At 60.0% G+C, this 115,343-nt stretch carries 95 protein-coding genes and 6 pseudogenes (2 of these 101 cut by a window edge); 58 read left to right on the forward strand and 43 right to left on the reverse strand.

The annotated features are described in order from the left end of the window. Window positions 1-293 carry the start of a four-carbon acid sugar kinase family protein gene (locus ACV7GQ_RS19330; protein ID WP_470313582.1) on the reverse strand. 976 nt of this gene lie to the left of the window's left edge, so only the first 293 of its 1,269 coding nucleotides appear in the window; its start codon is at window positions 291-293; its stop codon lies off the left edge, out of view. A gap of 158 nt (window positions 294-451) precedes the next feature. Here ACV7GQ_RS19330 and ACV7GQ_RS19335 point away from each other — a divergent pair, with 158 nt between their 5' ends. The 5 genes from ACV7GQ_RS19335 to fba all read left to right on the forward strand — a co-directional run bounded on the left by ACV7GQ_RS19335 (window position 452) and on the right by fba (window position 6,639). Further along, on the forward strand, window positions 452-1,765 hold the full coding sequence (locus tag ACV7GQ_RS19335) for a nickel pincer cofactor-dependent isomerase, group 22 (protein WP_470313583.1): 1,314 nt from the start codon (window positions 452-454) through the stop codon (window positions 1,763-1,765). 139 nt (window positions 1,766-1,904) lie between these two features. Then, a complete protein-coding gene (locus ACV7GQ_RS19340; RefSeq protein WP_470313584.1) occupies window positions 1,905-2,741 on the forward strand; it encodes an ATP-binding cassette domain-containing protein in 837 nt (278 codons plus the stop codon). Window positions 2,742-3,073: 332 nt separating this feature from the next. After that, window positions 3,074-4,288 carry a sugar ABC transporter substrate-binding protein gene (locus tag ACV7GQ_RS19345; RefSeq protein ID WP_470313585.1) on the forward strand — a complete coding sequence of 405 codons (1,215 nt, stop codon included), beginning with the start codon at window positions 3,074-3,076 and terminating at the stop codon, window positions 4,286-4,288. 21 nt (window positions 4,289-4,309) lie between these two features. Then, the gene (locus tag ACV7GQ_RS19350; RefSeq protein ID WP_470313586.1) at window positions 4,310-5,347 is read left to right on the forward strand and encodes an ABC transporter permease; all 1,038 of its coding nucleotides are present in this window, start codon (window positions 4,310-4,312) and stop codon (window positions 5,345-5,347) included. A gap of 299 nt (window positions 5,348-5,646) precedes the next feature. Then, a complete protein-coding gene (fba, locus tag ACV7GQ_RS19355) occupies window positions 5,647-6,639 on the forward strand; it encodes a class II fructose-bisphosphate aldolase (RefSeq protein WP_470313587.1) in 993 nt (330 codons plus the stop codon). A 108-nt stretch (window positions 6,640-6,747) separates the two neighbouring features. Here fba and ACV7GQ_RS19360 read toward each other — a convergent pair whose 3' ends face one another. Further along, window positions 6,748-7,878: a PfkB family carbohydrate kinase gene (locus tag ACV7GQ_RS19360; RefSeq protein WP_470313621.1), complete on the reverse strand. Its 1,131-nt coding sequence runs from the start codon at window positions 7,876-7,878 to the stop codon at window positions 6,748-6,750. 1,156 nt (window positions 7,879-9,034) lie between these two features. Between ACV7GQ_RS19360 and ACV7GQ_RS19365 the strand changes: the two genes are divergently transcribed. Further along, entirely contained in the window at window positions 9,035-10,708 is a 1,674-nt protein-coding gene (locus ACV7GQ_RS19365) for a sensor histidine kinase (RefSeq protein ID WP_470313588.1), read from the forward strand. 237 nt (window positions 10,709-10,945) lie between these two features. Continuing rightward, window positions 10,946-13,321, forward strand: a complete 2,376-nt coding sequence (locus tag ACV7GQ_RS19370) for a PAS domain S-box protein (RefSeq protein WP_470313589.1) — start codon at window positions 10,946-10,948, stop codon at window positions 13,319-13,321. An 81-nt stretch (window positions 13,322-13,402) separates the two neighbouring features. Here the strand turns inward: ACV7GQ_RS19370 and ACV7GQ_RS19375 are convergent, their stop codons facing one another. Then, window positions 13,403-14,800 carry a TIGR00366 family protein gene (locus ACV7GQ_RS19375; protein ID WP_470313590.1) on the reverse strand — a complete coding sequence of 466 codons (1,398 nt, stop codon included), beginning with the start codon at window positions 14,798-14,800 and terminating at the stop codon, window positions 13,403-13,405. A gap of 80 nt (window positions 14,801-14,880) precedes the next feature. On the opposite strand from ACV7GQ_RS19375, the gene ACV7GQ_RS19380 reads away from it, so the two are divergent. Next, the gene (locus tag ACV7GQ_RS19380) at window positions 14,881-15,876 is read left to right on the forward strand and encodes a patatin-like phospholipase family protein (RefSeq protein ID WP_470313591.1); all 996 of its coding nucleotides are present in this window, start codon (window positions 14,881-14,883) and stop codon (window positions 15,874-15,876) included. Between the two features lie 319 nt (window positions 15,877-16,195). On the opposite strand, the gene ACV7GQ_RS19385 is transcribed toward ACV7GQ_RS19380, so the two are convergent. Together ACV7GQ_RS19385 and ACV7GQ_RS19390 are read right to left on the reverse strand one after the other, a co-directional pair. Then, entirely contained in the window at window positions 16,196-17,062 is an 867-nt protein-coding gene (locus ACV7GQ_RS19385) for an SDR family NAD(P)-dependent oxidoreductase (RefSeq protein ID WP_470313592.1), read from the reverse strand. Between the two features lie 392 nt (window positions 17,063-17,454). Then, window positions 17,455-18,714 carry a cation:proton antiporter gene (locus ACV7GQ_RS19390; protein ID WP_470313593.1) on the reverse strand — a complete coding sequence of 420 codons (1,260 nt, stop codon included), beginning with the start codon at window positions 18,712-18,714 and terminating at the stop codon, window positions 17,455-17,457. Window positions 18,715-19,080: 366 nt separating this feature from the next. Between ACV7GQ_RS19390 and ACV7GQ_RS19395 the strand changes: the two genes are divergently transcribed. Continuing rightward, entirely contained in the window at window positions 19,081-19,734 is a 654-nt protein-coding gene (locus ACV7GQ_RS19395; protein WP_470313594.1) for an HVO_2922 family protein, read from the forward strand. 784 nt (window positions 19,735-20,518) lie between these two features. Here ACV7GQ_RS19395 and ACV7GQ_RS19400 read toward each other — a convergent pair. Beyond that, a complete protein-coding gene (locus ACV7GQ_RS19400) occupies window positions 20,519-20,722 on the reverse strand; it encodes an HVO_0649 family zinc finger protein (protein ID WP_470313595.1) in 204 nt (67 codons plus the stop codon). Window positions 20,723-20,898: 176 nt separating this feature from the next. Here ACV7GQ_RS19400 and ACV7GQ_RS19405 point away from each other — a divergent pair, with 176 nt between their 5' ends. From ACV7GQ_RS19405 to ACV7GQ_RS19415, 3 genes and pseudogenes are all read left to right on the forward strand, one after another. Then, window positions 20,899-21,660: an Lrp/AsnC family transcriptional regulator gene (locus ACV7GQ_RS19405; RefSeq protein WP_470313596.1), complete on the forward strand. Its 762-nt coding sequence runs from the start codon at window positions 20,899-20,901 to the stop codon at window positions 21,658-21,660. A gap of 118 nt (window positions 21,661-21,778) precedes the next feature. Next, window positions 21,779-23,677 (forward strand): sensor histidine kinase, encoded by a 1,899-nt coding sequence (locus ACV7GQ_RS19410; RefSeq protein ID WP_470313597.1) that lies wholly within the window; start codon window positions 21,779-21,781, stop codon window positions 23,675-23,677. Between the two features lie 1,116 nt (window positions 23,678-24,793). Beyond that, window positions 24,794-26,001 (forward strand): annotated as a pseudogene (locus ACV7GQ_RS19415) (inorganic phosphate transporter). Here ACV7GQ_RS19415 and ACV7GQ_RS19420 read toward each other — a convergent pair. Beyond that, window positions 26,002-26,331, reverse strand: a complete 330-nt coding sequence (locus tag ACV7GQ_RS19420) for a hypothetical protein (protein WP_470313598.1) — start codon at window positions 26,329-26,331, stop codon at window positions 26,002-26,004. 406 nt (window positions 26,332-26,737) lie between these two features. Here ACV7GQ_RS19420 and ACV7GQ_RS19425 point away from each other — a divergent pair, with 406 nt between their 5' ends. The 3 genes from ACV7GQ_RS19425 to ACV7GQ_RS19435 all read left to right on the forward strand — a co-directional run bounded on the left by ACV7GQ_RS19425 (window position 26,738) and on the right by ACV7GQ_RS19435 (window position 29,691). Then, on the forward strand, window positions 26,738-27,385 hold the full coding sequence (locus ACV7GQ_RS19425) for a methyltransferase domain-containing protein (protein ID WP_470313599.1): 648 nt from the start codon (window positions 26,738-26,740) through the stop codon (window positions 27,383-27,385). Between the two features lie 199 nt (window positions 27,386-27,584). Beyond that, window positions 27,585-28,484: a CBS domain-containing protein gene (locus ACV7GQ_RS19430; RefSeq protein ID WP_470313600.1), complete on the forward strand. Its 900-nt coding sequence runs from the start codon at window positions 27,585-27,587 to the stop codon at window positions 28,482-28,484. 382 nt (window positions 28,485-28,866) lie between these two features. Beyond that, a complete protein-coding gene (locus ACV7GQ_RS19435) occupies window positions 28,867-29,691 on the forward strand; it encodes a M48 family metallopeptidase (protein WP_470313601.1) in 825 nt (274 codons plus the stop codon). A 131-nt stretch (window positions 29,692-29,822) separates the two neighbouring features. Here the strand turns inward: ACV7GQ_RS19435 and ACV7GQ_RS19440 are convergent, their stop codons facing one another. Then, window positions 29,823-32,732, reverse strand: a complete 2,910-nt coding sequence (locus ACV7GQ_RS19440) for an HsdM family class I SAM-dependent methyltransferase (RefSeq protein ID WP_470313602.1) — start codon at window positions 32,730-32,732, stop codon at window positions 29,823-29,825. Window positions 32,733-32,938: 206 nt separating this feature from the next. Here ACV7GQ_RS19440 and hisH point away from each other — a divergent pair, with 206 nt between their 5' ends. Together hisH and ACV7GQ_RS19450 are read left to right on the forward strand one after the other, a co-directional pair. Next, window positions 32,939-33,586 (forward strand): imidazole glycerol phosphate synthase subunit HisH, encoded by a 648-nt coding sequence (gene hisH / locus ACV7GQ_RS19445; RefSeq protein ID WP_470313603.1) that lies wholly within the window; start codon window positions 32,939-32,941, stop codon window positions 33,584-33,586. 580 nt (window positions 33,587-34,166) lie between these two features. Beyond that, on the forward strand, window positions 34,167-35,393 hold the full coding sequence (locus ACV7GQ_RS19450; protein WP_470313604.1) for an MFS transporter: 1,227 nt from the start codon (window positions 34,167-34,169) through the stop codon (window positions 35,391-35,393). Between the two features lie 172 nt (window positions 35,394-35,565). Here the strand turns inward: ACV7GQ_RS19450 and ACV7GQ_RS19455 are convergent, their stop codons facing one another. The 6 genes from ACV7GQ_RS19455 to ACV7GQ_RS19480 all read right to left on the reverse strand — a co-directional run bounded on the left by ACV7GQ_RS19455 (window position 35,566) and on the right by ACV7GQ_RS19480 (window position 40,856). Then, window positions 35,566-37,899, reverse strand: coding sequence for an outer membrane protein assembly factor BamB family protein (locus tag ACV7GQ_RS19455; RefSeq protein ID WP_470313605.1), 2,334 nt, complete (start codon window positions 37,897-37,899; stop codon window positions 35,566-35,568). 494 nt (window positions 37,900-38,393) lie between these two features. Beyond that, on the reverse strand, window positions 38,394-38,735 hold the full coding sequence (locus tag ACV7GQ_RS19460; protein ID WP_470313606.1) for an AzlD domain-containing protein: 342 nt from the start codon (window positions 38,733-38,735) through the stop codon (window positions 38,394-38,396). Further along, window positions 38,732-39,448, reverse strand: coding sequence for an AzlC family ABC transporter permease (locus tag ACV7GQ_RS19465; RefSeq protein WP_470313607.1), 717 nt, complete (start codon window positions 39,446-39,448; stop codon window positions 38,732-38,734). The genes ACV7GQ_RS19460 and ACV7GQ_RS19465 overlap by 4 nt, the downstream gene beginning before the upstream one ends. Next, on the reverse strand, window positions 39,360-39,650 hold the full coding sequence (locus ACV7GQ_RS19470; protein WP_470313608.1) for a hypothetical protein: 291 nt from the start codon (window positions 39,648-39,650) through the stop codon (window positions 39,360-39,362). The genes ACV7GQ_RS19465 and ACV7GQ_RS19470 overlap by 89 nt, the downstream gene beginning before the upstream one ends. Before the next feature lie 508 nt (window positions 39,651-40,158). Then, a complete protein-coding gene (locus ACV7GQ_RS19475) occupies window positions 40,159-40,497 on the reverse strand; it encodes a type II toxin-antitoxin system PemK/MazF family toxin (RefSeq protein WP_470313609.1) in 339 nt (112 codons plus the stop codon). Then, on the reverse strand, window positions 40,494-40,856 hold the full coding sequence (locus tag ACV7GQ_RS19480; RefSeq protein ID WP_470313610.1) for a TrmB family transcriptional regulator: 363 nt from the start codon (window positions 40,854-40,856) through the stop codon (window positions 40,494-40,496). Before ACV7GQ_RS19480 ends, ACV7GQ_RS19475 begins: the two co-directional genes overlap by 4 nt. A 998-nt stretch (window positions 40,857-41,854) precedes the next feature. Here ACV7GQ_RS19480 and ACV7GQ_RS19485 point away from each other — a divergent pair. The 3 genes and pseudogenes from ACV7GQ_RS19485 to ACV7GQ_RS19495 all read left to right on the forward strand — a co-directional run bounded on the left by ACV7GQ_RS19485 (window position 41,855) and on the right by ACV7GQ_RS19495 (window position 43,206). Further along, window positions 41,855-42,455 (forward strand): annotated as a pseudogene (locus ACV7GQ_RS19485) (site-specific integrase). A 196-nt stretch (window positions 42,456-42,651) separates the two neighbouring features. Then, on the forward strand, window positions 42,652-42,939 hold the full coding sequence (locus tag ACV7GQ_RS19490) for a ribbon-helix-helix domain-containing protein (protein WP_470313611.1): 288 nt from the start codon (window positions 42,652-42,654) through the stop codon (window positions 42,937-42,939). Between the two features lie 4 nt (window positions 42,940-42,943). Then, a pseudogene (locus ACV7GQ_RS19495) lies at window positions 42,944-43,206 on the forward strand (type II toxin-antitoxin system RelE family toxin). An 811-nt stretch (window positions 43,207-44,017) separates the two neighbouring features. Here ACV7GQ_RS19495 and ACV7GQ_RS19500 read toward each other — a convergent pair. Both ACV7GQ_RS19500 and ACV7GQ_RS19505 read right to left on the reverse strand, forming a co-directional pair. Further along, window positions 44,018-44,157 (reverse strand): annotated as a pseudogene (locus ACV7GQ_RS19500) (AbrB/MazE/SpoVT family DNA-binding domain-containing protein); the annotation flags it as partial. Between the two features lie 129 nt (window positions 44,158-44,286). Beyond that, entirely contained in the window at window positions 44,287-46,983 is a 2,697-nt protein-coding gene (locus tag ACV7GQ_RS19505) for a cation-translocating P-type ATPase (RefSeq protein WP_470313612.1), read from the reverse strand. 128 nt (window positions 46,984-47,111) lie between these two features. On the opposite strand from ACV7GQ_RS19505, the gene ACV7GQ_RS19510 reads away from it, so the two are divergent. The 10 genes from ACV7GQ_RS19510 to ACV7GQ_RS19555 all read left to right on the forward strand — a co-directional run bounded on the left by ACV7GQ_RS19510 (window position 47,112) and on the right by ACV7GQ_RS19555 (window position 57,827). Continuing rightward, on the forward strand, window positions 47,112-47,261 hold the full coding sequence (locus ACV7GQ_RS19510; protein WP_470313613.1) for a hypothetical protein: 150 nt from the start codon (window positions 47,112-47,114) through the stop codon (window positions 47,259-47,261). A 1,316-nt stretch (window positions 47,262-48,577) separates the two neighbouring features. After that, the gene (locus ACV7GQ_RS19515) at window positions 48,578-48,787 is read left to right on the forward strand and encodes a hypothetical protein (protein WP_470313614.1); all 210 of its coding nucleotides are present in this window, start codon (window positions 48,578-48,580) and stop codon (window positions 48,785-48,787) included. A 128-nt stretch (window positions 48,788-48,915) separates the two neighbouring features. Next, on the forward strand, window positions 48,916-49,146 hold the full coding sequence (locus ACV7GQ_RS19520; RefSeq protein WP_470313615.1) for a hypothetical protein: 231 nt from the start codon (window positions 48,916-48,918) through the stop codon (window positions 49,144-49,146). A gap of 572 nt (window positions 49,147-49,718) precedes the next feature. Then, window positions 49,719-51,503 (forward strand): cytochrome c oxidase subunit I, encoded by a 1,785-nt coding sequence (gene ctaD / locus ACV7GQ_RS19525; protein ID WP_470313616.1) that lies wholly within the window; start codon window positions 49,719-49,721, stop codon window positions 51,501-51,503. 484 nt (window positions 51,504-51,987) lie between these two features. Beyond that, window positions 51,988-53,346, forward strand: coding sequence for an aminomethyl transferase family protein (locus ACV7GQ_RS19530; RefSeq protein WP_470313622.1), 1,359 nt, complete (start codon window positions 51,988-51,990; stop codon window positions 53,344-53,346). 757 nt (window positions 53,347-54,103) lie between these two features. Next, window positions 54,104-54,376 carry a DUF8110 family protein gene (locus ACV7GQ_RS19535; RefSeq protein ID WP_470313617.1) on the forward strand — a complete coding sequence of 91 codons (273 nt, stop codon included), beginning with the start codon at window positions 54,104-54,106 and terminating at the stop codon, window positions 54,374-54,376. Between the two features lie 211 nt (window positions 54,377-54,587). Further along, window positions 54,588-54,911, forward strand: a complete 324-nt coding sequence (locus ACV7GQ_RS19540; RefSeq protein WP_470313618.1) for a DUF7344 domain-containing protein — start codon at window positions 54,588-54,590, stop codon at window positions 54,909-54,911. Window positions 54,912-55,496: 585 nt separating this feature from the next. Further along, window positions 55,497-56,381, forward strand: a complete 885-nt coding sequence (locus ACV7GQ_RS19545) for an IS1595 family transposase (protein WP_470312633.1) — start codon at window positions 55,497-55,499, stop codon at window positions 56,379-56,381. An 87-nt stretch (window positions 56,382-56,468) separates the two neighbouring features. After that, on the forward strand, window positions 56,469-57,335 hold the full coding sequence (locus ACV7GQ_RS19550; RefSeq protein WP_470313619.1) for a hypothetical protein: 867 nt from the start codon (window positions 56,469-56,471) through the stop codon (window positions 57,333-57,335). 78 nt (window positions 57,336-57,413) lie between these two features. After that, window positions 57,414-57,827: a DoxX family protein gene (locus ACV7GQ_RS19555; protein WP_470313620.1), complete on the forward strand. Its 414-nt coding sequence runs from the start codon at window positions 57,414-57,416 to the stop codon at window positions 57,825-57,827. A gap of 10 nt (window positions 57,828-57,837) precedes the next feature. On the opposite strand, the pseudogene ACV7GQ_RS19560 reads toward ACV7GQ_RS19555, so the two are convergent. The 6 genes and pseudogenes from ACV7GQ_RS19560 to ACV7GQ_RS19585 all read right to left on the reverse strand — a co-directional run bounded on the left by ACV7GQ_RS19560 (window position 57,838) and on the right by ACV7GQ_RS19585 (window position 66,235). Then, a pseudogene (locus ACV7GQ_RS19560) lies at window positions 57,838-59,318 on the reverse strand (carotenoid oxygenase family protein). Window positions 59,319-60,200: 882 nt separating this feature from the next. Then, the gene (locus tag ACV7GQ_RS19565; protein ID WP_470313353.1) at window positions 60,201-61,028 is read right to left on the reverse strand and encodes a YihY/virulence factor BrkB family protein; all 828 of its coding nucleotides are present in this window, start codon (window positions 61,026-61,028) and stop codon (window positions 60,201-60,203) included. Window positions 61,029-61,249: 221 nt separating this feature from the next. Beyond that, complete coding sequence (locus ACV7GQ_RS19570) at window positions 61,250-62,686, reverse strand: dihydrolipoyl dehydrogenase (RefSeq protein ID WP_470313354.1); 1,437 nt, start codon at window positions 62,684-62,686, stop codon at window positions 61,250-61,252. 405 nt (window positions 62,687-63,091) lie between these two features. After that, a complete protein-coding gene (locus tag ACV7GQ_RS19575; RefSeq protein WP_470313355.1) occupies window positions 63,092-64,327 on the reverse strand; it encodes an FAD-dependent monooxygenase in 1,236 nt (411 codons plus the stop codon). A gap of 134 nt (window positions 64,328-64,461) precedes the next feature. Next, window positions 64,462-64,782: a hypothetical protein gene (locus ACV7GQ_RS19580; protein WP_470313356.1), complete on the reverse strand. Its 321-nt coding sequence runs from the start codon at window positions 64,780-64,782 to the stop codon at window positions 64,462-64,464. Between the two features lie 112 nt (window positions 64,783-64,894). Then, window positions 64,895-66,235, reverse strand: a complete 1,341-nt coding sequence (locus tag ACV7GQ_RS19585) for a CoA-binding protein (RefSeq protein ID WP_470313357.1) — start codon at window positions 66,233-66,235, stop codon at window positions 64,895-64,897. 123 nt (window positions 66,236-66,358) lie between these two features. On the opposite strand from ACV7GQ_RS19585, the gene ACV7GQ_RS19590 reads away from it, so the two are divergent. Beyond that, entirely contained in the window at window positions 66,359-66,802 is a 444-nt protein-coding gene (locus tag ACV7GQ_RS19590) for a MaoC family dehydratase (protein ID WP_470313358.1), read from the forward strand. 84 nt (window positions 66,803-66,886) lie between these two features. Next, window positions 66,887-68,233 carry a methyl-accepting chemotaxis protein gene (locus ACV7GQ_RS19595; RefSeq protein WP_470313359.1) on the forward strand — a complete coding sequence of 449 codons (1,347 nt, stop codon included), beginning with the start codon at window positions 66,887-66,889 and terminating at the stop codon, window positions 68,231-68,233. A 3-nt stretch (window positions 68,234-68,236) separates the two neighbouring features. Here ACV7GQ_RS19595 and ACV7GQ_RS19600 read toward each other — a convergent pair whose 3' ends face one another. Next, window positions 68,237-68,635: a universal stress protein gene (locus ACV7GQ_RS19600; RefSeq protein WP_470313360.1), complete on the reverse strand. Its 399-nt coding sequence runs from the start codon at window positions 68,633-68,635 to the stop codon at window positions 68,237-68,239. Between the two features lie 99 nt (window positions 68,636-68,734). Between ACV7GQ_RS19600 and ACV7GQ_RS19605 the strand changes: the two genes are divergently transcribed. The 3 genes from ACV7GQ_RS19605 (at window position 68,735) to ACV7GQ_RS19615 (ending at window position 70,876) form a co-directional block, all read left to right on the forward strand. Continuing rightward, entirely contained in the window at window positions 68,735-69,334 is a 600-nt protein-coding gene (locus tag ACV7GQ_RS19605; RefSeq protein WP_470313623.1) for a GNAT family N-acetyltransferase, read from the forward strand. A gap of 107 nt (window positions 69,335-69,441) precedes the next feature. Next, entirely contained in the window at window positions 69,442-69,969 is a 528-nt protein-coding gene (locus ACV7GQ_RS19610; protein WP_470313361.1) for a gamma carbonic anhydrase family protein, read from the forward strand. A 139-nt stretch (window positions 69,970-70,108) separates the two neighbouring features. Continuing rightward, window positions 70,109-70,876, forward strand: a complete 768-nt coding sequence (locus ACV7GQ_RS19615; RefSeq protein WP_470313362.1) for an IclR family transcriptional regulator — start codon at window positions 70,109-70,111, stop codon at window positions 70,874-70,876. Here the strand turns inward: ACV7GQ_RS19615 and ACV7GQ_RS19620 are convergent. Next, complete coding sequence (locus tag ACV7GQ_RS19620) at window positions 70,793-71,728, reverse strand: UbiA prenyltransferase family protein (RefSeq protein WP_470313363.1); 936 nt, start codon at window positions 71,726-71,728, stop codon at window positions 70,793-70,795. The genes ACV7GQ_RS19615 and ACV7GQ_RS19620 overlap by 84 nt on opposite strands. A 107-nt stretch (window positions 71,729-71,835) precedes the next feature. Here ACV7GQ_RS19620 and ACV7GQ_RS19625 point away from each other — a divergent pair, with 107 nt between their 5' ends. Beyond that, the gene (locus tag ACV7GQ_RS19625; protein WP_470313364.1) at window positions 71,836-73,383 is read left to right on the forward strand and encodes a class I adenylate-forming enzyme family protein; all 1,548 of its coding nucleotides are present in this window, start codon (window positions 71,836-71,838) and stop codon (window positions 73,381-73,383) included. A 1-nt stretch (window position 73,384) separates the two neighbouring features. On the opposite strand, the gene ACV7GQ_RS19630 is transcribed toward ACV7GQ_RS19625, so the two are convergent. Beyond that, window positions 73,385-74,794, reverse strand: a complete 1,410-nt coding sequence (locus ACV7GQ_RS19630) for an SLC13 family permease (protein WP_470313365.1) — start codon at window positions 74,792-74,794, stop codon at window positions 73,385-73,387. 112 nt (window positions 74,795-74,906) lie between these two features. On the opposite strand from ACV7GQ_RS19630, the gene ACV7GQ_RS19635 reads away from it, so the two are divergent. Continuing rightward, entirely contained in the window at window positions 74,907-75,506 is a 600-nt protein-coding gene (locus tag ACV7GQ_RS19635; protein ID WP_470313366.1) for an MBL fold metallo-hydrolase, read from the forward strand. Window positions 75,507-75,518: 12 nt separating this feature from the next. Here ACV7GQ_RS19635 and ACV7GQ_RS19640 read toward each other — a convergent pair whose 3' ends face one another. Next, a complete protein-coding gene (locus ACV7GQ_RS19640) occupies window positions 75,519-76,268 on the reverse strand; it encodes an ABC transporter ATP-binding protein (RefSeq protein ID WP_470313367.1) in 750 nt (249 codons plus the stop codon). Between the two features lie 93 nt (window positions 76,269-76,361). Between ACV7GQ_RS19640 and ACV7GQ_RS19645 the strand changes: the two genes are divergently transcribed. The 8 genes from ACV7GQ_RS19645 (at window position 76,362) to ACV7GQ_RS19680 (ending at window position 83,700) form a co-directional block, all read left to right on the forward strand. Next, window positions 76,362-77,738 (forward strand): CoA-binding protein, encoded by a 1,377-nt coding sequence (locus ACV7GQ_RS19645; RefSeq protein WP_470313368.1) that lies wholly within the window; start codon window positions 76,362-76,364, stop codon window positions 77,736-77,738. After that, window positions 77,731-78,480, forward strand: coding sequence for an acetate--CoA ligase family protein (locus ACV7GQ_RS19650; protein WP_470313369.1), 750 nt, complete (start codon window positions 77,731-77,733; stop codon window positions 78,478-78,480). Before ACV7GQ_RS19645 ends, ACV7GQ_RS19650 begins: the two co-directional genes overlap by 8 nt. After that, entirely contained in the window at window positions 78,477-78,881 is a 405-nt protein-coding gene (locus tag ACV7GQ_RS19655) for an acyl-CoA thioesterase (RefSeq protein ID WP_470313370.1), read from the forward strand. The genes ACV7GQ_RS19650 and ACV7GQ_RS19655 overlap by 4 nt, the downstream gene beginning before the upstream one ends. A gap of 69 nt (window positions 78,882-78,950) precedes the next feature. Beyond that, window positions 78,951-79,121, forward strand: a complete 171-nt coding sequence (locus tag ACV7GQ_RS19660; RefSeq protein ID WP_470313371.1) for a hypothetical protein — start codon at window positions 78,951-78,953, stop codon at window positions 79,119-79,121. Between the two features lie 150 nt (window positions 79,122-79,271). Then, the gene (locus tag ACV7GQ_RS19665; RefSeq protein ID WP_470313372.1) at window positions 79,272-80,372 is read left to right on the forward strand and encodes a cupin domain-containing protein; all 1,101 of its coding nucleotides are present in this window, start codon (window positions 79,272-79,274) and stop codon (window positions 80,370-80,372) included. A 118-nt stretch (window positions 80,373-80,490) separates the two neighbouring features. Then, entirely contained in the window at window positions 80,491-81,735 is a 1,245-nt protein-coding gene (locus ACV7GQ_RS19670) for an amino acid ABC transporter substrate-binding protein (RefSeq protein ID WP_470313373.1), read from the forward strand. A gap of 7 nt (window positions 81,736-81,742) precedes the next feature. Continuing rightward, window positions 81,743-82,624, forward strand: coding sequence for a branched-chain amino acid ABC transporter permease (locus ACV7GQ_RS19675; protein WP_470313374.1), 882 nt, complete (start codon window positions 81,743-81,745; stop codon window positions 82,622-82,624). Next, window positions 82,621-83,700: a branched-chain amino acid ABC transporter permease gene (locus tag ACV7GQ_RS19680; protein WP_470313375.1), complete on the forward strand. Its 1,080-nt coding sequence runs from the start codon at window positions 82,621-82,623 to the stop codon at window positions 83,698-83,700. Before ACV7GQ_RS19675 ends, ACV7GQ_RS19680 begins: the two co-directional genes overlap by 4 nt. Window positions 83,701-83,768: 68 nt before the next feature. Here the strand turns inward: ACV7GQ_RS19680 and ACV7GQ_RS19685 are convergent, their stop codons facing one another. The 5 genes from ACV7GQ_RS19685 to ACV7GQ_RS19705 form a co-directional block, all read right to left on the reverse strand. Continuing rightward, window positions 83,769-84,473 (reverse strand): ABC transporter ATP-binding protein, encoded by a 705-nt coding sequence (locus tag ACV7GQ_RS19685; protein ID WP_470313376.1) that lies wholly within the window; start codon window positions 84,471-84,473, stop codon window positions 83,769-83,771. 133 nt (window positions 84,474-84,606) lie between these two features. Next, window positions 84,607-85,485 (reverse strand): fumarylacetoacetate hydrolase family protein, encoded by an 879-nt coding sequence (locus tag ACV7GQ_RS19690; RefSeq protein ID WP_470313377.1) that lies wholly within the window; start codon window positions 85,483-85,485, stop codon window positions 84,607-84,609. Window positions 85,486-85,567: 82 nt separating this feature from the next. Further along, window positions 85,568-86,455 carry an SDR family oxidoreductase gene (locus tag ACV7GQ_RS19695; RefSeq protein WP_470313378.1) on the reverse strand — a complete coding sequence of 296 codons (888 nt, stop codon included), beginning with the start codon at window positions 86,453-86,455 and terminating at the stop codon, window positions 85,568-85,570. A gap of 1 nt (window position 86,456) precedes the next feature. Further along, window positions 86,457-87,956 carry an aldehyde dehydrogenase family protein gene (locus ACV7GQ_RS19700; RefSeq protein ID WP_470313379.1) on the reverse strand — a complete coding sequence of 500 codons (1,500 nt, stop codon included), beginning with the start codon at window positions 87,954-87,956 and terminating at the stop codon, window positions 86,457-86,459. Window positions 87,957-88,074: 118 nt separating this feature from the next. Continuing rightward, a complete protein-coding gene (locus ACV7GQ_RS19705) occupies window positions 88,075-91,152 on the reverse strand; it encodes an FAD-binding and (Fe-S)-binding domain-containing protein (RefSeq protein ID WP_470313380.1) in 3,078 nt (1,025 codons plus the stop codon). Window positions 91,153-91,253: 101 nt separating this feature from the next. Here ACV7GQ_RS19705 and ACV7GQ_RS19710 point away from each other — a divergent pair, with 101 nt between their 5' ends. After that, window positions 91,254-92,681, forward strand: coding sequence for a DUF3179 domain-containing (seleno)protein (locus tag ACV7GQ_RS19710; protein WP_470313381.1), 1,428 nt, complete (start codon window positions 91,254-91,256; stop codon window positions 92,679-92,681). 459 nt (window positions 92,682-93,140) lie between these two features. Here ACV7GQ_RS19710 and ACV7GQ_RS19715 read toward each other — a convergent pair whose 3' ends face one another. Together ACV7GQ_RS19715 and ACV7GQ_RS19720 are read right to left on the reverse strand one after the other, a co-directional pair. Next, the gene (locus tag ACV7GQ_RS19715; RefSeq protein WP_470313624.1) at window positions 93,141-93,500 is read right to left on the reverse strand and encodes a group I truncated hemoglobin; all 360 of its coding nucleotides are present in this window, start codon (window positions 93,498-93,500) and stop codon (window positions 93,141-93,143) included. Between the two features lie 103 nt (window positions 93,501-93,603). After that, window positions 93,604-94,614 carry a DUF7504 family protein gene (locus ACV7GQ_RS19720; RefSeq protein ID WP_470313382.1) on the reverse strand — a complete coding sequence of 337 codons (1,011 nt, stop codon included), beginning with the start codon at window positions 94,612-94,614 and terminating at the stop codon, window positions 93,604-93,606. Between the two features lie 199 nt (window positions 94,615-94,813). On the opposite strand from ACV7GQ_RS19720, the gene ACV7GQ_RS19725 reads away from it, so the two are divergent. Next, window positions 94,814-95,056 carry a DUF7123 family protein gene (locus ACV7GQ_RS19725; protein WP_470313383.1) on the forward strand — a complete coding sequence of 81 codons (243 nt, stop codon included), beginning with the start codon at window positions 94,814-94,816 and terminating at the stop codon, window positions 95,054-95,056. A gap of 233 nt (window positions 95,057-95,289) precedes the next feature. Further along, entirely contained in the window at window positions 95,290-96,558 is a 1,269-nt protein-coding gene (locus ACV7GQ_RS19730; RefSeq protein ID WP_470313384.1) for an endonuclease/exonuclease/phosphatase family protein, read from the forward strand. 152 nt (window positions 96,559-96,710) lie between these two features. Here ACV7GQ_RS19730 and ACV7GQ_RS19735 read toward each other — a convergent pair whose 3' ends face one another. Beyond that, complete coding sequence (locus ACV7GQ_RS19735; protein WP_470313385.1) at window positions 96,711-97,031, reverse strand: DUF5783 family protein; 321 nt, start codon at window positions 97,029-97,031, stop codon at window positions 96,711-96,713. A gap of 158 nt (window positions 97,032-97,189) precedes the next feature. Between ACV7GQ_RS19735 and ACV7GQ_RS19740 the strand changes: the two genes are divergently transcribed. After that, a complete protein-coding gene (locus ACV7GQ_RS19740) occupies window positions 97,190-97,912 on the forward strand; it encodes a fumarylacetoacetate hydrolase family protein (protein ID WP_470313386.1) in 723 nt (240 codons plus the stop codon). 78 nt (window positions 97,913-97,990) lie between these two features. Here the strand turns inward: ACV7GQ_RS19740 and ACV7GQ_RS19745 are convergent, their stop codons facing one another. Together ACV7GQ_RS19745 and ACV7GQ_RS19750 are read right to left on the reverse strand one after the other, a co-directional pair. After that, window positions 97,991-98,377, reverse strand: a complete 387-nt coding sequence (locus ACV7GQ_RS19745) for an ACT domain-containing protein (RefSeq protein WP_470313387.1) — start codon at window positions 98,375-98,377, stop codon at window positions 97,991-97,993. 242 nt (window positions 98,378-98,619) lie between these two features. Continuing rightward, window positions 98,620-100,098 (reverse strand): CoA-acylating methylmalonate-semialdehyde dehydrogenase, encoded by a 1,479-nt coding sequence (locus tag ACV7GQ_RS19750; RefSeq protein ID WP_470313388.1) that lies wholly within the window; start codon window positions 100,096-100,098, stop codon window positions 98,620-98,622. A gap of 239 nt (window positions 100,099-100,337) precedes the next feature. Between ACV7GQ_RS19750 and tnpA the strand changes: the two genes are divergently transcribed. From tnpA to ACV7GQ_RS19780, 6 genes and pseudogenes are all read left to right on the forward strand, one after another. After that, complete coding sequence (gene tnpA / locus ACV7GQ_RS19755; RefSeq protein ID WP_470313389.1) at window positions 100,338-100,742, forward strand: IS200/IS605 family transposase; 405 nt, start codon at window positions 100,338-100,340, stop codon at window positions 100,740-100,742. Between the two features lie 6 nt (window positions 100,743-100,748). Continuing rightward, complete coding sequence (locus ACV7GQ_RS19760; protein ID WP_470313390.1) at window positions 100,749-101,990, forward strand: RNA-guided endonuclease InsQ/TnpB family protein; 1,242 nt, start codon at window positions 100,749-100,751, stop codon at window positions 101,988-101,990. A 152-nt stretch (window positions 101,991-102,142) separates the two neighbouring features. Next, complete coding sequence (locus ACV7GQ_RS19765; protein WP_470313391.1) at window positions 102,143-104,554, forward strand: GAF domain-containing protein; 2,412 nt, start codon at window positions 102,143-102,145, stop codon at window positions 104,552-104,554. Window positions 104,555-105,017: 463 nt separating this feature from the next. After that, window positions 105,018-105,173 (forward strand): annotated as a pseudogene (locus tag ACV7GQ_RS19770) (helix-turn-helix domain-containing protein); the annotation flags it as partial. 30 nt (window positions 105,174-105,203) lie between these two features. Beyond that, window positions 105,204-105,428: a helix-turn-helix domain-containing protein gene (locus ACV7GQ_RS19775; protein WP_470313625.1), complete on the forward strand. Its 225-nt coding sequence runs from the start codon at window positions 105,204-105,206 to the stop codon at window positions 105,426-105,428. A 179-nt stretch (window positions 105,429-105,607) separates the two neighbouring features. Further along, entirely contained in the window at window positions 105,608-106,288 is a 681-nt protein-coding gene (locus ACV7GQ_RS19780) for a DUF7344 domain-containing protein (RefSeq protein ID WP_470313392.1), read from the forward strand. Between the two features lie 57 nt (window positions 106,289-106,345). On the opposite strand, the gene ACV7GQ_RS19785 is transcribed toward ACV7GQ_RS19780, so the two are convergent. Continuing rightward, window positions 106,346-106,804 carry a helix-turn-helix transcriptional regulator gene (locus ACV7GQ_RS19785; RefSeq protein ID WP_470313393.1) on the reverse strand — a complete coding sequence of 153 codons (459 nt, stop codon included), beginning with the start codon at window positions 106,802-106,804 and terminating at the stop codon, window positions 106,346-106,348. A 316-nt stretch (window positions 106,805-107,120) separates the two neighbouring features. Here ACV7GQ_RS19785 and ACV7GQ_RS19790 point away from each other — a divergent pair, with 316 nt between their 5' ends. After that, complete coding sequence (locus ACV7GQ_RS19790; RefSeq protein ID WP_470313394.1) at window positions 107,121-108,224, forward strand: AI-2E family transporter; 1,104 nt, start codon at window positions 107,121-107,123, stop codon at window positions 108,222-108,224. 59 nt (window positions 108,225-108,283) lie between these two features. Here the strand turns inward: ACV7GQ_RS19790 and ACV7GQ_RS19795 are convergent, their stop codons facing one another. The 3 genes from ACV7GQ_RS19795 to ACV7GQ_RS19805 all read right to left on the reverse strand — a co-directional run bounded on the left by ACV7GQ_RS19795 (window position 108,284) and on the right by ACV7GQ_RS19805 (window position 110,006). After that, entirely contained in the window at window positions 108,284-108,580 is a 297-nt protein-coding gene (locus ACV7GQ_RS19795; RefSeq protein ID WP_470313395.1) for a DUF5789 family protein, read from the reverse strand. 99 nt (window positions 108,581-108,679) lie between these two features. Continuing rightward, window positions 108,680-109,741, reverse strand: coding sequence for a zinc-dependent alcohol dehydrogenase family protein (locus ACV7GQ_RS19800; protein ID WP_470313396.1), 1,062 nt, complete (start codon window positions 109,739-109,741; stop codon window positions 108,680-108,682). A 115-nt stretch (window positions 109,742-109,856) separates the two neighbouring features. Further along, window positions 109,857-110,006 (reverse strand): hypothetical protein, encoded by a 150-nt coding sequence (locus ACV7GQ_RS19805; RefSeq protein WP_470313397.1) that lies wholly within the window; start codon window positions 110,004-110,006, stop codon window positions 109,857-109,859. Window positions 110,007-110,397: 391 nt separating this feature from the next. Here ACV7GQ_RS19805 and ACV7GQ_RS19810 point away from each other — a divergent pair, with 391 nt between their 5' ends. Continuing rightward, window positions 110,398-110,652 (forward strand): HalOD1 output domain-containing protein, encoded by a 255-nt coding sequence (locus tag ACV7GQ_RS19810; protein WP_470313398.1) that lies wholly within the window; start codon window positions 110,398-110,400, stop codon window positions 110,650-110,652. A 401-nt stretch (window positions 110,653-111,053) separates the two neighbouring features. After that, complete coding sequence (locus ACV7GQ_RS19815; protein WP_470313399.1) at window positions 111,054-113,732, forward strand: S8 family peptidase; 2,679 nt, start codon at window positions 111,054-111,056, stop codon at window positions 113,730-113,732. Between the two features lie 66 nt (window positions 113,733-113,798). Here the strand turns inward: ACV7GQ_RS19815 and ACV7GQ_RS19820 are convergent, their stop codons facing one another. The 3 genes from ACV7GQ_RS19820 to ACV7GQ_RS19830 form a co-directional block, all read right to left on the reverse strand. Next, a complete protein-coding gene (locus tag ACV7GQ_RS19820) occupies window positions 113,799-114,278 on the reverse strand; it encodes an ester cyclase (protein WP_470313400.1) in 480 nt (159 codons plus the stop codon). Between the two features lie 113 nt (window positions 114,279-114,391). Then, entirely contained in the window at window positions 114,392-114,685 is a 294-nt protein-coding gene (locus ACV7GQ_RS19825) for a GYD domain-containing protein (RefSeq protein ID WP_470313401.1), read from the reverse strand. 197 nt (window positions 114,686-114,882) lie between these two features. Continuing rightward, a protein-coding gene (locus ACV7GQ_RS19830; protein ID WP_470313402.1) for an outer membrane protein assembly factor BamB family protein crosses the window boundary here: on the reverse strand, window positions 114,883-115,343 show its 3' portion. It continues 733 nt past the right edge of the window; 461 of the gene's 1,194 nt are visible here — the last part of the coding sequence; its start codon lies beyond the right edge, outside the window; it ends in the stop codon at window positions 114,883-114,885.

Here is a 115,343-nt window from a genome sequence, read left to right on the forward strand (position 1 = left end):
ACCGCCCGCGTGGCGGCGTCGATCTCCACGCGGACGTTTCCACGAAGGGTCGAATCGACCTTCTTGTACACGACCGAGGGGTCTGCGTTCTCGAGGACCGCTCGAACGCGTTCGGCTGCGACGGTGGGCTTCACGTAGCGGGACTCGGTGTTGTACACGGCGACGTCTCCCTGTGGCGTCATCCCGGCCTGTGAGGAGAGTACAACTCGGGTGTCGTAGTCTCGCGTCGCGAACTCGTGACCGGCATCACAGCTCCCTGTGAGGTCGTCTGCGACGACGAGACACCGGGTCATCGCTGGCCCTCCGCGTATGTCGGAGTCCACTGTACTGGAGTGCGAGCGTCCATGGTCCGTATGGCGCGGTGCTCCCTAAAGAAACATTCGCACGGGTTCTGCTACCCGGGCCGGAGGGACAACACCTAAGGTTCAGATGCGTTTTAGTACGTGTATCTATGGAATTCGAGTTTCCAGACCGCGACCGTTTGGAGGCGGCCAACGACGCCGATGTGTCGGACCTTCCCCGCGCCTACCGTGTCAGTTGCGCCCGCGAGCACCCTACCGTCCCGGACGTCACGCAGGCCTCGATAGACGCCGTGGCCGACATCCCCGCTTTCGATGAACTCGAGCCGGGGAGCGCCGTCGGCATCACTGCCGGGAGCAGAGGTATCGAAGTCATGCCAGAGGTGCTCGAAGCTATCGTTTCGGAGCTACAGTCCCGCGACCTGGAGCCGTTCGTCTTTCCCGCAATGGGCAGCCACGGCGGCGCGACCCCAGAGGGACAGCGTGAGACGCTCGCGACGCTCGGTGTCACGCCCGGGCGACTCGGCTGTGAGATTCGGTCCTCGCTCGACGTCGAACAGGTGGGAGCCGACTCGACAGGGCGGCCGGTGTACGCCGCCGAGGACGCGCTCGAAGCGGACGCCGTCCTGCTCGTCAACCGTATCAAACTCCACACGGACTTCGAGGGTGCCGTCGAGAGCGGACTCTGTAAGATGGCCGTCGTCGGACTGGGCAAACAACGCGGCGCCGACAACATGCACAACGCCGCGCTGGAGCGCGGATTCCACGAGGTCATCCCGGAGTGGGCCGATATCCTCGTCGACGAGACGCCTATCGTCGGTGGTGTGGGTATCATCGAGAACGCCGCTGAGGAAGCAGCCGAGATTCACGGCGTCCCAGCCGCCGACTTGTTGGAAGAGGAGCCGAGACTACTGGAGCGCTCGAAAGAGTTCTTCCCGGAACTCCCAGTCGACGACCTCGACCTCCTCGTCGTGGACGCGATGGGCAAGGAGATCAGCGGCACCGGACTCGATACGAACGTCATCGGTCGAGTCAGGTTCCACAATCAGGCCGAGATCGACACGCCTTCGATAACTCGAATCTACGTGCGATCTCTGACGCCGGCCTCCCATGGTAACGCCCTCGGCATGGGTCTCGCCGACCTCGTCCACCAGGACCTCGCGTCGGCTGTCGACTTCGAGGACACGTACGTCAATATCGTGACCAGTGGTGAAACGAACCGGGCGAAACTCCCCTTCGTCGTCCCGAGCGATGCGACAGCGTTCGTCCTCTCGGCGTCGATGACCGGCGTCGCCAGTGCGAGCGACCTCCGCATCGCCCGCATCGAGAACACGATGGAACCCGGCGAACTGTGGGTGTCTGAACCGGTCGCCGAGGAGCTCGCCGACCGTGATGACATCGATATCCACGAGGACGGACCGTGGGTGTTCGACGAGCACGGCGACCTTGCGATGGACTGGGACTGACACCACTCGGTGCCGAGGGCCTTGGAGACACGCCGGAGTGACGACTCTGTGGACGGGGGGAGGGTACTACATCACCAAAATTTATTTATATTGGTAGTGGGGATATGGTGTCAGGCCGACTCACCCATACACACCTGCCATGACCACAGACAGTTCACATCCACGAATCGAGGTGGAACACGTCCAGAAGCGCTTTGGCACCGTCGAGGCGCTCTCTGACGTTTCACTCACGCTCAAAGACAACGAAGTCCTCTCGCTCGTCGGCGACAACGGCGCGGGCAAGTCAACGTTCATAAAGACTCTCGTCGGAATCCACCAACCGGACGGCGGTGAGATACGGTTCAACGGTGAACCGGTGACCATCGAGGGGCCGAAACACGCTCGCAAGCTCGGGGTCGGGACGGTGTATCAGGATCTCGCGCTCGTCGACGAACTCTCGGTCGCGGAGAACCTGTTCCTCGGACGAATGCCAGTCAAAAAGGTCGGCGGACTCGTTCCGGTCGTCGACCAGGAGTACATGGCTAAGGAGGCAGAGCGCATCCTGAGCGAGCACCTCAACATCCACGTCGACCCCGACACGCCGGTCGAGTTCCTCTCCGGCGGGGAACGACAGGCAGTCGCAATCGGACGCGCTCTGGTTACCGACCCGGATATCGTTCTCCTCGACGAGCCGACGTCGGCACTCTCGAAGGCAGCGGTCGAACACGTGGAAGAACTCGTCCAGCAGTTGCGCGATAGCGGCCACTCGGTCATCCTCATCGACCACAACCTGGAGGAAGTCCTGTCCATGAGCGACCGCGTCGCGGTGCTCTTTCAGGGCCGAATCGTCGACGTGGTCGACGCCGCGGACGTCACCCGCGACGACGTGGTCAGCATGATGGTCTCCGGGCACCGCGCCAACGAGGACGCGGACGGCGAGGACGAACTGGCCGGTGACGGGTCGGACGCTTCCTCGTCGCGTTCGTCAACAGCCTGAGTCCTATCGGGTGAGGAGGCAGTTCTGTCCCATCCCAGCTCAGTGGCGTACACGTCTCACCCGACGCCACGACCCCGCCCGACCCTCGAACGCTGATACCATCGCCGTTTCTCGTGTTGTCATCCCTATCCGCGTCGAGCAGTCACTCTGCAGTCGCTCGCGGGGAGCTTCTCTGAGACTGTGAGTTGGTGGGCGCCGGCTGTACTCGGGGATGTTGATTAGTACACTCACGTCACGGGGCAATCTGCCGTAACACCTCGATGTCGCGGCCGCCTGGCGAAAACATTAAGTACCATTACTCGAGAGGTAGGGTTGGAACTCAATCAAAAACCATGATTAGTAGACGCAACCTCGTTCGAGCAGTCGGAGCTGCAGGTATCGCCGGTCTCGCGGGCTGTTCGGGCGGCGGAGACGGTGACCAATCAGGTGGCAGCGACGGCGGTTCGAGTGGCGGGACCTCGACCGGCGACGGCAGCAGTGACGGCTCAAGCGGCGACACTCAGAAGTTCGCCGTTTCGATGAAGTCGATGGGGCAGGCTGGTCTCTTCGTGCAAGGTCAAGCCGCGAAGTGGTACACGCGGGACCGTGACGACGTCGAGGTCACTATCTTGGACGCCCAATTCGACGCCTCGAAGCAGACCCAGGACGCGATCAATGCGATCAACCAGGGACTGGATGGCATCCTGCTCAACCCCTTCGACGCCAAGGCGTCCAGACGCATCGTCGAAGCGGCGACAGAGGAAGACATCCCGGTGATGAACTTCGACACTGCGACGCTTTCGAAGGACATCCTCATGGGGGCTCTCTTCGGTCAGTACGCCGGCGGAAAGGTGGCCGCAGAGCGGTTCACCGACATGATCGAATCGAAAGGCATCGAGAACCCGAAGGTCATCACGAGCGTCTTCAATTTCGAATCGACGACGAGTCAGGCGCGCCTGTACGGCTTCACTGAGAACGTCCCGGACAGCGTCGAAGTCGTGAGCCGAATCGAGAGTGACGGGACGCCCGAAGACTCCGCTCCACAGACCCAGAGCGCGCTTCAGGCCAACCCCGACGTCGACGCCATCTACTCCAACAACGTCGGCAGCGGGATGGGTGCCCTGACTGCCCTCAATCAGATGGACATGTACTACAAGAAGGACCACGAGGAGCACGTCATGGCGTTCGGCATTGACGGTGGTCCCGAACTCAACCAGCGAATCGGAAGCGGGTACTACGACTTCGCGATCGACCAGCCACTCCACATGTACGCCCCGCTGACGCTCGAGTTGATGTGGGACTACCTTGAGAACGGAGAGAGTGCGCTCCCACAGGTTGGAGACACGGTCACACCCGGCGAGAATCTCTCGATCGAGAACAAGACAGTCGAGGGTATCCAGCCATGGTCCGAGCAGTTCTGGGGCCCCGCTGAGATGACGGAATACGAGGCCGAGGACACCACGTGGTGGCCGTGGCTGAAGTGCCAACACGCGACGATAACTCAGGACAACGCCGACGCCAGCTATCTCTACGGTAACGTCTTCCGCGAGATAGAGGGGTCGAACTGAATCGCGATACACGAAAGGACAATGAGCACACTATCGGACGTCAGTTCGATTATCTCCGAGTTAGAGGGAGACCGAACACGGATGATGTTGTTCGCGCTGGACAACCTCATCTGGCCCATCCTGTTAGTGGCATTTATCGTCTTCTCCGTTCTCCTCCCGGAGATATTCACCCAGTACCGAAACATCGAGTTCCTGCTGTACACGAGCGCCGGACTCGGGGCGATAACGCTGGCCGAAGCGATCTGCCTCATCAGCGGGAACTTCGACCTCTCGGTCGGGTCGGTCGCCGGCTTCTCCTCGATGTTCACTGCACTGGTCCTTACGAGCTGGTTCCCAGCGATTCCGGGAATCGCGGGAATCCTGATCATCCTCGCTGTCGGGGGGACAATCGGCTTCATGAACGGGTTCTTCATCGCGAAATTCGACGTGAACCCATTCCTCCAGACGCTCTCGGCGCTCATCGTCTTCGAGGGTGGGATACTGGTCTTGTCGACGCGGTCCGTCTACGAGTTACCGAAGAGCTACCTCTGGCTCGGCGGTGAAGATGTCTCGCTCGGCGGCCTCCTCCCACAGTCGGTCCCCGTTGCCGTCCTCTTCATGCTCGCCCTCTTCGTCACTGTGTGGTTCGTCCTGACGAAGACCCGGTTCGGTCGAGCGATATACGCGGTCGGTGGCGACGAGGAGTCGTCCGCCGAAGCGGGTATCGACACTGACCGAATCGTCATCGCCGTCTTCGTACTCTCGGGTATGCTGGCTGCCACCGGTGGCCTGCTGCTGACGGGATTCAACGGTGGAGCGACGCCGACGCTCGGGACCTCACAGCTGTTCCCAGCGTTCACCGCTGCCGTCATCGGTGGGGTGAGCCTGTTCGGCGGACGAGGCAACGTCTTCAACGCGCTCGGCGGGGTCTTGTTGCTCAGCACCATCGCGGCCGGACTCGTGATGCTGAACATCGACCCGCAGATCGTCCAGACGATCAACGGGCTCGTGCTGTTCGCAGCCATCCTCCTGTACACGTTCGTCCAGCGGTTCCGAGGCCGTCTTCTCTCGGACCTCTGAATCACTGGAACACGTCTTTCTCTGGGAGCGTATGGGGAATCCGAATCGGAGCGACCCCCTGTCTCTGTTCAATGGACAAGTGAGAATCCTGGCCTCGGCAGACGTTAGGTAGGCTCTCCAGATTCAATCTATTGTGGCCCCAGCACTCCGGTCGACCTATTCAAGTGCGTAGTTGGGGGCTTGCTGAGTACGTAAGTTCATGCTGAAGCAGGAGTTGACGGTGGGGTCTAGATTGTGCCGAAGCGATTCGGGAGTGAGTTTACCTGGGGACGTGCGAGATACCGTAGTGGTGTCAACAGATGCCATTCAAAGGCGGTTCTGAGCTTTCGGACGTATACGACGACGCACTCGAAGAGGGCTTTGGCCTAGTCGCGAGCAACATCGCGGAGCCAAACACCATGATCGGCCTGATGGAGGGGGCCTCGCGGGCCGAGTCTGACCTCCTGTTACAGATGGCCAGCGGTGCCTGCACGTTCGCCGGGAACGGCGACCCAATCGCGGGGCTGCAGGCAATGGGCAACTACATCGAGTTGATCGCAGATCAGTACGACATCGGGGTGTTCCTCAATATGGACCACCAGACGGACCTAGAGACCATCGAGAAGCAAGTGGAACTCGATATCCCTTCTTCGATCATGATCGACGCCTCCCACGAACCGTTCGAAGAGAACGTCGAAACCAGTCGCGAGGCCGTCGAGTTGGCCGAGCAAGCCGACAGCGACATCCAAGTTGAGGCCGAACTCGGCCAGATCAAGGGCGCCGAGGACGAGATCGAGTCCGAGGACGCATTCTACACGGACCCCGAGCAGGCCGTCGAGTTCGTCGACCGGACCGGTTGTGACCTCCTTGCAATCTCCGTCGGTACCCAGCACGGTGTCGCGAAGGGAACGGACCTCGAACTGCGCCCCGACCTCGCACGGGACATCCGTGAGGCACTGACCGACCACGGGCTCGACACGCCGCTGGTGCTCCACGGATCCTCAGGCGTCCAGCCCGACCAGCTCCAGCGGATGCTCAAGCACGGTATCTGCAAGATGAACATGGACACCCGGTACAAGTACGAGTACACACGAACTGCCTTCGATCATTACAACGAAGCACCAACGGACATCGTCCCACCCGAGAGCGTCGACGGCGACCGTGACACATTCTTCAACGACGTGGAATGGTCGCCTAACAAGGACCACTTCGACCCGCGCGTGGCGGACCGACAGATTCGCGAACGCATCGCCGACGTCCACGCCAACCTCGCCGAGGTCGCCGGCAGCGCCGGACAGAGTCGTTACATCTGAAGGACCGTCAACTCTCGCCGTATAGATGCGTCTCTAAGGACCGATTCACACCGTCGTCAGAACACTCCCGTTTCGAAGACGTGTCCGCCGTGAACTTAGTTCGTTGTACTACTCGAACTGTGCGCCGTAAGAGGTGACAGCGGAGACGACGTCTTCGTACGTCGGCGTCTCTCCAGTCCGGACGAACTCACGAGCGAGTGCGTTACCAAGAACGACGGCGGCGTCCTCGGGCAGTCCCTCGACGAGTCCGAGTGACAGTCCCGCGTTGAAGTGGTCGCCGGCGCTGGTGGTCAGCTCCGGGGACTCTACGGGCGTGACGCTCACGCTCGTCGTTCCCTCCTCACTCACGACGACTGACTCCGTGACGCTGTGGCCGACGAACCGGTCGACGGCCAGCGAGTCGAATACGACGCGCGCGTCCTCGACGATGTCGTCGCTCGTGTGAGCGCCGAGCACGGCCGCGAGTTCCTTCGTCTCGTACCGGTTCGCCGAGACGGTCACCTCGACTTCGTCAGCGAGGCGACGCGTGGCCGCGACGATTGACTCCAGTGTCTCGGGGTCTATCTCCCGGATGTCGGCGGGATCAAGTAGGACGTTCGCCGGTGGATTTGTCAGCTTCGGGAAGACGGTCTCCCGGAGTCCGTCGAGGATGGCCGCCATCTCTGGAATTACCGCCCAGTAGCCGATGCCGAGTAGTTTCGCCCCGTTGAGTTCGTCGACCAGCGTCTCGACACCGACACGTGACTCGATGGTTTCCCAATCCAACGTCGCAGCACCGCCACTCTCCATCAACATGAGCTTCCCATCGTCGAACTCGATGGCGTCGGTGATTCCCGGATCTCCCAGAGAATACATAGTCGATGCCTCGAACTCTCGTTCGAAGATATCCAGAACCGGGTCTCCACACATTCCCACGAGTGTCGGATCGAACCCGAGTGTCTGGTAGGCACGGGACAGGTGGCTGACGTGCCCACCGGTTCGCTGTCCGAGGCGCTCCCAGGAGATGGCGAGCGAGCTATCGGCGGCTGCCGAGGTCACGATCTCCTCGCCGAACTCGCTTAGCGTCGCGATCCGATCGCTACTCGACGAACCAGCGTTCGTGCCCGCCTCTCGGACATTGTCGACGAACCCATCGAAGCCGAACACGACGTCTCCACCGCTCGGTTCGGACGGGAGATGCTTTTGACAGGTCTCTACAGCGCCTCGTGTTTGATCGTCCGGGTAGTTAGTAGGCGACATTCCGATCACGTCCTCTTTCTTTTTGCATACATCCTGGCTGAGTATTCAGAACAGTATACCTCGCGTCGTGTTGTATATCAACCGATAGATAGTCTCTGAGGTGCTCTGTCTGGACTTCGATTGAACATTGAATTGGAGTCTGACGGGTGTCGAACTCTATCGGTTCGAGCACTACCGGTACTCGATGGTCTGCTAGCGGTCGCATGTTCGTCGTTACATCTCGGGGTAATATAAATGGTTATGTGACATCATGGCGGTCGGATGTGTGCTGACGGCAGTGACTTCAATGATTGGCGTGAGCGCAGTGAACAATGCAGTCCTAATGATGTAGGTTCGAATGATATTGGCCTTCGTTGTTCACGTGAAATTCACATATTAAACGTATATAGGAAAGCACGATTCTATATTTACCTACTTCAAAACTAGAATATTAGATATGAGGGGGAAAACCACTTCAAAGATAGACTAGGTCCAATTTTGTTTGTGTGAATTTATTTTAATCAATAAATTACCGTGATTCGAGATATTCAGTTGTAAGCACCCATCATACGAATACTGATTATGAGATAGCTATCATGAGATGGCCCAACATATCGTCTCTATCGCGCTGTTGATATGCAGGTGCTGACAGGCCGGCGTTGGCTGCCGCATTTATTCATCTGGATATCTGGCTGATTGGCCTTCCAACGATTGGCGGGGTCGGCTCGGAACAACCATGTTCCAGCGATCCCACATTCTCCTTCTCTATGCCGGTGAACATAATTCGGTATCGGAACTATTCGGAGTTACAGGATCGTTCAGAAATACGAAGTACCGAGTGAAGGACCCCGATGGAATTCTTCTCTTTGAGTAGTAGCATGTCTATCAAACTGTGGTTTTGCAACCAGTCGTATTACGATGGAGAACCCGGTCATGTGGTGCACACCTTCCAGGTCCGCGCAGTCGGCGAACCCCAGAAATAGCTCCCCAGCCACCAATTGTCATTAGGGCAATATGAGTCAGGCTACCGTGTCGCAAACCTATTTGGTTAGGTACTATATTGATTGAAACGGGGGCGAGATTTTATCCAACTACATATCATGTCCCACATAGTTTCATACTCTACGCGGCGGCCGAAAGCGCCCCCACTGGCCAGGTCACAGGACGCTCTTCGACGGTGATTCTGGCAGCGTTCACCATCCTCTCAGCGCACGTTTTTCTCTTTGCGTTGGCGTTCTGTGGAGTCCTCGCAGGGTTATGGTGGGTCTGGGGGCATCAGGAACGACAGGCCGCAACGGAGTTCGGGATTTTTCTCCTGATCGTGCTCTGCTGGATAGTGGCACAGCTCGGTGAGTTGTTTGCTGGGTCGGTTGGTGCGTATTATCTGTCGTTTGCGATCGAAGCTCTCCGTGCGGGCTTAGCGATCTCGTGGTTCTATTTCGTTCTCACTTTTGCCGGATACAGAACTGTTGTTCAGTCCTGGCCGGTCCGGGCCCTCGTTATGGTCGGAGCGGGGTACCTACTGCTATTCACAGCGTTTCCACCGATTGCGATGCACAGTACGTTCACAGCAACGTCTTCATCGACGCCATTCGTGACCGTAACACTGGTAGATTCGACCCTGTATGGCCAACTGGCTATCGTCATCGGCTATCTGTTCATCACGGTTGGGGCGGTCGGACTGCTCTACCGATTGGCCATTGCGAGATATACACAGTGGTGGCAGCCCACTGCGATCGGGGCCGCCCTACTCGGTGTCATCATCGTCGATGCGGCTCCACAGCTATTTGACCCACTCGTCTCCGGCGTTGACTACTCTGGGGCGGGGGCGGCGCTGGTAGCCCTCTTATTCATTGGAGCGGTGTACCGGCGTGCTGAATTCGGATTCGTCCCGGTGGCACGAGCCCACGTCGTCGAAAGTATCGACGACCCAGTAATCGTGCTGAACCCAAATTCCATCGTTATAGATTACAACACGGCGGCAGAGCCGCTGTTCGAGTGTACTGATCCAATCGGTCGCGAAATGAACGAAACGCTCCCTGACGCCATCAGCACCGTCAACTTCGAGCGCAATAGCGGTGAGACCACTACCGTCTCCCTCAGTGTCGACGGGCAACAGCGAGATTACGATATCAGTGTCGCAAGTCTCTCCGACGCCGGTGAGGAAGCTGGCCTCGCCCTCATCCTGAACGATATGACGACACTCCGCCGACGGACACGGAATCTGGAACGACAGACTGACCAGCTCGACGAGTTCGTCAGTGTGGTCAGTCATGACCTCCGCAATCCGTTGATGATTGCACGTGGCCGAGCGGCACAACTGGACGAAGACGAAGCCAAACGCATCCAACGTCCGCTCTCACGAATGGATGATATCATCGAGGACAGCCTGACCCTCGCTCGAGAGGGCCGTGCACTCACCGAGACGGAGTGGGTACTGCTCGACACTGTCGTGACCGAGGCGTGGGGAATGAGCAAAACGGATGATGCAACGCTACAGAACAGACTCGCTGACGACGTCGCTATCGCGGGTCATCGAAGCCGTATTAGGACACTTTTCGAGAATCTCTTCCGAAACAGCACCGACCACGGTCCCCCAGATGTGACTGTTCGAGTCGATTTCTTACCGCGCCGCCGAGGCTTCTTCGTCGAGGATACCGGTGACGGGATTCCTCACGAGGAACACGACCAGGTCTTCACGAAGGGATATTCGACGGCAGAGGACGGGACCGGATTCGGGTTGACTATCGTCGAGTCAATCGCCGACGCCCATGACTGGGAGATACACATCTCGGAGAGTCCGGAAGGCGGAGCTCGGTTTGAGTTCACCCAGGTCGAGCTACAGGAGTAGCAGAAAATCAGATACAGAGAGAGGATACTTCGGGTGTCAAGGTAAGGGCAGAACCGTGGAATCGGTTCGGGAGAATGTAGAGACACGCTGGGCCGAGTCAGTTCTCGGTCCTGCATGGGCCTCTGAACAGAATTCGTCCGATAACCCAGCCGACAGTTGACTATAATCCGATTTCAGTCGATGACGACCCTCAATAGCCAAAAAACATAAATTTAGTAAAACCAATTCACATCTCAGATGAAAGACAGTCTAGACTCTGAGTCGGATGTTCGTCAATATATCTATGAAATAACGACCGATCCAGAGATGGAACTGTCTGAGAAACAGCGCCAAGTACTATCGGTAGCTCGACAGTATCTCGGTATAGAAAGTGCACATATCCAACGCAGGCGGCCTGAAGAAAACGTGGACGACGTGGTTGTCAGCGTCGGTGATGACTCCGGACTCCTGCCGGAAGGATCGACGCTTGACCGTAGTTCCACTTATTGTCGAAAAACTATTAAATCTGACTCCGTCCTTGCACTCTCCAACGTTCCGGAGCAGGGCTGGGAAGACGATCCAGCGTATAAAGAGCATGAGTTCGACTGTTATCTAGGTACCACGCTCCTGGTCGATGGGGATGTCTACGGGACACTCTGCTTCATATCAAATCGCCCTAGAACCGACGATTTTTCCGATTCTGAGAAGATTTTCGTCGAAATGGTGGCTCGGCTGCTCGGGCGGGCAATCGAGGCCAGCGAGTATCGACACCGAATCGAAGAGGAGGCCCAGGCTCGCCGCCGCTCGTTGCAAAAATATCAGTCCATACTTCAGGTTGCACCTACTGCTATCTTCCTCGCGGAAGCCGGTACTGGGACTATCGTCGAGGTCAACGAGAAAGCCACGGATTTGAGTGGTTACGAGGTCACTGAATTGGAAGGTATGTCGGTTTTCGAGTTAATCCCCGATAAATACCGAGAGCGATATACCGAGATGTTCCAAGAACTGGACGGAGAAATACACAAATCTCGATTTGATGACGGGACTCCACTGTACTTAACTCGCGCGGATGGGTCTGTGATCCCAATCGAGATAAGCGTAAGCACAGTCACTGTCGACGACGAAACCCTCGTTCAAGGAATCGTCCGCGATATCTCGTCGCGGCGGGCACGGGAACAGCAACTCGAGCGGAACAAAGATTTCCTCCAACGGACACAGGAGGCGGCGAATATAGGAGGGTGGGAAGTCGATTTCGACTCTGAAACCCTCCGCTGGACTGACGAAGTCTATCGCATTCACGGCGTCTCGAGTGACAATAGGGTGACGATATCTGACTCACTCGATTTTTATCACTCGGAAGACCGATCAGTGATTAGAGACGCGTTCGATCGGCTCGAGAACGAAGGGAGGCCATACGATTTGGAGCTCAGAATCGAGAGACCTGACGATTCGGTTCGGTGGGTTCACACGATCGGTCGTCCGGTATATGACGACGATAAGCAAGAAGTCGTCAAAGCTCGTGGCATCTTCAGGGATGTTACCGATCAGAAAGAGCGCGAGCGGGAAATACGTGTTCAGAGCCAGGCCTTAGAGGAGTCTCCGATCGGTATCACGATTGCCGATGCTGACCAACCGGATCTACCGATCGTCTACGCTAATCAAGGATTCACCGATCTGACTGGATATTCGAAAGAGTCGATAGTGGGTAAGAACTGTCGATTTCTCCAGGGCGAAGAGACCGACGAGGCCACAGTGGCCGCGATTCGAAAAGCCATCAAGTCCGAAAAATCGATTCAGACTGAAATTCTCAATTATCGGGCCAACGGCACGCCGTTCTGGAACAAACTGACGATTGCACCTGTGGAAGGTTTCGAGAACTCACAAACGACTCACTTCGTTGGCATCCAGGAAGATGTCACAGCGTACAAGCGTCAGGCGCGTTTTATCGAAGTACTCGATCGTATATTACGGCACAATATTCGGAACGCGATGACGGTCATCCAGGGAAGCTCTCGAGAGATCATGAATAGATCGGACGGGGATGCCGCTGAGATGGCGAGCAAAATGGTCAATAAAGCTGCAGAGCTGACGGAACTGACTGAAAAAGTCCACAAATTCGATCAGGCGGTGGGTAATTCACACGCTTTTGAGAGTCGCAACGTCCTCGAAGATATTCGTGCAGCGGTGGCTGATTTAGAAGCGGCGTACCCCAACGCCGATATCGATATCCAGGCAGACGACTGTGAACCGGTGAGAGCCACCGGTCAACTTAGGCTAGCCTTCAGAGAACTGGGGGAGAACGCAGTGAAACATGGCGGAGGGTCACCGGTCAAATTCACTGCCGAAATGACCGCCGACGATCACGTGGAAGTTCAGGTCCACGACGACGGCGAAGGGTTGCCCGAGTCGGAACGTGCGGTGCTAGAGGTCGGGCACGAGTCCCCGTTGGACCACGGCACCGGAATCGGTCTTTGGCTCGTCAACTGGGTCGTCACAGGGTTCGGTGGTGAGGTAACCGCAAGTGTTGACGGCGGAACGACGATGACGATTCGGTTGCCAGCAGCGACTGCAGATGAGCCACGTGAACAGATCGACGACTTCCGGCACGCTGCGCTCGATGGCCAACTAGAGTAGTTATCGTGGACTTTGAACGCGAAAGCCAGATCTCCATGTCTAACCAGTAGCGAGCTAAACATCTCTGAATTCAGCTGTGGTTCAGAGGATGACGAGGAACACTGTCAGCCAGCCACAGACGATAACGATCCCGCCCAGCATCGCAACTGTGGTGTAGCCGATGATATCACGTGCACGCAGGTCGGCGATAGCGAGGAGTGGAATCGCCCAGAACGGCTGAATCATGTTCGTCAGCTGATCGCCGAGCATCTCTATAATGATGGCCTGCTCAGGCCCATAGCCGAACCCGGTCGTGATATCCAGCATGATCGGTCCCATCGCAACCCACTGACCGCCCCCCGACGGGATGAATATGTTGACAACTCCCGCTACGAGGACGCCGATCACGGGCCAGGTAGCCGGTGTGGCGAACGCGCCGAAGAACTCGACGATCACTGTTGCCAGCCCGGTCCCCGTCAGCAGGCCGGCAATCCCCGCGTAGAACGGGAACTGGAAGATGATTCCGGAAATGTTCGTGACACTGTCTTTCATCTGTGCGACGATGGCAGTTGGACGGACCCACAGAAGAATCGCACCCAAAAGAAAGAGCGCGTTGATGCTGTTGAGTGTCAGGTTCGAGATGCCACCAGACCTGAGGAACCACGCGTTGATGATAAAGAACGCGGGGAAGACGGCAATCGCCAGCCCAATCAGTCGCGAGTCGTTGAGCCGGTCAGCGACGGAGCTAGCGGGTGCGCCACCGTCGGTCGTCGGAGTGGCCATCGCTTCGGTGACCACCCGATCGATATCCCGGTAGGTCGCACGTGGCAGTTCCCGTATTCCATCCTCGGGATGGAGCAACCCCATGATGACCGGGACGACGAGGAGGAGCGTGCCGGTGGTCACGATGTTCGTGCGACTACCAATGGTCTGTGCGAGCGGGATGCCGTCGCTGACGTACTCTGGGAAGGTCGCCGGAATGAGCTGTGGGTCGGCCATCAGCAGTCCCACTGACGAGGACAGCCCGCCGTGAAACACCATGAGACTGGTGTAGCCCGCCGCGGCCAGCAACGGGTAGTGGACGGTGATACCCTTCTCCTGGCACTCGTAGGCGACGCGTTTGGCCATGATGGCACCGACGATGAGGCCGATCGCCCAGGAGACGACGGCGGCGGCCATCGCCACGAACGACGTGAACCAGACGGCGGTGAATCGTGAGTCCGGCAGCCGTGCCAGCCGTTCGAGACCGCGCGTGAACGTCGGTGACTTCGCGATGGCGTCGCCGGTCATCAACAGAATCGAGATGGCGGCCATGAACGGGAGGAGGCTCCAGACGCCGCTGCCCCAGGCAGTCAGCGTCGCCTGCGGACCGGCACCAGTCGCCATCGCGGCGACACTGGCGACGAACGTGAGAACGATGGCGATAACGTAGGGGTCTGGGATGTATTCCTCGGATAGATCAGAACATCGCTCGCCGAACCGACGGAGCACGCTGAGCACACCGGCGAGACACCGACTGTGGTAAAAAAGCGATCGGTCGGTAAACAAGTACATACATCCGGCCCCGAAATGAGGGGTAGATGAGTGACGACCGAACGAAGGTCGCCATCGCTTGTCAGGGTGGCGGCAGTCACACGGCGTTCACCGCTGGGGCACTACAACGACTCCTCCCGGAGATCTGTACGTCCGGTTACGACATCGTGGGGTTCTCCGGGACCTCCGGCGGGGCCGTCTGTGCGTTGCTGGGGTGGTACGGCACGGTCAGTCCGGACCACGCCCCCAGTGCGCTGCTCGGTGAGTTCTGGAACGACTTGAAAGCCCGCCAACCGGCCGAACGATACCTGAACGACCTCGCGGTCGGGACCGCCGAGTTGCGAACCAGAGGGGTACCTTTCCCGCAGTTCAGTCCGGGGCAGGTTCCCGCCGGTGCTATCGGACAGCGACAGTTCCGCCGTCTCCTCGAAGCCCACGTGGACTTCGCGTACGCCCGTGAGTTGAGTACGGTCGTCCGCGAACGCGAGCGCCGCGAGGGGGTCATCCACCCGGCCCTGCTCATCAGTGCCATCGACGTCCTGAACGGGGAGTTCCGTGTGTTCCGCGGGCGGGAGATGCGCGCCGAAGCCATCCTCGCAAGCGCCGCCGAACCAGGTCTGTTCGGCGCTGTCGAGGTCGATGGCCGACGGTACTGGGATGGTCTGTTCTCGAAGAACCCACCGGTTCGGGACTTCTCAACGACCGACGACATCCCCGATCCGGACGAAGTGTGGGTCATCCAGATTAACCCCTCCCAACGATCGAGGGTGCCGCGGTCACTACATGACATCGAGGACCGGCGCAACGAACTCAGCGGCAACACGTCTCTCGAACAGGAAGTGGCATTCATCCAGCAGGTCAACGAGTGGGTTGACGCCGGCTACCTGCCAGACCGGTACACGCATACGGACATCAAACGGGTCCAGTTCGACGAGGAACTTCGCTGGTCGACGAAACTTGACCGCTCGCCCGCTTTCATCGAGGCGCTCTTCAGGACCGGTCGTGAGCGAGCCGACCGGTTCCTGACCGAGCGCCGCAATTGAGCAGTACCGGGCCTATCGAGTCTGCCCTCCCCTACCGCGAATCGGCGCTCGAGGGTTCACTCGCTGGCCTACCCTCTGTGGGTCCGGTCGAGAGCCCGCCTCGTCGCCAGAGTTCAACCGCACCAATCACGGCGACGAGCAACGCGCCGACGGCGAGACCGCGTTTCCGGGAGCGTGGGGATGAGTCCTCGCGATCGGTCCGTGCTGGCGGGGACTCTTCGTCCCGGGCGGCAAGCGCCCTCCGGAGTGGTTCGAAAACAACTGGCATAGCTGAGTTCACCGCGGCCAGCCGTATCAATCCCTGCCTCCCTGAATTGATTCAGTAGGTCAGACTCATACCGCCTTCGTGAGTCATATCGCCCCCGTTGAGGTGGCTGCTGTGCTGGGAACATCCCATCACGAAGAGGTTCGCCACTTCGTAGGGTTCCATCATCTCCTTGACGCGGGTACGTTCGAGCATTACCTTCTCGACCACCTCGTCGACGGTCATGTTCCGGCGGTCTGCCGTGTCGGGCAACTGCTTTGCGACCAGCGCGGTCTTGACGTAGGCGGTGCTGACGGTGAAAGCCCGAACTTTCCCCTCGCCTTCGGCAGCGATGGACTGGGTTAGGCCCCGGAGGCCGAACTTAGTCGTGTTGTAGGCAACCTTGTCTTTCGTGACGATGTGGCCATGGACCGAGCACATGTTCCCGACGACCCCACGCCCGTCGTCGTTCGCACGGAAGTGTGGGAGACAGTGTTTGGTGAGCAGCAATGGCGCTCGCTGCATCACGTCGTGCATGAGGTCGTACTTCTCGACTGGGAACGACTCGATCGGTGCGACAGTTTGGATGCCGGCGTTGTTGATCAGGTACCGTAGCGACCCCTGTGCCGTCGCCGCTTCGACGATTCGTTCGAGATCGGCGTCGTCGGTCAGGTTCGCGGTGACGGTGACGATATTACCGGGAAGGCCGAGGTTCTCAGCCTCCGCCTCGACGGCCGCAAGGCCAGCCTCGTCCCGGTCAGTCGCGAGGACCGTGAGGCCGTTGGCGGCGAAGGCAAGCGACACCGCCCGGCCGATGCCCGCTCCGCCACCGGTAACGATAGCCACGTTGTCGGCCGCGTAGTTCGGATCGTCGATCGTCAGGAAGTCGTCACGGGTCACCTCGCTGGGTCCGTATTTCGCCATCGCCTCCTCGACAGTCATATCTGCCATATCCCGGAGGTCGTCGCTCTTCGAGTAATAAGTACCGACGGCACGGTTCCCCGTGTTCTATTCGGTGCTATCGGCACTGGCCCGTGGTATTGGGAGTATTGCCGGTGGGACACTGGCCACCCGGTTCGGATTCACTGTCGCCTTCGGAATCGTCGGCGGTATCATCTTTGTCGGTGCTGGGCTGGTGTTTGCCCTTCGAAGCCTCTCTTCGCGAACGAATGAACTCCGTGAGGAATCGGTCTCCGGTCTCGGCGATAACTGATGGGTGAACTAACCGCCCCCGGGAACGTATTCAAACGTCACATTCACCTGAAATCACACACCGAACCTTGTAGATTTGCAGCACCCCTGAAGGCGGGGCAGTACGAGTTGAGATCAAAGCACTACCTGACTGTCTCAGGAGTTAGCTTACCGGGTTTCTTTTCGAGTAGCCGGCGGAGCAACGGTGGCGTCATCGCCGAAGTGACCACCGCGACGAGGAGTACGATCGTGTACATCCGTGGACTCAGGATGCCCAGTTCCAGACCGACCGTCGCAATGACGATCTCTATGGCGCCACGCGCATTCAGTCCGATGCCCATCCCGATAGCTTCCCTTTGGCTGTATCCGAGCCACGACGCCGCGATGTAAACCCCACCGATCTTCCCACCCGCCGCGATGATGAGCGTCACTGTCCCGACCACGGCAACCGTCGAATCGAACAATAGTCCCAGGTCGGCATTCAGCCCAGCGACGCCGAAGAACACGGGGGCGAACACGCCCAATGTCAGACGCTCGAACGTCGTCCTCGCTGTCTCGGGAATACCGCCGGCGCGTGCGAACAACACACCGACCACGAACGCCCCGAGTGCAGGTTCGATGCCGACGGCATACGTGACTGCACTCCCGCCGACCGCAGCGGCGACGACGACGAAGAGGTGACCGCGGGCGTCGTCTTCGGGAAGGTGGGCGAGAACCATGTCGATGACGCGTTGACCGAGGACCAGCCCACCGAGCAGAACACCGACGAGTGTAAGCACCACTATACCAATCGCCCGTAGGTCGAGCCTGCCGACGCGGGCGAGGCCGACGACAACGCTCAACAGCAGCCAACCGACCACGTCGGTGAACATCGCCGTCGCGACTGTTCGCTGTCCGAACGCACTGTCGAATATGTCGAGGTCGATGAAAATGCGGACGATCACCGGAATTGCGGAAATACAGAGTGACGTCGCGAGAAAAAACGCAAACACGAGCCGAGTCGTCTTGCCGGTCAACAGGGAAGCCGGGACAACCAGACCAAACACGACGCCGACCACGAAGGGGATGGCGAGTCCGGCGGACCCGATGGCGACCACGTCGCGAGCGTACGAGCGGACGAGAGCCACATCGGTTTCGAGGCCGGCCAGCGTGAGAAGCAATACCAATCCGAGCAGCGAGAGGTCGCCCAATAGCGGAGACCCGATTGCTGGAGCGAGTTGCTCATAGACTGAGGGAACGAACAACCCGAATACCGAGGGTCCGAGAACGAAACCGGTCCCGAGTTCACCGACGACCCGCGTCAGGCCGAGTCGCTCGGTCAGCGCGCCGAGTACCCGTGCGACGACCAACAGCAGACCGACGAGAACGAGCAACTGGGCCGCAGTATCGAATGCACTGAACATAGCCGTCAGGACCCTGGGTTCCGAGTATCGATTCCTCTCCGAATTGAATAGGTTCTTCGGAGGTCCCCACAGAAGGCTATTGCATTTGCGAACTCAGATAGACCAGACAACGTGACTTCTTCCACTTAGAGTGGGTTCACATTCTAATCGGATAATTGAATAAACCCTCATATCGGCGATAAATTTGTAAGTCGGAGTGCCCGATTCGCGCCCTGTATTCTGCAAAGTCGTCAAAACCTATCCCCTGCTGAGGATTACATGCGCTTCTACAATGCTGATTGGGCCGATTGACAGTAATCGTCCAGATTGGCTATCTACCGAGGACGACAGTAGTCTTATTTTCCAGCGACACAAACGGTATTTCGTATGTCAGATGATGTGGTATACCAAGAGACAGAGCCTCGTACTCGAAAAGGTCTCGCGTCGTACTTCCGTCGCTTGTCTAGAGCACTCCGGCGTGGTGACCCGGTCCCTGCTGACGAAGAGCAAACGGTAACGGTGGACCCGGCCGCTGAGTCCGATGTGACAGTCGACGTCTCACGGGACGGTGACGAGGTTAGCCTCGATATCGAGATGTCGTGGACGGAATCCGATGAGGGAGACATAGAGACGGAGGTGACCGCCAGCAAGGCGACGTTCGAACGCTATCAAGACAGTGCTGACGAGTGGCGGTGGCGGTTGGTTCACGATAACGGAAATATTATCGCCGACGGTAGTGAGGGGTACGCATCCAAACAGAAGGCTACGCAAGGACTGGAGAGCGTAAAAGAAAACGCCCCTGGGGCACACGTCGTCGACACTACCAAAGAAGACTCGGCTGTTACCGACCCCGAAACCGGCAGTGACGCCACCTTCGAACTCTTCGTCGACTCGGCGGACAAACCTCGCTGGCGGCTGGTCCATGATAACGGCCAGATTCTCGCCGACAGTGGTCAGGGATATGCTTCCAAGCAGAAAGCGAAACAGGGCCTGCGTAGCGTCCAGACGAATGCTCGCGGCGCGCCAGTCGTCGACGAGTGACGTAGGGTCACCGCCAGAGTAAGCGTTCCCGTTTCATATTTTTAAATATTCAGTGAAAACTCTTTGGCAAGTCCCGTAATCGAAGCCTGATACGGTTCCGATTGGACATCGGATATTCTCTGTCATGCCAATACTTGGATAGGTTTCTTGTTCCATCGGCGCCAAATGACCGCGGAGTAATGTGCCCCCTCCTCGAAACCGACTACAGGATTTGATGAGTAACTGAAAACTTCATTTATCAATATGTGAATATTATAACTAGTCATGTCCATCAGACGTGCCATAGGGCGTATCCGTGAAGCTGAGACCGAGGCGGGCATCCGAGATAACGGTGACGAGCAACACGAGCTGTATCGGAAAACGTTCCGTGCGCTGGAGGACGTCACACCAGAAGACGACGACGAAGGGATTACAGTCGTGACCAATTGGATTATCGAGCAAATTGAGACGAGCGAAGCGCGACCCAGTTCGCGGGCAGTCCGCCGCCGAGCCCGACAGTACTGTCAGGACAACGGATACGGAATCAGTAACAATGACTGGCTCGGTGTCTAATCGATAGTTCGCTTCTCGAGGGTGAGCAGCTACCCAGTAGCTAAGAGCAGTGATAACGCTAGTACCGGAAGCGTCACGGTACAGGACTGCCGAGTCGGGGCGATTCTATACTGGAAGAACGAGGGCGAGTACCCCGACCCACCGGGGTCGGGGGTAGAGCCCGACACTTGGTCAACCTATCAACCGTAGTCCATTCAGAGCTACCGCTGCTTACGGTTTCGACGACTAGCATTCAGTCTTCGTGGATGTCTAACGTATGTTGTCGTACCGCCCCACAACGGGGGCATTCGTGCGAGTACTCGACGACGCTCCCATCCGTCTCACTCTCCCATGTACCGTCATCGTCTTCGTACCCACAATCGGGGCAGACGAGTTCTTCGTGATCGTAGTACTCTTTCAGGCGTTCGAACGGGGAACGACTGTCGTCGTTCGTCATACGACCTGATTATTATGCCCGATTAAAAAATATTTCGGGCTCTGATTGCTGTATAGCTATTTTCAGACGGTAAAATTTTTCGACTCGAAAACAAACCAATCAAAGAAGTACGGTCACAAGCCTACAAACGCTCTACTACGGAATCTATTTTTATTGATGCGAAAATAGAGGCGAGTATGAGTTACCGAATCGATGAAATCGATGAGCGAATTTTATATTATCTCGGGAGTGACGCGAGGAACACCTCAGCACCGATGATTGCAGAAGAGGTAGACGTGACGCCCGCGACGATTCGGAACCGCATCCGACAGCTAGAGGAAAACGGGATTATTCGCGGGTACCACGCGGACATCGATTACGAACTAACGAACGGAAAGGTTACGACGCAGTTCACTTGTACTGCACCGGTAAGCGAGCGCTCCAACGTCGCGACCAAAGCGTTGTCGACGCCTGGGGTAGTGAACGTTCGGGAGTTACTCGCCGGTCAAGAAAATCTCATCATCACTGCTGTCGGCTCCGAAACCGACGACATCAACCGAATCGCGCAACAACTGTCGAGACTAGGAGTTACGATCGAACGCGAAGACATCGTTCGAGATGATTCCACCCAACCATACGAATCGTTTGCTCCGGAACCAGACCATCCACAGTCAGCGGTTACTGATTTCCAGAACATCGTCGGAGGGGCTGAGGTGGTGGAGTTCACGGTCTCGGAGAACGCAGAAATAACTGGAAACACACTCGAGTCAGCAAACAAGAATGGACTCTTGCCGGACGAAGTGCTGGTTGTCAGTGTGGAACGGGGAGATACTCGGATCACCCCCAACGGCGACACCCGTATCGAGGCTGGTGACGTCGTTTCTATATTTTCTCCGGATACGTTCCCTGAAGAACTCATTGAGACGTTTGAGTCAGGGCAATCGGATGAAGAGGCATAATCCTGCTGCTGACTACCCCCCTCCAAGCCTAGAGGACTGTTCAATCCGACCATTTGATTTGTGACAACTGTGTATGACTTTGGAGAATGTTCTAGTAGCTCGAAGCTAATAGTTGAATATGGCAGGGGGCGTTCGTGTCATACATGTTGACGATGATGCCGATTTTCTCGAGGTAGCATCACAGTTGTTGGAAGCAGCTGACGAACAGCTGGAAGTAGAGACGACGACCAGCCTTGAGACTGCCATGGCCAGACTCGAAGAGGAAGAGTACGATTGCGTCGTCTCCGATTATGATATGCCGGATATGAATGGAATTGCATTTCTCAATCGAGTCCGTGAGAAATACCCTAGCCTCCCTTTTATTCTGTTCACTGGTCAGGGCAGCGAGTCTGTCGCAAGTGAAGCGATTTCTGCTGGCGTCACCGATTATCTCCAGAAAGACACGAACACGGAAGTGTACACGATTCTGGCGAATCGTATCGAGAACGTTGTCAAAGCAAACGAAGCGGCGTCAGACGCCTCACAACAGCGACACCGTCTCGAACAGATTCTAAAGACCGTTCCCAGTTGCGTTGTCCAGCTCGACCGAGACGGGAATTTCGTTTTCGCGAACCAACGAGCCGAGGAAGTATTGGGGCTAGAGCAAACTGATTTGATGGAACGGACATACGACGACCCCCGGTGGAACATTCGTGACATCGATGGGAGCGAGATTCCGGACGATGAACTCCCGTTTCAACAGGTCATTGCCAACGGTGAGCCAGTGCATGACTGCGTCCACAAGATTCAGTGGCCCGACGGCACTGAACGGACACTCTCTGTCAGTGGGGCGCCTATATTCGACGGTGACACTATCGACAGTGTGGTTTTTTCGCTCACCGACATCAGCCATCGGCTCCAGCGAGAAAACCAACTGACCCGACTTCACGAGGCCTCACGCGCTCTATACGATGCTGACTCGGTGGAGTCGGTCGCTGAAATAACTAGTCAAGCAGCGGCGCAGATTCTCAACTTCGAACTCAACGGAGTCCATATTTACGAGGAGGAGGCCGACGGACTGGTCCCTATAGCCGCTTCGGAGGAGACTCAGGAGGTCACTGACGAACTTGTCACCTTCGACCGTGGAATCGCCTGGGAAGCCTATCGGGACGGAGAGGTGCGTAGCTACCGTGACGTTCGGCAAGCTGAGGAGGTCTACGACCCCGATACAAACATTCGGAGCGGGCTCTACTTTCCGCTTGGGCACCACGGGATTATCATCGTCGGCTCGCGTGAGGTGGACGATTTCGATGAGACGGACCTCTCCCTGGGTAGGCTCCTCGCCGCCAACGCGACGACAGCACTTGATCGCATCGAACGTGAGTCCTTGTTGCGAGCCCGCTCGGACTCTCTTGCACAGCAGAACCGTCAACTAGACGAATTTGCCAGTGTAGTCGCTCACGACCTTCGAAACCCACTCCAGACGGCCGACGGCTACATCGAACTGGCACGCCGGACTGACGACCTGTCGCATCTCGATGACGCATCTCAAACGCTTGACCGAATGGAGACCCTGATAACCGACCTGCTGGCTTTCGCCCGTCAGGGTGAACGGGTCTCTGAGCCCGAACCGGTGCGACTTGACGAAATAGTAGCGGACGCATGGGAGACGGTTCCAGCGTCAGAGGCGAGTATATCGATCGAGACAGATCGACGAGTGGCGGCTGATCCGACGCGGCTCGAACAGCTATTTGCTAACCTCCTCGGAAACAGCGTCGAACACGGCGGTAGCGAGGTCGCAGTGACAGTCGGGGCCATGGAGGATGGGTTCTACGTTGCCGATAACGGGCCGGGAATCCCAGAGGAGGACCGGAACGAGATATTCGGTAGTGGCTATTCGACGTCAGAAGCGGGGACTGGCTTCGGGCTTGCTATTGTCCGACAAATAGTCGAAGCGCACGACTGGGAAATTACCGTTACAGAGAGTGACAGCGGCGGGGCTTCATTCGAAATTACGGGGGTTGAGTTCGCCGAGTGACGCTCTGCTGGTTAGCTGGACTGGATATGGGATAAAGACCATTGGTGGGGTGCTCGAGGATAGAAAACACTGGAAAACAATCAGCCAGTCAGAGTCCCCTCCATCAACGGCGATGAGCAGTCATCACTGATTACAGTTTGTCCCGTCATACCGTCGCCATCTCACAGACTTTGGGCCTAAACTTTCCGGACGGCCGGTTCCACATTGTGAATCGACCGGACAACACGGCAAAGCTGCTTTTCATCCTTGAGGGCATGGGAGAGACCTTCATCAACTCAGACGGCTTGGCATCGATTACTCTCAGAGTAGATAGCTAGACCGAGGTAGCTCCTATCTGATAGTCACTGGACAACTATTAAATAAATTGAACGAAATTTGTCTGTATTAGAAACAAAGCTACGTCACCGATTGTCCTCGTCATCATCGGGTTTGGGGCAATCGTTGTCGGCATTCACCAAGGGTTGGTGCACGTCGCACCGGGCTATGCGGGAACGATAATGTCCGGATGGGCCGGTCAACTCAATCATGAAGAGTGGCTGCTCACAGGAGTAGGTGCCGTTGGAATCGGCGGAATCGTGGCGGCACGTCGTTGGAAGCCCCTCTCTATCGTTCCGGTTGCAGCCGGCGGAGTAGTTCTATTTTACGCCTTCAGAGCAATCGTACAGACCGCCCAGAAAACTACTCTGTACGCTGAGACGACACTGTACGATGGCTCCCCGGTTGTGTATATCCTCGGCGCAGAACCGTTCTTACTCATTGCCGGCGGACTGTGTCTCATGGCGGCCGGACTGCAGGCGTGGAGGCAGCAGACTTGTAAGAGCGGCCCGCGGGAGACTCCTGCTCCGTCGTCCACCGCGTAGGACAGCCAGTTGGTCATGTGTTTGTTCGATATGATTGCTCTATGCAAAACTGAATGCCACTGGCTGGTGCCCGTGCAGATACGATTTCCAGTGTCGGAGTAAGTAGTGGAGACAGCGGCTCAATATTCCCGAACATCTGGGTGTACAGCAGCTCAATGATACGAGCATATGCTACCAACAGAATCATACGCCTCTGTTCGGAGATGTATCGTAGCAGGACGTTGTTCCCCCGTCCAACCACTTCCTGACTCAATCAATGCTCTCAGTACTCGGGATTGTCGCTCTAGCGGTCGTCGCGTCGCTATTTATGTCATTCACTGTCGGGGCGAACAGCAACTCCGCCCCGATTGCCCCGGCTGTGGGAGCGAATGCGCTGTCAACGCTACGTGGAGCGCTGCTAGTTGGAATCGTCGCCGCTCTCGGGGCTGTCGCACAGGGTGGGAGCATCTCAGAAACAATCGGTCACGGATTGGTGACCGGCGTGACGATCACCCCGTTGGCCGCGACCGCGACGTTGCTCACGGCAGCGACACTCATCACTATCGGAAACTCTCGAGGCTACCCTATTCCCTCTGCGTTCACGGTGACCGGAGCGGCAATCGGTGCGGGCATCGCTCTCGGCGGCGGCTTTGCTGTCGAAACCTATGCCAGGATTCTGGGGTTCTGGTTCGCGATTCCAGTCGTCGAGGGCATCCTCGCGTACGGGCTTGCCTGGCTATTGCTACACGAGACAGTCTCCGATGAACTGAGCATTCCGTTGCTCAGCGGTGGCGTCGGCTACACACTCGCCAACATACAGCTCTCATTCTTGCCGGCACCACAGGGCGGGCAAGGATCGATTGCAGGTGTCCTCACACGGCAACTCGACATCGCATCGACTGGAATCGGTGAAGCCGGGACTGTATTCGTCGGTGGGGCAATCGGGCTTCTCGCGATTGCAGTGGTCTACTGGCAGCTCCGTCGTGACTTGACGACCGGCATCAACCGAATGCTGGTGGCGCTCGCGCTCGTCGTCGTGTTCACTAGCGGCGGCTCGCAGGTTGGTCTCGCCACTGGGCCTCTAGAAGCCGTCTTCGAAGCCTCGCTCGGGCTCTCCTCTCTTTACCTGCTCGCACTCGGGGGCTCGGTATTCTCCTCGGTGGTTGGTTCCGGTCGCCACGCCTCATCCAGGCTGTTGCCCGCGAATATGCCTCACTCGGGCCGAAGCGGTCGATTGCTGCGTTCATACCGGCATTTCTCGTTGCACAGGCTGCAATCACGCTCGGGTATCCCATTTCGTTTAATAAGGTCATGATATCCAGCATCGTCGGGGCCGGACTGGTCGGTGGGTCGTCGAACTCGGATGGGGTATCCACAGCAAAGACAGCATACACAATCGGGGCATGGGTCGCCTCTATGGTGGGCGGGGGCGCAATCAGTTTCGCGCTCTATCACTTGCTCGCCGCACTCCCTGGACTGGGATAATCAGGCGTTTTGGAGTGTGAGGAGATTTTCGACAGCTGCGGTCTGTTTCATTTCCGTCCACGTCTCAAAATCGGTCGTCTGCGCAACAAACGTGTCACGTTCGTCTGCTGAGAGCCGTTGTACACTCCCGATCGTATCCTCGTCACATGGACAAGCCGCACAGAATCCACCGACAGAGTCAAACTCGGTATGGCGACGGATGAACGCCTCCGAGACGACTCGCTCACGGAAACCGGAAACCCACGTGTCCAGAGTGAGTGCTCGTTTGATTGCTGTTATAAGCTCGGTGTGTAGCGCATCGTGGGTCCTGACTCCAGAGTCAAGAACCATACCTCGTGTTCGTGTCTCAAGCCACCTAAGCCCGGTGACGGGACAACTTTTATTTGATGGTTTATAGGACCGCTTCTAAGAATTCGCTTCAGGATTCTCTGCGTACCTGGCGACCCGGGGAAATTCGGTGGAATACTGGCAGATGACAACAGGAGAGTTGAGAAATAGAGCTAACCAACATTGGGATGGCATTTTACCTCTTGTTGGTTAGCCACATACGCGATGGCACTACCGGGAAATCAGTCGACGAGTCACCAGGAAAGATACACCTATCGGCGGAGGGGAGACAGGAGGCGTGCCAACCGAACGTACTAGTGAGTAACAATCTACGATGGTAGTCGAGATAAGGAGAGATGTGACCGAGTAAGCGACATGTAGTGATGTATCTCAGTTCGAATATCCCCATGTGCGCTCGCTCATCACCACTCTCGGCAAATGGGTTCTCGTGAAGGCTGATAACCTCGGCATCGCCACTCCCGACCTAATTTATGGCTTCGGCGACCGGTGGCTCCGACTAGTGTCGACCACGCCGCCCCAAGAAGCCCACGCTGTCGCCGACGTCCTCTATGAGGAGTACCAGCCCGACTCGGTGGTCGATTTCGGCTGTGGGCTCGGTCGGTACCTGACTGGGTTCCAGGCCCATGGTGTCACAGTCCATGGCGTCGAAGGCTTCTCAGAAGCCAGACATCATGCCGAAATTCCCGCCGATGCACTCACTATCCACGACCTCCGCGAGCCATTGGAACTCGACGACGACTATGACCTGGCACTCTGTATCGAGACCGCCGAACACATCCCGGGACGATTCGCCGATACGTTGGTCGAGACCGTCACGGCGGCGGCCCCGCGAGTAGTCTTCACTGCTGCCCCACCCGGACTCAGCGGAACTCATCACGTCAACGAAGCCCCGAGAGACTACTGGATAGAGAAATTTGAGGCCAATGGGTTCTCGTACGCGCCCGACGAGACAGATCGACTCCAGGGGGCAATCCACTCCGAGATCGACGCCGCGGAGTGGGTCGCAGACCGCCCATTCATCTTCGTCCAGCGGTAGCGATGGCGACGGTACCACCCATCTTGCCGAAACATGCATCAGTTGGGAGGAGCCACCGTAGGCGGATTGCTGGCCGAAGTCGGCCTCAGTGGAGAACCGGCCCACGGCACTGGTCAGTTGGTACGAAGTTGTCAAATAGCTCCTTGTGACGTTGGCCCGACGTACAGCTATGGTGTTCCCGATACGTGTCAACGATGTAATGAGTAGTCCAGTCGAGACGGCGTCACCAGAGACGACTGCCAGCGATGCCGCAGCACGTTGTTATCGGGCCTCTATCGGGTCCTTGGTCGTCGTCAAGGACGAGAAGGTCGTCGGTATCGTCACCAGCGATGACTTCGTCCGGCTCCTCGGTGAACTCTCGGACCCGGAGGAGCGCTCGTTGTCGGAGTTCATGTCTGCCGACGTTGTGTCGATCGATGCGAGTGCCACCCTCGGAGACGCAGTCGATACGATGTTCGAGCATGGCATCGCCCGGTTGGTCGTCTTCGACGATGACGCACTGGTTGGGGTGGTCAGCACTGATGATATCGTCAGGCACGTCCCCCAGGTCTTCCAGCGGAGAGAAATCGGGAGGCACGACCGAGAGCCAGCCCGCTACTACCGGCAGCAGGAAGTCGCCTACGAGAGTGACGACTGGTCGGTCGAGGGGCGGGGACTGGACGATTATGAGGTTAACATCGGTGACAGCGTCGAGTTCTCGAAGACAGTCAGTGAACAGGACCTGCGGAATTTTGCGGCCGCCAGCGGAGACACTAACCGACTCCACCTCGACGCTGAGTTCGCCAGCCAGACACGGTTCGGCAGACGGATCGTCCACGGGACGCTCATCGGCGGATTGATCAGCGCTGCGCTTGCGCGACTCCCCGGAGTCACCATCTACCTCTCACAGAACCTCTCGTTCCTGAAACCGGCCGAACCTGGTGACCGTCTCACGGCCGTGTGTGAAGTGGTCGATGAGGTCGGGCGGCACAAGTACCAGCTCACGACGGACGTGCTCGATGCTGACAGAGAAGCGGTAATCGAAGGGCAGGCCGCCGTTCTCATCGACGAACCACCAGAGATGGGCGAGGTCGTGGCTGAGGCCATCGCTCTTAGCTGAGTGTGGTCGAAGCTCAAACTCCGCCAGCGTTCGGACGGTAATGTTGAACAGGGGCTATTCTCCTGCCGAGGGATCGGCCAGTCCTGGAGTTCATGCCGAATACCAAGATTTCGGTCTCGGGTTGCTCAAATTTCAGGAGTTGTCTTCGAACTTCACCCCAGATATTGGGCTAAGCTGTATTGTTACCCCTTACCGAACTATCGAGTGACCTGGTGGACCGACACAGGCCGCCATGAAATAACTTGTACCACCCTCTACATGGCGCCGGTGTCTGGTACACATAGGTCATTACACTGATTGGTAGTGGTTCTCAACGGACAGGTTTGGGGGCCACGAGCACGGTCCAAGAGGGTTTTACGGACGGACGAAGTAGCTGCCCCATATGACAGACTTCGGCCTGCAACTACGGATGCTCGTCGTCGGTGCGATCCTGTTCGCGTTCTACGTATTCGCCGGGACCGCACTGTCGGTACTTTTGGGCTTGCCACTGATACCGGTGTTACTGGTCGGGATCATCGTCGTGCCTGGGATCCAGTACAAACTCGGGAAGTGGCTGGCGCTGCGGAACGCGGAGGATATGCCCGACGACCAGCGCTTTGGCCACGTCCACCAGATGGTCCGGCGGCTCTGTCGAGACATGAATATCGACGAACCTCGGCTCATGACGATGGATATGGGCGTCCCCAACGCCTTCGCAGTGGGGCGGAAAGGGGCTGGTGTCGTCGTCGTCTCGACCGAGCTGATGCAACTGTTAGACGACGACGAACTTGAAGGTGTGATTGCTCACGAACTGGCTCACATAAAGAACCGGGACGTAATCACCATGGTCATCGGGCAGTCGATCGGGATGCTCGTGGGTTACGTCGCGTATTTCGCGGTGCTGTTCGGCGGTGAGCGTAACATCGGGTCGTGGATCCTTGCGATGGTCGCTTCCTCGCTCGCTAACGCGCTCGTGATGGTGTTTGTCCTTGCCATCTCGCGGTACCGAGAGTACGTCGCTGATGCGGATGCCAGGCAAGCTATCGGAACTGGAGAGCCGCTGGCCCGCGCCCTCGAAAAAATCTCGCGTGGTGCCGAGGGTCGTGAGTCGACCGTCGAGGACAGTATGAACGCCCTCTGTATCTTCAACGCGGACAAAGGGATGTTCGAACGACTGTTCTCGACGCATCCACCCACCGAGAAACGTATCCAGCGACTCCGTAACTAATTCCGCCTCAAGCACTGTTGACAGTGCCTTTTGAATACGGTACAGGGGTGTTTCGTGCCTGGGGAGTGGTTGTGGCAGCCGCGAACATCCAGAGTGCTGGCTTTACCGACTGTTGTGAGTAGACACTCTGCTCAGAAATCACTGAGATCCATATTTACTGTATCTGAATCATAGTCTGGAATCAATGACTCGAGGTTGTAATCGTCGAAGTCATCGATATCTTTGATCATCACGTTCTCATTCGCTGCTCCTTCGATTCGCTGACTCATCATCCCTCTGTGAGCGGCCTGCAGTTCCGCAGGGGACATATCGAGTTCAAGGAACTCCAGTATTACCTGATCCAGCTCAGCTCTGGCATCAGTCTGCCCGCGGACCATCCGTTGACCGGCGTCCTTGATTCGCGCTCTCTGTGAGTCAGACATCAACTCCGGATTGGGGACCGGGACTGAGGAGACTTCGTATGTGAGCAGTTGCAGTGCGCCGCCACCCTCATGCCGGCCCCATAACTCAAGCATTATTTTATAAACTGTAGAGTTTAAAATATATTGGATCACATCGTCATATCGGGTAATGTCTATACATTGGATTGCGTTCGTTGGTGCAAACCCACCAACATTGTCAACAGTGAATACTCTCTCGTTGTAGAAGACTGGATGAAGCACTTCAGGCACCAAGAGATCGCCCAGATTGAACCACGGCGTATTCTGCTCAGAGACAGTCCTCCCCTCTGGAACGCCTTCGTCCTCTCCGTGCTCAAGATATCTTAGCGTAGAATCGTATCCGTCTTCTCGCAATCGCTTCTTCACTTCTTCTGCGAGATCACTGTTAGAACGTAACCCAGACCGCTGGGCCTCAACCCCTTTTACATATTCACTGAAGTCGAGGAGATACTGCTCCGTATCCCGCAAGGTCAGAGACTCCATATTTCGGATAGACCGGATGGCAGGTTTCAAGAACCGGTCATCGATGCCCCATTGCGAGACGTCCTGTTCATCAAGCAAAAAGAAGCCATTGTTCCCGGTTTTGTTGCCGAAAGCGACCTCTGCAAACTCCTCTAATTCCACCATCTTTTTGCTATTTACGAGAGGGATGAACGGGCTCGGACCATACAGATAATAGCCCAATTTTTGTCCACCTTGTTCCTCCAGATGCTCCTGTGGGACACTCACTGCCCGATAGTCGTCAGAAACCTCAATATCAAACAACTTTTCGTCCGGTACAGAGCGTTGATATCCCACGATAGAAGACAGATCTTCAGGAGAGAGCCGCTCTTTCACCCGGATAAAATCAACAACTGATTCCTGGCGTGCTTGCTCATCCTCACACCGCTCGACAAAGAGTAAGACCGTGTCGACAAGTGCACTAAAGGCCCTATCCGAGAAGCCCACTACCGCATGGACCTTTGTCTGGTCGTACAGGAACTCCTGGAACGACTCACCATATTTTGTAATCAACCATTTCGTTGGAACGATGAACCCGAGACGGCCGCCATCTCTCAGGAACTGTATGGCATGTGTGATGAAGTAAATATACGCGTCTGATTTCTTTGACAGGCTCTTTCGACCACTGTAATAGAGCTTGGAGTTATTCCCGGCGAAATCTTTCAGGTGAGAGCGGAAATGGTCCTTATTCGGGTACAAATTTTCCTGGCGGATATACGGCGGGTTAGCTACAGCAGCATCAAAATTGCCGAGCTCGTCCCCGCCGTCATTGGTTCTCGGAATACGTTTGTCTCGTGGGGAGAGTGTAAAGAACGAGTCATTGAAAGTATGCAACTCACGGGTCTTCTTCTGGATATTCCTCGAAGAGAGGTTGAGCGCCGTTAGATGGAGCGGAAATCGGTTGATGTCGACAGCGACGATACTGTCGATGATCTCTTGATGAGTTGCCGTTGGGTGTACCTGCTGGATTCGGTGGTATGCCTCAACGGTGAATGTCCCGCTTCCTGATGCTGGATCAAGTACCCGTGGGATGTCCTCTGAATCGGGCTCGATGGCCCAGTTACAAATCGCCTCAGCGATATCAGGATGTGTATAGAACTGGCCGAGCGCTCTGCGCTCACTCTCTGGGATCAGTTCCTCGTATAATTCACCCAGGAGGTCTTCGTCAATCTGTGAGATCTTCTTCGCTTCAATACTACCGAGGAGATCGACAATCGCGTTCCGAGTCTTTGCATTGTGTGGGTAATCCGCAAACAGCGACGAGCCCTCGTCAAACACGGGCTCGTAATCGATCTCGTCCTGAATTTCCTGAAATTGTTGTTCGATATGACGGTCAATGCCAGCCTCAGAGACTCCATCAACGAGTGAATCAAGGGCAAACCCACTTTCAGTCTCCACAGGGGCTGGAGTTTGTTCCCGAACGACCTCGTAGAACAGAATCTTATTCGAGATTAGGTAAGCGTACTGTTTGGCGGCTAAACCAAATTGCTCAGACTTGTCTAGAGAGGAATAATCGTTCTCGTGGACCCACTCGTCAAATTTGTCTGTGAATGTTGGATCGGTACCGTATTTATCTTGAGCCAGAGCTTGAAACGTCGGCCAAATTGAGGTATGAAACGAGCGAAGGAGGCCAACAACTCTATCTCGTTGCCCTTGCTTAGGGAGTTCACCGCGGTTTGCCAGGTACTGAACCGCGTTTAGAATCGTCGGGATGCGCTCGTTCAGTGATGGGTCATAGAGATTGACATCCCGCAAGTTGAGGTAATAATACGGAATTTCGGCAATTTCGATCTGCCCGCTGTAGTGGAACAAGAAAAAGTCATTGGAGTTGCATGTGGCGAAGTAGTCTACGCCGGTTGCGTCTGCGTAGTCTCTGGCTTGTTTGATCACTTCAGAATTTAGTGGATAGACACTGTCTTTCTTGACTTCAATAACAAGGCTCCCCGTCAAGTCAGAGTTCACAAATATATCTGCTCGCCCACGGTCGTTGTCTTCCTCAATCCTTACCGAATTGAATGGGGTGTCTTCACGATGGATGTAGTCTCGTAATCGAGTAAACAGGATACTATGAAACTCTGCTTCGGGAGCAGATTCGCTCATAGTGACCCGAAGTGACTCATCTGTATTGATGCTGTGGGTTGTGTTTGAAATATCTGATACACCGACAGAAATCGTCCCACCCACACTATCGGAGTGTATAATTATATTACCATTTCTATGAGGGTTGGTTGGTATAGTGGCCGTGGAGATGTAGAGGCTGCATCCGACAGAGGAGGACATAATATTCTGGAGCAAAGAGATACCTTGTGCAAGTCACGATTATCGATTATGGTGTGGGCAACCTCCGGAGTCTACAGCGAGGCCTTGAGCGGGCCGATGCATCCGTTTCCATCTCCGATGACCCCGAGGAAATCGCAGCAGCCGACGCGCTCGTCCTTCCCGGTGTCGGTGCCTATGGAGAGTGTATGCGTAACTCGAAGCCGTTCCATGATACTCTCATCGAAGCAGCGGAGGACACACCGATTCTCGGTATCTGCGTCGGGCTCCAGTTATTATTCACGGAGAGTACGGAGGGTGCCCCCGATGGTGAGACAATTGAAGGATTAGACCTTATCTCTGGTCGAGTGGAGCGTCTCCCAAACGGTGACGTAAATGTTCCACACATGGGATGGAACGAACTCACCATTGAGCGTGACCACCCGATAGTTGACGGAGTCAAAGACGGAGACTACGCGTACTTCGTCCACTCGTACGCGTCTGCAGTCGCTGATGACACAGTGATGTCCTGTGACTACGGGTTCGAATTCAGCGCTATCGCTACCAACGAGAAGGGGAACGTAATAGGGACACAGTTTCACCCAGAAAAGAGCGGGGAAACAGGCCTTCAAATCCTCCAGAACTTCGTGCAGTTCGCTCGCACCTACGACGACATCCCAGCAACGACTAATCAGTAGTCTGTCGAGGCAGGTTTCGTGGTTCCCCTTTCGAGGTTCGCACCCGACGGACTCACTACTCTCTCTATACTACTCGCTGACCACCCTTCGAAGATTGTTTTTGGAGCGTGCTGACTATGCGTACTGTATTCAGCACAACAGATTGGACTGATAGTTTTCTGTGGGGAATACAGAGGGTATATTGAACAGTAAGCTGAGGCGGGAGATGTATGGTGCACTATGCCACAACTGCCCGCCTCAACGGCGAAACAAGGGGGTGTTATTTAGATTTTCTGTATTGACCAATCCGACCTAACCGAATCTGCTCCTGGTCTCATTCGACATATGCGCTGTGTATCTTGCACGAGTGTCTGAATGATTAGTTGAATTAGAATATCTAACGGTGATCAATACGCAAATCTACGACTCTGTTGAAATCCGCTGATACTGATAGGAGTCGCGTGCTGAATACAGAGGTCGGATACAGTAATTGGTGGTGCTATATTTCATCCGATCCGTGATGGCTTGATTTGGTACCGCGGGCGAACAGTTTCATTGGATCGCGCTAGGTTGATAAGACGCCAGAGTGAACCGCGTTGGCGTGTCGAGCGAAGACCAGAAGGTGGATGCTACAACCGCCGTGAGGACTGAGCGTGCGCGCTGGGGATTGCTTGCGGGCGCGATTCTCATGTCCACGGGGCTCGGTGCGTATGAACTCGTTCCGGCGAGCGTGACGCCGCTCATTAGGGCATCGTTGGGGATCAATGCCTCGGAAGCTGGCCTCCTCGTGAGTGTCATGTTCGGGACGGCGGTCCTCGCAAGTATTCCGGTCGGGATCGTACTTGACCGGATGAATTCGCGGTACGCCATCGCGGTGGCAGTTGGTCTCCTTCTTGTCGCGGGAGCGTGGGGCTGGCAGGCCGCGACTGCCGGTGCTTATTGGTCGCTCGTCGCCTCACGCATCCTCGGCGGCGTTGCCTACGTCGTCGTCTGGAACGCGGCTATCGACATCGTCGGGCGCTCGTTCGCTCCTGCCAGACAGGGGACGGCCGTGGCGACATTCACCGCGAGCGGACCGGTCGGCTTCGCCATCGGGCAGGGCACTGGCCCCATCGTCGCCGAGCAGTTCGGATGGCCAGCTATCTTTCCCATCTTCACGGGCATCGCGTGTGTAGGAGTGGCTGTATTCTGGCCAATGAGTCGCGGTAGCGGACACGCTACCGAGACTCCAGCGCCGACGCTGTCGGACCTTGGCCGCGTCCTCACGAACCGCCGCGTCTGGACTGTCGGATTCCTCGGGTTCCTCGGCTACGCGCTGTATCTGTTCGTCAACAGTTGGGCTCCGTCGTATCTCACCGAAGAGCTGCAGCTGTCGTTGGAGCTCAGTGGCGCGCTCGTCGCCCTATTTCCGGCCGTTGGCGTGCTCTCGCGAGTGAGCGGCGGGATTCTTTCGGATACCCTCTTTGGCGGCCGCCGCCGCCCGGTCGTCTTGCTTTCCTTCCTCGTGGCGACGCCCACCATTGCGGGCTTTACCGCGATTCGAACTATTCCTGTGGTCGTCGCGGCGCTGCTCGTCGCCGGATTTGCCATCCAGCTGTGTCTTGGCCTTGTCTTCGCGTACGTCCGTGAGTTGGTCGAGCCAGCCGTCGCCGCGACGGCCGTCGCCTTCCTCACGAGCGTCGGCCTGGCGGGGGCGTTTATTGCGCCCATCGCCGCCGGGCAGCTCATCGACGTCTCGAACTACGAGACGGCCTTCCTCGTCGCTAGCGCTCTCGGGGTGCTCGGAGTGCTCTTGGCGTGGTACGCACCGGAGCCAGAGAAGGCGTAACCACAAATGACCTGCAGAGTGCCGACGAGGGTCGTCTGGACGACGACTCCCATCGTGGAGAATCGAACAAATCCGGCGAGGGAGCGCAGGCTGGGTCCGGTATCCGCGACGTATCCTCGAACGCTAGGGGAGTGCTCTTCGCCGCACTAGGACAGCATCGGTTCCAGCGCTCTCAGGACCTGTAGAACCGATAGAGAGACGCGTCGTCACTGCCGACGAACACGCTATCGTCCGATATTGCCGGGGTTGAGCGAATCGAGCCGGTGGTCTCGAACCGGTCGACGAGGCCGCCATCCGCGGCGTTTACCGCGTACATCCGCCAGTTACCGGTCGCGAACACCGTTTCGTCGGCGACGACGGGTGCCGTATCCACGATGGGATCAGCGGAGGAGTCGATTGTGAGCGACCAGCGGCGGGTCCCGTTCGCGTCGAAGTGGTGGAGGAAGCCAGTGTACTCGGGGTCCTCGGTCTCCTCCTCGCTCCGTTCGATGCTCGTCGCGTACACCGAGTCCGCCGTGGCAGTGAGCGATCTGATCCGGTGCTGCTTATCGGGCCACGGTGGCGCCCGTTCGCCCAAATTGAGGGTCCAGCGGTCCGACCCGTCGGCGGCGTTCAGCGCGTAGACGTCGGATTCGAAGTACTCCCCTGGACTGTGGTAGATGGTGTCGCGGCCGGCCGCCAGCCAACTCACGTGCTGCTGCGTTTCCGTGGTCCAGACTCGGGTCCCGTCGGTGCGGTCCAGCGCCCAGATCCTTCCGTCGCCCCTCGCGACGTAGACACGGTCACCAGCGACCACCGGCGGCGTCGCGATTCCCGGGGGACACGCCTCTTCCTCGGACGACGACCACAGGATGTCGCCGGTCTCTGCATCGATTGCGAGGACCCCAGCTCCGCCCGTCCGGGTGGCGATGTAGACGGCTCCGTCGACCACGGTTCGAGCGAGGGGACCGGCCACGTCGAGCGACCAGTGGGTATCGCCAGTCTGGGCGTCGAAGGCCGAGAGGCTGCCCCTCATCGTGATCAACAAGTCGTCGGTAGCGACGATGTCGAGATCTGCGACCACACCCTCGTCCCGGGTCTGCCACCGCGCTTCGCCACTCGTGACGTCGACCGCGTAGAAGGCACCGGTCGTATCGGCTGCAAACAGCGTGGAGTCGGCCACAGCGAGAGCCGACCGCACTGGTCCCGCCGCGTCAAAGCGCCAGTCGACCTCCGGATCTGACCTGGTCAGCGCGTAGGCGTAGCCGTCGCTGTCGGTGAGCACCACCGCGTCGGAGACTGGGGCGACTGCGGAGCCGCTCCGGACTTCCATTCCGACCCCCATGGCGGATCCCCGCATCGGGAGCTTCCACAGTACCGACCCGTTCTCGGGATCGAGTGCCCACACGCCCGGCTCGCGTTCGTCGGAATCGGCGGTGTAGAAATTGGGACTGACAGTGAGGTAGACGACGCCGTCCCCGGACGCGACCGACCCGGGCGCGCCCCCGTCGGGGTCGATGGACCACGCAACACTTCCATCGTTGCGGTTGAGTGCAGTGACTCGTCCTCCTCCGCCCCCCACCTGCGCGAACGTGGGCACGACAACCAAGTCGTCGTAACGGGCTGGGGGCGCGGTGGGGAGTTGAATGTCTGGTCCCTCGATTCCGGTCGCCCAGCGCGTGCTTCCGTCGGCGCGGTCGAGTGCCTCCACGCTATCGCTGGTGGCACCGACGACGATGACCGAATCGTCGGCAACCATCGACACCGCATCTGTCCTCGTGTGCTCCGTCTCACCCCAGATGACGCTCCCGTCTGTAGCAGAGAGAGCGGTCGGACCGACGAACACCATATCGCCGTCCACTGCCACCCGGGAGGGGAGGCCGTAGTCGGTCCCGATCCCGGCCCGCCACTGCTGTTCGCCCGTCACCGCCTCGAATGCGTATGTAGATGGGGAATCAGCGTAGCCGACGGTCGAGGTGTAGACCGTCCCGTCTATCACGGCCGGCACAGACAGGAACCGATCGGAAATCCGTTTCGACCAGCGGAGCGTGCCGTCGGTCCGCGAGAAGGCGAGCAGCCTGCCGTCGCTGGCGACGTAGATGGCCTCCGGTCCGACCGCTGGGTAGCTGGCCGGTTCCTCCAACTCAGTCCGCCAGCGCGGGACGCCGTCCTCCAGATTGACCGCCGTCACGACGCCCCGTGACTCGTCTTCGGTCCCCGAATACCCGCCGAAGTAGACGATCCCGTCCACGATTGCTTGCCCGATATACCTGTTTGGCTCCGGCCCAAGACCGAGGTCCGTCACCTGTCGGCTCCAGTCGACCAGCGGTACTTCAGAAAACGACGCGCCTTGAGGGTTGGACCCTGTTCGGTGGGGACCGCAACCGAGCATCGGCCAGTCGGAGTCCGACTGACTGTCCGGGTTTACGGCCGCCTCAGCTCTCGACAGCTTCGTGTTCGCAAGAGTGGCCCCGCCGAGCGCGAGTCCGGCCGCGCCGATGAACGAGCGTCGTGTGTGATTTGACATCAAGCGACACTGTCTGGAGTGAGTTGGTTTATTATGTGTCTATTAAGGATTCAACCCCGATTCCGTGCTCTTTCGCCGGGCAGACACTGGAAAACGGTTACTACATGTGACGGCGGATGTGATGCCGAGTGACGGTTGCTCGGCTTTGCTACGTTGGCCCTGTTTATTCCTATCGATTCGACACTTTCCCCGCTGAAACAACCGTTGGTTAGGTCTGCAGACTGAACAGAGAAGGAGATTGAATCGGTGACACGTCTGACGTGGTTTCCGACAATAACCTCGTTGGTCTGTTGGATTCATCCCTTCTCCTTCCTTTTTTAGCTCCAGACTGTCATATAAAGGGTGAGCAGGTAACGGAAGCTGCGTCCGAGATCCCCATCAGCATGTTTGATGGACGGGCAATGAGGTAGCCGCCTCATCCGCTCTTCTCACGGGTTTGCAACACTCGGTTTCAACTGCTTCGAAACACATCCAATGGAAAAGAGCGGATATAGCTAGAACAAAAACGATAGCCCCCATAGAACTCCCATGCCGACGGCGATTGTCGCCATCATGTTATCGGTTCGCCACGCGACGACCGCTGCGGTTGCACCAGCGACAGACCGCACGTTGACGATTGTATCGATGACCCCCTCCCCCGCTAGTGGAAAGAGTGCCGGGAAGACGAGGGCGGCGAGGACGGCGGCCGGAATGAAACCAAGCGCCCGCTCTACTACCGGCGGGAACCCGTCAAGGTACGCGTACAACTGAATGAACGAGAGGCGTAGACCGAACGTCCCGATGCCCAACACGCCGATAAGTACCCACACCATCCCCGAGTCGAAGGTCTCGGTCATTCAGGCCTCCCCCATCGACGGCTGAGCATCCCAGCGACGACACCTCCAAGGGTGGCGACGACGATTCCAAGCCCAAGTGGAGCACCGCTACTGACGACTGCGACCACCCCGCCGACGAGAGCAGCGGTCTTAGTGGCGGTATCCGTGAGGAAGTTCATCAGAAGCGCGATGAAAGCCAGGGGTACGATAAAATTCAATTCGAGGCCCTGAGGAACGCTCGCGCTGAATGCGACACCGCCGACAACGAACACCTGAACCGTGATCCACAGCGGAATCGCCATACCGAGATAGAAGCCACGAACGTCTGCCGTCGGCTCCGATTTGAAATGCTCGACAGTGAGAGCGTACACTGGCGTCCAGAGGAAGTACGCGAGCAGCCATTTCCATCCGGAAGAGAACCGCTCGAAGTACGGGGCAATGGAGAGGCTGAGAATCACGACTCGAATACCGACGACCAACGCTGTCACGACGATGACGACGGCCGGTAATCGGTCGGCGAGAAGGTCGACCGCCGCTAACCAACAACGGCCCGGGAATACTCCGTCTTGTTGGTTAGCCCAATCTCTCACTCCAGCGGCCGGTCGATACCGGATGCAGTCGCCGGTGGGGAACTGGCTGCGCCCATCAGTCGTCACCTGGCACCGAATCGGGAGACCGGTCCCAGAGCCGGCGGGCTGTCCCGTTCTTGGGCGGCTGTTCGTGGGCGATGTCATGCCGGTCGAGGGCCCGGTAGATCGTCTTCTTCTCGACGTCGTGGGCCCTAGCGAGGTCGGCAACCTCGAAGCCAGCCTCGAGGGCGGCGTCCAGGTACGCCGCCGAGGTGTAGGCATCCGACGAGAACTCGGCCAGATCGAGAGCGGCGACGATCTCGGCTCTTAGCTGCGCTGTGGCAGTCTGTGAATCGTGGTTGGTCATCAGCGTATATGTCAAGTTTACTAGCTACATTTCGGCAGCAGCAGTTCGAGACCGCTACCGGCCGATCCTGAGCGGGGCCATATATCGGAATTTCGAAATGAGTTTGTGGACAGGAACGAGTGCTGTGCTGACCGGGATATGCGGGGCCAGAGCCAAGGGTGAGTGGCGTTCAGCGTGCTGTCTGGACGGAGTGAAACCAGGGAATTCTAGCCGCCGTCAACGAGCGTTAGAGACTGCACTGAGCCCGTCGTGATTACCGAGCTCGAGGGAGTGGACGTGACGAGCAATCAGCCCGGCGGGAACGAAGCACGTTCTGGGAAATTAGGAGGTGTTGTGCCCCCTCCATTTAATACCCGCGCGCGTATGCATCTGGGCAGAAGTCAGCAGCCCGAGGCCGTTATTGCGCGGTCCTGAACGGGTCGGTATGTCTGAATTGCAAGCGCAATTCACGAGCATGGCTCTGGGCCCGATGTGGGCCGAGATCCAGTCCCGGAGCCGACGGTGACCCTCAGCCGTCGGGGGCCGGCGTATACCGATGCAGTTCCGTGACTGCCTCGGCAACGAGCGAGGTGTCGAGCGTGCCCTGGTGGCGGTCGAAGTCGCGATGCTTGATCGTCGTCGTATACCAGGGAGAGATGTACGCGTCGGCATCAGAGCCGCCCTCGAGCCAGGCATCATCCGGGACAGAGACAGCACCGGCGTGCTGCTGGGTCGTCATCGCGAGGGCGATACACTCCGTGTGTGCGAACGGGTGCGAGCTGTCGCTGACGATGACCCATGGTCGGTACGACGGGCCCGACCTGTGCGGTGCCGGGCCCCACCAGACGTCGCCCTGTTCATAGCTCATTCCGGCGACTCCGCGGACTCGTCGACGCCCGGGCCCCACTCGTCAGGATCCTCCTCACCGAGTCGGTCGGTCGCTGCGCGAGCGGTCGCGAGCGACGAGAGTGTCGTGTCGATGTCCTCGGCCTCGCCAATCGCCCAGTACTCCCCCCGGTGACGGACGAGCTCGCGATCTTCGAGCCGGGAGAGGACGACGCCGACGCTCCCCCGTGGGACATCGGTCGCCTCGTGGATCTCCTTGGGCGTGTACGCCTGGTCTGTGTTGGCAGCGAGGAACGCGAGGATCGCCTCGGCGTTCGTCCGACCGCCCGAGCGGAGGTCCTCGCTCGAGTCCTGCTCGAACCGGTCGATGTCGATAGGCATAATCGCTAATACGGTATCGACTGTAATAGATGTAATGAATGTAATAGCCAGTGCGGGTTTCGCATCTCCCAGAAAACTCAGATGAGGACTTGTATAATTAGCCGTGAATCAGTCAGTACAGAGAGCCTAATTATCAGTTTGGATTTTCAAGAGCCAATACAATTTCGTATGGAATTGACTCACCTGCATCCTGCTCCCCAGATTCCGAGATGAAAAATTCTTCCTCGAATCGATAGGTTCCGGACTTCAGATAACCTCCGACGCGACCGTCGTGATAAATCTCGTACTCGTTATGAACCGACTCACCGGAGTCAAATGTTTGGCCAGCACAGCCATAGTCTGGAAACCCCTCGGGAGGGTCAGCTACCCATCGGGGACCCTGTTCCGTTACGTACTGAGGGTCGTCAGCGAATCCAAGCCACAATCCTTGTGGATGGCTCGTCTGACTCCACCTATTGAATAGTGAGCACCCACCGGTCGAAACTGAGATCTCACGCGCCGACCCGTCGTTCGTGATTGTGACTCGGATTCGAGCCGTGTGTGTATCTGCAATCGTTGATTCAAGCACTGCCGTTTCAACTCGAACCTGATGCTCATCAGGTACTGACTCCTCTCTTGTGAGAGAGACACGCCGCTGAAGGCCTTCCTGAGGTGTGGTAGTCGAGGTTACCGATGACTGAGAGTCCGTGGTCGGTGCCCCTACACAACCACCAAGACCCAATAACCCACCCGCTCCGAGTCGTCTCAGAATTGTCCGTCGCTCCATAATCTCACTATTAAGCACACTAGTAAAACAGCGAGGATAAGACAAAGGGGAATTTGAACGATACGCACACCTACTGAGCGGGTATATCTTTGTTCTCCGTCTGAAACAAAGAGTAACGACTTGTCTAATAAGTCGTAACAGACGGTCCCGATTCGACCCTGCAGACCCCCCACAGCACCCCGTTCCTACCAACCAACTAGATACTAGTGTTACGGTAACTCAAGTAATCGTAATGCGCGTTGAATCCACCGCCGGGAACGAACACAAGGTGTGGCTCACCGACAGCGAGATCGAGGACCTTCGTCGTGCCACCAACTCCCAGCGGGACGACCTCATCATCCAGCTCGGGGCGTTCGTCGGCCTGCGTGCCTTCGAGATCCCACAGGTCCGACCGACCGACCGACATCAAACAGACTGACAGCGGGCAGTACCGCCTTCGCGTCGAGGCCATGAAGGACACGAGCGGGAATGGCGGGAAGCCTCGCGACGCCTACCTCCCCGACGGTGTCGAGCGCGATCTCCAGCGCTACCAGAACGAGCACAACATCACGCCGAAAGACCCCTTCATCGATCTGAAGCAGCCTGGCGTGCGGGCCGTCGTCCGCCGGACAGCAGAACGTGCCTCGAGGCAGACTGGCGACGAGGATTTCGAGAAGGTGAGCACGCACGATTTGCGGCGGCGGTTCGCCCAGCGGCTTCTCGTCGACGAGCAGGTGAACCCGCGGGTGGTGATGGCCGTCGGCGGCTGGGACAGTTTCGCAGCCATCGAACCGTACCTGAACGCGCCAAGCGAGGATGTAATCGATGAGGCCTTCGACGCCGTCGACGTCTGAACCTATCGATACTCACGCCGGGGTTCTGGGACATCGGAACAGTCACCCCATTCTATTACTACACCACCAAGTTCGAGATCTGCTTTGGACGATACTGACCCGGGCCACCTGACAGCGGATTTCGCTACGGTGGGTCCGGAGCGGGTGGTTGTCAGGTCGCCGGTCACTTATGTGTGAGACATGCGTCTCACAACACATGAGTACCGACACCGACGACGGTCGCGACGGCGAGGGATCGACGAAAATCGACGTCCGCGTCCCGAAGCAGTTGCTCGACCAGATCGATGCGGAGTACGAACGGCGAGGGTACACATCTCGCTCAGAGGGTGTTCGCGACGCGTTGCGGGCGTGGGTCGACCCACCCGTCAGACTCTCAGAAGAGGTTCTCGAAGACCTGCAGACGAGTCGTGAGCAGCGGGAGCGTGGCGAGACACACTCGCTTGACGAGGTCGCCGGCAAGTACGGCGTCGACGTCGACGAGTGAGTAGATGACGGACGTCGAGATCACGTCGCAAGCTGATGAGCACCTGGAGAGCTCGAGGCCGAGCCCCGCGAGCGCATTCTGAAGAAACTCGCTGAAGCTCGGGAGTGGACCGACCACCGACTCGAGCCGCTCTCCGGGTGGCCGTACTACAAACTCCGCGCCGGCGACTACCGAGCCATCATCACCTGGGACAAGGACGACGACGTGCTATACGTCGAGGCCGTCGGCCACCGCCGGAACGTCTACGACCGGCACCTTCCACCATAACCCACCTCTGACTGAGAATACACGTCTCACCCATCCGTCGAGCAGATTTACCGTTGGCGTGCACATCGCACCGCATCATTCCTTTGGACGATATCGTCGATATACATGAGGCGCTGACGGCAGGAAATCGACTCAAACACGGGTCGGGCTCTTCTAAGACCATAACAAATTGCTCGACGGGGTATTTAAACGGTGCCCGGGTCTGAGAAATTGCTCGACGACAGGGTGTACTGCCCGATTTCGAAGAGCGCCCATACTGCGTTTCGAGGGAGCAGCTGGCTGAGAGAGGCTTATAAACAGTTTACTGCTATCTCAGGCAGTTCAAACTCGGGAGTATAGTCCGCCAGTAGAGATGGTATATCCGATTGTGGAAAGATGTACGAAGCTGTCGACGGAATCACGCCGGTGACTGAACGCTCATGCTCGGTCGACCCCCAGCGCTGCGGTCGTCGCGAGGATTCGCTTGTCGTCGGCCGTGTCTTCGTCCTGCCTGTTGAGGTGGCGGACTATTCTTCACAATCTGACGACGAATCAGACAGCCCCATGGTAACGTGATGATTGCTGAATCGGAAGCCGAGATCGACTCAACCTGAGAGTGATTCAAACTAACCAACACACCCCGTTTTGACCCGGTCTGTTGGTTAGCCGAGCGGCGCACCGCCGGCGTGATCACGCCGGCGTTCTGGAAGGGCGGTGCAATAGACGCGCATGAAGTTTGCATCACTCGCGGTTGGTCTCGAACCACTCCACACCAAAGTCCACGAGTTCCCGTTGGGCAATTAGTTTCGCACCGCCTACCTCGATTTGCTTCGACTCGAATGTGCCCGTCGTCTTCGACTTGCCGGCGGAGCTGGTCACCGTCGTCGATATCATGTTCACGCCGTCTTCGGGCAGGGATATTTGCTTAGTTCCCAGAAACGTACTTTCGGCGTCGATTCCGTCGCTGCTCATACCGCCAGTATGTGACCTGCCATCAAAATCCTAGTGTGGCGCCACACTATTTCCAGTATCCACGCTCATTTTTCGTTCGGCGGGGGCGTGATTTCGTACTTGAGCATCTTCGAAAAGTCGGTCGAGTCCTCAGCGACCGCATCGAAACCGCCAACTCACTTTGTGCAGTTCCATCACGACTGCCAGAATCAATGCGAGTGCCCCAAACAGGAGCCAGTAGGACGGGCTCACCGGTGCGGTCTGCAGGACGCGCTGAGCAGTCGGGAGGTACAGTGCAGCGACGTGGATGGTGAATGCGGCTGACGCTCCCATCAGCAGAATTGGACTGTTGAGCGGCGACAAGCGGAATATGGACCGTGTCTCCGATCGACTGTTCCCGATGTGGACGTTCTCGAACAGAACCATCAACAGTAGCAGTCCGTTTCTGGCAGCCGGTTCGGACCAGCCGCTGTTCAGGAGCCACCGGAAGACCGCGAATCCGATTATCCCGATCGTGAGCGCGCCGACGACCGTTCGCTCGATCATGAGTCGGTTGAAAATTCGTTCGGTCGGGGTGCGCGGAGGGCGCCCCAGAACATCCTCCTCTTTCGGTTCAAACGCCAGGGCGACGTCCTGGATACCATTCGTGACGAGGTTCAGCCAGAGTAACTGGACAGGGAGAAGCGGGAGAGGGAGTCCGGCTGACAGGCTCAAAAGAACGAGCACGACCTCTGCCGCGCCGGTCGAGACGAGCAGGTAGATGACCTTCCTGATGTTGTCGAACGCGATTCGTCCTTCCTCTATCCCGGCGACGATGGTCGAGAAGTTGTCGTCCGAGATGATGAGCTGGGCAGTATCGCGGGCGACATCCGTTCCCTCCCGACCCATTGCAATGCCGATATTTGCCACCTTGAGGGCTGGCGCATCGTTGACGCCGTCCCCGGTGACCGCGACGAAGTGGCCCGCAGACTGCGCGGCCTGGACGATCTGGAGTTTTTGCTCGGGGGCGACGCGAGCGAAGACTCTAATAGAATCGATTTTCGCGACCAGCTCGTCGGGTGAGAGCGACGCTAGCTCCTGTCCAGTCAGTACCTCCTCACGCCGGTCAGCCAGCCCCAGCTCGCGCGCGATTGCCAGGGCTGTCTCCGGGTGGTCACCAGTCACCATCGACACGGCAATCCCAGCTCTGTTGGCCGTCGCGATTGCCTCCTCGACCCCGGGGCGAAGCGGGTCGATCATGCCGAGAAACCCTCGGAAAACTAATCCCGCCGGGTCGGGCGGCGAACCACCGTCCTCGTCCCCTTCAGCTCGTCCGTCTGCAACAGCGAGCACCCGATACCCCGATTCGGCCAGTTCTCGTGCTGCCTCGAGGCGAGCCTGTTCGTCCTGCTCGTCGATGGCACACATCGACAGCACACGTTCCGGGGCCCCCTTCACGAACACCTTCGTGCCGTCGGCGTCCTCGTGAAACGTAGCCGCGTAGCGCCGTTCGGGTTCGAAGGGAATAGTTCCGACCTGCGGGAATCGCTCGATGGCCGTCTCCCGCTCCCAGCCGAGTTTTCGAGCGAACGAGAGGAACGCGATGTCCGTGGGGTCACCCCGCCAGGCCCAGTCATCCCCTCGACGGTAGAGGTGTCCCTCGTTGCAGAGCGTCGCGGCGCGGGCAACGTCTTCGAGTGCCGCTCCTGGTGACTCGATCGAAACACCGTTTTGTAACACCTCTCCCTCGGGTTGATAACCTGTCCCCGTGACGTCGTATGCCGTCCCGTCGGGGAGGACAACGCGACGAACGGTCAACTCGTTCTCCGTCAACGTCCCCGTCTTGTCGGTCGCGATCATCGTACAACTGCCCAGTCCCTCGACGGCGACCAGCTGCCGGACGATTACTCCCACTCTGGCCATCCGTCTGGTCGCGGCCCCCAGCGCAGCAGTCAGTGAGACCGGGAGCCCCTCTGGAATAGCGGATACCGCGAGCGCCACCGCGAAGAAAAACATCTCGAACAGGCCGAATCCCCGAACGAAGACGCCGAGGAGTACCGCCACGACCGCCGCGACTAAGACGGCCCCACCGATGATGTGGGTGAACCGTTCCATCCGCTGGAGGAGTGGCGGATCACCTCCCTCGACGTCAGTCACATCGCGGGCGAGCCGACCAATGACGGTCTCTGCCCCCGTTTCCACGACCACCCCACGAGCCCGCCCTCTCGTGGCCGTCGTCCCGGCGAAGGCCATGTTCCATCGGTCCCCGATCGGTGCTGTCTGCTCGGCCACCCACGCTGGGTCCTTCGCGACGGGGCTGGATTCGCCGGTAAGCGACGACTCGTCGAGTTCGAGCCCTGTCGCCGAGATCAACCGGATATCCGCCGGAATTCGGTTCCCTGATTCGAGGAAAACAACGTCGCCTGGGACGACGGCCTCGCTATCGACGTCGACGACCTCGCCGTCTCTCAGAACGGTGGCGCTCGTTCGAATGAGTTGCTGGAGCGAGAGGCTACCACGCTCCGCCTGAAACTCTTGGACGCCGGCTATAAGCGCGTTGACAAGCAACACGAGGGCAATGAAGACGGCGTCAGTCCATTCACCGATGACAATGGAGGTGACGGCGGCCGCGACGAGGACGTAGATGAGGGGGCTCCTGAACTGCCTGACGAAGATGCGCCACACGGGAGTGGGTTCTCGCTGGGGCAACCGGTTGGGCCCGTACCGCTCCTGTCGTGCCTGTACAGCGTCTGTCGACAGGCCCTCCTCGAAATCGTCAATGGCAAGCGTCTCGTAGACTTCGTCCAGGTCCATCGCGTGCCATTGATACGGCATTGGTTCGTCCGTATCGGGTTCCTCGACTTCCATCTACGTCGACCGAGTAGTATGTCAATAGGTAGCAATATATTCGCTCCGGTGAAGTCCGTCCCGCGTGGGCCGCGCAACCACTCGAACATGATTTGAAAGTGCCTTGGGAGGACAGGGGGATCGAGAAGATGGTGACTGATCGTCGCTACCGACCACTCGAACAGTCGATGCCGACCGGCCTCCCACTGGTCCTCTGTCTTCTCGGTGGCACGTTCAGCATCCTCGTTCTCGTCTGGGCGGCTGGGATCACGTTAAATCGGGCCATCGCAATCGCATAGCACTACGACGTGCCGGCGGCTGCTCGAATCGTATCGAACTCCGTCAGCGTCTCGAACAGGACGGGAACCGAGGCTTCGTTATAGACCGGCGGTACGCCGCCAGTCGACCACCCGACCTGGTCTTTGACCCGCTCGGAACTGACCATCGAGACAGTCGTTCCCGGGACCAACATGGGCAGCAAGAATCCATCCAGCGAGGTCACACTCGGACGCTAGAGGGTGCTGCAGACGTGACTGGAGATGGCATCAAAGAGACGAAATGGGGGATCGGTCGCCGGTAGAGCGTGGGGGGTGACAAAGTACTCGTCCGACGACCGATTTGTCACTCGACACCACTCACTGATAAGAGGCCGGAAATCGGCCGACTGACCACAATTAATCCTGCAGAATCCGCACAGACAGCGCAGCCGACCATGCACACATCGCTAGCGATATCTGTCAGGACTTGCGAATCGTCCCTGCGACGAGACTGCCCGCCGGACGAAGTAGTACCACTCCACCGACAGACGTCGTCCCGACGGCCGCTCGGTGCCTGTCCCGAAGCATACGAGCGCAACCGACGCTCCGCACTGGTGCCCATGACTCTCAATCTCTCAGGCAGTGGCCGGTGAAGGGACGAGCGAAGGCCGCCGACACCGGGCGGCGGCCCCGACGGAGAGATGGAGGGTGGGCCCCATCGGGAGAGATCAGATGCGTCCATGCTGGGGGGTCGGACACGCGGTTCACAGATGAACCACGTCGTTGCAATGGGACCCACGGCCACTTCAGGACAGGTACTGTATAAAGCAGCAGCCTCCGTTTTGAGGCCGTATCTGGGACCGACGCTGACGAGACACTGGCAAAATATGAATTGCCGAGAGGACCCTGGGTCGTCGATGCTGTCTAAGGACGGTTCTCTCCCGTACTGTCTACAACGGTGAATCCGGCAGCCCCCGGACCAGGCTCATCGAGGCCGCGAATGCTGCCCTCTCTACCGTGACGGTCAACAACCGAAGCGTGACGGCAACGTCAGGTCAGTGGTCAACGGTGAACTCGACTCGGACGAACTGTAGGTACCCTACCTCTTTTCGGGGTCGCCGTGTTTGTGGGAACATCTTTCGCGGGACCCGCGAATTTCGGCCCACAGAGCAGGACGTTCGTGTTGGTCCCGCAATCGGCTTCCGAAGTGGTGAGTCTGACAGCTCGAACGATGTGCGGCAACTCTACCGGTCCGGACTGAAGCCGACGAAGGACCCCCGTGAGCAAACGGTTCCACTTTCACTTTCACCCTGCACCCATGGCTCACCCCCTTTACAGACAACGTGCTCTAGCCGGTCATGGGCACTGTATACGACGACAGAAGGGTCCACGAACGGGCCGAACGCCGCACGTACCGCGAGCACTGGACGACCATCGTCCTCGAGGAACAGCCCGACGGCCATTGGCTCGCCACGCAGAATGGTGTTGTCGTGGAAGGTCATGGCGACACGGCCGCCGCCGCTGCCGCCGCCTACTGCAGCAAGATCTCGGAGGCCGGTGATGAGTAAAGCGCGACGTGGAGCCCCACGCATTCGGTATCGCTGCCGGGCCTGTAGCGCCGCGTTCACGGACTCGCTGGCCGGCGTCGTCGCCTGTCCGCGCTGCCAGTCGATCGCCGACCACGAACAGGTGGGCCATGGAGTCGAGTGAGCCTCCACTCACGAGCGAGTACGAAGCGATCGCTCGCCGTCTGGCCGATGGCTGGCGGATGCGATGTCCCCACGGCCACAGTGACCTGCGGGATGGCGATGGACCGTCGGTGTTCTGCAAGACCTGCGGGGCTGCCTACCACTACGCCGATCTCGTCGACGCCCGTGAAGCCGACAGTCTCCGACTGGTCTCACCACCCGACCACCGCCATCCTTGACCAGCGACGCTTGAGCGCAAACTTCTAGGCCGCCCAGCAGAGACAGCCATCATTACCTTCGTCCCTATCGGCGAGCTCCTGATCGGTCTCGGTCTTGTCCTACTCGGCTTGGTAGCGATGGGGGGTATCGAGACGCTCATTGGAAGTACTCACTTCACCGAGCGAGTTCCCGGAGTAGGCGTCATCAGCGTCAAGACCTCGTCTATCCCTGATCGTCGAGCGTACATCGTCACTTTCGTGTTCCTCGTCCCCCTCACGTGGAGTGTCTCCCGGGTCACTCGTGCGATCATTGCGTCAATCAGCGCAGATACGTGAACTGGTCCTGGTGCCGAGTCGTACGGGGGGCGTACGGGTCCCAGACCGGCAGTCAGTAGCCGGATGGTACATCGCTCTATCTAGAAGAGGCACGCAGTTCTGAGTACAACATATATTCCGGCGTACCAGGACCTCTTGCGGTATCTCTGTAACGTTCGGACCGGTCTGAAACCCACGAAATATTCCATCTCCCGTATAAATAGGTTATACGTTTAACCTACAGAAAAATACAGTCGCGGGCTATCCTAATCTTTAGAATGGCTATCGGAGATCTAATGCTGACGGGGTTGATGGCCATCCTCCTCGTCGGCATCGCGGCGCTTCTCACGCGCATCGAGAACTGGCGGTCGTACACGCCGCTGGCGGGCGGCGGCACCGCCACGGGTGAGACCGTCGTCCACCGTGAGAAACCCGCAGGTATCGTTCGCTGGCTAACCACAGTCGACCACAAGGACATCGGGCTGCTGTACGGCGTCTACGCCGTCATCGCCTTCGCCGTCGGTGGCATCATGGCGCTGCTCATCCGCCTGCAACTCGTCACTCCGGGCGGGGCGTTGCTGGGCGCGAACGCCTACAACTCCATCCTGACGAGCCATGGCATCACCATGCTATTCCTGTTCGGCACGCCCATCATCGCCGCGTTCGCGAACTACTTCATCCCGCTACTCATCGGCGCCGACGACATGGCGTTCCCCCGCATCAACGCCATCGCCTTCTGGCTCCTCCCACCGGCCGCTCTGCTCATCTGGGCCGGGTTCTTCCTCGCGCCGGTCACCGAGAACATGATCGAACCGGCACAGACCGCCTGGACGATGTACACCCCGCTGTCGGTCGAACAGGCCAACCCCGGCGTCGACCTGATGCTGCTGGGCCTGCACCTCTCCGGTGTCGCGGCCACGATGGGCGCCATCAACTTCATCGTGACAGTCTTTACCGAACGGGCCGACGAGGTTAGCTGGGCGAACCTCGATATCTTCTCGTGGACTATCATCACCCAATCGGCGCTCATCCTCTTCTCGTTCCCGCTGCTGGGCAGCGCACTGGTGATGCTTCTACTCGACCGGAACCTCGCGACGACGTTCTTCGCCGTCGAAGGTGGCGGCCCACTGCTGTGGCAACACCTGTTCTGGTTCTTCGGCCACCCCGAGGTGTACATCCTCGTCCTGCCACCGATGGGACTGGTGAGCCTCATCCTGCCGAAGTTCGCCGGCCGGAAGCTGTTCGGCTTCAAGTTCGTCGTCTACTCCACGCTGGCTATCGGCGTGCTCTCGTTCGGCGTCTGGGCCCACCACATGTTCTCGACGGGCATGGACCCGCGCCTGCGAGCCTCCTTTATGGCCGTCTCCATCGCTATCTCGATACCCAGTGCGGTGAAGACGTTCAACTGGATCACGACGATGTGGAACGGCCGCCTCCGACTGACCACGCCGATGCTGTTCTGTATCGGCTTCGTCTCGAACTTCATCATCGGCGGCGTCACCGGTGTCTTCCTCGCCTCCATCCCCGTCGATCTGGTGCTGCACGACACCTACTACGTCGTCGGACACTTCCACTACATTGTGATGGGCGCTCTCGGATTCGGTGCCTTCGCAGGTATCTACTACTGGTTCCCGGTGTTCACCGGACGGATGTACCAGCGCACCCTGGGCAAGGCCCACTTCTGGCTCTCGATAGTCGGAACCAACGTCACGTTCTTCGCGATGCTGGCGCTGGGCTACCTCGGCATGCCGCGCCGGTACGCCACCTACCAGTTTGACGGCGCCATCGCGCCGCTGGCACAGGTCCAGACGTACCACCTGCTCGCCACCGTGGGCGCACTCATCCTGTTCGTCGGCCAGCTCATCTTCGTCTGGAACGTCGTCCAGTCGTGGCTCGAAGGCCCGAAGGTCGAGGACGGCGACCCGTGGAACCTCGAGCGCGACGGGATGCTCGACCGCGAGTTCCAGTGGTTCGGCCGCAAACTGGAGACGGCCGTCACCGACGGCGGCGAGGACGAGGAGCAGTCCGCACTGTTTGACGATAGCGAGCCGACGGAAGACTGAGCCATCAGACGCTGTTCCGCGAGTTTTGCAGTTCCCGTCCGATAAACGATTTCACTACTTCGTTGCCGTAACGGTCACAATGGAACTGACAAGTCTTGGGCGGTTGGAAGAAACGCTGTGGCAGACACCATCGGGGTCAGGTAGTGATGTGCTAGGTAGGTGCCGCTCTGCAGCACGACGTCAGTGACTTACGCCTCTCGTGGTTCTGGCCGCACCGAGCAAGCGACGTATACAAAGATAGATGTTCGGAAGTTTTTGACCCCCACATAAACGGGTTAAACGAATAAGCTACAGAGTGATTCGGTGGCGGCTATGCTAATTGGTAGTATGGCACTGTATTCCGGTGGCGCCGAGCGAACCAGAGCTACTGAACCACGATTCTCCCTCAGAGAGGGGGTTATCACGGCATTCAACACCAGTCGATCCAACCGTATCTGGACGACGCTATTCGACCATTATGATGGAGGACCAAAGTAGATCAACAATGGCGGGTAATCAGCATCATCCAAACCACCCCGACGTCGACCAGTCGGATCGTACCATCCCCAGAAATCTCCGTCAGACAGGTGACGCAGATGTCGACCTCCTGATCTCTACGCGAGTTCGGCAGTCACCGTTCTGGCACCTCTCCGTCGAGGCGGGGTGTCGGCAGGCGACGGTCTACAATCACATGTACCACCCGCGGTCGTACATCGACCCCGACGATGGCGGGTTAGACGCCGAATACGATATGCTGGTCAACGAGGTGACGCTGATGGACGTCGCGGTCGAGCGCCAGATCCGTGTCGAGGGACCCGATGCCGAGGCGTTCGTCAACCACGTCATCACGCGAGACGCGACCGATATTGACCCGATGCGTGGGAAGTACTCCATCTGCTGCAACCAAGACGGCGGTATCCTCAACGACTTCGTCCTGTTGCGACTCGCCGACGACGAGTTCTGGTTCTCCATCGCAGACGCCGACCTGAAACAGTGGCTGCAAGGAGTCACGGTGCACTCCGATTTCGAGGTCGACATCGACGAGATCGACGTCTCGCCGATGCAGGTCCAGGGCCCGAAATCGCCGGCCGTGATGGAGTCACTTCTCGGGGACGTGATCGAAGATATCCCGTACTACGGCCTGATGGAAGCCACGGTCAACGACATCCCGGTGCTGGTGAGTCAGACCGGCTTCTCCGGAGAGGCGGGATTCGAGATATACGTCCGTGAGGCGACGACGAACGCCGAAGCCGTGTGGAACCCAGTCCTCGAAGCGGTCGAAGCCCACGGGGGTACCGTGACAGGCATCTCCCATCAACGACGTATCGCTGCCGGAATCATGTCGCTGGGACAGGACATGGACGACCAGACGTCACCGTTCCAGGTCAACCTCGGCTATCAGGTTCCCGACGACAAGGACGCGGACTACATCGGTAAAGCCGAACTGGAACGCCAGCAGGAAGCCATCGAGAACGGTGAGTTCCCGTTCACGCATAAACTGGTCGGCCTGAAGATGGCCGGCGAACCAATCAAGGACTACGCCCCGGACTTCTGGATCATCTCGGATCCGGAGACCGGCGACGAGTGTGGGTACATAACGTCGGCGTGGTGGAATCCAGAACTAGGGACCAATATCGGCCTGGGATTCGTGCCGGCGGAGAAACTGCAGGCCGCGACTGACGTTCCGCTCGACGACTCGATATACGACGCGGATATCGACGTGGAATTCGAAGTCCACCTCCCGGACGAGTTCGCCGAAGAGCCCGTCTATGCGACGGTAGCGAAAGTTCCGTTCAAAGAGTCAGTCAATCCCAGCGCTCGCGAACAGGCCAAGATTCACGCCAGGGACGATATGAACGATTAACGGGTTTCGGCCAGCAGGAGAACGAGAATAGGCACCCAGGGAGCATTCGAGACCGGAAAAGTGCGCATGCCAGAACCAGTCATCACGTCGGCCGGCGCATCGCCAATCGGCCGAGAGTGAATACAGCAGTGTGTGTGCGCCGACTACTCGACCTCTGTCAGAAATGGTGTGACCGATACAGGGAGTGTGTGTCCAGTATGGTGTCGTCGCAATGATTGACATCCTCCTCCGCGGAAACGCGGAGGAATCCCGAGCGGTGGGAGTTTCAGGTTTGCAGTCCCGGCAGTGGGCTACCACACCTTTCGGGCACGGGTAATCCCACAGCATCGGTGTGGTGGACTGCTGGCGGTGCCAAGCCGCCGTTACCCCTATCCTCGACCATGTAGGGCGTCCCTGTGTTGTTTTTGCCACAGGGATGCCAGCAGGCGTCGGCGGACTCGGGGATACCTTTAGGTTCGCTGTGAGCAGTCAGCACGGGCACACCCTTCTAGAATGTGCGTTCACTGCCTGCCCTTCCGGATATTACCTCGTTACAGGGGTGGACAGGCCACCTCCGAAGGATAGGACGGAATCCGCTCCGTTCCACCCGATTCCTACATATAAATAGGGTTGCCTGTCACTTAAGCTCCAGTATTCTGAAACTCAGAGCGTTGTCGAACGTGGACTCGCTCACAAGCGACGGCGCGTATCCACGGCGTGAACGCCGTGGTATTGCGCCTGCTCAGCGTATAAAGCTCTTCCCAGCGTTACACGGTATATGTCTGGTACGTTAGAGGAGGAGTATCCTGAGGCTGCTCCGTATATTCTGGATGCAGTCGAAGAGCATGGCGAAGACTGGGTGATTGAGAATTACTTCCCAAAGATTGCCCAACTGGGGGCAGTGATGGATATACCATCAATTGAAGAATTACCCTTCTATGACGAGAAAAAGCACGATATACCCAGCGAAGAGGAACAACGACAACAGGCAGAAGCGTACCGAGCCTACCTGAAAAATCTCCGTACCGGACACAAACCCGGTGAAGAGTAGCTCCCTAGATGACTAATTTGCGCCTGTATGCAGCAGGTCTCCTATCATCAACTCGATTTCTGTCAGTGCCACCGCGACCGACACAGAAGATGGGTTCAGCAGACAGAGTGCGGATTTAACATCCGATTCGAAATATAGTTGCCTTATATATTTAACATCATTAGTAATCAGAAGTGGCATTCTTGAATGTCATATGAGCAGAGATTCCCCGATGTCGGAACGGGACCAGTGGGAATCGATTCTCAATGCGCTCTCGGACCCATATCGGCGGCATCTGCTGGTCGCACTCCTCCAGCATGACCCCCAAGACGACGACCTTGACCCGATGGACATCGTTGCCGACACCGGCGAGGATGAAAAACACCTACAGATCCAGATGGTCCATACCCATCTGCCCAAACTGGAGGACCTCGGCTTCATCGCGTGGGACTCCGAAGAGAATCGAATCAATAGAGGCCCGCGCTGGGACGACATCAAGCCGGTGCTCAGCCTCATTGAGGACCACCGGGACGAACTTCCCAGGGGCTGGCTGTAGGTAGCTCTCAGCCCATTCGAGACGGGCATCGCCTGTATTGACCGACACACTGCCCGTTTTGTGCTGAAGGGGGCTGACCGACTCGTGCCCTGTATGCAACAATAACGTTTCGATCTACTCAATCACTATCAGTACCGACGTGACCGATAGAGAGGATGTGCTCGGCAAGTGGCTACTCTGTTACACCGGTCAGCAAACAACCGGTATCGGGGCGTACTGATTAAAGAACATACCCCTTATCGCCACTTACTCTGGTTCGTCGTTCTGAAGCTGTTCGACCTGCGCCTCTAATCTGCCGATTTTCCGCTCGATTCGATCCAAGCGATCGCTAACACTCCCTCCCGAACGAATCCGGAGGAGAAAGTAGCCGAGGCCACCTAAGAACCCAACGAGAACCAGTAGATTGAGACCGAGGGCGATAACGAGCACAAGGAGTTCGGGACCACCTGGAATCTGCAGAGGGACCATCGCTCCTAGCAACGCAAAGAGTTAGTACGCTCTTGCGTAGAAGATTGTTGATACTGCAGAGCGGTAGCTGCGGAGTCGAAGAGGACAAGGGCACCGCGTCAGCGGTGCCCGACACGAATGATTCCGCTAGATGTGTTTGGGTCGGAATCGGTCGCAGCGGACCTGCTGGAACAGGTTCGCTGGCGTGACGGTGTTACCTGTCCTCGCTGCCGTTCTGACCGGACGGTCAGAAACGGCAGCTACAGAGAGTTTCAACGGTATCTCTGTAAGAATTGCGACCGAACGTTCAACGACAAGACCGGCACAATCTTCGCTCATTCGAAGATTGCGCTCCGTCGGTGGTTGTTCTCAATTTACGCGTTCCTCCGGTTTAACACGAGTCTCCGCCAACTACAGTGCGAAATCGGAGTAACACACAAAACGATGCACCGGCGCATCGAGCGCTTCGCCAGAGCGCTCGATGCGCCTTCTCTCGATCTTGTCGGACCCGTCGAAATCGACGAAGTGTACGTTTCTGCGGGGAAGAAAGGCCGCGAGCGCGACCGGGAGTCGCGCTCGCGTGGCCTGTCCACGCGCGGGCGTGGTTCGTATAGCGGCGACAAGCCACCGGTGTTCATTCTCGCTGACCGCGGCACCGGACAGCGGTACGTGATCCCGTCGAAAGCCGCGGACGAATCGACGATTCGACTCCTGCTGGCCGACCGCCAGCAGGAGTCGCTCACCGTCTATACCGACGGCTTTCGAGCGTACGAACCGCTCGAAGACGACGACGCATTCGACCGCGAATACGTCGTCCACGGCGACGGCGAATACGCCGACGACGAGGTCCACGTCAACACCTGCGAGAGCCACGCGTCGCAGGTGCGACGGTGGCTCTCGCCCCACCGAGGAATCTCCAAAGACAAGCTAACACAGTATCTCAGAGCGTTTCAGCTGCGCCGAGAGCTGTTTCGGAAACCCGGCCGAGATGCTCTCAAGCACGCTGTTCGAGCGACACTGTGAAATCAACAATGTGCTACGGATGAGCGTATCGTCGTAATCGGTAGTCGACTCGTCGTCTATGGTCTGGCATGGGTCTGGGTCGGAATCGTGCCGAGCCGCCCGGACGGGACCCAGCTCAGACGGGCCTGGGCCTTTGCCAGGTGGAGTATCCCGGACCAGATACTCGATCGCTTCTCGTACAACATGCCTGTGTACGTGTTGGGCGTCGTCGCGACGCCGCTTGCAGTTGGCGTGTACGAGACGGCGGACCGGATCGCCGATTTCGGGGCCACCATCGCGTGGGAGCTGTCCTCGCCGCTCCTCACGAAGGTCAGTGGCGACACTGCGGCAGAGGAGGATGTCAGCGCGTATCTCGGCGCAGCGGTAACCAGTGGGACTGGTGTCACGTTTCTGGTCTTCGGATATCTGCTCGCCGCGCACGGCTTGCTTGCCGATATCGCGTTCTCGGCCACTCGTCGCGCGTTCTCGACGACGGTCTTGCTCGTCGGCGGTGTCAACCTCTTCCGAGGCTTCTGGACACTGGCATCACACGCCATCGAGGGCGTCGGGCGACCGAGCGTGAGCTTCCGTACGAAACTACTGGGGCTCGGACTCGGACTCCCAATTCCCGTGGTGTACGGGGCGCAAGCTGGCGCTGTCGCAGGTGCCCTCGGCTATGCCGTGATGAACCTCGCCGTCTGTGGCTACGTGGTCTACCACGCAACCGAAATCTTCGGGACGCCGCTGGTCGATACGGCAATCGTGCTGCGACTCATCGTTGGTCTGGGCACGACGGCCATGGCGACCTGGGCTGTCGTCCGTGCTATGACTGGTATCGGGCTTTCAGCGGCCGTCGTAGCCGCTCTGGCTGCGCTGCTCGCCGTCGTGGTCTTCAGCACGACACTCGGCGTTCTCTCAAGACGGGTCCGATATGCGTTCAGACGAGCCTCTCGCATCTATCTCGGCCGACTGTAGTCCGGGCGGGACAGGCAGAATGCCGGGTGAAGTCCTGTATCCGAACTTGCTTCCCACTCCTACCCGTACCCGGAGGCGATGCGTGTTGGTCTGGACCGGTTCAAACGTCCACTGTTGTACGTGATGGGGCCACTGTACGTTGTCGCCGGTATCTTGCATTTCCTCGTTCCGCAGCTGTACGTCCAGATAGTACCCCCGGCTCTACCGGCGCCGCTGGTTCTGGTGTATCTTTCCGGCGTCGCCGAAGTCGCCGTCGGAATCGGGCTGCTGGTGCCACGGACACGTCCGTATGCTGCGTGGGCGACGATCGCGTTACTCGTCGCGATCTTCCCCGCGAACGTGTACATGGCGGTATCGATGGTCGCTATCGAGGGGGCACCCGGCGGGGGTGACCCCTCGGCGTTGGCCCGGTGGGCCCGGTTACCTCTCCAAGGGGTATTGATTCTGTGGGCATACTGGTATACCGACGCAGTGACTGAAGATAGCACGTAGCGCTGACTGGTCAGCCGCCAGTCGCCACTCGAAGTTCCGGGAAGTAGCGGCCGTGAAAGTCGAACGGGGCCGCATGGGGCAGCGTCACCCGAGCGCGTTCCTCGAACGTCGTCCCGTCAAGCACGAGCAACCGTGACCGTTCGCGGTCGGTATCGAGACCAACCGTCAAGACGACGCCGTCGTCTTCGCTGTCGGCGTCGGGTGCCGGGACGAAAATCGGCTCACCGAAGTAATCACCACCACCATCGAACGTTTTGGTCGAGCCCGTAGCCGTGTCGAGTTTGAGTATCCGACGGGCCCATTCGGTGACGGGCGTGTCCATCCCCATCGCGTAGATGTACCGATGGGGACTGCACCAGCAGCGGGGTGAGACCGTCGGCAGTGCGCTGCCATCACCGTAGAGCATCTCGCGTCCCACAGTTGCCTCCCCACCGCCGTAGCGAGGAGTCCTGCTGGCGGTGCCAATGTCGACAGTGAACCGTTCGAGACGACCGACGATAGCACCCATCTCGCCGGCCCTGAGGTTATCCAGATACAGTGAGTCTATCGTGGTCGCGTCAGGCACCGTTTCGAGATCGAAGACGATCTCTCGACCATTGTTTCGTTCAAAGGCATTGATATGGTGAAAGCCGAACATAGCTTCGATGACGGGTTCAGCGACCACCGCACCGGTCGTCCGGTCCATGACGACGATTCGGGTTCCACGGTCTGGGTCCCACTCGAACTGTTCGATGAATGGTGCCTGTCGGCCCGGCTTGAGGAACCGCCGCGGGTCGAGTCGTAGGGGAAACTCCGTGAGCACGACGTACCGCGGTGTCAGGGCGAAACTGTGCATGTAGGCCGGCCGGTCCGTGTCGACACTCCCGACGTGCCGACGGTCGCCCGCTGAGGTGGTCGCGGTGACGTGATACTTGCTGGTGCGCCCGAACCTTGTCTCGACGTTGACCAGCACCCCCGTCGCGGGGTCACGCTTGAGGTGAGCACAGGACAGTTGCCCTGCTGGTACATCGTCGTCGTACTCGAGGTGGCCGACCGTCTCGAGCGTGTTCGGATCGAACCGGACCTTCCTCGGTGATTCAGTCAGAGCGACGTAGTCGTCGCCGACTCGCTCCGCGATGATGTTGGTGTTGTCGTACGGGTCCGTCAGAAAGGTCGCCAGACGTGACCGGAGCGTGGTCTCGCCCGTTGCAAACCCACCCTCGAAGTCGTCTCGTCGTGCGGCCTCGTACGCGTCGGTTCGAAGGAATCGGTTCCAGTAGTGGACCGTGTCTCCGTCGGCACCACCAGCCCGTGTCCCCGGGTCGAAGGTGAACCGATATAGCATCGCGAATCCGTCGAACCAGTGGTCCACGTTGCTACCCGACGGAACGTCGAAAGCCCCGGGCCGTTCCGGACGAGACTGCCAGTGAGCCACTCCGGTAAGGTACCCGTCACCGCAAGCGACGTCGCTGTCTCCTCGTGCAGCGAGTGAAAGCCGGGATAGGGTTCCATGGGCATTCCAAGGCCTCGGCCGGCTAAGAACTGGCGGCGGCACCACCTCGGCTGTTATGTGTATCGGTGTGTGGTCTGTCGGACGTCGACCGCAGATGTCTCGGAGCTTTCGGGAGGGAACTAGTCAGGAATTTCGCGTTTCAGGTTTAGACACGGCCGACTGTCTGCAGGTCCTACACTTCAAGCGTGGGTAATCAACTCACTATGATACTCCTCAGTGACTCACTGCCAACGACCCTACTGGATTGTACGACTACGTCGCTTGAAGATTCCCTGGCAGTCGTTCTCTCGAGAGCGCTCCCCTGAGTACCGAGGAGTTACGTGACTGCTGCCCTGTATCGGCGTGGATATCGCCTACATGATGTCGGTGCAGTAGGACGCACACCTGCGTGTCAGTTCTCCGGCCCAAGAGATGGGACGGATTGATAGCCCCCGTTCCTCACGCGAGGGCCATCGACCCGCCTCGTCTCAGTCCCATCCGTGCACCAGACATCGGGCGAACTGGGAGTCGGACCCCGGTGAGACGAGGGGTGGGAGTCACATGGTCCGTACTGTGTCGGGGTCCGTTCCTTGGTACCACGTGTATGACTGAGTCTGTTCGGGTTCACGCTACAATTGCCATGCCGGGCTCTGTAGTGGATGCTCTTGAACGAGCAAAGACACGACTGGCGTCCGAGAACCACTGTAGTTGCTCGGGCAGAATTGGTCGTCGACCACATGCACGCTCTTGGGTGAGAACACGAGCGGCCGACGACCGTATCGTGAACTTGCACTTTCGATACAAAAACAGTCGGTAGATACCGGTTCATATGGACCTACTTACCCGCAGCCGCGCTCACCAGCAATTCCTTAAGTAGTCTGGCTGATCCTTCTCCGACGGACCTACGACAACGGCGCGTCCGACTCAGACGTGTAATCACCAACTCTCCCGACCGCGATTGCGTTGACGACGGCGCCTAACAGGAGCACGACACCGCTGAAGTACAGCCAGGTGACTAACAGGAGGATGCTCGCGATCAGATTGCCACCGCCACCGCCACTCAGGGAGACGTACAACTGGAACAGTACCTGCAAAACAGCCCAACCGACCGCCCCGACAATCGTCCCTGGAACAACCTCCCGCGGCTCCAAGTCGATGTCCGGAAACAGGTAGTACATCGGAAAGAACGCGACGATGAGACCGATGACGAGTACCAGTGGGACCAGAATCCCGACGAACGGAATGACAGAGAAAAACGCGACGAGACCAGTCGCAACGACCATCGCGATGATCCCGAGCGTGAGGGTGAGAAGCACGAGCAGACTCTTCTTAATCTGTCCGACGAACGACTCCCGGGCGGTCGTCTCGTAGACCTCCGAGAACGCCGTATCGAGGCCGCGGAACACCTTGATGGCACCCCATACGAGCGTGAACACCCCGATTAGAGATGCCCCGATGGTGGATCCGGTCCCGGCCTCGCGCTGCTGTTCGATCATGACCGCTATGACGCCGCCGACCGACGGGGAGACACTGGTAGTGGTCACCTCGATAATTTGTTGCTGTAGGTCGGGCGCGCCGAACACAGAAACCGCGAGGAGAACGAACATCACCAGTGGCACGAGCGATATGAACGCGCTGTAGGCGATACTTCCGGCGAGGAACGTCACGTTCTTCTCGCCGAACACGCGCTTGACTGTCTTCGCCTGCGTGATAGCCGATTTGGTGTTCATAGACCAATTATGTCATTCAAACAATTATAGCCGCAGGACTGGTTTCTGCAATGGGGGTCGGCGAAAATAGTGAAAGAGAGTAAGAACCGGTGTGTCGGCCGCAAACGGAGTATAATCGAAAGTGCAAATCAGTAAAGTCAGCGGGAAATTCGAGAACAGGGGATGTCGGGTTCGACGGTGCGGGGCCAAACTGGGTGAGCATTAGTAGTGCTCACCACGCGCTAGTCGTGTCGGTGGAGGGTCGATCCACCTCGGCTGAACTGTCCGGAAAACGCTCGCTGGACGACTTCAGGGAGTGCAGGGTGGATGTGGACAGATTCCCGGATGTCTCTGACCGTCCCAGATCCTGCTTTCATCGCGACGACGACTTCCTGCACGAGTGTCGACGCATCTGGACCGATAATATGGCACCCGAGAATCGCACCGTCTACGTCGATGAGCACCTTCACGAATCCTTCGGCTTTCATCGCGTCGCCTCGTGCCGTCTCTTCGTACCGATACGTGTTCGTCGCGTACTCCCGTCCCTCGGCCGCCAGGTCCTGTTCGCGCGCACCCACGCCAGCGACTTCGGGCGAGGCGAAGACGGCGAAGGGCATCGCGCTGTAGTCGACGGGTTCGAGGTCTTCACCGAAGAGGTTCCGTACCACTGCCCTGGCTTCGTGGTTGGCGTTGTGTTTCAGTAAATACTCACCGACGATGTCGCCGAGCGCCCAGATCGCGTCCGCGTCTGTCCGGAGGTACTGGTCCGTCTCGACGAATCCTCGTTCGTCGGTCTCGACGCCGGTCGCGTCGAGATTCAGGGTATCAGAGTTCGGTACCCGTCCGGCGGCAACGAGCAACTCGTCACCGGCCACGGTCAGGCTGTCTGCGCCGTCGACGGTACCGGCGTCGTCGCCGTATTCGTACGGTTGTGCTTCAAGCTCGAGTTCTCCGTCGCGTCGGCTGACGGCAGTGGCAGCGTGGCCCGTGTGGACGGTGAATCGGTCCGCGTATCGGTCTGTGAACGCCTCGGCGACTTCCTCGTCAGCTTCGGGCAGGAGTACCGGCCGTCGACCGACGATGGTCACTTCACTCCCGAACGTGCCGAAGAACTGCCCGAGTTCGGCCGCTATGTACCCGCCGCCAACGATGACGAGTCGGTCGGGTAGCTGTTCGAGTTGGAGTGCCTCATCGCTCGTCAGGAACGCCACGTCCTCGATACCGTCGATGTTTGGAATCGCCGGTCTCGATCCAGCGGCGATGAGTACGGTGTCGGCCCGTATCCGAGCGCCAGCGTCGTCACCGCCTGCAATCTCGACGGTTCGTTCGTCGACGAATCTGCCCTCGCCGTCGTATAACTCGTGTTTCGACGACGACTCCAGTCCTCGACGAATCGACGCCGAGTCGGCACGCACCTCCTCATTGACTCCCCTGACGATTTCGGTGAACTCGACCCCCTCGACGGTGGCGTCGATGTGGTACTCCTCTGCGCGTTCGACCGTCTCGAGCACGTCCGCGTGATACAGCAGAAGTTTCGACGGGATACAACCCCTGTTGAGACAGGTCCCGCCGAGTGGCCCCTTCTCCACGACCGCGACCGACTGGCCCCGATTCACTGCGACGTTTGCGACGTCCAGCCCGGACCCGGACCCGATGACCAAGAAATCGAATTCCTCCATGTTCCTGATCAGAGCGGTTGAACCAGTGAGGACAAAGTTACCTTCAAACTACCTTGATGATACCCTTCACAGAGGTAGTTAGCAGCGATTGGCATTATTTCACCCATAAATGATTGCAAATTACATATTTGCCTTCATATTTTGATTTTCTATAATCTATTTTTGCATTCTGTATGTTTATTTCCCCACTGGTGATTAGAATTCTCGATATAGCTCCGTAGCTAAGGACTTACAGCGATAGGCTGGTCTTATTTCTGTCCTCATTTAGTATTGGTTGGAGTTTTCGATAGGCAGACACATATGACGACGACTCTCCACAAAAACAGACCGGTCCACATAAAACCGGACCGGAAGCCCCACGGTAGGTTCGTGACCAGACGAAGGCTGGTCGTGTCTGACACCGTTTCAGTAGTTCCCCGTCGAGACGATAGGTGGTGCGTCGTGAGGACCGTATGGCGCATCGTCAAGGTACTCACCAGCCGGTTCGAAGTAGTCCGCTAGCGACGCGGCAGCTTCCTTCCGGAGCACTGTCGCCGGGTTCTCACCCTGAAGGTACTCCAGAGCCTGCCCCGCCGCGTTGAGGTTGTACTCCGCAGCCTTCTCCCTGCGAGCGGCGTACAGTTCGACCTCGTCCCGAGCAACGGCATCCGTCTGAGCACGGTACGCGACGGCGACGGCAGAGGCGGCCTCGTCGGCGTCGGCGATACCGGAGTTCATCCCACGTGCGCCGAACGGTGCCAGGAGGTGTGCGGCCTCGCCGGCGAGCAGTACGCGTCGGTGCTCGTCGACGAACGTATCGGCCATCACCTGGAGGAACTTGTAACTAGAGACCCATGTCAAGTTGTCTTCGTACTCTTCGCCCATCACTGCGGCGACGAACTCGCGCATCTTCTCGTCGGTGACAAGTTCGTCAGGGTCATCGCCTTCAATACACTGGATATCGAGCCGCCACCCGCCAGTGAACGGGACGAGCATCACGTTACGGCCGCCCACGTCAGGGTCGTCGTAGTGGAACAGACGTTCGAGAGGCCACTGCTCGTCTTCGTCTTCGAGCTCGTCGACGTCGGCGATGATGAAGGAGTTTTTCGATTGGTCGCCCTCGAACTCGGCTCCGATTTCGTCACGGACCGTCGAACCACCGCCGTCGGCACCGACGAGGTAGGGCGTCTCCCACTCCTGGCCATCGGAGGTTTCGACGTGAACCCCTTCAGGGCTGGACTCGACTGTTTCGACAGCACAGTCCCAGTGGATGTCGATACCAGCTTCATCGAGGGCTTCGTGCATGTATTCCTCTGTACGGACCTGAGGGACACTGGTGAAGTGGGGGAACTTCCCGTCACCACCGGGGTTGTCGTATGTCCGTTTGAATACTTCCTTCCCCCGCCAGCAGGTCCGCCGGGTCGGCCAGACGAGTCCTTCCGCTACTAGGTTCTCTCCGAGCCCCGGATGGACTCGTTCGAGAGTATGAAGCGTCGTGCCGTGAACGTAGATGGCGCGGCTCCCAGACCGGTCACGGTCCGCAGAGTCCGCTTCCAGAATCTTCGCTGGCACGCCGCGTGCGTTCAGTGCGAGCGCTGTCGTCATGCCGACTGGGCCCGCACCGGCAATCAACACCGGGCGATCCGCATCAGTGGTGCTCATCGTGTCTGTATGATTCTTGTGACAGGACCCTCATAATTATTGTGGTCGAGTTGGGTCATACGGCCTTTTCAGCCCCTCTAGCGTCGAATATTCGCACAGCTATCGACGGGCGAGCGGTCTCGAACCGATCGGCGTTACAGGCCCAGTTGCGTCTCGACCCAGTGATCGCGCGCGGCGAACACCATCGTCTCCTCGTCCTCGAACGTCGTGGTCTCCGCGACAAACTCGTCCCACGTCCCGTCCGGGACGAGGTCCAGCTCTGCTGCCGAATCGGCATCAGACGGGCTCGCTGCCACCATCTCGTCGAAGTTCTCGAAGTCGGTGTGTTCCTGCATGAACGCCTCGTCGAAGATATCGGTGATTGGTATCTCCTCGTGTTCACCGACGATGTCGCGCGGGTCTGGAAGGTCACCAGCTTCGGCAGCCGCTTCTGCCAGCTCGCTTTCTCGAACCATACAAACGATGATGACTGATGCTACCTAAACGTTTCTGGTGAGTGGTGGAGCAGAGCAGATACGATCGATGGTCTCCGGTTGCTACACTGGGGCCGGCAATGACGTCTGGTCGTCAGCGATAGGAGGCTGACCGAGACACTTCGGCGAGTACGGACGCGGCGTAAGCGCCTCGCTCCGGGGTGTCGAACGTCGCGACGCCGAGTTCCTCCATCCGCTCTCTGTCTTCCGTGAGAGCAGCGTCCGGCCCAGCGACGGTAAACACGACTGGCTTGTCGATATCGTTCGTGAGGCGTTCGAGTTCTTCGACCGGATAGCCGAGCGAGTGCTCGAATATCTCGTAGACGAGGACGATGTCGACGTTATCGTCCCGACCGACCGCGTCAATGACCTCACCGAACTCTGGCATCGGCCGACCCGTGTCGACGGGGTTCTGGTCGTACGTGAACCCTAGCAGAATGTCGTCCAGACGTCCGCGGGTCTCTTCGGTCAAGGCCGGGAAGTTCACGTTTCGTTCCTCCAGATAGTCCGCCATCATGATACCCGGCCCAGCCTGCGCAGTGACGAGACCTACGTTCGGACCGTCGGGTTCCGGACACGTCGCAAGGACGCGACTCGCGTCCAGCAATTCTGTCATCGAATCGGCCATGATGGCACCGGCGTCGGTAAACTCGCGTTCGTAGCGGCCGTACTCCTGGATCGGTGCGGCCGTGTGTGCTTGAACGAACTCCTCCATTCGGTTTCCGGACTTCAGGGCGACGACGGGCGTACTCGCTTCGTTTATGGCATCGACGGTAGGGTCTATTTCGCTGGTTCCCTCGATATGTAGTGCTATCGCGTCCGTCTGGGGGTCGTCGTCCAGAACGGGAATGACATCGTCGAAGTCCGTGTTCACTCGGTTACCGAGACCGTACATTCCCGCTGTCCCGTACCCCTCGCGGTCTAGCTGGAACGTGGCGGTCACGCCCACCCCGCCACTCTGTGCGACGATGGCGACGTCACCGTTCTCTATCTCGTCGAAGCCCGGTACGAAGGAACTGAACACGTTTCTGTGTGGGATGATGTGCCCAGCGGTGTTCGGTCCGAGCACAGAGATGCCAAACTCAGCAGCAGTATGATGGATCTGTTCCTGGAGTTGTTCACCGTCCGGACCGGCTTCGGCGAACCCCCCCGCGAAGACCACTGCGGCCCCGACGCCGGCCTCGCCACACTCTTGCAGTACGTCTGGCGTTGCCGGAGCAGGGACACAACAGAGTGCGAGGTCCGCGTCGGTCTCCGAAACGGAGTCGACGAACTCGTACCCGTAGACTGACCCCTCACCCGAGGGATTGACGGGATACACGGGGCCGTCGAACTCTTTGGCGTTCGCCATGGCGTCGTTACCGAGTTTACCAGCTGTTTCTGAGGCACCGATGACTGCGATGCTGTCCGGGTCGAACAGGTCTGGGAGGCTCATAGGAATAGTTCTCTGGAGCCCTGAATATAATTTTCGACTATGTACTCTGGGAACGGCAGCGGTGAAACGAGACAGTGGCAGCAGCACGCCGGATTTTTGTTCGCCCGCCACATTCAGGAGGATATGCGTTTCTACGACGACATCACGGTCGGCGACGTGCGCCACTCCGAGGAGTTCCAAATCACTAAATCCGACATCATAGAGTTCGGTGAGAAGTACGACCCTCAGCCGTTTCACACGGATGAGGAGGCAGCCAAGGAATCTGTCTTCGGTGGCCTCGTCGCCTCAGGGTGGCAAACTGCTGCTATCTGTATGCGCCTCCACGTCGAGCACAGCGAGGATACAGCCACACAAGCCGGCGTCGGAGTCGACGACCTACGGTGGCGCCACCCACTTCGGCCGGGCGATTCGCTGCGGTTGCGCAGCGAGGTCGTCGACAAGCGACCTTCCGAAAGCGACCCCAGCCGAGGGCTGGTGACCACGTACCACGAAGGGATGAACCAGGACGACCAGGTCGTCATTTCCTACGAAGCGACCGCGATGGTGCGGCGACAGCGCGACGAGTAACCGGGTGGCGGATCCACGAACATCTGACCGTTTCCGGTATGCAATATCTTAACACGAAGGTGTTGACAAGGTCCACTCATCACGATGCCTGCCACCAACGATGCGACTCTTGCGCCAGAGTTGTCGGACGAGATGGACGAAACTGAGCGTATCCGCGCCGAACGCGACCATTGGCGGCATCTCTTCGACCAACTCGCTGCGCGGTTCCCCGAACCTGTCATAGTCGTCGACGGCGACGGCCGATTGACTCACTGGAACGACGAACAGGCGGCATTCATCGGCACGTCGGCACAAGAAGCGCTCGGTCGACCAGCACACGAAGTCGTCGGCACCGACGAGGTGACCGAGACGCTGGCAGAGGAGGTGGCTCGGACCGGCGAGGCAGTCCGGGAGACGGATGTCAGATCAGGCACGCACGATGACGGCAGCGATTGGCACGTTCGGGCAACCGGTGTACCCCTTGTTTCGCCGGACGGTACTGTCGTGGGGTGCTTCGAGTACGTCAGCCGAGTCACAGACCTCGTCGAACAGCGACAGTCGATGCAGCAGGTCCAACGAAAGGTGCAAGAAGAACTCGAGACGTCAGTCACGGATCTAGAATCAGCAGCCGGTCAGGTCGCCGAGAACGCGGCGGAGATAGCAGATATAGCGGAGCAGGAGGCCGAGAACGTGGATGGCGTCGACGATGAGATACAGACGTTGAGCGCGACGACGGAGGAGGTCGCCTCGAGCGTCGAGACCATCAGTACGCAGAGCGACGAGACGGAGACGTTGGCCGAAGACTCCGAGGACGCCACACAGGAACTCCTGGAGACGGTCGAAGCAGTCTCAGATGCGAGCGAACAGATGGCGACCGACGCGACAGAACTAGCGGACCGGATCGCTGAGATAGACGACGTAGTCGCTACTATCGACGACCTCGCAGAACAGATAAACATGCTGGCGCTCAACGCGTCCATCGAGGCCGCTCGCGCAGGTGAAGCGGGCGAAGGGTTCGCCGTCGTCGCCGAGGAGGTCAAAGCCCTTGCCACCGAGTCACAGGAAGAGGCCGACAGAATCGAGGATTTGATCGACTCAGTCTCGGGGATAGCGACGACGACGGTCGATAGCGTAGAGAAGACGACCGAGATGGTGGCCGACATCGAAGCGAAGATACGAGCGGTGAACGATAATCAGGAGCAGATACAGGACTCGATTGCGGACATCGCAACGCAGCTAAACCAGATAGCCGATGCGACCGATAATCAAGCGACCAGCGCGGAGGAGATCACGTCACTCTTAGATAGAACTGTCGAGGGCGTGACGAAGGTCGCCGACGAAGTAGGCGAACTCGCAGCCGCGAACCAACGCCAAACGGCACAGATTGCGCAGATACGTGACAGTGTCGAGTCGCTGGAACGGAATCTCGACGAGGCAGTCGATGCGAGCTGACTGTTACTCGTCCTCGCTCCCGCAGACGAGAACCGGGAGGTGAGTCCCGAGAATCACGTCCTGGGTGACGCTCCCAAACAGCGCTTTACCTGCAGGGGTTCGTTTCCGACCCCCGACGCAGATCTGGTCGACGTCGTACTCCTCGGCGTATTCTAGTATCTCGCCGGCTGGGTCGCCGCTCGACTCGAGGAGTTCGACGGTGACACCTTCGGCTTCGAGGCGGTCCATCGTCTCTCTCACTGCTTCCACTTGATGGACAGATGCTCCCTCGGGATTGTCGTCGAAGACATGTAGCAGGAACGCCTCTGCACCGTCTGCTGTATCGACCATGTCCTCGATGGCGCGTATCTGTGCGTGTGCCTGCGCAAGGTCGTCGTCCAGCGCTACCAGTAATCGTACCATATCAGCTTGTTCAGCACAGATGCCCTTATATCCACTGTGTATTCTCACCCGCACGTGTTCCCACGATATCTGAAATGGGCAGAGATACTAATGTCTGATATGGCTCGAGAAGACACGCGGGCCTGCGATGGTTGGGACAACGGGGAGTGCGTGGGGACGCCGTACTGTCCGCCCCGTTGTCCTCGGTTCACCGACCAGAACTCTGTTCAGGGGCTCGTCCGCCCGCACGGACCAACTGATACAGAAGCACTCGTTGAGATGTATCTCGAACTCGACCCATCGGACAGAACCATGGGTTTGCCGCCAGCAACCGAGAGGAGACTCCGGCGGTGGCTCGACAGATTTATCGACGAAGGTTGGAGCCTCGTCGCCGAAATCGACTCGACGCTCGTCGGACACACCGGTGTGACGCCGGGTGATGATGCAGCGCCGCACATGGTGGTCTTCGTAGCTAACGGGGCACAGGGTCGAGGTATCGGGTCGGAACTTGTGCGTCACCTCGTAGCTCACGCAGCAGACCGAGACCACGATGCACTGACGCTGACAGTCGACGCTGAGAACGACGCTGCCGTATCGGTATACCACAACATTGGGTTCGACGTGGTCGAACATATGGGTGGTGAGCTTGAAATGGAGCTATCACTCGAGGACCCTCTCGTAGAACGTCTACAGCGGCCACCCGCCGAACGAAAGCAGTAGCACTGACCATGGCAGGCTGATACTCAAGGAATGTTGTTCGACAGGAGCGAATATTTGGTTCAGTACAGACACCTATGTTTTAGTAACTGCACGTCGGTCGAATCCGTATGCAGCGCTCCTACGATGGGTCGAGCCCTCGAATCTCGGAAGAAGCGTTCGTCTCGGAGATGGCCTATGCAGTCGGCGACGTGGAAGTCGGTGCACGGTCGAGTATCTGGCCTTTCGTCTGTCTGCGGGGTGACGGCGGTCAGGTGAAGATCGGCGATGAGACCAACGTGCAGGAATTCACCATGGTCCACGGCGCGACAATCGGTGACGAGGTGACAGTCGGCCATGGAGCAGTCGTCGACTACGCAGAGGTGCACGACCACTCGCTGGTCGGAATGGGAAGCGCAGTGATGGGTGGCGCGACCATCGAATCGAACTGTATCGTGGCCGCGAACGCCGTCGTCAAACAGGGTCAGCGAGTACCCGAGGGGCACATGGCCTACGGGGTCCCTGCCGAGACACGCCCACTCAGCGAGGACCAGATAGCACAGATCGGTGCGACCCACGAGAACTACGTAGAGCTGTCAGCCAGATACCGTGGAACTGCGGCCGAAGAGGACCGAGACACCAATCATCGACTAAAATAACATATGTACAGTAGTTAGTATCTGGCGAGGTAGCTGGGGCGGCGGTGTTTTCGACAGTATCGAACAACGGACGTCCAGTCAGTGCTACCTGGCCGCCCATTCAGCAATGCTTAATTGTGATGTATACGTTGTCGACTGTATGGAACAGAGCTCGAAAACCGGAAACGGAATAAAATCCGACGAGACGCTGTTCGCTCTCATCGAAACTCTCCGGGAACACGACGGTGCAGGAGTGACCGAGCTGGCAGATCGGCTCGGTATCGCGAAGAGCACCGTCCACGGCCACCTGACGAGTATGCGTGAGCACGGTTTCGTGGTGAAACGAGGACGGGAGTACCACCTCGGACTGGCGTTCTTCGACTACGGCCAGTACGTGCGAGGGCAGATGGGTATCTTCAGGTCTGGAATGCACGCGGTCGACGAACTCGAGAAAGCGACCGGTGAGATGGCGTGGCTCATCACTCACGAGAACGGGAAGGCGATGTACATCTACGGCCGCGGCGGACAGAACGACATCGACATCAACACTATTCTCGGGACCTGGGCGTATATGCACTGTAACTCGGGTGGGAAGGCAATACTAGCCCACCTGCCCGAGGAGGAGATACACGACATCGTCGACGAACACGGTCTTCCGGCTCGGACTGAGAACACTATCACCACGCGCGAGGCGCTGTTCGAAGAACTGGAACAGGTTCGGGAACAGGGGTACGCACTCAATCGCAGTGAAGACCTCAAAGGCGTGCATGCCATCGGTATCCCGTTGATGTTCGAAGGCGAAATACAGGGGGCACTGAGCATCGCAGGTCCCGCACACCGCCTCTCACAGGAGCGGTGCGAAGGCGAGGTACTCGACCAACTGCGAGCCGCCACCGACGAGATAGAGTTGAATCTGGCCTACCGCTGACGAGTGGACGAGTCTGGTGGTCCAGGTCCAGGCCGCGCAGCGGTCCATGCACAACCCGACGAACAACGACCCGACGAAGGCGTAACTCAGTGCCATTTGAACCCTCACTGCCCATCGAGGCGTCGTGACCAGAGTCCCCACTGCACAACCGCCGGCAGCGAGTGCTGCGAGAGCGGCGAGAGGTGGGAAGACACCCGAGGCGACGAAACCGAGGATGAGGAGCGCAGTGGCGATGAAACAGCCGATGGCGATTCTGTCGGCGCCGGTTTCCCCGGCGAGGACCGGAATCGTCTGTTTCTCCACGGTGCGGTCGAACGCCGCGTCAAGTCGGTCGATGCCGATCTTGATACCGGCCAACAGCATCGCGATACAGAGGGCTGCCGCGACTAAGTCACTCGGGAGTTGCCGAGTCTGCGTAGCGAATCCGCCCACGAGTGTCAGAGCGATGCCGACCGGGTAATCGGCGGTGACTGGGACAGGGTGCCTGTCGAGGTACGGTGCGTGCAGCAGCGCCAGAGAGACTAGTCCGAGGACGGTGCCGACTGCGACGACACCTGCTGTCACCGCCAGCGACCACGCGAGTCCGAGCGAGAGAACGACAGCGACCCCCGTCGCCCAACGGTACGTAGAGACCGAGAGTGACGGCCGTTCCTCACCGCGCACGTGACCGTCCACTAATCCGTCCCGAAGGTGGGCGACGTACAGCGTCGTTCCGACAGCGGCCGCGTGTTGGGCCGCTAGCCAGAGGCTCACGCTCGGGGCTAGCAGAGCCCCGCAGAGCGACGTCGCGACGACTGGCACCATGAACACCGGTCGGACGTGTGCAGCCAGCCCGACGAGCCCCCGTGCCATGGGCCGATTAACCGACGGAGCCACATAAGACACACCGTCCCGGTCACGTCGGTGTAACCAGAACTATTAATACTGCAGTTAGTCTGGTACATCTTAACAGCATCACCATGCTACTCAGAGAGGCATTCGCCCGGACAGTTCGCTGTCATCCGAACGAAAGGGCCATCATCACCGAAGACGGGCAATCGTTCACGTACGCGACGCTCGACGAGCGGAGCACGAGACTGGCGAACGCACTCCAACAGCGGGTCGGTGACGGGCGATGTGCTGTCCTCGCACTCAACGGCCTCCCTGCAGTCGAATCGATGCTCGCCAACAACAAGCGTGGTGTGGGCAGTGTCCAGCTGTCGTATCGCGCGACGGCAGCAGAACTAGAGCGAATGTCTGAGACTGCGTCTGCCCGTGCTCTCGTGTTCGACGACGCCAACGCGGACACGGCGCGTGACCTGCTCGACCGTGGTGGGTTCGAGACGGCGATTCACGCTGGCGACCGTGAGGTCGACCACGAACTCGTCGAATCATACGACTCGGTCATCGACGAGGCGCCTCCTGAGCTCGATTCTTCGCTCCCAGTGGGTGATGAGTGTGGGGTCCTTTACACCAGCGGGACGACCAGTACGCCGAAAGCAGTCCCCTTCGACCAGGAGCAACTGTGGTACGGTGCCATCCAAGTCGTGATGGAACACGGCATCGACGAGACCGACACGGCGCTGTGCACGACACCGTGGTACCACATGGTGACGACCGACGCGTGGCTCTATCCTCACTTCGTCGCGGGCGCGACAGTCGTCCTCCACACCTCGTTCGACCCCAGAGAGGCACTGGAACTCATCGAGGAACACGACGTGAGCGGCCTCCTCGCCGTGCCGACCCAGCTGAAAGCGCTCAACGGCGTCCAGCGCGAGGCGGGCTTCGACGTCGACGAGTTGGAATACATCAGGACTGGGGGGTCCATCGTCAGCGAAGACCTCGTGGAGGAGACGACTGCCCGACTGACGGACGGCGTGTACAACACCTACGGCATGACGGAGGCTGGGCCGGACCTGACGTTCGCTCACCCGAGCGTCCAGGACGACCATCCGGGCACAATCGGCAAGGCCTCGTTCTCGTGGGACCTGCGAGTCGTCGAGACCGCCCCACTAGACGAGAATCCAGACCCCGAAGCAACCGTCGACGCCGGTGAACGTGGAGAGATTATCGCGCGCGGTCCGGGGATGTCCGATGGCTACATAGACAACGACGAGGCCGAATCGAAGACCTACTTCGACGGCTGGCTCCGCACCCGTGACGTGGCAACCGTCGACGAAGACGGCTACCTCTACATCGTCGACCGGGTGGACAACATGATAGTCAGCGGAGGAGAGAACGTCTATCCCGCCGAGGTGGAAGCCACTCTAGAGAGCCATCCAGACATCAAGGAGGTGTGTGTATTCGGCCTCGACGACGAACAGTGGGGGCAGGTCGTCACCGCAGTCGTCGTCACCGAGAGCGATATCTCGGCCTCGGAACTGGACGAGTACTGTTTAGAGACGGATTCGCTGGCGGACTTCAAGCGGCCCAGGGAGTACGCCGTCACCAGCGACCCACTCGCACGGACGGACACAGGGACCGTCATACGGAGCCAGCTAATCGAGGAGCACTTCCCCGACAAGTAGTTCAGAACGCGATCGCGAAAATCGCTATCTGGACCGGCACGAGCAAGAGAAGCGTCGCGAGCGAGCAGACGGTCGCCATCTTCGTCAGTTCCATCGAATCGACCACGTCCAGGCCGAGGATAGCCACGAGCACTGCCGACTGATACGGGAAGAAGTAGGCGTTCAGTGCGACAGCCTCGATCATCGCCACCGGCACGAGCGGGATGCCGGCGCTGGTGGCGAAAGAGACCAAAATGGGGGTGAGGACGCTCGCGACGGCGAGCCCTTCCATCACGAGTGTCAGTGCGAGCGCCGCCACGACAACGACACCGAGTACGAGCGGCAGCGACGGGTCGGCCGGGAGTATCGACAGGAGGCGGTTCGCGGCGAGATCCGTGAACGCCGTCTGTCGTAGTCCCTCAGCGATGGCGAAGATAGCGCCGAGGAAGAAGAGGATGGAGAAATCCGCCTCCCCGGCGGCCTCGGCTCCAACGACACCGATTTGCGGAGCGAACGCCAGCAACGTCACCACGACGGCCCCGAACAGCGGGTGCAAGCCGTGGAGGAAGTCTGTCGCCCAGATGGCGACGCCGAGCAAGAGGAACGCCAGCATCCGACGTTCTCTCGGCGTTGTGGTCACGGTACCGTCCCGCTCTGGTGCGTTCACAGCGTCCGGGTCAGAGGGGCGGTACAGCACGTAGGCGATGCCGACGATGAGCGCGACGCGCCCGAGTCCCATCACCGGACCGAGCCAAAGCGTCCACTCGGTCCACGTAATCGCCGGGCCGCCGCTGGACTCGACGAGACCAGTTACGATGATGTTCGCAAGCGACCCGGTGAGGATACCCGACGAGCCGTAGAACGTCGCGAACAGGGGGCCGAGGAAGATACCGATCTTCGCTCGTCGCTCGTCGAAAAGGTCCCCGAGTGATTGGAGAATCGGAGCGAGTATGAGCACCCTGACCAGTGAGGATGGGACGAGTACTGCGAGTACTAGACTCCCGAACGAGAGGACGAGGAGTAGGTACCGATAGGCCGCGACGGCGTCCGTCGCCACTGCCGCCGGCATCCGATGGAGGGCCAGTCGCTCGACGAGGTCCGCCAGCCCGCTCTGACGGGCGGCCTCGCCGATGAGGATACCGACGACGACCAGCCAGGTCGCTGGGGATTGGAACCCCGTCAACGCGAGGTCCGTCGAGAACGTGACGCCGATGAGACCAACGCCAAGCAGTGCCGTGAACCACGGTTTGACTGGGGTCCCGACCCAGAGAGCGACGCAGAAGACAGTGATTCCGAGCATCCGTGCTGCGCCGGCAGGGAGCGGGGCGAACCGGAGGACCGCTCCCGTGGCGAGCAGTCCGACCGGCACTGACAGCCACGCCGGGTCGACACCACGGAAGACGGCCGCGCGACTCGCAGTTTCGTCCGACATTCTGGGTATCGAGTGTCACACCATCGACCACTATCAGACTATCGGTGGCGAAAGAGGCTTGCAGGTGCCGGACCAGTCTTCGAGTGGAATGCCGACAGAAATAGCACCGGATGTGTACGACATCACTGTCAAGACTGTCCCGGACGCGCGCTATCGGGTCTTCCTGTTCGATGGCGAGACGCCGACACTAGTCGACGCCGGGTTCGAAGACACCGTCGACGTCGTTGTCGACGCACTCGACGGCCTCGGGGTGGTTCCCGAGCGTATCGTCATCACGCACGGTGATCCCGATCACATCGGTGGCCTCACAGGCCTCGTCGAACGATACAGCCTCGAGACGTGGGTCCCCGAGGATGTCGAGGCGGAGGTAGCTGTCGACCACCGATACGCCGATGGCGACCTCGTCGGACCGTTCACCGCCGTCCACGTCCCCGGCCACACACCGTCACACCACGCACTCGTCGACGAGGCAGCTGGTATCGCGGTGTTGGGTGACGCCCTGTTCGGGTCTGATTCACGCGGCCTCCCACCGGGGTACTTCGTTCTCCCGACGGCGTTCTACTCGGCAGACGTGGCAGCCGCCGACGAGAACCTCGAACGGTTGTTAGGCTACGAGTTCGATGTGGGACTCGTGTATCACGGGTCCAACGTCACGGAGAACGCAAGTGAGAAGATACGGTCGTTCGTCGAGTTCGCCGGGAAACCGTCGTAACGATCGGGATCGTTAGTCGCCGGTCACGGCGTTCGAGAGGTCCTCGTTGGCGTGTTCGCCCAGATACGCCTCTATGACCTCGTCGTCGTTCTGAATCTGGTCGGGTGTTCCCTCGGCGATGAGGCGACCGTTGTTCAGCACCATCACTCGCTCGCTGACGGTCATCAGCGCCCGCATCACGTGGTCGATGAGGAAGACAGTCTTCCCCTCGTCTTTGATGTCGCCGATGAGTTCGACGATGTCCTCTGTCTCTTCAGGGTCGAGTCCACCGGCCACCTCGTCGAAGAGGACGAGTTCGGGGTCGGTCGCCAGCACTCGCGCGATCTCGAGCCGTTTCAGTTGGCCGACACTCAGTTCGTCCGGTTCACTGTACTGGAGGTCAGCCAGGTCCACGAATTCCAGCATCTCGCGGGCTCGTCCACGTACGTCGTCGAACTCTCGGCCACCGAACTCAGCGCCCACAGCTACGTTCTCAAGCAGCGTCATGCTCTCGAACGGTCGGACGATCTGATGGGTCTTCGCGAGGCCACGGTGACAGATTTCGTGCGGGGCGTGTCCCGTAATCTCCTCGTCGTCGAAGAAGACTCGACCCTCGGTCGGTTCGTGGACTCCGGTTACGGTCCGGAACAGTGTGGACTTCCCCGCACCGTTCGGGCCGATGAGTCCGACGGCCTCGCCGCGCTCTACGGAGAAGGAGACGTCGTCGATAGCCACGACGCCGCCGAACTTCTTCGTGAGATTCTGCCCTTCGAGTAGCGCCATTGGGAGTTCGTACCTTATCCACTCAGATAAACCTACCCCTGTCACTTCGTATCGAGGGAAAACGCTTTGAGCCAGTTGCGAGAAGTGGATACCGTGACTCTGAGACAGATGTTCGACCCGTCGGCTGTGGCCGTCGTCGGCGCCTCTACCACAGAAGGCAAGATAGGCTACGAGGCGATGGCGAACGCCACCGAGTTCGACGGACCGGTGTATCCGGTGAACCCGTCCAGCGAGGGGCGTCTGTTCGGCAGGGCGTTCGTCGCCTCTGTGACCGACATCGACGACGAGGTCGACCTTGCGCTCTGTTGTGTCCCCGGCCCGGCGACGCCGGACGTTCTCGCGGAGTGCGGCGAGGCCGGTATCGGAGCGGCGGTCATCTACGCCGGTGGGTTCGCAGAGGCGGGCGAGGAGGGCGAGCGATTACAGGCCTCGGTCGTCGAGACGGCAGATCGACACGACATCTCGTTGCTTGGTCCGAACACGAGCGGGTTCGTCGTTCCGGAGACGGACCTCCTGTGTTCGTTCGCCAGCGGCGCCGAGAAGCTACCGGCGGGCAACACCGCCGTCGTCGCGCAGAGCGGAGGTGTCGCGCACGCGCTGGCCTTCCAGTCTCGGAGACAGGGGCGCGGTGTCTCCGCGATGGTCGGCCTCGGCAACCGCGCTAACGTCGGGTTCACCGAGACTATCGAGTACTTCGACGAGGACGAACGGACCGACGCAATCGTCCTCCACGTCGAAGGGACGGACGACGGACGCGCCCTGTTAGAGGCCTGTCGTAGCAGCAGTACGCCGGTCGTCGCCTACAAGGTGGGTCAGTCGGACGTGGGTGCGTTCGCCGAATCGCACACTGGGGCTCTCACCGGAGATCACGAACTGTACGCCGCCGGCTTCGCTCAGTACGGCGTGCCGACGGTGGACGCGACCGACGACCTACTGGACGCGGCCGCGGCACTGGGGAATTCGCCAGTACCGGACGGCCCGAACGTCGGCGTTGTCACGGCACAGGCTGGGCCCGGCATCATCATCACCGACCGAATCCAGCGAGGCGGCGGCCAGCTACCCGAACTATCACCCGAGACCCGTGACCGGGTGGAGGATATCTTACCTGGAGTAACCTACACCGACAATCCGGTCGACACGGGCCGTCCGATGCCGGCGTTCGGTGACGTCGTGACCACAGTCGCCGAGGACGACGCCATCGACATCGTGCTGGTCTACGAACTGTACGAACAGGCCATGGGACTCCCTGTCGAGGCCCTCGACGGCCTCGCAGAACGGGTCGACAAGCCGGTCCTGTTCGCCACCGACGGTATAGAGGAAGACATGGCCGAAGATGAATCGGCGCTGGCCGACATCGGCGTACCGATGTTCGAGACACCGGAAAGAGCGGCCGACGCCGCCGCCGTCCTCGCCCGCTACGCTGGACTGCGGGAGCCCGTCGGAGACACTGAGGTGGTCGCCGATGACTGAGGACCCAGTCGCTGCTGCTCGCGCGGACGGGCGACACACACTCACAGAAGCCGAAGGGAAACGATTGCTCAGAGACGTGGGTCTGGAGACTCCATCGTTCGCGGTTTGTGAGAGCGTGGACGAGGCCGTCGGGGCAGCCGAGGAAATCGGGTACCCGATCGTCGTGAAGGTGTCCTCACCGTCGGTGACACACAAGAGCGAGTGGGCCGATGGCGCTGGCGTCACAATCGGCGTCACGTCTGCCGAAGGTGTTCGCTCCGCCGCGAAGCGGATCTTCGAAGCGGCCACTGAGCGGTCTATCGAGGCGGACGTCCTCGTCGAAGCAGCATTCGACGTCGACGCTGGCACCGAGGTCATCGTCGGAGGATTGCGCGACCCTTCGTTCGGGCCAGTGGTCCTCACGGGATTGGGGGGCGTGTTTACCGAAGTGTTCGAAGATACGAGCCACCGTATCGCGCCAATCAGCCACGCAGAAGCGAAGGCGGCTATTGAGGAACTACAAGCTGCGGAGCTGCTCGAGGGGTATCGAGGGAGCGAACCGGCGGATGTGGACGCACTCGCCGACGTCGTGGCGAGCGTGGGGGACCTCGTAACAGAGTACCCCATCGCGGAGCTCGACGTCAATCCAGTGCTCGTGTCCGCAGACGGTGCCGTCGCATTGGACGCGCTCGTCGTTCTCGAGGCGGAGGCCACAGGGGACGCGGCAGTTGGGACAGAGGCAGAAGCAGGGGTAGACCGATGAGCTACGAACGCGTCTGGACAGTCCGGTTCTCCGACTCGGACCCGTTCGGCATTGCGCACTATCCCCGCATCGTCGACGCCCTCCACGAGACGTCGGACATGTTCATGCAAGAGATCGACTATCCGTTCTGGGAGATCTCACAGGACCACGGTTTCGGCCTCCCACTGGTCGAGATAGACTTCGAGTTCGAGTCGCCCGTCGAGGCCGGCGACGATGTGACGATCGCGCTGACTCCTGATGTAGGTGACCGAAGCGTCAGATTCGATTATTCCGCGACCTGTGACGGGGCGGTTGCATTCGAGGGGTACGAACAGCGAGTGTGTGCCGAACACGGTGGCGGCGGTGCAATCGAGGTACCCGACGGGCTTCGAGACGCGATGGCGGCCTATGCCGAACAGTGACCGACGGTGTCGAAAGTAAGGTTTCGAGGTAGCGAAGCGTTTTTATCGATTCCCCAACGTTGTATCGATATGGCGGAATTCGAGAACCCGTACGCTGAGGAAGACCCGTTCGTGGAAGCGCATTTCGACTGCTTGGACTGCGGCGGGAAACTCTGGGAATACGCCATTCAAAGACAGATGGTGTGCGAGGACTGCCGGTCGGTGTTCTCGTCCGCCGATGTCTTCGAAGTGCAGGTGTAGCTTCGGACTCGAGGGACGTGGACCGACGACGCCGGCGCTGCCCAGAGATAGCTATGCGCCCCGAAACGCCGTTTGAAGCCTTTTCAAGCCCGCTCCGTGGTGTTTGTCCAGTACACTTATGATGGTGGTGTGCTAACGTGTTGATACACTATGGCCCAGACAGAGCCAGATGAACAGGAGCTAGAGGAGCAACTCGAGTTGAGTTCCGACACACGGAGCATCCTCGAGAAGCACAACCTCCGTCCGCTGTGGGAAGTAGAGGACGACTTCGGGAACACCATCGACGACCTGGAAGCGGACATCTGGAAGTGGGAAGATATCCAGGCGGCAATCGACGGCGTCGAAGACGACGTCCCTATCGCCGACCTGCCTCCGGGTTTCCAACGGCGGGTGGCGGTACCCATCAACGCATCGTTCGGCAACGCAATCTCCAACACGATATACGTCGGCGTCCAGACCGTCTCGCCCGGCGAGACAGCGCCCTCCCACCGCCACGGAGCGAACGCGCTCCGGTTCACTATCGACGGTAGTGAGGACATGAAGACCGTCGTCGCGGGCGAAGAGTTCCCGATGCAGGACAACGACCTGATCACGACCCCCCAGTGGGAATGGCACGACCACGTCAACGACTCGGACGAGACGGCGGCGTGGCTGGACGTCCTCGACCTGCCGCTCGTACTGGACTCGCTGAACGCTCGGAACACGTTCGAGAACCACGAACTCGAACGCCAACCAGTCACCAAGACGCAAGGCTACTGGGACTCTCAGTACGGCCGCGGCCGCCCGGAAGGCGAGGCGAAAGACGGGAGCATTCCCGGCCCGTTCGAGGGCATCCGAGAGGCGACACCCCCGTACCGCTTCAAGTGGTCGGAGATGGTCCAGTCGCTTCACCAGCGGGCCGAGAACGACGAGCCTGACCCCTACGACGGGTACAGCCTCTCGTACGTCAACCCCGCGACCGGGTCGCCGCCGCTGTTCCCGACGATGTCCTTCCGTGCTCAACTGCTGCAGGAGGCCACCGACGCACACTTCCACAACGCGACGGAGGTCTACTTCGTCGTCGAGGGAGACGGTGCGACCCACGTCGACGGCGAGGCGCTCGAGTGGAGTGAGCGAGACATCTTCGTGGTCCCGCCGGATGCGACTCATCACCACGAACCCGACGACGGGGAGGCCATCTTGCTCGGGATGACTGACCGACCGGTGTTCGAGGCGATGAACTTCTACGCCGAGGCTAGTCCCTCGTCGTAGCAGCAGAATCGGTCGGCCGACTCAGTCTCTGAACGCGCTCGTACCCCTTTCCGGTATGACATTCCCCCCGCAATAACGGGTATCTTTATAATCTATCATCTATATCAGCCTATACGGTATGGTCAACGACGATAACCCAGTCACACGTCGGTCGTATCTCAAAGGAACTGCCGGTGCTGCCGCGATGGCCGGTCTCGCTGGATGTGCATTCGGTGGCGGGGGTGGAGGTGGAGACGAAACGCTGACGATAGCGGGGACGATCCCGGAGACGGGCGCATTCTCCTCGCTCGGTCAGGACCTCCGGCGTGGCTACGAACTCGGCCAGGCCAGGATGAACGAACAGCTCGACCGAGACGTCGAACTCATCCTGCAGGACGACGAGAGTGACGCCCAGACGCTCCGACAGAACCTCCAGCAGATGACGAGTAACAACGACGTCGACATGATCTGGGGGAGTTTCTCCAGTCTGCTGGTTACCGCAGGGAGCGCCTTCGCTGAGAACCAGAACCTCCCGTTCCTCGGCATCGCCTTCGCGTACGAGGCACCCCACCGCAACGACAATTACGAGTGGACGTACGCACCGTTCCCGAAGTCCCGTGACGTCGCTCGGTCGACGCTCGGGACGCTTGAACTCATCCCGGAGGGCAACCGACCGAACCGGGTCGGTATCTGGGAACCGAACTCGGGGTGGGGTAAGGAGCAAGCTGACTACTGGCAGGAGACTCTCAGCAACGAGGGGTACGACATCGTCCTGCGTGAGACGTTCGAAATCGGGTCACAGGACTTCTCTACGCTCATCAGCCAGTCACAGAGTGCTGACGTCGAAGTCTTGCTGTCGAATCCGACACCTGGCGGCGGTATCACGGCGGTCAACCAGATGCAATCGAACAACTGGTCCCCGAAGATGCTCAAGTTTGTCCGCGGAGCCGACCCGTCGGCATGGTGGTCGGCGCTCAGTGACGCCGGCGCGTACGCTCTGATGTGCCCGGGCTGGGTCCCAGGCCTGACGGGCAACGGCAACCAGCGTCTTCGGGAGTCCTACATGAGCGAGTACGACACAGAGAGTCAGTACATGCCGGTCAACGTCGGTGGCTCCTACAACCTCACGCAGGTCGCCTTGCAAGCTGTGCAGGCCGCCGGCTCGACCGAGGCAGACGCCATCCAGAGCGCACTTCGTAGCGAGACGTTCCAGACGGTTATCGGCGAGTTCGGCTTCGAGGACAACGGCCTCCCGGCCGAGGGCGACCTGACCGCACCGACCGGACAGTGGTGGGAGGGTGCCCAGCGACTGGCCTACCCGAACACTGACTCCCAGCGCTCCCTCGAGTTCAAGTACCCGATCCCACCGTGGAGCGAGCGCTGAGCCACACATGGTAGCTGGCGAACTCGTCTCACAGTCGATTGTCAACGGGATACTGCTGGGGGGTATCTACGCCGTCGCAGCGCTTGGTCTGTCGCTCGTGTTCGGTATCATGGACATCGTGAACCTCGCGCACGGGCACATGCTGATGGTGGGGGCGTACGTCGCTATCCTGGCGTTCGCAGCGACTGGCATCACACCCCTGGTGGGGATGTTCATCGCCATGGGGTTGCTGTTCGTCCTCGGAATCGTCCTCCAGAAGGTGCTGTTGAAGCACGTGGTCGGCGAGGGGATCGAACAACCCATCATCGTGTTGTTCGGTCTCGCGTTGATACTCCAGAACATCGGTCAGCTCGTGCTGGGTGGTGACGCCCGGACGGCCGACCTCGGCATCCCCGGTGACGGTATCAACCTCGGGTTCGCCTTCCTCTCTCTGCCTCGGACAGTGACGTTCGTCGTCGCCGTCGTCCTCATCGGTGCGACGTGGGCCTTCCTGCAGTACACCAAGACGGGGCAGGCGATCCGTGCGACGGCACAGAATCGGACCGCGGCCCGATACATGGGCATCGACACCGACCGGATCTACATCATCACGCTCGGTATCGGCACAGCACTGGCCGGTGCGGCCGGCGCGTTGCTCTCGATGCTGTTCCCGATCAACCCCTTCGTCGGCTGGTCGTACCTGCTGAAGGCGTTCGCCGTCGTAGTGCTGGGCGGGGTCGGGAGCATCCTCGGGACACTCGTCGGGGGCGTCATCCTCGGTGTCTCCGAGAACCTCGGCGCCCTGTACCTCGGCGGCGGGTATCGTAACGTCGTGAGTCTGCTCATCTTCCTCGGTGTGTTGCTACTCAAACCCGAGGGTCTGTTCGGGAGCGGAGGTGGTGGTGAGTGAGCTTCCTCGAACGGCATCCCGAAGAACCGCTGCTCGCGAACCGACGCCTGCAGGCCCTCATCGGCGTGGTGATGGTGGCACTACTGGCGGTTCCGTTCGTCACGACGGACGCGCTGACCGGCCTCATACTCACCGGACTCGTGTTCGTGATGCTCGGCGTCTCGTGGAACCTGCTCGCGGGGTATGCAGGACAGATTTCGCTGGGACACGCTGCGTTCTTCGGCATGGGCGCGTTCGTCGCCGCGTGGCTTACCACACCCTCTGCAGCGGGGTTCCCGGCGTCGATACAGCTCCCGATACTGGTCGCCGTGGTCGTCGGAGGTGTGGCCGCCGCGCTCATCGCGCTGGTAATCGGCCCTATCATCTTCCGACTCAGTGGCCACTACTTCGCCATCGGGACCTTGGCATTGGCGGCGGTCATCGAACTGGTGATGCTTGACCAACGGTCGCTGACCGGTGGCTCGACCGGCTACTACGTCCAGGGCGATCTCGCGATCAACGAGTTCGTCGGGCACGGGGACGTGATGTTCCTATTGACGCTCGTCGCGACGGTGCTTACGATCGCAGTGACCTACCGTATCGTCCGCGGTGCGGGTGGCCTCGGCATGAAAGCAATCCACGACGACGAGGAAGCCGCGAGCACCCTCGGCGTCAATCCGCTGAAGTACAAGATGTATGCCTTCGTGGTGTCCTCGTTCTTCGCCGGACTGGCAGGCGGCCTCTACGGGCACTACACGCTGTACATCAACCCAGAATCGACGCTCGCAGTGACGTGGACGATCGACTCCCTCGTCATCGTCATCCTCGGCGGGATGGGTACGTTCGCAGGCCCGATCCTCGGTTCAGCACTGTTCCTCCTTCTCGACACTGGGCTGGCCGCTATCGTCGGGAGCATCGCGACCACCATCGAGGGCGTGCTGATCATCCTGTTCATCATCTTCCTCCCACAGGGACTGTACGGTCTCGCGGAGGACTACCTCATCACCGACGTCGGCAGAGGCGGTGCGTCGGCGGCCCCGCAATCCGGAGAATCGACACCCGGAGCGGATCCAGACGTGGTCAGCGACGAGGATTGAGTGGGCGCGCTCACTCTTTTCGGCATCGCACCGACGAAAACGCAGTGGGATTCTGTGCGCGCTGAGACTCAGGCGCCGAGGTACGATTCCTCGACGCGTTCATCCTGTGCCAGTTCCGCGGCGGTCCCGGAGAGTGTCATTCGTCCCGTCTTGATGACGTACCCGCGGTCCGCCACCCGGAGCGCGTTGTAGATGTCCTGCTCGACTAGGAGGACGGTCGTCCCTTGCTCGTTGATGCGCTCGATAGCCTCGAACACGTCGTCGACGAGGACCGGCGCGAGGCCGAGACTCGCCTCGTCGAGCAAGAGCAGGTCTGGGTCACTCATCAGGCCACGACCGATGGCGAGCATCTGCTGTTCGCCGCCGGAGAGTGTGCCAGCGCGCTGGTCGGCCCGTTCCTCGAGTCGCGGGAAGATGTCGTACACTGTCTCCAGACGTTCGTCCATCTTACTGCGATCGACGTACGCACCGAGTTCGAGGTTCTCGCGGATACTGCTATCCGTGAATATCTCACGGCCCTCTGGGACGTGCGCGATACCCTCCTTGACGACTTCCTCGAACGGCATGTCGCCGATGTTCTCGCCTCGGAACCGGACCTCGCCGGCAGTCGGAGAGAGGTCGCCACAGATTGTCTTCAGCGTGGTCGTCTTCCCGGCACCGTTCGCACCGAGCAGTGCGACCGTCTCGCCTTTCTCGACGGAGAGACTGACGTCCCACAGTACCTGTACGTTCCCGTACGACGCGTCTATCGAGTCGACTTCAAGGAGTGCCATCGATTACCACGTCGTTCGTGGTCTGCTTTCTTAAGCCTACCCCTCTCCAAAAGTCGGTCGGCGACGGCGGCGCGGCTTGTGGGGTCGGGAACCGCGAAGAAGTGGTATGAGCCGAGCGCGGTCGCTCGTGGCCTTACTCCTGACCGCCTTTCTGTACGTCGGCCTCGGCGTAGCTTACGTCGCGTTCGGTAACGTCGACAGTCATCGAGCCGATGGACTCGATCTCGGCGTCGATGGTGTCGCCGTCGGAGAGTTCGCTGACGCCCTCTGGCGTCCCGGTAGTGATGACGTCACCCGTCTCTAGCGTGGCGCCCAGTGAGGCGTACTGGACGATGTCGGCACAGGTATACACCATGTCGCCGGTGTTCTCGTACTGCCGACGCTCGCCGTTGAGATGCAGTTCCATCTGGAGGTCCTGGGGGTCCTCGATGTCGTCGGCCGTCGTCACACATGGTCCGATGACGGTAAACGTATCGTAGGACTTCCGGTTCGAGCGGTCCTGATCGCCGCGGAGCGAGATGTCCAGCAGGATGGTGTACCCGAAGATGTGGTCCCACGCCTCTTCGGCGGGGACGTCTTTGATGTCACCCTCCATGACGAACGCGAGTTCTATCTCGTGATCGGTCCGTCGATCAGTGAACGGCAGCTCGATGCCGTGGTCGGGGCCGACGACGCTGGAGGGCGCCTTGAGGAAGTAGCCCTTGTCTTTAATCGAGAACCACTCGTCGGTGGTGATGTCACGGTCCGATAGTGCCTCTTCGATGTGGTTCTCGTAGTTCAGCGGCGCGGCGATTACCTTCCCCGGTCGGCCGACTGGCGAGCCGACATCTACGTCGGCGACGTCGTGATCGGCGTCAGCCTCCTCGTACTCACTGGCGTCGTAGTCACCCTCGATATACTCGACGAGTGGGTCGTCCGCTTCGATACCGAGACGGTCGTTCAGCGCGATGACGCCGGTACCGTCGTCTGTGAGCAGGCCTAGCTGGTCGTCGTCGTAGCGAACGAATCGCATGGACGAAACATCGACGGAAACCGTGATAAAAGATGCCTTTCTGTCCGACGGACTGTGTGGCCAACGAGGAGTTATCCCGTACTCAGAAATGTGCGTCCGTTCGAGTCAGGTCAGAGTCCTGGGCCACGTCCTCGCGGAAGTGCTCGGCCAGCGACTCGAGTGTCCAGCCGCCCGGTTCGACCCCGACGGCTTCCATAGCTGGGTCCGAGAACACACCAACGCGGTCGCCGCCAGCGTAGAGCGTACACCCAGTCACGTCTTCGGCAGCCTCACTGGCGAGATAGGCGACCATCGGCGCTACCTTCTCCGGCGGCATCTCCTGGGGGGTATACGGCCGGTGTTCTTCTGGGACCGTCTCGGTCATTCGTGTGTAGCCGTTCGGAACGAGAGCATTGACCCGAACGTCGGAGCGGTACATCTCAGTCGACACCGATCGGACCATCCCGAGGATACCCGCTTTCGCGGCGGCGTAGTTGGCCTGTCCGAGGTTCCCGCGAGCGGCCCCGGCGCTGACAGCGAGGTACGACCGCTGCCGGTCGAAACCGTCCTCACCAGTGTCTCGCCAGTGGCCACACGCTGCACGGAGCGGTGCGAACTGGCCGGTGAGGTTGGTCTCGACGACTGCCGTCCAGTCCTCGGGGTCGAGTTTGTAGCTCATTCCGTCCCGAAGGATGCCCGCGAAGTTCGCGACGAAGTCGAGCCGGCCGTGCTCGTCGACCGTCTCCTCGACGAGCCTGTCTGCGTACTCGAAGTCACTCACGTCGCCGTAGTGGGCCGTCGCCGCCCCACCGGCCTCGCGGATATCGGCCGCGACACGCTCGGCGACGGCCGCATCGCTCCCCTCACCCGAGACGGAGGTCCCGCGGTCGTTTACCACGACAGTCGCGCCGTTGTCGGCGAGTTCGTGGGCCGCCGCCTCACCGAGGCCGTTCCCCCCACCGGCGACGATACAGACCGTCTCGTCCAACATCTCAGAACGGGAACTCGCGGTCCTCGTGCTGGAGGGAGATCCACTTCTTCTCGGTCACCTCGTCGAGGAAGGCCTCGGTGTTGTAGCCACCGACACCGGACGCACCGGTCCCGCTGAACGGCACGTGAGCCTCGTCGTTTATCGGCTGGTCGTTGACGTGGACCATCCCGGTCTCCATCCGCTGGGCGATGCGCTTGCCTGCGCCCACGTCCCCGGCGTGAACCGACCCGGAGAGGCCGAACTCTGTATCGTTCGCGAGTTCGACGGCCTCGTCGACGTCCGAGAAGGGGATGACCGGGACCACCGGACCGAAGTGCTCGTTGCACGCGGCAGCCATGTCGTTGGTCACGTCCGAGAGCACGGTCGGTTCGACGACCAGCGAGTCCTCGACGTCGTCGAGCTCGACCGTACCGCCGCCGGTCTCGAGGGTCGCTCCGGCGTCGATGGTCCGCTCGACGTAGTCCAGAATCTCGTCCCGCTGTGACTCGTCGATGATGGGACCGACGACGACGTGGTCGTGAGCGCTCCCGGCCGGCAGGTTCTCCGCGCGCTCGGCTATCTTCTCGACGTACTCGTCGTAGACGTCCTCGTGGACGAGGTGACGGTTGATGGAGATACAGACCTGTCCCTGATGGGCGAACGACCCGAAGACGCCGGCGTTTACGGCCTGCTCGAGGTCGGCATCGTCGGTGACGATGTGAGCGTTGTTGCCACCGAGTTCCATCGCGGCTTCGGCGAGGTTCTCGCCGGCCGCGGCGGCGACGCGCCGACCCACTTCGGTCGATCCGGTGAACGCGACGACGTCGCTCTGGTCGTGACTGGCGACGGCGTCGCCGATTTCTGAGCCCCGACCGGTGACGACGTTGATGACTCCGTCGGGGAAACCCGCGTCCTCGAACAGTCGAGCGAACAGGAGACCACCCACTATCGGCGTGTTGGTCGCGGGTTTGACGACGACGGTGTTCCCCGCGGCGACGGCGGGAACGATGGCGCGTGCCGAGAGGTTCAGTGGGAAGTTCCATGGCGAGATGACCGTCACGACGCCCTGTGGCTCGCGTTGCACGACGTTCTCTTTACCGGGGATGTTCGAGGCGGCGTGCTCACCCTTCATCCGTCGAGGCAGTGTCGCGGCCTCCGCAATCTGGTCTTCGGCGAGGTGAACTGACGTCTCGCCCATCCCCTCTATTTGCCCGGCTTCCGTCGCCAGGAGGTCGACGATCGCCTCGCTGTGTTCGTCCATCGTCTGCAGGAGGTTCTGGACGAGTTCTTCACGGCGTGCCGGCGGTGTCTGTGCCCACTCGGTCTGGGCCTGCGCAGCCGACTCGTAGGCCGCGTCGACGTCGGTCTCGTTGGCACGTGGCACCTCCGTGACCGTCTCACGTGTGGATGGGTCCGCCACGGCGATCGTGTCTCCGCTGTCGCTCGCACGCCACTCACCACCGATGTAGAGCGAACTCCAGTCGGCGTCGATACTATACCGGGATAGGCTGTCCTGCGCCATACGCTCACATACGGCGAACAGAGTATGAAAGTTTGGTAACACCGATGTCAGTGGCCACCACTGACCAAACCTCCGCAGGAACGGCTCACTACTCGAACAGTCGATTCTGAGCGTCGACTTACCGACGGCCACCAGACAGTGCCGCGTCTATCGCTTCGATCGGCGTCGGAGGTCCGTCCCTGTCGACCCCGGCGAACGCGCCGTCAGTTTCGACGTCGAGATCCGCGAGTTGTGTCCGACAGGACGCTCCAGGCGCGACGACTGTCCCCGCCTCGCTTTCGGTCACCTGTCCCTCGAGTGTGTCACCGATAGCCATGCTCATCGCGTGGTGTTCGGCCTCGTAGCCGAAACTGCCGGCCATGCCACAACAGCCCGAATCGAGCGGGTCGACTTCGTAGCCGACCCGACGCAAGACACCAACTGCGTGGTGGTCTTTCCGCGTAGCTTTCTGATGACAGTGCCCGTGGTAAGCCATCGAGCGTCGGGGGGCGTCGACCGACAGTTCGTCGTCCAGTCGGAACGTGTCGAGGTACTCACAAACCCCGTAACTGCTGCCCGCGAGTGTCTCGACGTCCCCACCCGAGAGCAGATCCAGGTAGTCAGACTGGAGCATCACCGCGTCGCTGGGTTCGACCACGACGACGTCCCATCCCTCCGAGACGCGAGGAATCAGCGCGTCGACGGCCTCGCGAGCCGTCTCGCGGGTGGCGTCGACGAAACCCTTGGAGTACGCGGGCCGACCGCTGTCGGTCACGTCGGCCACGTCGACGTGGACGCCGGCCGCTTCGAGGACCCGGATTGCAGCCTTCCCCACTTCGGGGTGGCTGAAGTTCGTGTACGTATCCGGGAACAGGACGGCCTTGCGGTCTGCCTCGGTCTCCGTGACCTGTGGCCCACGTGACTCGAACCAGTCCTGCAGGCTCTCACGTTCGAAGGTCGGGAGCGAGCGCTCGCGGGCGATGCCGAGCGATTTCTCCATTATCGCCCGCGCACCCGGTAGCTTCGGACCGAGGTTCGAGACGGGGGCGAGGGCACTCCCGAGGCGGGCCAGTGTGTCTACGTTGGCGAACACCCGTTCGCGGAGGCCGGCTCCGTGTTCCTGGTGATGAGCGTGTTCGACTTCCGTCTTGAGTTTCGCCATGTCCACCTCGCTCGGACAGTCGTGAGCACAGCCCTTACAGCCGATACAGAGGTCCATGACCTCGGAGACGAACTCGTCGTCGGTGGGGTCGTCGGGCAGGTCACCGCTCATCGCCTGCCGAAGCATATTCGCCCGGCCCCGTGTGGACGTGACTTCTTCGTCGGCAGCCCGGAAAGTCGGGCACATCACGCCCCCCTCGGACTGCTGGGTGCGACAGCCCCCACAGCCGTGACAGAGTTCGACCATCCCCTGCATCCCGTTCTCGTTGTCCCACTCGAGCGCCGAGTCGAACCCGGCGTCGAACTCGTAGTCGGGGTCGAAACGCAGGTTCTCGGTCAGCGAGACGTCGCCACAGACCTGGCCCGGATTGAGGAGCCAGTCGGGGTCGAACGCGGTCTTCAAGTCGCGGAACGCCCCCCACAGTCGCTCGCCGTACAGCTTGCGGTTCCACTGGGTGCGTGCACGCCCGTCACCGTGCTCGCCGGAGACAGAGCCACCGAACTCCACGACGAGGTCGGTGACGGCCTCACCGATGCTCTCCATCGCGTCGAGGTCGGTCTGGGACTTCGTGTTCACGAGGGGCCTGACGTGTAACACGCCTGGGCCGGCGTGGGCGTAGAACGAGGCGAACGTATCGTTCGCTTCCAGTACGTCCTGGAATTCGCTCACGAACTCCGGAAGGTGTTCCGGCGGGATGGCACAGTCCTCGAGGAAGCTGATGTGCTTTGCGTCGCTCGTCCGCCCGAGCAAAATCGGGAGTCCCGACTTGCGAAGCTTCCAAATCTCTTTGCGCTCGTCGGCGTCGTACGCCTCCAAGGCATCGAACGCGTATTGGTCGTCGCCAACATCTTTACCGTCGCTCTCGCCACCTAGAACCCGGTCGGCCAGCAACTCGGTCACCTGGTCACGGCCGTGTTGGTCGTCCTCGGCGTAGAACTCCACCAGCAGCGCGGCCCGCGTCCGGTCGGGGAGTTTCGCTGCCACGTCGGCGAACTCCGTCGTGTCGGACGCGAGGTCGATGAGTACGTCGTCGATGAGTTCGACCGCCGCGGGGTCGTGCTCGAGGACGTGTCGGACGTCACTGACCGCCTCGACCACGCTGTCGTAGGTCAACAGGGCGACCGATTTCGTCTCTGGGAGCGGTTCGAGCGAGACGGTCGCTTCGGTGACGATGCCGAGGGTCCCCTCGCTGCCGGCGAGCAGACGGGCGAGGTTGACAGTTCCTGCCTCCCCGTACTCACCTTCGTACTCGGCGACCAACCGGTCGAGGTTGTAACCGGAGACGTTACGTTTGAGTTCGGGATAGCGTTCGTCTATCTCGTCGGCGTGTTCATCGAGGAGCGACAGGACACCGGCGGCGATACGTGCTTCGAGGTCTTCGCCGTCGGGGTCTGCACTGTCCCGGAGTTCCTCGACCGCGACCTCGCCGAACGTGGTGACGGTGCCGTCAGCGAGGACCACCTCGCAGCTCTCCACGTAGTGGTCGGTCTTCTCGTAGACGAGCGAGTGGGCGCCAGTCGAATTGTTGCCGATGGCGCCACCGATTGCGCTTCGGTTGCCCGCAGCGGGGTCCGGTCCGAAAGTCAGGCCGTACTCGGCGGCCTCGTCGTTGAGGTCGGCGAGGACAGTCCCGGCCTGTACGCGGGCTTCGCGGGCCTCGGGATCCAGCGATTGCACGCCATTCATGTGTCGTGTGAAGTCCAATACGACTGCTTCGTTGACCGTCTGGCCCGCGAGACTCGTCCCCCCGCCTCGCGGCAGGACTGGTATCTCACGCTCGGCGCAGTAGGAGACGACGTTGGCCGCCTCCGCCGTCGAGGTGGGGAAGACGACACCGATGGGAGTCACTTCGTAGGCGCTGGCATCTGTCGCATACAACTGTCGAGTGTAGGTGTCGAACCGAACTTCGCCGTCAATTCTCGTTTCGAGGTCTGAGACAAGACCCGGCCGTTCGACAGAGCCACCGACGTAGTCGTAGTCCGCTCGCTCGTCGCTCGCCGTTGGGGCGAATTGGACACCACCGTCTGTGGCGGCGTCGCTATCGTCGTCGCGCATGTACCCCGACCTGTGTGAACCAGTCACTTAATCCCCCCGTTGTTGCTGCACCGGCTGTCGCGGCAGTACAGTTTTTATCGTCCCCCTCGTCGTTCCACATCGTGACCGAGAGAGAGACGGCGTCGTCTGACGAGCAGTTACAAACTCTGGTGAATCGCCTCCTCGTGAGAGATGCCGACGCCCACGCCGAAGCTATCGAACGACTCGCGGAAGTAGGGGACCGACGTGTAGTCCCGCACCTCCTCGAAGTCCTCGTCATCGACGCAATCGGGAACGACTGGGGCGAGTTCGGGTTCCCCGCCGTTCTCAGAGAGCGCGACCCACCGCGGTACCTCGACCTCCCGGAAGTCCGTTGGCCCGGTGTCCGCGATGCGCTGGCGGCGTTGGCCGACCCGGACTTCGACTCCGACCACGCGTGGGTCGAGTGGGAGTCGTGGTACTCCCAGCAGGACATCGACCCGTTGGCTGGCTTCGACGACTGGAAACTCCGCCTCTACCGGTCCTACCTCCCACCTGTCGGCGGCCTACTGGACTGTGGCCCACGGGACTTCGACCTGCAGGCTATCCGCTGGGGGAACTGTGACCGGTCGTTCCTCGCCGCGCTGAACGCCCCAGACTTCGTCCCGGGCGAGGCCGTAGACGCTGCGGGGAGCGGCGGCGAACAGGAGAGATATCTTGAGGCGGACGACACGGTCTTCGGCTTCGAACTCGACGGAACCGCCTACGCCGTCCCACGGTGGGTGCTCTTCCCACACGAACTTCTGAATGCCACTCTCTCCGGCGTTCCAGTGAGCCTCACTTACTGCACGCTGTGCAACGCCCCGATTCTCTACGACCGGCGCGTCGGAGCGGAGACGCTGACCTTCGGAAGCTCCGGCATGTTGCTGTCGGGCAACAAGGTGATGTACGACGAGGAGACCGAGACCCTGTGGGACCAGCACAGCGGTACCCCCATCGGCGGGCCCTACCTGGAACGTGATTCCGGGCTGTTCCTCGATCAGTTCGCCGTCACACAGACCACCTGGGCGGACTGGCACGCCGAGTATCCAGACACACTCGCACTAGACCTCGATACCGGCTACGATTACGATTATTCCTTCTACGACGGAAACATCGGTTTCTTCGAACATTACTGGAACAGGGAGGAAATCGTCCAACCCGGCGTCCAGAGCGCAGACGGCCGGCTCCCCGAGAAGGCCTCAGTGTACGGTATCACCGGGAGTGAGCCCGACTCGGTGTGGGTCGTCCCGGTCGACGACCTCGATACTGACGACGTCCTGACGGGGACTGTCGACGGACAGGACGTCGTCGCGTTCCTCGATGCTACGGGCGACGTGGCAGTCTACGAATCCCCACCGGCCCCCGTCGAGCGAACTGCAGACGGCATCGTCGACGACGAGGGGAGACAGTGGGTCGTCGAACGGAATGCGCTGCGGGCCGACGGCGCGGCTAAAGACCGAATCGCCGGCCGTCACGGTCTGTGGTTCGCGTTCCGAACACATTACGAGACCGTACACATCCTCGAATGACCGGTCTTCTGAGATGAGAGCCGTTTTTTGGCTCTCATCTCCAGTTTTGGGCATCTGCATCGGTCCAAACCCTATAGAGCGGTGAACGAATGCGGTTTGAACAGAAGTAGGTTCAGTCAGGTCGTAAGTAGTAGTACAAGTTCCTATTTTAAGCATAAATTTACAGGTCCGTAGATGAGTTGTATCTGCCCGCGAGAGGAGGAGAGGTGTGATTTCAGACTTGTATCTCGTACTCGGCTGTGTCTTTGCACTAGCAGCTACGCATGCTCTGTCCCTGAGAGTCACCTGGTATGGGGCTCGATTCGGCACATCGACTGGTGGAACAGTCCGACGACTGGAGCAGCAGACGCTCAACTATCGGTCTGGACCGCTAGTGAAGCTTCTGCGAGTGCCACGAGACTGCCGTATCACGGCGGGTAGAGCAAGGTCGGGAATAAAAGACGCCGACCCGAGACAGCGCTACTGATCGAGGACTGGTGCTTTCAGCTCCGCGACCTCGGAGAGAATCTTTTCGACCGCCGCGTCGTCGACACCGTTGTCCCGCAGCGCGGATTCCAGATGCTCGGCCACCGCGCGGAAATCACGCTCGTCGAGGTCTAGATGGGCGTGTGCCTCCCGCATATCGTCGCCGGTGTAGTCGACCGGGCCGCCCGTGACCGAACTGAGGAACTGAATCTGATGAGCGCGTAGCTCCGACATGTCCTGGTCCTCGAAGTACTCGACGAGCCGTTCGTCATCGAGTACCGCGTCGTAGAAGTCCGTAACGACCGCTTCGACCGCCTCGCGACCGCCTATCTCGTCGTAGATGGTTCCATCCATTGTCGCGGTGGAGTCTTCCGGGAGGAGCCGGAAAAAGACAGTTCCGAACAAATTCGTTTGATTTGTGTCAACGCCCCCCATCACTCGGTGGGGCGCTCGTCCGTCACCCGAGTTCCAGCGTCTCGAAATAGTGGAGACATGACACCAGTGCGGGGTTCGGTTCGTAATGCACGCTACGGTCGGCACGGTCGAACTCGACGACGCCCGCATCACTCAACCGTGGCAAGTGGTTGTGGACGAGCAGTTTCTTGAGTCGCTCTCGTGACGGGACGTCTCGACCCGGTACTGCCGTCGCCCGTCGGTGTACTTCCTCCACCAACGTGTCGAGTGGAATCGTCCCTGCCTCTCGGTCTTTGAGGTGGTAGAGCACCGTCCGCCGTACCGGTGCCGACAAGAGTGCCAACACGGTGTCGAAGGAGTATCGAAGTGACACGGCGTCGGATTTGTCGGCCGGCAGTGCCACCGTCTGGCGGAACATTGGCCGCTGGTCGGCATCTGTCCCATCCACGACTATCCACCCGTCACCGTCACGCTCCACCACCGCATCCACGAGTGGCCGTAACATCATCAGGGTTGCCTCGTCACAGGTTTCAGCGTCGACGTGATAGTGGATGCAGACATCGTGACCAGCAGCCAGCTCGTTCAGCCCAGTGACCAGCGTGATGACATCTCGGGTATCGAACCGCTCTAACAACGCCGTCACCGAATGTACACAGACTCGGGTCGGCAGGTCTGTCTGTTCCCATGCACCGAGGTACCTGGCGATTGCCATTCCCAGGTCCAGTAGGTCCGTTTGGGCGACCAGTGTCTCGATATCGACCCCTTCCGTCACGGGAGGTGAACGGGACTCTGGCGCTCTCGAGACGCCCGAACGGGCGTCCACGATAGTCGCTCGTTTCGGGGTTCCATCCTCGACGTGTCGTTGCCAGACAGAGAGTCGTTGCTCGGGAGAGACGTCAGTCGTCACGCTTAGCACGTTCGTCTCCGACCGCGGCGTCGCTGTCAGCAGGTCGATGCACGCGTCATCGTCGGGTTCACTGTCTGCAGGTGCGAGAAGGAGGACCGATGTCGCGCCGGTGAGATACTCCGCTATGTCTCCCCGGTCGAACGTCATTGGGCTTGCTAATTTATCTAACCGTAAAAGCATTTCCACGATGACAGCCACCATTTGAAATTTGATTGCAGAGAACCGACCGGAAATACAGAGCAACAAGCTAGAAACGAACAATCTTGATGTAGTCCGTCTCAAGGTGTCTACTGCTCACTAGAGAGTCCGTAACTAACGGTGCCTCTCCCGACGTGCCGACTGAGCCATGACCTCGGCAGTCGAAGGAGGCGACGAGTCGCTTACCGAGAAACAGCAACGGATTCTCGAGTACCTGAAATCGAACGCCGACACGGAGACATATTTCAAGTCACGCCTCATCGGCCGAGACCTCGGGTTGTCTGCGAAAGAGGTCGGTACGAACATGGCTGTCATCGAAGCGGGTGAGTACGACGTTGCGGTCGAGAAGTGGGGGTACTCGACATCGACAACCTGGCAAGTAGAGCTCTGAAACGATGTCGGGCGTCCAACTAACTGACAGACCCGCCGGTCCGGATCGAAGCGAGGACGTCGTACCCACGGCGCCGATGGTATCTGTCGGTCAGTACGATACCGGTCGGTCAGGTCGGCGAGAGACGCGAACTCGGTTACAGGGGTACAATACTTTGTCACCAGTCGCGTACCCAGAAGTAGCGTATGGTATCCCGCGAAGCTAGTCGGTTGCGACCCTCCCGGCGGACCGTGTTGCGTTCGACGGCCGGCCTCACGGCTTGTCTCGCGTCAGTAGGCACCGGCTCGGCAGATTCGGTGTCTCTGTCGACCCCGACTGTCCTGACACGGAACGTCTCGCTCGGCGTCGATCTGTCGCGGCTCCTCGATGCAGAGTCGCGATCAGACGTCGAGCGTATCGCCGGACAACTCCTCGATGAAGTCGACCCGTCGGTGTACGAGGCCCGTGCCGAGGCGGTCGCAGGAGAGGTTGACGCGGCCGACGCTGACGTGGTCGCACTCCAAGAGGCAGCAGTGTTCCGGACCCAGCAGTCGAGTGATTACGACTCTGAGAATCAGAAACCGGCAACGGCTGTTATCGTCGACATACTATCAGAGATCACGACGGCGCTCTCTGAGCGCGGCCTCAACTACGACGTCGCCGCCGAGACCGTCACGACTGACATCGAACTCCCCGCGGCCACCGACGGAGGGACTGTCGACGTCCGTGTCACGGACAGGGATGTCTTGCTCGTCCGTAGCGACGTCCCAGTTGAGTCTGTGGTGACGGATACCTTCGACGCTGCGCTCGAATTCCCAATACCGGAAAGTGACGAGCGAGTCGTCCTCCGTCGCGGTTTCTGTGCCGCGACAGTGCGTGTGGGCGACGGTCAGTTCACAGCCGTCTCGACTCATCTGGAGTCGGTGACCCAGTTGTTCCGTCTCTCCCAGGCTAAGGAGCTACTCGCCAGTCTTCCCTCGGACCGGCCTGTCGTCCTCTGTGGTGACTTCAACAGCGGTCCAGGGGGGCCAACACAGACCTACGACCGCCTCACTATGTCGTTCGACGACGCTTACGCCGTCCGCCGGCCCGATGCGGACGGGTACACCTGCTGTCAGGCAACGGATTTGCGCAACGAAGAGTCGCAATTGACTCGCCGAATCGATGCCGTCCTCTACCGGGGTGGACTTCGGCCGACGGCGGTCCGACGAGTCGGTCACGAACCGAGCGCCCGTTTCGAAGTCTCACGCGACGATGAGACAGTCAGCGTATGGCCCTCGGACCACGCTGGCGTGGTCGCGACGTTCGAAGTGACTGCGGCGACGCCGTCTGGAACGCCCGCTCCGACGACGACGGAAGCGCCTCGCTCGGTCACCGAGAGTGACTCGGCGGTCCCCGATACGGACTCCTCGACCGCCGAGTCACTGGAGACGACAGTAGGTGGATCTGGACCGGGGATGGGGGTGGCCGCGGCTCTCGCTGGGCTGGTGGTGGGTATCCTCGCACGGTCGCGTCGGGAGTGATATCCTTCCAGTACCTGTCCTCGTTGCGGTGCCGATTCTGTAGCCTCTTCGAGCTCTCGATGACCACGGGCGCGGGTATCGTCACGCAGGCATCTGGTATAGCTGTCCAGATGAGTTGGTTGGCTATACTATTTAGCTATACCATGTCGGAGTCACGTCTGGAATGTGAACATACGACGCAGTTCGCGTTCGATATTGTCGGTGAATTCGTCGAGTACGGTTTCGACTGTCGCTTCGTCACCCGGTAGGGACGCTACGCGCTGGTCGACATCCTCGGGCAGCCTGACACTGAACTCACCGTCGCCATCGTAGACCGGTTCGCTCTCGCTGAGGACCTGCCGGTCGACAGCCCTGAGGACCTCGGAGTCGTACTGACCGTGCAAGGTCTGGTAAGCATTCGAGTAGGCTGTCTCCAACTCCTCGAAGTAGTGGACGTACTTCTCGTCGAACTTCGCCGGGTCGAACTCGGTCATCGTCGACCAGTGGTCACCCCCGAGGATAAAGCGTTGTGCGATTGCTCTATCGAAACCTTCACTTGGTTTCCAAAATCAGGATGCCGTTCTTTCACATAGTACCCGGTGAATCCGCTTTGTTTCAGTAACTCTTTCCGTCCAGTCGCCACACCACCGATATGAGACTCGCACGCTTGCAGACCCCCGAGGGTGTAGTCAGCGGCCGGTACGACGACGGTGTCGTGACGACGGACGAGGGCGAGTACGTCGTCGGCCGCGACGGCGAGCTGACCTACCCATGTTCGCCGTCTGCGCTGTACTGCGTCGGCCGGAACTTCGCCGAGACGTTAGAGCAGATGGACTACGAGCGACCGGACGAACCGGACTTCTTCATCAAACCGCCGGCATCGCTGGTCGGGCCAGAACAGCCGATTCGGTACCCGGACTGGACTGACGAACTCACCTACGCGGGCGAACTCGTCGCCGTCGTCGACGAACGCTGCCGGAACGTCGAGGCCGACGAGGTACCCGACATCGTCCGTGGGTACACCGTGATGAACGACGTGGACGCGCTCGACCAACAGGGCCGCACCGCGCGAAAGGCCTTCGACACCTCGGGACCGCTCGGGCCGTGGTTAGAGACCGATCTCGACCCCCGAGGCATCGATATGGAGACGGTCATCGACGGCGAGACCCGACAGTCTGCGAACACCGAACTGATGTTGTTCGACCCCTACGAGATTGTGTCGTTCCTCTCGCGACGGTTCACGCTCCGACCCGGCGACGCTATCGCCTTCGGTAGTCCCGCGAATCCGGGTACTGTTGAGCCCGGTGACACAATCGAGATAACGTACGAGGGTGTCGGCACGCTCAGGAACACGGTCGTCGAGTCCCGTTCCTGAGCTTGACCTCCTCCCACCCCTAAAGGGGTGGGCTTTCGCCTCGCTACCGCTGTAAGGAAGCGCTCTCGAAGCGCCCGATCACTCGCGGTGGACCTCACAGCCTAAGTCACGGAGCGTCTGGATGGCGCTCTCGAGGTCCGACGCGTCCACCAGGACGTGGTCTGTCGAGTACGCGGAGACGACGAATACCGATACGTCGGCGTCGGCCAAGGCCGAGGCGACAACCGCCAAGAAGCCGACGAGGTCAAACGGTAGTGTCACGTCGAATGTCAGTCGTTTCCAACCGCTATCTACCTCGAGGGCCTCCGCCACGGTCGGACTGGCTTCGTCCACGACGACAGTGGTCTCGGCGTCGTCCTGTACCGTCGCAAACGCATCCGGGTCTGGCTCGTCGGTTCGGCAGATCGCGTACATCCCGTCTGCGACGATGACGTCGGCACCGTCGAGGACATCGTTCGGATCCATACGCTGGTTGTTTGCCCCCTGATTAGTAGAGGGTACCGTCCAGGGGCGATACGAGGCGGATACCGCGACCTTCATGCTCGAGGAGGCAGCCGACAACCGATAGCAGGGCGACTCCCAGCAATCATACTACTGGGGGTGTCGAAACACTGGTGGAAACAGTGAGACATACAGACGAGCCGTAGCGGGTGGACTTCCATACTGGACTGTTCCTCACACCCATCCGCAGATGACGGATTCGCTCGCTACGTATCGGGCCACCGCTCGATATAGACGTGCTTGTCGGTGTAGAAGTGAATCATGTCTTCGCCCTGGGCGTGTAGGTCGCCGAAAAAGGAGTCTTTCGTCCCGCCAAAGTGGAAGAAGGCCATCGGCGCAGCAGTCCCTGCATTCACTGCGAGGTTGCCTGCTTCGGCGTCGTGTCGGAACTGAGCGGCCTCGCTCCCGCGGTCGGTGAACAGGGACGCAGCGTTCCCGAAGTCACTGGTGTTCAGGCGAGCGATTGCGTCCTCGAAGGTGTCGTAGGCATCGAGTGCTACGACAGGGCCGAAGATCTCCTCCTGTGCGACGACCATGTCTGCGCTGACGTCGCCGAGCACGACCGGCCCCATCCAGTTGCCATCCTCGTGGCCTTCGACGGTGACGTCACGACGGTCAAGCAGGACCGTCGCCCCCTCGTCGATACCCGTCTGGACGTAGTCACGGACCGACTGCTCGTGTTCGGGTGAGATGAGAGCACCCATATCAGGTTCACTGAGGCCATTGCCGACAGTCATGCCCGCGGCTCGCTCGACCAGCTGTTCCGCGAAGTGGTCGTAGACGGAGTCCTGAACCAGGACGACGTCGTTGGCGAGACAGCGCTCGCCGCCGCAGGCACACGCCGAGGCGAGGGTCTTCTCGGCGGCGAACGCGAGATCAGCGCTGTCACTGACTATAACGTGGTTTTTCGCCCCGCCCTGCGCCTGAACCCGTTTGCCAGATGCCGCGGCCGTCTCGTACACGTGACGCGCGACTGGAGTGGAACCCACGAAGGAGATTCCGGCGACGTCCTGGTGTTCGAGAAGCGCGGTCACGGTGTCGGCGCCGCCGTGGACGAGGTTGACGACACCGTCCGGGAAGCCGGCCTCGGCTGCGAGGTCAACGAGGTGGGTGGGGGTAAGTGGATCCCGCTCGCTCGGCTTGAGGATGAAGGCGTTTCCCGTCGCGACGGCGTAAGGAAGGAACCACAGCGGAATCATCCCGGGGAAGTTGAACGGTGTGATTGCCGCAAATACACCCAGCGGTCGGCGAACAGCCGTCTCGTCTATGTCCACAGCCGCGTTGGGGAGGTGGCCAGCCTGCATCATCGAAGGGATGCCACAGGCGACCTCGACGTTCTCGATACCGCGGCGGAGTTCACCTCGCGCCTCCGAGAGCGTCTTCCCGTGTTCACGCACGAGTGTCTCGGCGAGCTCGTCCTGCCGTTCTTCCAGCAGCTGCTTGTATCGGAAGAGTGGCTGGATGCGCTCCTCGACGGGTCTCGACCGCCACTCCGCGAAGGCATCGAGTGCTTGCTGGACGGTATCGTCGACTTCGGCCGCGCTGCTGAACGGGACTTCAGTGAGGCGCTCCCCTGTCGCGGGGTTCCGGACGAGTTGCGCGTCAGTTGCGTCCGGGTCTCGCCATTCGCCCCCCACGTAATTCTGCAGTTCGCCCGCCTCTGTCAGATGGTGGCTGCGTGTCATTTGATGTGCTTCTCACGCACTGATTGTAAGGATAACCCCACCACCAAGATCAATCGTCGTCATTTAGCTGAATTGAGGCGCTAAGCCCCCTTCCTCAGCGAGCGCCGACCGAATGGGAGGCGCGAGCAGGGAGGGGATACAGCGCCGCACAGTTCTCATATACGATTCGGTGACAGACTCACAGGCCCACGCAGTCGTTACGTTTTTGCAGTAGGGTAGTATAGTAATGTCCGAACCTAATGGAATACGACCTCGATTCGGGAGCGCATTCGACGTACTCCTTGCACTACCACCTGATACTCACCACGAAGTATCGGCGCGGAGTGCTAACCGAGGAGCGAACCCAATTCATACACGAGGTCATCAGCGGGTTCACGGACAACTACGGCGTCGAATTGACGAACCTCGATGGCGAGGACGACCACGTTCACATCCTATTCCAAGCGAAACCAACCACAGACCTCGTGAAGTTCATCAACACGGTCAAAGGCGCGACCGCCCGCCGTATCCGAAACGAGTACGCGGACGAACTAAAGACCGAACTGTGGGGCGATTCGTTCTGGAACGACTCGTACTGCCTCATCTCGACGGGGCAGGTGTCGCTGGATGTGCTGAAACAGTACGTCGAGAAACAACGCGAGTAGAGAGTTATGTACTACGCCTACAAGTACCGTCTCAAGCCGTCCGACGCCCACCGTGAGGAGTTGGACCGCCACCGAGATGTTTGTAGGCAACTCTACAACCACACGCTCTACCGCCTCAACGAGTACCAAGACGAACACGGCGAACTGCCGTCCATGACCACACTACGGTCGGAACTCCCCGACCTCAAGAAGTGGTGGGACGACCTCTCCGACGTGTACTCGAAGGTTCTCCAAACCGTCGTGGAGCGCCTGTTCGACAACCTCAACGGCCTCTCCAAACTCAAGGAGAACGGCTACGGCGTCGGGCAACTCAAGTGGAAACCACCACGGGAGTTTCGCAGTTTCACCTACAGTCAGTCTGGCTTCAAGCTCGACAAGAAGGGCGGTCAGCCTGTGCTGTCACTCTCGAAACTCGCGGACATACCGATTCGGCTCCACCGCACTATCCCCGACGACGCGAAACTCAAACAGGTCACGCTCAAGAAGGAACCGACGGGCGAGTGGTTCGCCACGTTCGGTGTCCAAATCGACCGTGAGCCACCCGAGCCGCCAGAAAATCCCGAGAAGTGCGTCGGCATCGACGTGGGGATTCTCAAATACGCCCACGATACCGATGGAACTGCCGTCGGGTCGCTCGACCTGTCCGCAGAGCGCGAACGCTTGGAACGTGAGCAACGGAAGCTCTCGCGGAAGCAACACGGGTCGAACAACTGGGAGAAGCAACGGCGGCGCGTTGCGGAGTGTCATGCCGACCTCCGACGGAAACGCCGCGACTTCTTGCACAAGCTCTCGGCGTACTACGCTCGGGAGTACGACCTCGTAGCGGTCGAAGACCTGAACGTGAAGGGGATGATGGAGTCACCGTCGAACAGCCGCAACACCGCGTCTGCCGCGTGGCGAACGTTCCTCTCGTTGCTCGAATACAAGTGCAAGCGAGAGGGGACGCACTTCGTGGCGGTCAACCCGAGAGGGACGACCAAGGAGTGCGCGTCGTGTGGCGTCTCGACGGAGAAACCGTTGTGGGTCCGTGAACATTCCTGTCCCGCCTGCGGGTTTGAGGCGGACAGAGACGCGAACGCGGCGTGGAACATCCTTTCTCGCGGCCTCGAAGACGTAGGAGTGGGATACTCCGAATCAACGCCTGTGGAGACTGCGCTCCCTGTGGATACACCTGTATCTGCAAAGCGCGTCGTGGAAGCAGGAAGCCCTACCCTCAAGGAGCGAACGGCGTCAGCCGTGAGCGAGTAGGGTAGGGTAGTTCACCGACAGGACCCGTGGCAGTCCAGACGGGACAAATTGTACTCCACTCTCGACCGACAGAGCGGATTCGACTGACTTGTTGACAGTAAAATAGTAAAAAACTTGATAACACATGCTACCTATTCTACGACCAATCAACCATGGGAGAGAGGGCCGGCATCAATGTTCTCCACGTTGATGACGAGCCAGGGTTCGCCGATCTTGTAGCAGACTTTCTCGAACAGAGAGCGGACGGAATCGAGGTCGAGACCGCGACGAGCGCCAGCGAGGGGCTCGAGCGGCTCGCGAACGAGGACTTCGACTGCGTTGTCAGCGACTACCAGATGCCGGATAAAGACGGGATAGCGTTCCTCGAAGCTATCCGGGCAGAGGATACCGATTTGCCGTTCATCCTCTTTACTGGAAAAGGAAGCGAGGCGATTGCGAGCGACGCGATCGCGGCCGGTGCCACGGACTACCTCCAGAAACAGCGTGGGTCGGAACAGTACGACCTGCTGGCGAACCGTATTCACAACGCCGTCGAGCAGTTCCGTGAGAGGCATCGACGCGAGACCCTCGAACGGATTCGCTCGTTGATCAGCGAGGTCAATCAAGCGCTGGTCCGTGCCGATTCGCGTGTCACGGCTGAGTCACGCGTGTGTGAGATCATCAGTGCTGCCGACCCGTATCTGTTCGCCTGGATCGGCGAACTCGATCCGGAGTCCGGGCAGGTCGTGCCGCGGGCCTCTGCCGGCATCGAAGACGGGTACCTCGACGACATCTCGATCACTGCCGACGAAACGGCGACCGGCCACGGACCTGCTGGCACGGCGTTCCGGGAGCGACGCGTCGCAGTCTCACAGAACATCCAGGACGATCCGGACTTCGAGCACTGGCGGGAAGACGCGCTGGAACGTGGGTACCGAGCGGTCGCGGCCGTGCCGCTCGAGTACAAAGGGACGCTGTATGGCTGCCTCGGTGTCTACGCCGAACGTCCGGAAGCGTTCGACGAACAGGAGCGCAGTCTGCTCGCGGAACTCGGCACGAATCTCGCTCAGGAGATCCACTCACTGGCACTGCAGACAGACCTGCAGAACGAACGTGCGTTCATCGAACAGGGGCTCAACACGCTCTCCGATATCTTCTACGTCATCGACACGGACGGGACGCTCCGCCGGTGGAACGACCGTGTCTCGGCGGTGACAGGCTACTCCGAGGAGGAGCTCGCTGGGATGGCCGTCACCGAGTTCTTCCCCACGGACGAACGGGCAACGGTCCGGGAGGCGCTCAGGGACATGCAGACGAGCGATGTGACTGTCGAGGCAGACCTGCTGACGGCCAACGGCGACCGAGTGCCGTACCAGTTCACCGGGTCGGCCCTGACCGATGCCGACGGCACTCTCACCGGGTTGATCGGAATCGGGCGTGACATCAGCGACCTCAGGACGCGTGAACGGCGGTTACGACAGCAACGAGAGACGATCAGAGACCTCCACGACGTCGCGATGGACATCGACACCTGTGAGAGGACCGAGCGGGTCTACGAACTGATGGTAGAGGCCGCAGAATCCATCCTCGATTTCGATATCGCCGTTGCGAACGAGGCGACTGACAGCGCCCTCGTCCCGAAAGCCGTCTCCTCGCGGCTCTCGGACGATCAGTACTACAGTGAGCTGCCGCTCGACGCGGAAGACAGTACTGCAGCGACCGTGTATCGGACCGGTGAGTCAGCGATCACTACCGATATCAGATCTCACGACGTGACGCCAGCCGACGCCGACTTCCTGTCGGCCTTGACGGTCCCAATCGGAGAGCGGGGGGTCTTCCAGGCAGTCTCCGAGACCACCGACACGTTCGACGAGACCGACCGCGAACTGACCAAGTTGCTGGCGAGTCACGCCGAGGGTGCACTGAATCGGTTGCATCGCGAGCAGGAGTTGCGCCAACAGAACGAGCGTCTCGAAGACTTCGTTCGGGTCGTCTCACACGACGTCCGGAACCCGCTGAACGTCGCGTCGGGCCGTCTGGATTTAGCCCGCAAGGAGTGCGACTCCACGCATCTCGACGAGGTAGCCCAGGCACACGACCGGATGGACGCGCTCATCTCCGACCTCCTGACGCTGGCGAAAACGGAACACGCTGTCGACGATATCACTGCGGTCGACCTCGAGGCGACGTGTGAAGCCTGCTGGCAGCTCGTCGAGACGGACGAAGCGACCCTCGTTATCGAGACCCAACAGACCATTCGGGCGGACTCGAACCGACTCAAACAACTCCTGGAGAACCTGATTCGGAACGCGGTCGAGCACGGCGGTGACGGCCTAGTGGTGACCGTCGGTGATATCGAGGACGAGAACGGGTTCTACGTCGCCGACGACGGCACCGGCATCTCCGAGGCCGAACGTGAGCAAGTGTTCGAGGCGGGGTACTCGAGCACACCGGAGGGAACCGGCTTCGGCCTGAGTATCGTGCGCCGAATCGCTGAGTCCCACGGGTGGGAGTTACGTATCACGGAGAGCAGTGGGGGTGGTGCGAGATTCGAAATCACTGGTGTGGAGAGGATTGCAGAGTGAGGGAGTCGTCGCTTCGTCCCGGAACCACAAGTGCCTCGCCATGACGCTCTGGCTAAACGTAACCAACTCGACGGTAGCGTTATACACCCCCATCGAATGTGTCCGATAGGTGCCGAACGCGGTGCAGTGCAGGGTGGCACCTATCGGAGGTACAAGGAATGCGTCCACTCCCACGAGCGCTGGTCGTCACCCTCGTGGCCGTCGCTGTCCTGGCCGTCACCCCCGCGGCTGCAGCCGCGCAGAGCACGCATCCACCCGCGTCGGGTGACCGCCCAGGTCAGGCGGCCATCCAGTCGACTGAGACCGTCGACCACGCCGGATCGGTGTCAGATAGCCTACTGACGTACGCGGACCTAGAGACCACGACTGCGACCGGGCTACGAGGCCACACCACTGCGGACGTCCGAAACTCCAGATTCGGTGATGTCGAGCCGCTAGGCCACGATACCCGGAACGGCTCCACGACGAGATCACCGAAGATCCTGGTGTGTACCTCACGGAGCTCGCTCGCCGGGCCGACACCCCCGTATCGACTGTCAGGTACCACGTCCGCGTCCTGGTCGACGCCGGACTGGTCGAACGGACCACCGAGCGTGGCCGGACCCACCTCTCACCCGCCGAACTCGACGAGGCCCTGTCCCCGGTACAGCTGGAGGACGGCACTCGACGTGCCATCCTCAACGCGCTGGACCAACAGGGGCCGTCGACCGGCCAGGAGTTGGCTAGCCACCTCGGGCTGACGGAGGCGACGCTATCGTACCACCTCCAGCGGCTCTCAGACGATAGCTTCGTCGTCCGCGAGGACGACGGGCGAACGGTCGTCAACGCGCTGGCGACCGGGGCCGAAGACCTGCACGCGACTGCGAAAAGCTGACGGCTAGAGGGTGCCGTCAGAACGTCTTTTTTATAGCGGTGAATCGGTCGATGCGTGATGAACCTGACCCGAGTACGTCCGAACGCGACGATGAAGCAGGCCCGCGCACCGAGGACTCCCGACCGTATAGAGCCCGGACTGCTCGCTGACCACCGATCAGCGAACTTGGAGGGACGGTCATGACTCAGAGCAAATCGCCGGCCGGGTCGACAGACACCGGGCCCGACAACAGCGCTCAGCACACAGAGTCCGACACCGACCCCGAGGTCGGCGAACTCACGCGAGACGACGTGTTCCACATCCTCCAATCTCAACGCCGCCGGCGGGTGCTCGCGTACATCAACGTCTACGGCGACGAGGGGTACGCCCGGATGCAAGACATCGCCGAACACATCGCCGCACTCGAGAACGACACGACAGTCGAGAAGCTCCGCTCCCAGCAGCGCCAGCGTGTGTATATCGCACTCTATCAGTCACACCTGCCGAAGATGGACGACGTCGGCATCGTCGATTACGACCAGGACCGTGGTCACGTACGGACGACAGAGCGAACCGAGCGCTTCGATAGATATCTCGACCACGAGTCGGTCCGTCTGACCGACGACCATCGGCAGTCCGTCGGGACGGCCGACACCGGGCGGGTCGACGAGCCCGTCGATACGGACGAGTCGCGTGACGGACCGACCATCGATTGGCACCGACGATACCTCTTCACGTCCGGTGGGAGTCTGCTCGTTATCGCCGCGGTCGCGAACGGGTTGCTATCGGGTACTATGCTGTCGGCAGGAAACGTCGGCTTCGTCGTCGCAATCGCCTTCGCGGTTCTGGCACTCACCCACTGGGTGATAGAGTCGTCTTGACACGTACCCCACGACTGAGGTCGTGAGGGGTCTTCTCGGAGCTCTGTGGTTGATCCGTCAGTATGCGGACTCTGGGGCCTCTTCGGGCGTGCAGACGACGTTTTCGCGGCCCGTGGAGACGCGGACCAACAGTCCCTCCTCCTCTAACGTATCGAGTAGGCGACTCACCGTCGTCTCCGACCACGGGAGACACGTAATGATGGTCTGTTGCCGGACGCGACCGCCCTTGCTCTCGACGAAAAGGTGGACGAACGCCGCTGGTCGCATCCCTGTGACCCGTTCAAACGTCGACGCCGAGAAGCGACCCTCGGCATCTGTGACTGCCTCTGATGAGACATCGGGAAGCACCTCTACTGAGGACTGTCGAGCGCTATCGTCGGTAGCGATGCGTTGGAGGAGAGTGCCGTACACGTCCTCGATACCGAATGCACTCAGGACGACTGCGCCCCCCATCAGGATACCGACGAGGACCCACCCCCAGAGGATACCCGAGAAGAGTTGTAGCAGATTCGACATGAAATGCCAGATAGAGCGTCCTATCCCGTTGGTAACCGTGTTAGCCCACCGCAGTACCGTTCGCCAGAGCCGACCGATCAGTGCCACGAATTCAGTCCAGATAGCGGTCAGAACTCCGCCGGTCGGTGTCATTGATACTCTGTGTGAATACTGAAATCTCGGCCCACCCAATAAGCCTTGGATACGGATACGTAGGTGGTCTGGCTACAGATATCGGGGAGTAACAAACCTGCGCCTGCTGGCTAAACATCGAGTAGCAGCAACTACTCAGTCTCTTGTCCGTAGGTTTATGAGTCCCAATACGATGGTAGTTCGTATGGACGAGAAACGTCTCGTTGTCGCCCTATTTGGCCTCCTCGTCGCCGTCGTCGTCAGCGTTCTCGCTTATCAGTTCATCGCGCCGCTCACCGTGTCCGTGTTCCTCTATTACTCGACCCGTCGTTTTCACGTATCACTGCGTCGGCTTAGACTACCGGCGAGAGCTAGAGCCCTCGTCGTGATGGCGTCTGTCGCGCTGCCCTTCCTCCTGCTGGTGAGTTACGCCGTGGTCCTACTCGTCCTCGAGGCTCGGCAGTTCGTCGACCAGTACGGCCTCGTGAGCGTCGCCGCGACGCACGTCGATTGGCTCGGCGAGTTCGAATCGACGCCCGATCTCACCGTGCAGGGGCTGTACGAAGCGTACCAGTCGGGGCAGTTGTCTCCGCTGATCGAGTTCCTCAGCGAGCACGCAGCCCTGTTGACGTCGGTGGTCTCGAACTTCTTCCTCAACCTGTTCGTTACCGTCATCGTCACCTACTACCTTCTGCTCGATGGCCAACGTATCCGCGAGTGGCTCCTGCGGTTCGACGACGGTGCCATCATCCGCGAGTACCTCGAAGCAGTCGACGAGGAACTCGAGGCCGTCCTGTTCGGCAACCTCTTGAACGTCCTCGCGATATCGCTTATCGCCATCGCGGCCTTCTCCGGATACAACGCGCTGGTTCCGGCGTCCGCTGAAGTACCGTACCCAGCGCTGGCAGGGGCCCTGACCGGTATCGCGAGCCTCATCCCGGTCGTCGGAATGAAAATCGTCTATGTGCCGCTGACCGGCATCATGGCATTGCCGGTAGTCCTCGGTAGCGAATCGTCTGTACTGATATACGTACTGACCTTCCTCGGCGTCGCCGTGGTCATCGTCGACACCATCCCGGACCTGCTGTTGCGGCCGTTGCTCAGTGGCGAGAACACGCACGTGGGCCTTCTGATGCTGGCGTATACGCTCGGGCCCGTCGTCCTCGGCTTCTACGGGCTCTTCTTCGCACCGATACTGCTGGTCGTCGGGCTGACTTTCGCCAACACGGCGCTCCCTCGGCTCCTGGGGGCCGACGAACCCGACGGACTCCATCCCGACCAGTTACGACTCGACGATTTCGGCCAGTAGGTGGGCTGGGCAACGGTCGGCGAGAGCTTGGTGCCAGTTCAGGGTGAGCGACGCGGTACTCAGAGCGAGACGTCCTCGCTCCGAACGTCCTCGACTCCCGATTCGATGCCGGCCCGGTCATCGTAGTACTTCCGCCCGATGAAGCCGTCCTCGAGATTCCCCATCAGTGACGTGTAGAGTTCGTCCGGGGAGTGGTACGAAGCCTCGTCGGTGCGGTTCAGGACGTCACGGAGCGTGACTACGTCGCCTTCGGGCGTCGACAGCTCCACGTCGCCCAACTGCGTCACTACCGTCTCCCTGTCTGCAGGAAAGTCGAATGCCTGCTCGAATAGCTGCAAGGTTTCGGAGTAGCGCATCGGTACCGGCAAGACGCATTCATAATCAAAAAAGATTATGAATTGGTGGCGTCAGGATAGCCCCCACACGAAGCCCCACTTTCCGGAAACGATGTGTCCTCAAAACTCGGTGATGACTGGGATACCGACCGTCTCGAAATCCGTCATCGACGCCAGTTTCTCACCGGCCTCATCGAGTGGAACCCGCTCAGAAATCATGGCCCCCGGGTCGATTTTGCCGTGTCGAATCATCCGGAAGATCTCGTCGTATCGAGGGCGCGGCATCCCGATAGCCCCGACGAACTGGATTTCCTTGGCGACCATCAAGTCAGTCGGCAGCGGGACTTCGCCACCTTCCTCGCTCGACGTGAGCCCGATCTGGAGGTGCTGGCCGCGCTTACCGAGACTCGCGACTGAATTTCGACACGTTTCGGCGACACCGAGTGCGTCGACTGAGACGGCGGCTCCACCTTCCGTAATTGTTCTAATCTCCTCGGGCACGTCCCCGGACTCATCGGCGTTGACCGTCTCGACGGCCCCCAAATCACTGGCCACGTCCAACTTCTCGTCGAACAGGTCCACTGCGACGACGTTCGCTCCGAGTGCGTCGGCGATGTGGACCGCTGACAGACCGACCCCACCACAGCCGTGGACGGCGACCCAGTCACCGGCGGTGACGTCCGCCCGGTGCACGAGTGCGTGGAACGAAGTCATGAACCGACACCCGAGGCCGGCCATGTCTATGGGGGACACGGCGTCGGGCAACGGAACGACGTTGAAGTCGGCCCACGGGACGTGGAACTGCTCGCCGAACGCGCCCGGCGATTCCGGCGTGAGTCCCAGCGGGATACGGTTGTCACAGAGGTTCGAGTGGCCGTTGCGACACGAGGGACAGGTCCCGTCGCCGAGGTTGAACGGAACCGTGACCCGATCGCCTTCACGAACCTGTTCGACCTCGTCCCCGACGGCGACCACTACGCCCGCGGGTTCGTGCCCGAGGACGTGCCCCTCTTCTAACCCCCGCGACTCCCAGAGTGGGTCACCCTGCCACGCATGCCAGTCGCTCCGGCAGATGCCACACACTTCGGTCTCGACGACGACACCCTCCGGGTCTGGCTCCGGTGGGTCGATGTCCCTGACCTCTAGCGGTCGCCCGTGTCCGGTGAACACAGCTGCGCGCATCCTACCGTATGAGTCGTTGACATGCGGCATAACCGTGTGGGTGGACGGCTCCGATGGTAGAGCCACTGACCTTCCAGCCGGCGTCGGTGGCCAGTGATGATCGGGCAGACTGTGGTCAGACGACGGCGGCGACCCATTCGGCCGTGACGAACTTGTGCCGACAGCCCTCACACAGTTCCATCTCCATGACCTCCCCGGTAGAGAGATGGACGTGATAGCGCTGTGTCGGCAGGTCGTCGTCGCAGTTTGCGCACCGCACGGGCATACTCGACAGTACTGCAACGAGCGTGATAGATATTTGTAGACTAACACGTTCTGTGAGGTCCCGTCGGTCAAACCCGTCCAGTCTGTCGAGCTTATGAGGGCGCGCGCCCGCGATCTCGATTCTTGGGACGCTGTTAGCAGGAGCACGGTCTACTGAAACGGACTCGCGGCCGTTCAGCTGCTACCCGGCGGCACCGTGCTTGGCCACAGTCCGGGTCCATAAGGGAAGCTTTGCCCCGGCGAGACGCCAGCCTTCGAGCGACTGTCCTCGGGCAGACGCTGGTTCACTGTCGGCCTCTCGACTCGCACCGATCTACTCTGGTGGCTACCCCGGCCTCGAAGTCACTACGCTTGTAGTGGACTTTTGCCGCTGGAGGAAGAATAGACCCTATATGTCAACAGCGGCGGTAGATGACGTCTTGCGAGCCATCGCTGCGGCGGAGGGTGTCGAACCGGGTGACCTCGAACTGGTTCTGGAGGAACACGTCTCCTGTGACGCTATCTCGACGCTGACGAAACACGGGGACGGCGAGTGGCACCTCTCCTTCCAGGTCCCGGACCACGACGTGACGCTCTCGAGCGACGGGTCGATAGTCGTCGACGGGACCGTCGAACATCGCTGGACCGACGAGTCAGCGCGATTCTGAGACGGGTTGCTGACGCCAAAGGATCAGTGTGGCCGGGGTCAAGCTCCGAGGCACCCCCTTGTCTGTTTGAAGCGGATTCGTCGAGTTTTCTCAGATCACAGGCACAGGCGGCATCTGCGTCGTCCAGTAGGCACCACCTGAAGGTCTAACGGAGCGTTTAGTGGCGGTATCAGGGCCCGTACTATTGTAGCCGGCTTCCGGGCCATGCACATGGTCGTGTCGCCGTCGCAAGTCGGCCGACGACGCCGACACTGGAGGCGGGTGAGCAGCCCGTGAGCACAGGTCGTTTCGTCGGACTACTGGTGGTCTGTCTCACAGTCGTCGGTGCGACGATAGGTGGCCCGGTCGTGAGTGTTCCTGACCTGGCTGACCAGACAGCGGCTCCTGACACTCGACCGACCGTGGGGTCCGCGGCTACCCAGGACGGTGACGAACAGAGGACCCCCCGAACAACGGCTATCGACCCGGCACTGCGGAACGCGACAGGTGTCGCCGACGTCTGGGTCCGCATCGCAGGCGATGACACCACAGCGAGCGATGGAGAAACCACCATCGCGCGACTGAAACGGGAGCGTAATCGGACACAAGAGCCTGTCCTCGCCTACGCCCGCAGACACGAGGGACTGACGGTAGAGAACCGCTTCTGGGTCATCAACTCCGTTCTGCTGCGCGTTGATCTCGATCGCGTAGACGTCGCGGGACTCGCAGCCGTCGACGGCGTCGCAGGACTCGCTCGCCAGCGACTGGCGTCGGACCAGCCCGCAGCGAAGTCGTCGACCGTGACCGACAGCGAGGCACGCACGGTTCGCGTGGCACTGCCGAACGCGACGTCGGGCACTGCGTGGCAGGTCGAAGCGACGAACGCCACGGATGTCTGGTCGACGTACGACACCCGAGGAGACGGCACACGTGTCGCGGTTCTCGACAGCGGCGTCGACCCCGAACACCCCACTATCGATGTGTACACCACCGACGCGAGCGACCCGACCTATCCCGGTGGGTGGGCCGAGTTCGACGCTGATGGAGACCGAGTTCGTGGCTCCCGACCGCATCTCGACACGGCACACGGACAGGCGACGAGCGGTCTCGTCGCGGCCGGGAACGCCAGCGGGTACGAGCAGATGGGTGTCGCCCCGGAGACGCAGTTGCTCCACGCCCTCGTCGGGGAGCGCGCGTCCGTCCTCGCGGGCATCGAATGGGCGCTGGAGAACGACGCCGACGTAATCAGCATCAGCCGAGTAGTCGACAGCCGGACGACGCGGTACGCACCATTGGTGCAGGCCGTCTGGCGCGCCGAGCGGATGGGTGTCGTCGTCGTCGCCGCCGCCGGCAACGACGGACAGGGCTACGTGCGAGCGCCGGCCAGCATCTACGAGACGATCGGGGTCGGGGCTACTGACAGCGGGGGCGCCGTATTGGATGAGTCGTCCTCCGACCGGCGCGCCCTGTTCGTCGGGCCGTATAACCGAGACCGGACGCGGACTGTCCGGTACCCCCGAAGTTGGCCACTCGCCTACTCGAAGCCGGACGTCGTCGCGCCGGGTGAGCAGCTCGTCGTCCCACGTGGAAACAGGTCGGTCGGGTCTTTCAGCGGGACGAGTGGTGCGGCCCCGCTCACCGCAGGCACGCTCGCGCTGATGGAGAGCGCTGCGGACCGACAGGTCCACCCAGGTATCCTGAAGACGGCTCTTCGCTGCTCGGCGAGACCGCTCGAGGCCGATGGGTCGACGGCCCCCGAACGCTACGGCGGGGGCCGAGTCGACGCTGCCGCAGCGACAGAGCGTGTCGTGGACGGACAGGGAATTCGCGGGCGGATAGTGTCACCGGACGGAACCCGCGTCGCTCCCGCGTCTGTCTCGGTCAGCGACTGCTCGTACTACAGTTCCCACGGTGGCTCGTACGGACTCTCGACCGACGCCGGTCGGCAAGCGGTGACCGTCCACGCGCCGGGCTACCAGCCGAGGACTGTCACCGTCGACGTGCCCGCGGGGCGCTACGTGAACAGGACGATACGACTCGACCGGGCGGGGGTCGTCGAACGCTGGAACGACACGTACCCGACCGACTTTACCGCCGACGACGTCGGCACGACGCGTGTGGCAGTCGCGGGCCTGGAATCGGTACGCATCGACACCGGCCCGAACAACACCGTCCAGACGTCGAATATCTCCGTCGAGATTGCCTACGACGGAGCGCCAGTAGGGGACCTGTACGTCCGGTCGCGGCTGGCGTTCGGCGAGCGGTACGATCTCCGGGCGCCACAGACGAACTACGTTCTCTTCGATACACGTATCGAGGGTGACTACGCAGGGCATCTCGAACTCGTCGTCACATTGCGGGGCGGTGAGTCTGTCATGACCCGCCGCATCACCGCCCAGTTCTCGACACCCGCGAGTTCGACCGAGACACAGACCTCGTCCCCGGCACCATCATCGACGCCATCGCCGACTCCGTCTCCGACACTCTCGCCGACGCCGACAGCCACCCAGACGCCGTCACCCACGGCCACACGCTCACAGACACCGACAGCGACGGCTACGCGGACGCCGTCGCCCACTCCGTCGCCCACGGCTACACGCACCACGACGCCCTCGCCGACGCGTACGGGGACACTGACGGATACGGCGAGCGCCACCACGACGCGGACTCCCGCAGCGACGCGCACGCCCGAACCGACACCGACGGCCTCACGACCCCAAAATGCGACTCCGACGCCAGGGTCGGCCGCCGCTCCAGAACATGGGGGGCGGCGAGCGCAGGCGTCTGCCCCGTCGGCATCGACGTCTGCAGAGACCGCTACTCCGACGGCCCTCCCGACGTCGACGCGGAGTCACACGAAGACGGCGACCGACTCGGCCTCGTCTGGGACCGTATCGACGACGGTTCGAACCACGGTCGTACCGCTCACGACGAGTACGGCGCTGGCGACGGATGAACCCTCGACGTCGTCACGAACCGCAGCCCTGTCGTCGGCCGCCCGTTCCCAGACCGGCGAGAGTGGACCGGGTTTCACGTGGTCTCTCACACTGCTTGCGCTGGTCGCGACTGTACTGCTCGCCTCGCGACGGCAGTCCCGGTGACCCGGCCGGTTGAGAGCCGTCGAGCTCGCGAACCAGGCTCTGAACGAAGCCCGATTCCGACAGCTCTCACGCGTCCGGTGCGCCCACCTGTTCGTACAGCGATTGCGTGTCGTAGTATATTCTGTGTTCCCGCACGGCTCCGTCGACGAATTCGACCGTGTCCATGCCTTCGAGCTCGACGCTATTGCCCGTCGGTGCGACGCCCGCAAACTCGCCCTCGTGTGTTCCGGTCATGGTCCACTTCGCCATTACCGTCTCGCCATTCACGGCCATCTCCTCTATCTCGACGCGGAAGTCCGGGAACCCTTCACGTAGCTCTCTGAGGTACCTCTCGAAGTCGTCGCGACCGCGGACGGTCTCGGGATAGCCCGGGTCCTCGAGGACGACCGATTCGGCGACGAGCGACGGTATCTCCGCGAACTTCCCCTCGTTCCACAGGCTCTCGTAGTCACTGATTAGCCGCTCGACATCTGATTTTGCTTCTGACATGTTGTCTCCCCCGTGATGAACGTTCACACAGCCACGTCCCACGACCCTCGACAGCACGGAACGTTCCTCTCTATCGAGGACACCCAGCGTGTTAGGTATGTGCCGGGTATCGGAAGCGGAGTACGAGTAAGGGACGACAGGTGTGAGAAACGGAGACGAACCGTCGAGCCTCAGGGCAGATTCGCGATGAGGTCCCGATAGTCGTCTTCCGGCCAGGCTTTCATCGTCTGCGAACTGACTGCACCGGACTGTCCGATTCGGAGGAACGCCTTTGCCGCGGCGTCGTCGTTCGGGAATTCGGTGACGGTGACGATGTCGTGTGCCCCCATCGTGAGGTAGAACGCCAGCAGCTCGCCGCCTACGGATTCGACGAGTTCGATGGCATCGTCGAGGCGGTCGGGGCTGTCGTCGATGTTCTCGATGCCGTGCTGGGTGTAGTCCCAGAGTGTGATGTAGGTTGGCATGGGATTGTGCGCGTCCTTCCGACGCCGACGACGACACCGACTACATCACACAGAACGCCGTTATCGATTCGTCTCCAGCCACGTCAACAGTCGGTCCATAGGTTGACTGAGCAGGAAGTAAGAGCGCCGTACCGAATCGGCGACTACGACGAGTAAAACCCTACGGTTTGCGACGATGAGGGACCAGAGCGGTCGACTCAGGAAAGGATGTACAGACCGCCGGAGTCGGTCACGGCGAATATCCGGTCGCCGACCGGCGTCACGTCCCGCACCACGTTGTCGAACCGGTGCGTCCACCGCACGCCACCATCGAGAGTGAGCGCGCGGAGGAAGCCACGGTCCCCGGCCGTCTCGCCGCCGACGAGGACAGACTCGCCGGCAACGGCGGGGTCGGCGTAGTAACCGTCGTCGGTACCCAGCGAGGAGTTCGTCCACGCGGTGGTGCCATCGGTGCGGTCGAGCGCGTAGAGGCGGTCGTCCGACTCGTCCGTTCCCCCGCTGAGCATCGCCACGAACAGGTGGGTCCGGCCGAGGGCCGCCCCCACGGGAACGGTCCCGAGCTTGCGACGCCATCGGACTCTCCCGGCAGCGTCGAGGGCGACGACACCGCCGTCGGTGCCGCCCATCGTCTCGTTCGTCAGGTACACGTCACCGCCGT

It is taken from the genome of Haloarcula sp. MBLA0163 (genome assembly GCF_055632435.1).

Coding starts and splice junctions, on each gene's coding strand:
- ACV7GQ_RS19580 (WP_470313356.1), bottom strand. CDS start 64,782: ATGGTTCGAGAAAGCGAGCTGGCAGAAGCGGCTGCCGAAGCTGGTGAC.
- ACV7GQ_RS19690 (WP_470313377.1), bottom strand. CDS start 85,485: ATGCGATTCGTTCGCTACGACGACGACCAGCTAGGCCTGCTCACAGAC.
- ACV7GQ_RS19530 (WP_470313622.1), top strand. CDS start 51,988: ATGGCGGGTAATCAGCATCATCCAAACCACCCCGACGTCGACCAGTCG.
- ACV7GQ_RS19810 (WP_470313398.1), top strand. CDS start 110,398: ATGTCAACAGCGGCGGTAGATGACGTCTTGCGAGCCATCGCTGCGGCG.
- ACV7GQ_RS19335 (WP_470313583.1), top strand. CDS start 452: ATGGAATTCGAGTTTCCAGACCGCGACCGTTTGGAGGCGGCCAACGAC.
- ACV7GQ_RS19655 (WP_470313370.1), top strand. CDS start 78,477: ATGAGCTACGAACGCGTCTGGACAGTCCGGTTCTCCGACTCGGACCCG.
- ACV7GQ_RS19545 (WP_470312633.1), top strand. CDS start 55,497: ATGATTCCGCTAGATGTGTTTGGGTCGGAATCGGTCGCAGCGGACCTG.
- ACV7GQ_RS19390 (WP_470313593.1), bottom strand. CDS start 18,714: ATGTTCAGTGCATTCGATACTGCGGCCCAGTTGCTCGTTCTCGTCGGT.
- ACV7GQ_RS19385 (WP_470313592.1), bottom strand. CDS start 17,062: ATGACTGTCGAGGAGGCGATGGCGAAATACGGACCCAGCGAGGTGACC.
- ACV7GQ_RS19785 (WP_470313393.1), bottom strand. CDS start 106,804: ATGTCGAATCTGCTACAACTCTTCTCGGGTATCCTCTGGGGGTGGGTC.
- ACV7GQ_RS19735 (WP_470313385.1), bottom strand. CDS start 97,031: ATGACCGAGTTCGACCCGGCGAAGTTCGACGAGAAGTACGTCCACTAC.
- ACV7GQ_RS19700 (WP_470313379.1), bottom strand. CDS start 87,956: ATGGCGCAGGACAGCCTATCCCGGTATAGTATCGACGCCGACTGGAGT.
- ctaD (WP_470313616.1), top strand. CDS start 49,719: ATGGCTATCGGAGATCTAATGCTGACGGGGTTGATGGCCATCCTCCTC.
- ACV7GQ_RS19720 (WP_470313382.1), bottom strand. CDS start 94,614: ATGACGTTCGACCGGGGAGACATAGCGGAGTATCTCACCGGCGCGACA.
- ACV7GQ_RS19475 (WP_470313609.1), bottom strand. CDS start 40,497: ATGAGCTATGAACAGGGCGACGTCTGGTGGGGCCCGGCACCGCACAGG.
- ACV7GQ_RS19685 (WP_470313376.1), bottom strand. CDS start 84,473: ATGGCACTCCTTGAAGTCGACTCGATAGACGCGTCGTACGGGAACGTA.
- ACV7GQ_RS19715 (WP_470313624.1), bottom strand. CDS start 93,500: ATGGATGGAACCATCTACGACGAGATAGGCGGTCGCGAGGCGGTCGAA.
- ACV7GQ_RS19750 (WP_470313388.1), bottom strand. CDS start 100,098: ATGACACGCAGCCACCATCTGACAGAGGCGGGCGAACTGCAGAATTAC.
- ACV7GQ_RS19405 (WP_470313596.1), top strand. CDS start 20,899: ATGAGTTACCGAATCGATGAAATCGATGAGCGAATTTTATATTATCTC.
- ACV7GQ_RS19520 (WP_470313615.1), top strand. CDS start 48,916: ATGGAGTCGAGTGAGCCTCCACTCACGAGCGAGTACGAAGCGATCGCT.
- ACV7GQ_RS19630 (WP_470313365.1), bottom strand. CDS start 74,794: ATGTCGGACGAAACTGCGAGTCGCGCGGCCGTCTTCCGTGGTGTCGAC.
- ACV7GQ_RS19695 (WP_470313378.1), bottom strand. CDS start 86,455: ATGTTGGACGAGACGGTCTGTATCGTCGCCGGTGGGGGGAACGGCCTC.
- ACV7GQ_RS19725 (WP_470313383.1), top strand. CDS start 94,814: ATGACCTCGGCAGTCGAAGGAGGCGACGAGTCGCTTACCGAGAAACAG.
- ACV7GQ_RS19570 (WP_470313354.1), bottom strand. CDS start 62,686: ATGGAGGAATTCGATTTCTTGGTCATCGGGTCCGGGTCCGGGCTGGAC.
- ACV7GQ_RS19380 (WP_470313591.1), top strand. CDS start 14,881: ATGAGTGACGACCGAACGAAGGTCGCCATCGCTTGTCAGGGTGGCGGC.
- ACV7GQ_RS19395 (WP_470313594.1), top strand. CDS start 19,081: ATGTCAGATGATGTGGTATACCAAGAGACAGAGCCTCGTACTCGAAAA.
- ACV7GQ_RS19780 (WP_470313392.1), top strand. CDS start 105,608: ATGACTCAGAGCAAATCGCCGGCCGGGTCGACAGACACCGGGCCCGAC.
- ACV7GQ_RS19515 (WP_470313614.1), top strand. CDS start 48,578: ATGGGCACTGTATACGACGACAGAAGGGTCCACGAACGGGCCGAACGC.
- ACV7GQ_RS19760 (WP_470313390.1), top strand. CDS start 100,749: ATGTACTACGCCTACAAGTACCGTCTCAAGCCGTCCGACGCCCACCGT.
- ACV7GQ_RS19340 (WP_470313584.1), top strand. CDS start 1,905: ATGACCACAGACAGTTCACATCCACGAATCGAGGTGGAACACGTCCAG.
- ACV7GQ_RS19540 (WP_470313618.1), top strand. CDS start 54,588: ATGTCGGAACGGGACCAGTGGGAATCGATTCTCAATGCGCTCTCGGAC.
- ACV7GQ_RS19650 (WP_470313369.1), top strand. CDS start 77,731: ATGACTGAGGACCCAGTCGCTGCTGCTCGCGCGGACGGGCGACACACA.
- ACV7GQ_RS19640 (WP_470313367.1), bottom strand. CDS start 76,268: ATGGCGCTACTCGAAGGGCAGAATCTCACGAAGAAGTTCGGCGGCGTC.
- ACV7GQ_RS19440 (WP_470313602.1), bottom strand. CDS start 32,732: ATGAGCGAATCTGCTCCCGAAGCAGAGTTTCATAGTATCCTGTTTACT.
- ACV7GQ_RS19505 (WP_470313612.1), bottom strand. CDS start 46,983: ATGGAAGTCGAGGAACCCGATACGGACGAACCAATGCCGTATCAATGG.
- ACV7GQ_RS19585 (WP_470313357.1), bottom strand. CDS start 66,235: ATGAGCCTCCCAGACCTGTTCGACCCGGACAGCATCGCAGTCATCGGT.
- ACV7GQ_RS19670 (WP_470313373.1), top strand. CDS start 80,491: ATGGTCAACGACGATAACCCAGTCACACGTCGGTCGTATCTCAAAGGA.
- ACV7GQ_RS19435 (WP_470313601.1), top strand. CDS start 28,867: ATGACAGACTTCGGCCTGCAACTACGGATGCTCGTCGTCGGTGCGATC.
- ACV7GQ_RS19480 (WP_470313610.1), bottom strand. CDS start 40,856: ATGCCTATCGACATCGACCGGTTCGAGCAGGACTCGAGCGAGGACCTC.
- ACV7GQ_RS19795 (WP_470313395.1), bottom strand. CDS start 108,580: ATGCGCTACTCCGAAACCTTGCAGCTATTCGAGCAGGCATTCGACTTT.
- ACV7GQ_RS19610 (WP_470313361.1), top strand. CDS start 69,442: ATGCAGCGCTCCTACGATGGGTCGAGCCCTCGAATCTCGGAAGAAGCG.
- ACV7GQ_RS19455 (WP_470313605.1), bottom strand. CDS start 37,899: ATGTCAAATCACACACGACGCTCGTTCATCGGCGCGGCCGGACTCGCG.
- ACV7GQ_RS19350 (WP_470313586.1), top strand. CDS start 4,310: ATGAGCACACTATCGGACGTCAGTTCGATTATCTCCGAGTTAGAGGGA.
- ACV7GQ_RS19420 (WP_470313598.1), bottom strand. CDS start 26,331: ATGGTTCTTGACTCTGGAGTCAGGACCCACGATGCGCTACACACCGAG.
- ACV7GQ_RS19600 (WP_470313360.1), bottom strand. CDS start 68,635: ATGGTACGATTACTGGTAGCGCTGGACGACGACCTTGCGCAGGCACAC.
- ACV7GQ_RS19790 (WP_470313394.1), top strand. CDS start 107,121: ATGGACGAGAAACGTCTCGTTGTCGCCCTATTTGGCCTCCTCGTCGCC.
- ACV7GQ_RS19615 (WP_470313362.1), top strand. CDS start 70,109: ATGGAACAGAGCTCGAAAACCGGAAACGGAATAAAATCCGACGAGACG.
- ACV7GQ_RS19675 (WP_470313374.1), top strand. CDS start 81,743: ATGGTAGCTGGCGAACTCGTCTCACAGTCGATTGTCAACGGGATACTG.
- ACV7GQ_RS19800 (WP_470313396.1), bottom strand. CDS start 109,741: ATGCGCGCAGCTGTGTTCACCGGACACGGGCGACCGCTAGAGGTCAGG.
- ACV7GQ_RS19575 (WP_470313355.1), bottom strand. CDS start 64,327: ATGAGCACCACTGATGCGGATCGCCCGGTGTTGATTGCCGGTGCGGGC.
- ACV7GQ_RS19565 (WP_470313353.1), bottom strand. CDS start 61,028: ATGAACACCAAATCGGCTATCACGCAGGCGAAGACAGTCAAGCGCGTG.
- ACV7GQ_RS19535 (WP_470313617.1), top strand. CDS start 54,104: ATGTCTGGTACGTTAGAGGAGGAGTATCCTGAGGCTGCTCCGTATATT.
- ACV7GQ_RS19665 (WP_470313372.1), top strand. CDS start 79,272: ATGGCCCAGACAGAGCCAGATGAACAGGAGCTAGAGGAGCAACTCGAG.
- ACV7GQ_RS19805 (WP_470313397.1), bottom strand. CDS start 110,006: ATGCCCGTGCGGTGCGCAAACTGCGACGACGACCTGCCGACACAGCGC.
- ACV7GQ_RS19660 (WP_470313371.1), top strand. CDS start 78,951: ATGGCGGAATTCGAGAACCCGTACGCTGAGGAAGACCCGTTCGTGGAA.
- tnpA (WP_470313389.1), top strand. CDS start 100,338: ATGGAATACGACCTCGATTCGGGAGCGCATTCGACGTACTCCTTGCAC.
- ACV7GQ_RS19460 (WP_470313606.1), bottom strand. CDS start 38,735: ATGACCGAGACCTTCGACTCGGGGATGGTGTGGGTACTTATCGGCGTG.
- ACV7GQ_RS19765 (WP_470313391.1), top strand. CDS start 102,143: ATGGGAGAGAGGGCCGGCATCAATGTTCTCCACGTTGATGACGAGCCA.
- ACV7GQ_RS19555 (WP_470313620.1), top strand. CDS start 57,414: ATGCGTGTTGGTCTGGACCGGTTCAAACGTCCACTGTTGTACGTGATG.
- ACV7GQ_RS19745 (WP_470313387.1), bottom strand. CDS start 98,377: ATGGATCCGAACGATGTCCTCGACGGTGCCGACGTCATCGTCGCAGAC.
- ACV7GQ_RS19605 (WP_470313623.1), top strand. CDS start 68,735: ATGGCTCGAGAAGACACGCGGGCCTGCGATGGTTGGGACAACGGGGAG.
- ACV7GQ_RS19595 (WP_470313359.1), top strand. CDS start 66,887: ATGCCTGCCACCAACGATGCGACTCTTGCGCCAGAGTTGTCGGACGAG.
- ACV7GQ_RS19590 (WP_470313358.1), top strand. CDS start 66,359: ATGCGTTTCTACGACGACATCACGGTCGGCGACGTGCGCCACTCCGAG.
- ACV7GQ_RS19370 (WP_470313589.1), top strand. CDS start 10,946: ATGAAAGACAGTCTAGACTCTGAGTCGGATGTTCGTCAATATATCTAT.
- ACV7GQ_RS19345 (WP_470313585.1), top strand. CDS start 3,074: ATGATTAGTAGACGCAACCTCGTTCGAGCAGTCGGAGCTGCAGGTATC.
- ACV7GQ_RS19490 (WP_470313611.1), top strand. CDS start 42,652: ATGAGTACCGACACCGACGACGGTCGCGACGGCGAGGGATCGACGAAA.
- ACV7GQ_RS19465 (WP_470313607.1), bottom strand. CDS start 39,448: ATGACATCGCCCACGAACAGCCGCCCAAGAACGGGACAGCCCGCCGGC.
- ACV7GQ_RS19620 (WP_470313363.1), bottom strand. CDS start 71,728: ATGGCACGGGGGCTCGTCGGGCTGGCTGCACACGTCCGACCGGTGTTC.
- ACV7GQ_RS19360 (WP_470313621.1), bottom strand. CDS start 7,878: ATGTCGCCTACTAACTACCCGGACGATCAAACACGAGGCGCTGTAGAG.
- ACV7GQ_RS19740 (WP_470313386.1), top strand. CDS start 97,190: ATGAGACTCGCACGCTTGCAGACCCCCGAGGGTGTAGTCAGCGGCCGG.
- ACV7GQ_RS19625 (WP_470313364.1), top strand. CDS start 71,836: ATGCTACTCAGAGAGGCATTCGCCCGGACAGTTCGCTGTCATCCGAAC.
- ACV7GQ_RS19400 (WP_470313595.1), bottom strand. CDS start 20,722: ATGACGAACGACGACAGTCGTTCCCCGTTCGAACGCCTGAAAGAGTAC.
- ACV7GQ_RS19825 (WP_470313401.1), bottom strand. CDS start 114,685: ATGCCAACCTACATCACACTCTGGGACTACACCCAGCACGGCATCGAG.
- ACV7GQ_RS19470 (WP_470313608.1), bottom strand. CDS start 39,650: ATGACCAACCACGATTCACAGACTGCCACAGCGCAGCTAAGAGCCGAG.
- ACV7GQ_RS19410 (WP_470313597.1), top strand. CDS start 21,779: ATGGCAGGGGGCGTTCGTGTCATACATGTTGACGATGATGCCGATTTT.
- ACV7GQ_RS19430 (WP_470313600.1), top strand. CDS start 27,585: ATGAGTAGTCCAGTCGAGACGGCGTCACCAGAGACGACTGCCAGCGAT.
- ACV7GQ_RS19705 (WP_470313380.1), bottom strand. CDS start 91,152: ATGCGCGACGACGATAGCGACGCCGCCACAGACGGTGGTGTCCAATTC.
- ACV7GQ_RS19510 (WP_470313613.1), top strand. CDS start 47,112: ATGGTGACTGATCGTCGCTACCGACCACTCGAACAGTCGATGCCGACC.
- fba (WP_470313587.1), top strand. CDS start 5,647: ATGCCATTCAAAGGCGGTTCTGAGCTTTCGGACGTATACGACGACGCA.